General features: G+C 61.4%; 97 protein-coding genes (1 of these 97 only partly in view). 41 read left to right on the top strand and 56 right to left on the bottom strand.

From position 1 onward, the window contains the following. Positions 1 to 196: 196 nt before the first annotated feature. Together AC19YS_RS13865 and AC19YS_RS13860 are read right to left on the bottom strand one after the other, a co-directional pair. Positions 197 to 1081 (bottom strand): SctD/MshK family protein, encoded by an 885-nt coding sequence (locus AC19YS_RS13865; RefSeq protein WP_500602012.1) that lies wholly within the window; start codon positions 1079 to 1081, stop codon positions 197 to 199. 103 nt (positions 1082 to 1184) lie between these two features. Further along, on the bottom strand, positions 1185 to 1346 hold the full coding sequence (locus tag AC19YS_RS13860; protein ID WP_016969018.1) for a hypothetical protein: 162 nt from the start codon (positions 1344 to 1346) through the stop codon (positions 1185 to 1187). 600 nt (positions 1347 to 1946) lie between these two features. Here AC19YS_RS13860 and AC19YS_RS13855 point away from each other — a divergent pair. Continuing rightward, a complete protein-coding gene (locus AC19YS_RS13855; RefSeq protein WP_500602010.1) occupies positions 1947 to 5162 on the top strand; it encodes a type III effector HrpK domain-containing protein in 3216 nt (1071 codons plus the stop codon). 68 nt (positions 5163 to 5230) lie between these two features. Then, positions 5231 to 5692, top strand: coding sequence for a winged helix-turn-helix domain-containing protein (locus AC19YS_RS13850; RefSeq protein ID WP_500602008.1), 462 nt, complete (start codon positions 5231 to 5233; stop codon positions 5690 to 5692). A 325-nt stretch (positions 5693 to 6017) separates the two neighbouring features. Here AC19YS_RS13850 and AC19YS_RS13845 read toward each other — a convergent pair whose 3' ends face one another. Beyond that, positions 6018 to 6893 carry a Dyp-type peroxidase gene (locus tag AC19YS_RS13845; protein ID WP_106578765.1) on the bottom strand — a complete coding sequence of 292 codons (876 nt, stop codon included), beginning with the start codon at positions 6891 to 6893 and terminating at the stop codon, positions 6018 to 6020. Positions 6894 to 6921: 28 nt separating this feature from the next. After that, a complete protein-coding gene (locus AC19YS_RS13840) occupies positions 6922 to 7164 on the bottom strand; it encodes an ArsR family transcriptional regulator (protein WP_500602007.1) in 243 nt (80 codons plus the stop codon). Between the two features lie 63 nt (positions 7165 to 7227). Between AC19YS_RS13840 and AC19YS_RS13835 the strand changes: the two genes are divergently transcribed. The 3 genes from AC19YS_RS13835 to AC19YS_RS13825 all read left to right on the top strand — a co-directional run bounded on the left by AC19YS_RS13835 (position 7228) and on the right by AC19YS_RS13825 (position 10826). After that, positions 7228 to 7911 carry an MFS transporter gene (locus tag AC19YS_RS13835; RefSeq protein WP_500602006.1) on the top strand — a complete coding sequence of 228 codons (684 nt, stop codon included), beginning with the start codon at positions 7228 to 7230 and terminating at the stop codon, positions 7909 to 7911. 78 nt (positions 7912 to 7989) lie between these two features. After that, positions 7990 to 9606, top strand: a complete 1617-nt coding sequence (locus tag AC19YS_RS13830) for an NADP-dependent glyceraldehyde-3-phosphate dehydrogenase (protein WP_472526283.1) — start codon at positions 7990 to 7992, stop codon at positions 9604 to 9606. Between the two features lie 158 nt (positions 9607 to 9764). Then, positions 9765 to 10826 (top strand): FUSC family protein, encoded by a 1062-nt coding sequence (locus AC19YS_RS13825; RefSeq protein ID WP_200624517.1) that lies wholly within the window; start codon positions 9765 to 9767, stop codon positions 10824 to 10826. 70 nt (positions 10827 to 10896) lie between these two features. On the opposite strand, the gene AC19YS_RS13820 is transcribed toward AC19YS_RS13825, so the two are convergent. The 3 genes from AC19YS_RS13820 to AC19YS_RS13810 form a co-directional block, all read right to left on the bottom strand. Further along, entirely contained in the window at positions 10897 to 13161 is a 2265-nt protein-coding gene (locus AC19YS_RS13820) for a hypothetical protein (RefSeq protein WP_500602005.1), read from the bottom strand. Between the two features lie 248 nt (positions 13162 to 13409). Then, a complete protein-coding gene (locus AC19YS_RS13815; protein ID WP_500602004.1) occupies positions 13410 to 15770 on the bottom strand; it encodes a hypothetical protein in 2361 nt (786 codons plus the stop codon). Positions 15771 to 16065: 295 nt separating this feature from the next. After that, positions 16066 to 16818 (bottom strand): TetR/AcrR family transcriptional regulator, encoded by a 753-nt coding sequence (locus tag AC19YS_RS13810; protein ID WP_106578771.1) that lies wholly within the window; start codon positions 16816 to 16818, stop codon positions 16066 to 16068. A 357-nt stretch (positions 16819 to 17175) separates the two neighbouring features. Here AC19YS_RS13810 and AC19YS_RS13805 point away from each other — a divergent pair, with 357 nt between their 5' ends. Genes AC19YS_RS13805 through AC19YS_RS13790 form a run of 4 tightly spaced genes read left to right on the top strand, consistent with a single transcriptional unit; the run spans position 17176 to position 21811 of the window. After that, positions 17176 to 17883, top strand: coding sequence for an ABC transporter ATP-binding protein (locus AC19YS_RS13805; protein WP_119739874.1), 708 nt, complete (start codon positions 17176 to 17178; stop codon positions 17881 to 17883). Then, positions 17880 to 19079 carry an ABC transporter permease gene (locus AC19YS_RS13800; protein ID WP_500602003.1) on the top strand — a complete coding sequence of 400 codons (1200 nt, stop codon included), beginning with the start codon at positions 17880 to 17882 and terminating at the stop codon, positions 19077 to 19079. The genes AC19YS_RS13805 and AC19YS_RS13800 overlap by 4 nt, the downstream gene beginning before the upstream one ends. After that, positions 19072 to 20565 (top strand): TolC family protein, encoded by a 1494-nt coding sequence (locus tag AC19YS_RS13795; protein WP_500602002.1) that lies wholly within the window; start codon positions 19072 to 19074, stop codon positions 20563 to 20565. Before AC19YS_RS13800 ends, AC19YS_RS13795 begins: the two co-directional genes overlap by 8 nt. Continuing rightward, positions 20555 to 21811 (top strand): efflux RND transporter periplasmic adaptor subunit, encoded by a 1257-nt coding sequence (locus AC19YS_RS13790; RefSeq protein ID WP_500602001.1) that lies wholly within the window; start codon positions 20555 to 20557, stop codon positions 21809 to 21811. Before AC19YS_RS13795 ends, AC19YS_RS13790 begins: the two co-directional genes overlap by 11 nt. 246 nt (positions 21812 to 22057) lie before the next feature. On the opposite strand, the gene AC19YS_RS13785 is transcribed toward AC19YS_RS13790, so the two are convergent. The 11 genes from AC19YS_RS13785 to AC19YS_RS13735 form a co-directional block, all read right to left on the bottom strand. Beyond that, entirely contained in the window at positions 22058 to 23452 is a 1395-nt protein-coding gene (locus tag AC19YS_RS13785) for an FAD/NAD(P)-binding protein (protein WP_500601999.1), read from the bottom strand. A gap of 12 nt (positions 23453 to 23464) precedes the next feature. Further along, the gene (locus AC19YS_RS13780; protein WP_500601998.1) at positions 23465 to 24232 is read right to left on the bottom strand and encodes an ABC transporter ATP-binding protein; all 768 of its coding nucleotides are present in this window, start codon (positions 24230 to 24232) and stop codon (positions 23465 to 23467) included. A gap of 3 nt (positions 24233 to 24235) precedes the next feature. After that, entirely contained in the window at positions 24236 to 25576 is a 1341-nt protein-coding gene (locus AC19YS_RS13775) for an ABC transporter substrate-binding protein (protein ID WP_500601997.1), read from the bottom strand. Positions 25577 to 25598: 22 nt separating this feature from the next. Beyond that, positions 25599 to 26648 (bottom strand): branched-chain amino acid ABC transporter permease, encoded by a 1050-nt coding sequence (locus AC19YS_RS13770; protein ID WP_500601995.1) that lies wholly within the window; start codon positions 26646 to 26648, stop codon positions 25599 to 25601. Positions 26649 to 26652: 4 nt separating this feature from the next. Beyond that, positions 26653 to 27534 carry a branched-chain amino acid ABC transporter permease gene (locus AC19YS_RS13765; RefSeq protein ID WP_500601993.1) on the bottom strand — a complete coding sequence of 294 codons (882 nt, stop codon included), beginning with the start codon at positions 27532 to 27534 and terminating at the stop codon, positions 26653 to 26655. Then, positions 27534 to 28304 carry an ABC transporter ATP-binding protein gene (locus AC19YS_RS13760; protein ID WP_500601991.1) on the bottom strand — a complete coding sequence of 257 codons (771 nt, stop codon included), beginning with the start codon at positions 28302 to 28304 and terminating at the stop codon, positions 27534 to 27536. Before AC19YS_RS13760 ends, AC19YS_RS13765 begins: the two co-directional genes overlap by 1 nt. Further along, positions 28301 to 29203 carry an acyl-CoA synthetase family protein gene (locus AC19YS_RS13755; protein WP_124417909.1) on the bottom strand — a complete coding sequence of 301 codons (903 nt, stop codon included), beginning with the start codon at positions 29201 to 29203 and terminating at the stop codon, positions 28301 to 28303. Before AC19YS_RS13755 ends, AC19YS_RS13760 begins: the two co-directional genes overlap by 4 nt. A gap of 133 nt (positions 29204 to 29336) precedes the next feature. Further along, positions 29337 to 30752 carry an LLM class flavin-dependent oxidoreductase gene (locus AC19YS_RS13750; RefSeq protein WP_500601989.1) on the bottom strand — a complete coding sequence of 472 codons (1416 nt, stop codon included), beginning with the start codon at positions 30750 to 30752 and terminating at the stop codon, positions 29337 to 29339. Further along, a complete protein-coding gene (locus AC19YS_RS13745; RefSeq protein WP_367242604.1) occupies positions 30752 to 31078 on the bottom strand; it encodes an acyl-CoA dehydrogenase in 327 nt (108 codons plus the stop codon). The genes AC19YS_RS13750 and AC19YS_RS13745 overlap by 1 nt, the downstream gene beginning before the upstream one ends. Before the next feature lie 12 nt (positions 31079 to 31090). Further along, entirely contained in the window at positions 31091 to 32287 is a 1197-nt protein-coding gene (locus AC19YS_RS13740) for an SfnB family sulfur acquisition oxidoreductase (protein ID WP_179677142.1), read from the bottom strand. A 154-nt stretch (positions 32288 to 32441) separates the two neighbouring features. Continuing rightward, positions 32442 to 33005 carry a helix-turn-helix domain-containing protein gene (locus AC19YS_RS13735; protein ID WP_500601987.1) on the bottom strand — a complete coding sequence of 188 codons (564 nt, stop codon included), beginning with the start codon at positions 33003 to 33005 and terminating at the stop codon, positions 32442 to 32444. Between the two features lie 92 nt (positions 33006 to 33097). On the opposite strand from AC19YS_RS13735, the gene AC19YS_RS13730 reads away from it, so the two are divergent. The 7 genes from AC19YS_RS13730 (at position 33098) to AC19YS_RS13700 (ending at position 40280) form a co-directional block, all read left to right on the top strand. After that, positions 33098 to 34027, top strand: coding sequence for a DMT family transporter (locus AC19YS_RS13730; protein ID WP_500601985.1), 930 nt, complete (start codon positions 33098 to 33100; stop codon positions 34025 to 34027). 210 nt (positions 34028 to 34237) lie between these two features. Then, on the top strand, positions 34238 to 37162 hold the full coding sequence (locus AC19YS_RS13725) for a monovalent cation/H+ antiporter subunit A (protein ID WP_500601983.1): 2925 nt from the start codon (positions 34238 to 34240) through the stop codon (positions 37160 to 37162). After that, positions 37162 to 37506 (top strand): Na+/H+ antiporter subunit C, encoded by a 345-nt coding sequence (locus tag AC19YS_RS13720; RefSeq protein WP_200624414.1) that lies wholly within the window; start codon positions 37162 to 37164, stop codon positions 37504 to 37506. The genes AC19YS_RS13725 and AC19YS_RS13720 overlap by 1 nt, the downstream gene beginning before the upstream one ends. Beyond that, positions 37503 to 39185 carry a monovalent cation/H+ antiporter subunit D gene (locus AC19YS_RS13715; RefSeq protein ID WP_106578790.1) on the top strand — a complete coding sequence of 561 codons (1683 nt, stop codon included), beginning with the start codon at positions 37503 to 37505 and terminating at the stop codon, positions 39183 to 39185. The genes AC19YS_RS13720 and AC19YS_RS13715 overlap by 4 nt, the downstream gene beginning before the upstream one ends. After that, positions 39182 to 39670, top strand: a complete 489-nt coding sequence (locus AC19YS_RS13710) for a Na+/H+ antiporter subunit E (protein WP_106578791.1) — start codon at positions 39182 to 39184, stop codon at positions 39668 to 39670. The genes AC19YS_RS13715 and AC19YS_RS13710 overlap by 4 nt, the downstream gene beginning before the upstream one ends. Beyond that, a complete protein-coding gene (locus AC19YS_RS13705) occupies positions 39667 to 39945 on the top strand; it encodes a K+/H+ antiporter subunit F (protein ID WP_106578792.1) in 279 nt (92 codons plus the stop codon). Before AC19YS_RS13710 ends, AC19YS_RS13705 begins: the two co-directional genes overlap by 4 nt. Then, a complete protein-coding gene (locus AC19YS_RS13700) occupies positions 39942 to 40280 on the top strand; it encodes a Na+/H+ antiporter subunit G (RefSeq protein WP_106578793.1) in 339 nt (112 codons plus the stop codon). Before AC19YS_RS13705 ends, AC19YS_RS13700 begins: the two co-directional genes overlap by 4 nt. Positions 40281 to 40405: 125 nt before the next feature. Here AC19YS_RS13700 and AC19YS_RS13695 read toward each other — a convergent pair whose 3' ends face one another. The 5 genes from AC19YS_RS13695 to AC19YS_RS13675 all read right to left on the bottom strand — a co-directional run bounded on the left by AC19YS_RS13695 (position 40406) and on the right by AC19YS_RS13675 (position 45870). Continuing rightward, a complete protein-coding gene (locus AC19YS_RS13695; protein ID WP_200624415.1) occupies positions 40406 to 40864 on the bottom strand; it encodes an HIT family protein in 459 nt (152 codons plus the stop codon). 317 nt (positions 40865 to 41181) lie between these two features. Further along, positions 41182 to 41625 (bottom strand): hypothetical protein, encoded by a 444-nt coding sequence (locus AC19YS_RS13690; RefSeq protein ID WP_500601980.1) that lies wholly within the window; start codon positions 41623 to 41625, stop codon positions 41182 to 41184. A gap of 16 nt (positions 41626 to 41641) precedes the next feature. After that, positions 41642 to 42286 (bottom strand): hypothetical protein, encoded by a 645-nt coding sequence (locus tag AC19YS_RS13685; protein WP_500601979.1) that lies wholly within the window; start codon positions 42284 to 42286, stop codon positions 41642 to 41644. A gap of 452 nt (positions 42287 to 42738) precedes the next feature. Then, positions 42739 to 44127, bottom strand: coding sequence for a cysteine--tRNA ligase (cysS, locus tag AC19YS_RS13680; RefSeq protein WP_448200985.1), 1389 nt, complete (start codon positions 44125 to 44127; stop codon positions 42739 to 42741). 42 nt (positions 44128 to 44169) lie between these two features. Next, a complete protein-coding gene (locus tag AC19YS_RS13675) occupies positions 44170 to 45870 on the bottom strand; it encodes a glutamine--tRNA ligase/YqeY domain fusion protein (protein ID WP_500601978.1) in 1701 nt (566 codons plus the stop codon). A 250-nt stretch (positions 45871 to 46120) separates the two neighbouring features. On the opposite strand from AC19YS_RS13675, the gene AC19YS_RS13670 reads away from it, so the two are divergent. Both AC19YS_RS13670 and lpxH read left to right on the top strand, forming a co-directional pair. Next, complete coding sequence (locus AC19YS_RS13670) at positions 46121 to 46624, top strand: peptidylprolyl isomerase (protein WP_106578797.1); 504 nt, start codon at positions 46121 to 46123, stop codon at positions 46622 to 46624. Beyond that, positions 46621 to 47370, top strand: a complete 750-nt coding sequence (gene lpxH, locus AC19YS_RS13665; RefSeq protein ID WP_119739833.1) for a UDP-2,3-diacylglucosamine diphosphatase — start codon at positions 46621 to 46623, stop codon at positions 47368 to 47370. The genes AC19YS_RS13670 and lpxH overlap by 4 nt, the downstream gene beginning before the upstream one ends. A 154-nt stretch (positions 47371 to 47524) precedes the next feature. Here lpxH and AC19YS_RS13660 read toward each other — a convergent pair whose 3' ends face one another. The 7 genes from AC19YS_RS13660 to AC19YS_RS13630 all read right to left on the bottom strand — a co-directional run bounded on the left by AC19YS_RS13660 (position 47525) and on the right by AC19YS_RS13630 (position 58579). Further along, positions 47525 to 49054, bottom strand: coding sequence for a DHA2 family efflux MFS transporter permease subunit (locus AC19YS_RS13660; RefSeq protein ID WP_500601975.1), 1530 nt, complete (start codon positions 49052 to 49054; stop codon positions 47525 to 47527). After that, complete coding sequence (locus tag AC19YS_RS13655; protein WP_500601973.1) at positions 49054 to 50277, bottom strand: HlyD family secretion protein; 1224 nt, start codon at positions 50275 to 50277, stop codon at positions 49054 to 49056. The genes AC19YS_RS13660 and AC19YS_RS13655 overlap by 1 nt, the downstream gene beginning before the upstream one ends. Before the next feature lie 15 nt (positions 50278 to 50292). After that, positions 50293 to 51744 carry an efflux transporter outer membrane subunit gene (locus AC19YS_RS13650; protein ID WP_119739829.1) on the bottom strand — a complete coding sequence of 484 codons (1452 nt, stop codon included), beginning with the start codon at positions 51742 to 51744 and terminating at the stop codon, positions 50293 to 50295. Beyond that, a complete protein-coding gene (locus tag AC19YS_RS13645) occupies positions 51741 to 52214 on the bottom strand; it encodes a MarR family winged helix-turn-helix transcriptional regulator (protein WP_106578802.1) in 474 nt (157 codons plus the stop codon). Before AC19YS_RS13645 ends, AC19YS_RS13650 begins: the two co-directional genes overlap by 4 nt. Before the next feature lie 236 nt (positions 52215 to 52450). Continuing rightward, positions 52451 to 56137, bottom strand: coding sequence for a translocation/assembly module TamB domain-containing protein (locus AC19YS_RS13640; RefSeq protein WP_500601972.1), 3687 nt, complete (start codon positions 56135 to 56137; stop codon positions 52451 to 52453). Beyond that, on the bottom strand, positions 56137 to 57864 hold the full coding sequence (locus AC19YS_RS13635; RefSeq protein ID WP_106578804.1) for an autotransporter assembly complex protein TamA: 1728 nt from the start codon (positions 57862 to 57864) through the stop codon (positions 56137 to 56139). Before AC19YS_RS13635 ends, AC19YS_RS13640 begins: the two co-directional genes overlap by 1 nt. Positions 57865 to 57928: 64 nt before the next feature. Next, positions 57929 to 58579 carry a GNAT family N-acetyltransferase gene (locus AC19YS_RS13630; protein ID WP_500601971.1) on the bottom strand — a complete coding sequence of 217 codons (651 nt, stop codon included), beginning with the start codon at positions 58577 to 58579 and terminating at the stop codon, positions 57929 to 57931. A gap of 168 nt (positions 58580 to 58747) precedes the next feature. Here AC19YS_RS13630 and xthA point away from each other — a divergent pair, with 168 nt between their 5' ends. After that, complete coding sequence (gene xthA / locus AC19YS_RS13625; RefSeq protein WP_106578806.1) at positions 58748 to 59560, top strand: exodeoxyribonuclease III; 813 nt, start codon at positions 58748 to 58750, stop codon at positions 59558 to 59560. A gap of 199 nt (positions 59561 to 59759) precedes the next feature. After that, positions 59760 to 61085, top strand: coding sequence for a substrate-binding domain-containing protein (locus AC19YS_RS13620; protein WP_500601968.1), 1326 nt, complete (start codon positions 59760 to 59762; stop codon positions 61083 to 61085). A gap of 147 nt (positions 61086 to 61232) precedes the next feature. Here the strand turns inward: AC19YS_RS13620 and AC19YS_RS13615 are convergent, their stop codons facing one another. Then, the gene (locus tag AC19YS_RS13615; protein WP_106578808.1) at positions 61233 to 62462 is read right to left on the bottom strand and encodes an acyl-CoA dehydrogenase; all 1230 of its coding nucleotides are present in this window, start codon (positions 62460 to 62462) and stop codon (positions 61233 to 61235) included. 166 nt (positions 62463 to 62628) lie between these two features. Here AC19YS_RS13615 and AC19YS_RS13610 point away from each other — a divergent pair, with 166 nt between their 5' ends. From AC19YS_RS13610 to AC19YS_RS13600, 3 genes are all read left to right on the top strand, one after another. Beyond that, positions 62629 to 63564 (top strand): LysR family transcriptional regulator, encoded by a 936-nt coding sequence (locus AC19YS_RS13610; RefSeq protein WP_017136514.1) that lies wholly within the window; start codon positions 62629 to 62631, stop codon positions 63562 to 63564. Between the two features lie 277 nt (positions 63565 to 63841). Beyond that, entirely contained in the window at positions 63842 to 64234 is a 393-nt protein-coding gene (locus AC19YS_RS13605) for a MerR family transcriptional regulator (RefSeq protein ID WP_106578810.1), read from the top strand. A 16-nt stretch (positions 64235 to 64250) separates the two neighbouring features. Beyond that, complete coding sequence (locus AC19YS_RS13600; protein WP_106578958.1) at positions 64251 to 65150, top strand: hydroxymethylglutaryl-CoA lyase; 900 nt, start codon at positions 64251 to 64253, stop codon at positions 65148 to 65150. 674 nt (positions 65151 to 65824) lie between these two features. Here the strand turns inward: AC19YS_RS13600 and AC19YS_RS13595 are convergent. Continuing rightward, the gene (locus tag AC19YS_RS13595) at positions 65825 to 67462 is read right to left on the bottom strand and encodes an AMP-binding protein (RefSeq protein ID WP_500601965.1); all 1638 of its coding nucleotides are present in this window, start codon (positions 67460 to 67462) and stop codon (positions 65825 to 65827) included. A 163-nt stretch (positions 67463 to 67625) separates the two neighbouring features. Here AC19YS_RS13595 and AC19YS_RS13590 point away from each other — a divergent pair, with 163 nt between their 5' ends. From AC19YS_RS13590 to AC19YS_RS13575, 4 genes are read left to right on the top strand one after another with little or no spacing between them, the layout of a single operon-like run. Further along, positions 67626 to 68789 (top strand): isovaleryl-CoA dehydrogenase, encoded by a 1164-nt coding sequence (locus AC19YS_RS13590; RefSeq protein ID WP_500601963.1) that lies wholly within the window; start codon positions 67626 to 67628, stop codon positions 68787 to 68789. A 10-nt stretch (positions 68790 to 68799) separates the two neighbouring features. Beyond that, positions 68800 to 70407, top strand: a complete 1608-nt coding sequence (locus AC19YS_RS13585; RefSeq protein WP_119739821.1) for a carboxyl transferase domain-containing protein — start codon at positions 68800 to 68802, stop codon at positions 70405 to 70407. A 14-nt stretch (positions 70408 to 70421) separates the two neighbouring features. After that, positions 70422 to 71228, top strand: a complete 807-nt coding sequence (locus tag AC19YS_RS13580; RefSeq protein ID WP_179677133.1) for a gamma-carboxygeranoyl-CoA hydratase — start codon at positions 70422 to 70424, stop codon at positions 71226 to 71228. Further along, entirely contained in the window at positions 71225 to 73150 is a 1926-nt protein-coding gene (locus tag AC19YS_RS13575; protein WP_500601960.1) for an acetyl/propionyl/methylcrotonyl-CoA carboxylase subunit alpha, read from the top strand. Before AC19YS_RS13580 ends, AC19YS_RS13575 begins: the two co-directional genes overlap by 4 nt. On the opposite strand, the gene AC19YS_RS13570 is transcribed toward AC19YS_RS13575, so the two are convergent. Further along, positions 73147 to 73782 (bottom strand): LexA family protein, encoded by a 636-nt coding sequence (locus AC19YS_RS13570; protein WP_200624426.1) that lies wholly within the window; start codon positions 73780 to 73782, stop codon positions 73147 to 73149. The genes AC19YS_RS13575 and AC19YS_RS13570 overlap by 4 nt on opposite strands. A gap of 130 nt (positions 73783 to 73912) precedes the next feature. Between AC19YS_RS13570 and AC19YS_RS13565 the strand changes: the two genes are divergently transcribed. After that, positions 73913 to 74263: a DUF6124 family protein gene (locus AC19YS_RS13565; RefSeq protein ID WP_106578817.1), complete on the top strand. Its 351-nt coding sequence runs from the start codon at positions 73913 to 73915 to the stop codon at positions 74261 to 74263. 465 nt (positions 74264 to 74728) lie between these two features. Next, the gene (locus AC19YS_RS13560) at positions 74729 to 75880 is read left to right on the top strand and encodes a M14 family metallopeptidase (RefSeq protein ID WP_500601957.1); all 1152 of its coding nucleotides are present in this window, start codon (positions 74729 to 74731) and stop codon (positions 75878 to 75880) included. Positions 75881 to 75898: 18 nt separating this feature from the next. Here the strand turns inward: AC19YS_RS13560 and AC19YS_RS13555 are convergent, their stop codons facing one another. Then, complete coding sequence (locus AC19YS_RS13555) at positions 75899 to 76438, bottom strand: cytochrome b (protein WP_500601955.1); 540 nt, start codon at positions 76436 to 76438, stop codon at positions 75899 to 75901. Further along, positions 76435 to 77517 carry a catalase family peroxidase gene (locus AC19YS_RS13550; RefSeq protein WP_500601953.1) on the bottom strand — a complete coding sequence of 361 codons (1083 nt, stop codon included), beginning with the start codon at positions 77515 to 77517 and terminating at the stop codon, positions 76435 to 76437. The genes AC19YS_RS13555 and AC19YS_RS13550 overlap by 4 nt, the downstream gene beginning before the upstream one ends. Before the next feature lie 168 nt (positions 77518 to 77685). Between AC19YS_RS13550 and AC19YS_RS13545 the strand changes: the two genes are divergently transcribed. Next, positions 77686 to 78192: a sigma-70 family RNA polymerase sigma factor gene (locus AC19YS_RS13545; RefSeq protein ID WP_500601951.1), complete on the top strand. Its 507-nt coding sequence runs from the start codon at positions 77686 to 77688 to the stop codon at positions 78190 to 78192. Beyond that, positions 78189 to 78926 carry an anti-sigma factor family protein gene (locus tag AC19YS_RS13540; protein WP_500601949.1) on the top strand — a complete coding sequence of 246 codons (738 nt, stop codon included), beginning with the start codon at positions 78189 to 78191 and terminating at the stop codon, positions 78924 to 78926. Before AC19YS_RS13545 ends, AC19YS_RS13540 begins: the two co-directional genes overlap by 4 nt. On the opposite strand, the gene AC19YS_RS13535 is transcribed toward AC19YS_RS13540, so the two are convergent. Genes AC19YS_RS13535 through AC19YS_RS13505 form a run of 7 tightly spaced genes read right to left on the bottom strand, consistent with a single transcriptional unit; the run spans position 78923 to position 85298 of the window. Continuing rightward, entirely contained in the window at positions 78923 to 79912 is a 990-nt protein-coding gene (locus AC19YS_RS13535; RefSeq protein WP_437128640.1) for a Csu type fimbrial protein, read from the bottom strand. The genes AC19YS_RS13540 and AC19YS_RS13535 overlap by 4 nt on opposite strands. Positions 79913 to 79928: 16 nt before the next feature. After that, the gene (locus AC19YS_RS13530; RefSeq protein WP_500601947.1) at positions 79929 to 82322 is read right to left on the bottom strand and encodes a fimbria/pilus outer membrane usher protein; all 2394 of its coding nucleotides are present in this window, start codon (positions 82320 to 82322) and stop codon (positions 79929 to 79931) included. Positions 82323 to 82363: 41 nt separating this feature from the next. Beyond that, positions 82364 to 83149: a fimbrial biogenesis chaperone gene (locus AC19YS_RS13525; protein ID WP_500601945.1), complete on the bottom strand. Its 786-nt coding sequence runs from the start codon at positions 83147 to 83149 to the stop codon at positions 82364 to 82366. 27 nt (positions 83150 to 83176) lie between these two features. Then, positions 83177 to 83677 (bottom strand): Csu type fimbrial protein, encoded by a 501-nt coding sequence (locus AC19YS_RS13520; RefSeq protein ID WP_371924160.1) that lies wholly within the window; start codon positions 83675 to 83677, stop codon positions 83177 to 83179. 5 nt (positions 83678 to 83682) lie between these two features. Further along, positions 83683 to 84216 carry a Csu type fimbrial protein gene (locus AC19YS_RS13515; RefSeq protein ID WP_106578825.1) on the bottom strand — a complete coding sequence of 178 codons (534 nt, stop codon included), beginning with the start codon at positions 84214 to 84216 and terminating at the stop codon, positions 83683 to 83685. An 18-nt stretch (positions 84217 to 84234) separates the two neighbouring features. Further along, positions 84235 to 84777: a Csu type fimbrial protein gene (locus AC19YS_RS13510; protein WP_106578826.1), complete on the bottom strand. Its 543-nt coding sequence runs from the start codon at positions 84775 to 84777 to the stop codon at positions 84235 to 84237. Beyond that, positions 84771 to 85298 (bottom strand): Csu type fimbrial protein, encoded by a 528-nt coding sequence (locus AC19YS_RS13505; protein ID WP_442793511.1) that lies wholly within the window; start codon positions 85296 to 85298, stop codon positions 84771 to 84773. The genes AC19YS_RS13510 and AC19YS_RS13505 overlap by 7 nt, the downstream gene beginning before the upstream one ends. 188 nt (positions 85299 to 85486) lie before the next feature. Here AC19YS_RS13505 and zapE point away from each other — a divergent pair, with 188 nt between their 5' ends. Together zapE and AC19YS_RS13495 are read left to right on the top strand one after the other, a co-directional pair. Further along, the gene (zapE, locus tag AC19YS_RS13500) at positions 85487 to 86581 is read left to right on the top strand and encodes a cell division protein ZapE (RefSeq protein ID WP_500601942.1); all 1095 of its coding nucleotides are present in this window, start codon (positions 85487 to 85489) and stop codon (positions 86579 to 86581) included. Between the two features lie 40 nt (positions 86582 to 86621). Next, positions 86622 to 87926: a protein kinase gene (locus AC19YS_RS13495; RefSeq protein WP_500601941.1), complete on the top strand. Its 1305-nt coding sequence runs from the start codon at positions 86622 to 86624 to the stop codon at positions 87924 to 87926. A 123-nt stretch (positions 87927 to 88049) separates the two neighbouring features. On the opposite strand, the gene AC19YS_RS13490 is transcribed toward AC19YS_RS13495, so the two are convergent. Further along, on the bottom strand, positions 88050 to 88757 hold the full coding sequence (locus AC19YS_RS13490) for a YebC/PmpR family DNA-binding transcriptional regulator (protein WP_090402660.1): 708 nt from the start codon (positions 88755 to 88757) through the stop codon (positions 88050 to 88052). A 99-nt stretch (positions 88758 to 88856) separates the two neighbouring features. After that, complete coding sequence (locus AC19YS_RS13485) at positions 88857 to 89714, bottom strand: LysR substrate-binding domain-containing protein (protein WP_106578830.1); 858 nt, start codon at positions 89712 to 89714, stop codon at positions 88857 to 88859. A 108-nt stretch (positions 89715 to 89822) separates the two neighbouring features. Between AC19YS_RS13485 and AC19YS_RS13480 the strand changes: the two genes are divergently transcribed. From AC19YS_RS13480 to AC19YS_RS13470, 3 genes are all read left to right on the top strand, one after another. After that, positions 89823 to 90932 (top strand): 2-aminoethylphosphonate--pyruvate transaminase, encoded by a 1110-nt coding sequence (locus AC19YS_RS13480; RefSeq protein WP_500601939.1) that lies wholly within the window; start codon positions 89823 to 89825, stop codon positions 90930 to 90932. 29 nt (positions 90933 to 90961) lie between these two features. Next, positions 90962 to 91789: a phosphonoacetaldehyde hydrolase gene (phnX, locus tag AC19YS_RS13475; protein ID WP_119739791.1), complete on the top strand. Its 828-nt coding sequence runs from the start codon at positions 90962 to 90964 to the stop codon at positions 91787 to 91789. A gap of 113 nt (positions 91790 to 91902) precedes the next feature. Beyond that, positions 91903 to 92496, top strand: a complete 594-nt coding sequence (locus AC19YS_RS13470) for a cytochrome b (protein WP_106578833.1) — start codon at positions 91903 to 91905, stop codon at positions 92494 to 92496. A gap of 197 nt (positions 92497 to 92693) precedes the next feature. On the opposite strand, the gene AC19YS_RS13465 is transcribed toward AC19YS_RS13470, so the two are convergent. Together AC19YS_RS13465 and AC19YS_RS13460 are read right to left on the bottom strand one after the other, a co-directional pair. Continuing rightward, on the bottom strand, positions 92694 to 93584 hold the full coding sequence (locus AC19YS_RS13465) for a 1-aminocyclopropane-1-carboxylate deaminase/D-cysteine desulfhydrase (RefSeq protein ID WP_500601937.1): 891 nt from the start codon (positions 93582 to 93584) through the stop codon (positions 92694 to 92696). A gap of 56 nt (positions 93585 to 93640) precedes the next feature. Continuing rightward, a complete protein-coding gene (locus tag AC19YS_RS13460; RefSeq protein WP_500601935.1) occupies positions 93641 to 95680 on the bottom strand; it encodes an oxidoreductase in 2040 nt (679 codons plus the stop codon). A gap of 212 nt (positions 95681 to 95892) precedes the next feature. Between AC19YS_RS13460 and AC19YS_RS13455 the strand changes: the two genes are divergently transcribed. The 3 genes from AC19YS_RS13455 to AC19YS_RS13445 all read left to right on the top strand — a co-directional run bounded on the left by AC19YS_RS13455 (position 95893) and on the right by AC19YS_RS13445 (position 99390). Then, positions 95893 to 97023, top strand: coding sequence for a carbon-nitrogen hydrolase family protein (locus AC19YS_RS13455; protein ID WP_119739785.1), 1131 nt, complete (start codon positions 95893 to 95895; stop codon positions 97021 to 97023). A 4-nt stretch (positions 97024 to 97027) separates the two neighbouring features. Further along, a complete protein-coding gene (locus AC19YS_RS13450; protein WP_200624434.1) occupies positions 97028 to 98062 on the top strand; it encodes an AraC family transcriptional regulator in 1035 nt (344 codons plus the stop codon). 326 nt (positions 98063 to 98388) lie between these two features. Beyond that, a complete protein-coding gene (locus tag AC19YS_RS13445) occupies positions 98389 to 99390 on the top strand; it encodes a transketolase-like TK C-terminal-containing protein (RefSeq protein WP_200624435.1) in 1002 nt (333 codons plus the stop codon). A 126-nt stretch (positions 99391 to 99516) separates the two neighbouring features. On the opposite strand, the gene AC19YS_RS13440 is transcribed toward AC19YS_RS13445, so the two are convergent. Then, positions 99517 to 99987, bottom strand: a complete 471-nt coding sequence (locus tag AC19YS_RS13440) for a MarR family winged helix-turn-helix transcriptional regulator (protein WP_106578839.1) — start codon at positions 99985 to 99987, stop codon at positions 99517 to 99519. Between the two features lie 145 nt (positions 99988 to 100132). Here AC19YS_RS13440 and aceE point away from each other — a divergent pair, with 145 nt between their 5' ends. Continuing rightward, complete coding sequence (gene aceE / locus AC19YS_RS13435) at positions 100133 to 102793, top strand: pyruvate dehydrogenase (acetyl-transferring), homodimeric type (protein ID WP_200624436.1); 2661 nt, start codon at positions 100133 to 100135, stop codon at positions 102791 to 102793. A 1-nt stretch (position 102794) separates the two neighbouring features. Here aceE and AC19YS_RS13430 read toward each other — a convergent pair whose 3' ends face one another. Together AC19YS_RS13430 and AC19YS_RS13425 are read right to left on the bottom strand one after the other, a co-directional pair. Further along, positions 102795 to 103601 (bottom strand): DUF2242 domain-containing protein, encoded by an 807-nt coding sequence (locus AC19YS_RS13430; protein ID WP_106578841.1) that lies wholly within the window; start codon positions 103599 to 103601, stop codon positions 102795 to 102797. A gap of 89 nt (positions 103602 to 103690) precedes the next feature. Continuing rightward, a complete protein-coding gene (locus AC19YS_RS13425) occupies positions 103691 to 104590 on the bottom strand; it encodes a LysR family transcriptional regulator (RefSeq protein WP_169367136.1) in 900 nt (299 codons plus the stop codon). Between the two features lie 117 nt (positions 104591 to 104707). On the opposite strand from AC19YS_RS13425, the gene AC19YS_RS13420 reads away from it, so the two are divergent. Then, on the top strand, positions 104708 to 105883 hold the full coding sequence (locus tag AC19YS_RS13420) for an MFS transporter (protein ID WP_200624438.1): 1176 nt from the start codon (positions 104708 to 104710) through the stop codon (positions 105881 to 105883). A 51-nt stretch (positions 105884 to 105934) separates the two neighbouring features. Here the strand turns inward: AC19YS_RS13420 and AC19YS_RS13415 are convergent, their stop codons facing one another. From AC19YS_RS13415 to ltrA, 7 genes are all read right to left on the bottom strand, one after another. Further along, complete coding sequence (locus tag AC19YS_RS13415; protein WP_106578844.1) at positions 105935 to 107809, bottom strand: SurA N-terminal domain-containing protein; 1875 nt, start codon at positions 107807 to 107809, stop codon at positions 105935 to 105937. A 232-nt stretch (positions 107810 to 108041) separates the two neighbouring features. Then, on the bottom strand, positions 108042 to 108329 hold the full coding sequence (locus AC19YS_RS13410; RefSeq protein WP_221034285.1) for an HU family DNA-binding protein: 288 nt from the start codon (positions 108327 to 108329) through the stop codon (positions 108042 to 108044). Between the two features lie 133 nt (positions 108330 to 108462). Further along, a complete protein-coding gene (gene lon / locus AC19YS_RS13405; protein WP_119739770.1) occupies positions 108463 to 110859 on the bottom strand; it encodes an endopeptidase La in 2397 nt (798 codons plus the stop codon). Between the two features lie 189 nt (positions 110860 to 111048). Then, a complete protein-coding gene (gene clpX, locus AC19YS_RS13400; protein WP_017136464.1) occupies positions 111049 to 112332 on the bottom strand; it encodes an ATP-dependent Clp protease ATP-binding subunit ClpX in 1284 nt (427 codons plus the stop codon). Positions 112333 to 112444: 112 nt separating this feature from the next. Then, positions 112445 to 113080, bottom strand: coding sequence for an ATP-dependent Clp endopeptidase proteolytic subunit ClpP (gene clpP / locus AC19YS_RS13395; protein WP_083357884.1), 636 nt, complete (start codon positions 113078 to 113080; stop codon positions 112445 to 112447). Between the two features lie 91 nt (positions 113081 to 113171). Then, positions 113172 to 114482 (bottom strand): trigger factor, encoded by a 1311-nt coding sequence (tig, locus tag AC19YS_RS13390; protein ID WP_106578847.1) that lies wholly within the window; start codon positions 114480 to 114482, stop codon positions 113172 to 113174. Between the two features lie 129 nt (positions 114483 to 114611). After that, positions 114612 to 115343, bottom strand: partial view of a group II intron reverse transcriptase/maturase gene (ltrA, locus tag AC19YS_RS13385; protein ID WP_023093520.1) — the final stretch only. Its footprint extends 972 nt past the window's final position; 732 of the gene's 1704 nt are visible here — the last part of the coding sequence; the start codon falls outside the window, past its right edge; it ends in the stop codon at positions 114612 to 114614.

Below are 115343 nucleotides of genomic sequence, written 5' to 3'. Positions count from 1 at the left end.
TCGCGAGCAAGCCCGCTCCCACAGTTGGGCGTGGGGGTGTCAGGTTGAATTGGGTTGGCCGGGAGAACGCCATCGCGGGCAAGCCCGCTCCCACATTTGAATGGCGTGGCGGCGGGTTGAATTGGGTTGGCGGGGGGGACGCCATCGCAGGCAAGCCAGGTCCCACGGGTGGGTTGGGTGCGTTCCATGGGGCGACTCATAAGGTGAAGGTGAAGCGCTCTTCGCCGCGGGCGAGGATCACTTGGTTGTTCTCGATGCGCTCCAGCACCCAGTTGTCCGCCAGGGGCGCGCCGGGGTACAGGCGCTTGCCGCTGTCGTTGATCACGTAGGGGTTGGTGCCGAACCACACGGCCTGGAAGCGCACACGCGGGCGTGCGGCGTCGGCGCGTACGCTGACGCGAGGGTTGAGGACGATCTGTTGGCCGTAACGTTCATCGAAGGCTTGTTGCAGGGCCAGCCACTGAGGTTTTTGCGACTGTTCGAAGCTGCCGACGGCACTGAGCTGGCCGTTGGCGTCAGTGACCTTTATGGCTTCCAGATGGGCAGCCTGGAGTTGCTGCTCCAGCCAGGTTTTGGCGTGTTCACGCGACGGTTTTTTCAGCGCAGGCACCTGCGCCGCGACCGCGGTGTGGGTGAGCGGCGTGTCGTTGCGCACCGCCAGCGCACCCGCACACAAAAACAGCAGGACGATCGCGACAATCCAGGGCGTGAATGTGCGTGTGGCGTCCGAAGGTTTTTCTGCCCCCTCAGGCGAGGCCAGGCTTACTCCCGCCGTGCCGATACGCAGCTGCAAAGGCAGTCGCGCACGATGGCCGCTGCCTTGGGGAATACGCACATTGTTGCCAAGCACAACATCGCCGCCCAAGGCTTCGACTGCCACCTGGCCACCCTCAAACCGCAGGCGCAGGTGCAGGCCGGCGATGCCGGGATCGCTGAGTACCAGGTCGGCCGCGAGGTCCGCGCCGAGGGTGTAGACAGGCTGGTCGAGCACCAGGGAACTGCCCTGATGCAAACCGCTGGTCACAGTCAGGGTCGGTGCGCCAATACCAGCGACCGGACCCAAGGAAATCAAGGCTGTCATGTTCGGGTTTGCCCCCTTGAGCATGTGCAACGGGGTCAACAATCAGAAGGTGAAAACACTCAGCAGGTAAACGGGCAGCGCCGGCGCCGCCCGTTTTGGCGAATCAGTTCTGCGGACGCTGTTTGGTGGCGTCGAGCTCCGCTTTTTTCGCGGTGCTGATTTCAGTGATCTTGGCCGACTTCTCGATAGCCATGTTGAAGGTCGCTTCCATCTTCGCGATAGCGTCGTCGGCGCCGCCGGCTTTTACTGGTGGGACATCAGCCATGTTCATCTCCTTGCATCGATAGGGAAGTTATTCAGTTGCGCAACAGCAAACTGAAAGTATGCAAACCGGTGAATGCCCAAAACGTCAGACAGTGAGCCTTCGAACCGTCGTTGGTTTGCATGGGACCCATACTACTCACGATCAAAACGCCTTCGCTGTGAAAGCTTGTGAAACGTTTCGCTGACAGGGTGTGAAAGGTTTGGCTCAACCTGGCAGTGAGAAAAACTCATGCATCTGGGGCCGTTGAACTTTTTTCAAAAAATACACACACGCAAAAGGCCCAGTGTTTGCGGGCCTTTCGCGGCATCACCTGGACAGTTTTCGAACTTACAGCCCGTGGTTGAGTGTTCGATCCGGGACGTTATCAGCGCTATTTTCGCGACGACTTCACATTTTTCGCTAATAGCCTTTTGCCCAACTTTGCAGATATTTCCATTTGTAACAAAAGCGACTTGATCATCACGTTTGATAGCTCGGCGCGAGTGGCCTTAATGCCCGCGAGCAACTAATTGCCTGCGCCGAATTAGTACAGTTGCACTAATAGCCGAAATCGTTAGTGCGCAGGTCCTGATATATGAAAGAACTTCCAGGTGATCATTTATGCCAGCGATCCCAAGTAGTCGTGACCCTGTTGACACTCCGGGCACAGACGGCTCGCAGAAAAAATTCGAAACCGCGTTGTTCACGGCCGTCAACCAGCCGACATTCGATCCGTCGAAGATCCGCGGCCCTTCGATCCCCCTGCCCTATCAGAATGTGCAGGCGCCGGTGAACAACAGCATCACCTATACGCCACTGGGCAGTGACAAGCCGGTAACCCTCAAGCAAATCGACAACCCCCGGCTCTACGAGAAACTGGTCGACCAATACAATGCACAACAGGCCGACGCCAGCGTCGAAAAAAACCTCGCCGACAGCAAGGCCGCCGGGTACACCGAAGCCGACGCCAGTACCGTGGCGCCGGGGCTGGGCAACTACAAGGCGATTGGCAGCACGACGGAATTGGGCCCGGGCCTGATCCGATACGAAACCACGTCCGGTGACAAGATCGTGGTCAGCCAGAAACAAACCCCGACGTTGTTTGCCCAGGTCAGCGGCGACTCGAGCAAAATGTTCGCCATCAACGCCAGCCAGGCCGAAGGCTATCGCTTGGCCGGCCCCAACGAAACCATGGACCCGGCTGCCAACATCGGCGCACCCGAGGAAGTCGGGCCGGGCCTGATTCGCTACAACACCGCTTCCGGCGACAAAGTCATTGTGTCCCAGGACATCACCCCCGCCCTGTACGACCAAGTGGCCAAGCTGTATGCCGGCACCACCGGCGCGGCCGGCGCCTCGGACACCTCGTGGATCGACACCTCGTCGTTCGGCGTCTCCGGCGCCAAGGACTGGGACACGATTACCGGCAACACCAGCGGTACGCCAACCAAGGAAGAACTCGACCTGAACCGCCCGCGCGCCGCTGCGCAATTGCTCTCGCAAAACTGGGATGCCTGGGGCCTGCATGGTGCGCCGATTGACTTCGCCAACCCGCCCACGAGCCTGCCGCCCGAAGCCCAGGCGGTGCTCAAATACGTGGCCAGCAGCCCGAACCTGATGGCCGCGCTGGACAGCGGCGGTCGCGGTAAAGCCGACAACGTGATCACCCATTCCGACGTCGACCACTTTATCGACAACGCCAACAAGGACCTTGGCGCGGCGTCGAAATCCTTCGCCAGTTTCATGGGCAGCAAGCCCGGCGAACTGGCCACCGCCAACGCCAAGTCCGCCGCCATCGTGATGGCCAATGAGAGCCTGGTCGCAAGTTCCGGTACCGCGATGCGCCCAGGCGATAACCAGCGCAGTAACGACGGGATGATTCGCCCCGACAACCTGGAGGCGCTGGGCAGTGATTCGGCCTTGAGCAACGAACTGACCGGCGCTGCGGCCATGTGGTCCAGGCCCGGCATGTTCCACGCGCTGGAAACCGGTGGCGACAACCCGGCGACCGGCAAATCGGACAACATCGGTACGCGCGACAACATCGGCGCGTGGCTGGAAAAACAAGCGCCGAAAACCGACAGCGATACGCTGACCTTCCTCGACGGCGCCGCCACCCGCGATGCCGTGGCCGGTGTCGACACCTCCAAGCTGACCGCCGACATTCTGGCCAACCCGCAGAACTACAGCGGCGCACAAAAGGCTGCGGTGCTGGTGCAACTGACCGATGCGCAGACGCGCCTGCTGGTCAGCGACTACGTGCCCCATGCCGGTTTGATGGACAAGTACACCTCGCCGAACTGGGGCCTGAACCCCAACGAGGACAAGATCAAGGCGCAGTTGCAGAGCGGCATCGAGACCCTGTCGGCGGACCCGGATGTGCAAAGCTTTCTGCAGAACAACCGCGGCCCGGCACTCAGCGACATCGTCAGCAGCGACCCGACCATGAAGGTCGCCCTGCAGAACTACTTCGCCGATGGCATCGAGTCGGGCAAGAACCTCAACGACAACCTCAATGCCAAGGATCAGAACGGCAAGCAGATCGACATGGGCATGGGCCTGCAAAACGCCGCCAACGATGCAACCATCGCCAACCTGGCACTGGGCGGCAAGGGCCATGTCGACTTGAGCAAAGTCGCCGCCAACGCCGGGCAAAGTGACGCGATCCAGAGCTACTACAAGAACGAACTGGTCACCGGCAAAGCTTTCACCGACGCCGTGGCCGGTGGCATGGACCCGACCGTGGCGGCCAGCAGTTTTGCGGCCAGCGCCGCGTCGGCCCAGGCCTTCCTCGGGGACAAGGCCACAGCAGACGACGCCGCGACCTTGCAGGTTAATTTCAACGAAAACCTCAGCGATGCCCTGCTCGGCGGCGCGACCACCGACACCCTCAATGTGACGCTGGGCGATGGCAAAGGCAATTTTGACGAGGCCAAAGTCACCGCCGCGATCAACGATGCCCAGCAGAAAAACCCCGAGATGTTTGTCACCGCCGATGGCGGCAAGATCGACCCGGCACAAGTGGTGTCGATGCTGCGCTCGGTGTGGGACATCGGTCGCCAGGGCAACAAGATTGCCGACGCCTTGCCCAAGGCCATCGAAGGCATGAAGTTCGGGGATGTGAGCCCGGCGTTCAAGCAAGGCCTGCTGCACATCGGCAGCGCGGTGTTGATGAGCGGCGTGCTGATGGCGCGTTCGGCCAACGGCAGCAATACGCCGGTGGCGGACGCCAACCGCGTGTCGGCGGGGCTGCAATTCGCCGGTCTGTTGCTGGAAGGCGGCACCAAGTACGCCAAGGAAGCCGGTTATGGGGTGACCTGGGTCAACCGGCCAGACGGCGGCACGATCGGCGACTTCCCGGGCAAGGTGCCGGTGGGCAAAGGCCCGTTGTCAGCCGAACAGATCGCCAATATCGGCGCGGCGGGCAAGATCATCGGTTCGGCCGGTGGGATCATCGGCGGCGTGATCGGGATTATCGGCGGTGTCGACTCCCTGAAGAAAGGTGATTACCTCACCGGCAGTTTCTCGGTCGCCACCGGCGTACTCGGCACGGGCGCGGCCGTCGCCGGCCTGGTGGAAGCCGGCGCCGGCTTGTATGGCGCCACTGAAATCGGCGCAGTGGCCGGCACCATCAGCGGCATCCTCGGCGGGGCCACGGCGATCCTCGGCGGGATCGGCAGCGCGTTTCTGCCGTTCGCCCTGGCCGATGCCCACGGCAAGGCGCAAGACGCGTTCTACGGTCAACTGGCGCCGGTGCTGCAGCAATACGGTTTGACCGGCGGCCCGACCATCGACGGCGATTACCCCGCCGACCCGATCCCCGCCATCAACACCTGACCTCCCCCGACAGCCTGGCGCAAACGCAGCTGCGCCGGGCTGTTTCCCACGCCTAAAGGTTCAATGACATGACGTATTCAACTCGCCGCCACCTCACCGATGACGCCACCCTCGAGATCCACTTCGGCCCCTTCCAACTGCTGCCCCAACGTCATCGGCTGCTCAAGCACGGGCAACCCGTGGCCTTGGGCAGCCGCGCCCTGACCTTGCTGATCGCCCTCGCCTCCCGGCCCGGTGAACTGCTGGAAAAAGACCGCTTGCTGGCTATCGCCTGGCCGAAAACGGTGGTGGAAGAATGCAACCTGCGCACGCAGATCAAGACACTGCGCCGCGCCCTCGGCGACGAAGAGGCGTTCTACATCGCCACGGTGCCGGGCCAGGGTTATCGGTTTGTTGCACCCACTTGGATCGAACGTACGCCCGTCACGCAACTGAAAGCGCCGGTGGTTCTCAGCCCGTATGGTTGCCGCCACTGCCGAGGCGCGGGGATGGTGCCGCTGTATGCCCAACTGGGTATGCACAACAGATGACCGACAGGTGCCGCAAGCGGCGTTATTTTGGCAAGCGTCTTTGTTGTGGCAAGAGGGCTTGCTGTGGCGATCGGGCTTGTTGTGGCGAGCGGGCTTGCCCCGCGTTGGGGCGCGAAGCGGCCCCTGCTACAAACACCCAGGTTTATCAGGCAAACCGACTAGCCGGTTTTGGGGCCGCTGCGCAGCCCAACGCGGGGCAAGCCCGCTCGCCACAACAAGCCCCCTTGCCACAACAAGCCTGCTCACCACAACAATCCCGGCTGCCACAGCAAGCCCGCTTGCCATAGCAACATCGCTCCCCCACAACAAGCCCGCGCCCAGCGGTTTATAGGTGCGGCGTATAGCTGATCGCACTCAGGTCCAGGTGCCCGTCCTTCAGCGGCGGGCACCAGTAGTAGCCACCCGTCAACGGTGTACTGATGCGGTACAGCCCGTCCACTATCCCGTCTTCCAGCCCGCTCATGCGCCGCAGTTGGGCTTCAAATGCATCAAAGGAATGCCCGAAGGCGAGGAACATCAACCCTGCCTGACCGTTCTCGGCCCAAGGCATCGAGCGGCGCACCACGAAGGCTTCCGGCGTGAAACTTTCCTGCGCGGTGCGTTTGGTGTGCGCGGACTCGGGTGCGTCATCCAGCTCTTCGTTATCGCCATGGCGGCGGCCGATGATGTGGTCGCGCTCCTGCGCAGGCAAAGCGGCAAAACCGTCGAGGTCGTGCTGCCACTGCTGGATCGCGGCAAAGCTGGCGCCGCTGTCGGTCATCGCGGCTTCGACCGCGGCGTCGTCGTGGGGGTTTTCAGTGCCGTCTTCATAGTCGGTCAAATCGAAGCCGGTCTTGTAGCGGAAACCTTCGGTCATCTGCACCAGGCGAAAGGCCGGCGCCATGGCTTTTTCAACACTGCGGCTGCGCAACAGCAGCTCACCGCGATCCACGCCATGCAGCCATACCCACAGCGCCTGCTGGGTGGAGGGGTTATGCGCGCCCGGGCCGCTGACGGCAGGGAACGCGCGCAAGCCGTCAATGGTTGCGCCCAGTGCAGTCACCAGCGGCTCACCCAAACCCACCACCGCGGACGAATCGGTCAACTGCACCAGCGCGTCCAATGCGCCGGGTACGGCAGCCAGGCAATCCACGGCAAAAAACAGATGGCGTGCCTGCAAGGGCACCGGTGCGGCAAGAATGCCCGGCTGGTACTGACTCATGTGAACTCCTTCAAGAAAGCCGCGTAGTTTAACCGCCGCACGCCTGCTTTTGCTCAGGCTTTTCCAGGTCACGCGGGTCCAGACCCAATTGCGCCTTCAACTGCGTCCAGCCCGTGGGCGTGACCCGTACCGCGCGGGAATCTTTCGAGCGGCGCAACCAACCGGCTTCGCACAACGCGCTGAGCAACTGCACGCCCAGCGGCCCGGCCAAATGATGGGTGCGCTCTGATGTTGATCGCCGCGCGCGTGCTGCAGGGCGTCGGCGCGGCATCGCTGGTGCCCGCTTCCCTGGCACTGATCAATCAGTGCCTACCTCGACAACCCTGCCGGGCGCGTGGCGGCTATCGGCGTATGGGCCGGGTGCGGCGGCATCGCCATGGCCGCCGGGCCGTGGGTGGGGGGCGTGCTGATCCAGATGCTGGGATGGCGAAGTCTCTTCCTCGTCAATCTGACACTGGGACTGCTCGCCGTCGCACTGAGTGCGCGCCTTGCCGCCAGTGCCAGACAACCGCGGGCAGCGGGCGGGCTGCGCCTTACGGTGCAACTGTTCGGCAGCCGCGTGTTCAGCCTGTGCGCGGCGGTTTCCCTGGTATCTGCATTGTTGCTGTACGGCCTGATGTTTTTACTCGGCCTGTATTTCCAGCGAACGTTGGGCTTCTCGCCACTGTGGACCGGCGTCGCATTTTTGCCGCTGACGGTGCTGTTGAGCATTGGCAGCCTGATGGCCGGCCAATTGGTGCGCGCGTTCGGCAGTCGCTGGCTGATCGGTGGCGCCCTGGTGCTGTACGTGGCCGGCTTCGGCCAGTTGCTGATGAGCGGCACACCCCCCGACTACGCCCTGCTCGTGGTGCCCCTGCCGATCATCGGCCTGGCGGCGGGGCTAATCACTCCCGCCGCCACCGCCGCACTGATGAACGCGGTACACCCGGCACAGGCCGGAATTGCCGCCAGCACCCTCAACACCGCGCGACAAATCGGCGCAGCGCTGGGCGTGGCGTTGGCAGGGACGCTGCTGTAATGCGTCTGGCGCTTGCCACACAGCCCTTGGATGGGTGACTCTCTAGTCATGTTTTGCAACTATTCCAGGGGTAGCGACATGACCACCAGTAACCTGCTCGACCAGCTGTTTCCGACCTCCGCCGCCGATATTCCCGAGCAATTTCGCCTGGCGGCGCCCATTGAACAGCGTGATTACCTGGTCGACGGCCAGTTGCAGGTGTGGAACGGCCCATTGGCCCAAGTACTGAGCCCGGTGCAACTGGGCGATGAGCGCGTGCATATCGGCAGCACGCCCCTGCTGGACGCCGACACCGCCCTGACTGCCCTCGACGCCGCCGTGCGCGCCTATGACCGAGGCCAGGGCGAATGGCCGACGATGCGCGTGGCCGAGCGCATCCAGCATGTGGAAGCTTTCTTGCGACGCATGCGCGAACAGCGTGATGCGGTGGTCAAGCTGCTGATGTGGGAGATCGGCAAGAACCTCAAGGACTCGCAGAAAGAGTTCGACCGCACCTGCGACTACATCACCGACACCATCAATGCCCTCAAGGAACTCGACCGCCGCAGCAGCCGCTTCGAGCTGGAACAGGACACGCTGGGGCAAATCCGCCGCGTGCCGCTCGGCGTGGCGCTGTGCATGGGGCCTTACAACTACCCGCTGAACGAGACTTTCACCACGCTGATCCCGGCGCTGATCATGGGCAACACCGTGGTGTTCAAGCCGGCCAAGCTTGGCGTGCTGTTGATTCGCCCACTGCTGGAGGCGTTCCGTGACAGCTTTCCGGCCGGCGTGATCAACGTGATCTACGGCAGTGGCCGTGAAACCGTCAGTGCGCTGATGGCCAGCGGCAAGATTGATATCTTCGCGTTCATCGGCACCAACAAGGCCGCCAGCGACTTGAAAAAGCTGCACCCCAAACCACACCGCCTGCGCGCGGCCTTGGGCCTGGATGCGAAAAACCCTGGCATCGTGCTGCCCGAGGTGGACCTGGACAATGCGGTCAACGAAGCCGTCACCGGCTCGCTGTCGTTTAATGGCCAACGCTGCACTGCGCTGAAAATCCTGTTTGTGCACGAAGATGTCGTCGAGCGCTTTATCGAGAAATTCAACACCAAGCTGGCCACGTTGAAACCCGGCATGCCCTGGGAAGACGGCGTCTCGCTGACGCCGCTGCCGGAAGTCGGCAAGGTCGATTACCTCAACGCGCTGGTGGCCGATGCGGCGCAGCATGGCGCCAAAGTGGTGAATGCCAATGGCGCAACCAGCCGCGGTTCGTTCTTCTACCCGGCGGTGCTGTACCCGGTGAACCCGCAGATGCGCGTGTACCACGAGGAGCAGTTCGGGCCAGTGGTGCCGATTGTGCCTTACCGTGACCTGGGCACAGTGATCGACTACGTGCTGGACTCGGACTTCGGTCAACAACTGAGTATCTTCGGCACCAACGCCGTGGAGGTCGGGCGTCTGGTAGATGTGTTCGCCAACCAGGTTGGCCGTATCAACCTCAATGCCCAGTGCCAGCGCGGCCCGGACACGTTCCCCTTCAACGGCCGCAAGAACTCGGCCGAGGGCACGCTGTCGGTACATGACGCATTGCGCGTGTTCTCGATCCGCACGCTGGTGGCGACCAAGTTCCAGGAAAGCAACAAGGCGCTGGTCAGCGATATCCTGCGCAACCGTGACTCAAGCTTCTTGACGACCGACTACATTTTCTAAAGATGGCGCAGTTCAACAGGTGGGAGCGGGCTTGCTCGCGAAAGCGCAGTGTCAGTCAACACATCTTTGACTGACACCGCGCACTTGCGAGCAAGCCCGCTCCCACCACTTAGACCGCGTTCGCACTGACTACTAAGGCCACGTCAATACCGATGAACCTGCATTTGCCCGCGTTCGCACGGCGCCTGTTGCGCCCCTTGCTGGACCCCTACCGCCGCTATCGCCATGCCAAGCTGATCCACGCTGTGCGCGTGTCCATCGGTTTGCTGGCGACCATCCTGCTCACCACCGGCATCAACCTGCCGCACGGCGAGTGGGCCTCGGTGACCATGCTGATCGTGATCGGCGGTTTGCAGCACCACGGTAATATCGGCAAAAAAGCTGTGGAACGCGCCTACGGCACCTTGATCGGCGCCAGCGTCGGCTTGTTGCTGGTGGTGCAACAGGCTTATTTCGGTCAGCCATTGCTCACGTATCTGCTGATGTCGGTGGTGTGCGGGTTCTTCTCCTATCACGCCATCGGCAAGGGCGGTTACATCGCGCTGTTGTCGGCGATCACGGTGTTTATCGTCGCGGGGCACGGGGATAATCCGATATCCGACGGCTTGTGGCGCACCGTCGACATTCTGATCGGCATTGTCTTGGCGCTGGCGTTCTCCTTCGCCCTGCCGCTGTACGCGGTGTACTCATGGCGCTACAACCTGGCCAGCGCGTTGCGTGACTGCGCGCAAATCTATAGCCGAATCATCAGCGGCCAGTCGGTCACCGATGATGAACACTTGAAGCTGCTCAACCGCTTGAATGCGGCCATGCTGCAGTTGCGCTCGTTGATGCCGTCTGTGTCCAAGGAAGTGCGCATCTCCATGACCGAACTGGATGCGATCCAACGGCACCTGCGCATGTGCATCAGCACCCTGGAGATTCTCGGCAATACCCGGCCCGATCCACGCGATGCACAGGCGATGGCACGGATGCAGGTGATGTTGAAGGCGGAGCACCGGCAGATTCGGGTGCAGTGGGTGGGCATGGCACGGGCCTTGAAGCTGGGGTTTACCGAGCGGCTGGAACGGCCTGCCACGCACACAGCGGATGACGACGCACTGGAAGCGCCGGTACAGAGTGCGCTGGACGGGTATCGGTTATTGACGTTGCAACTGGCGGCGAATGTGGATGCCATGCGCCAGCGGCTGGCCAAGACGGCGAGTCACTGGAAGATTTGACGGGCATGCAAAAGGGACAGCGCACGGTTAAGCAGAGCTGTCCCGCCCCACGCTCAAACATGACTGCTGATCAGGTCAGACGGGTGATTCGCAGCGAGTTGACGATGAAGTCATTGCCACCCTCCGCACCACTGCCGCCCCCTTTGGCCTGGTAGTTATAAAGTACAACTTCCGCACCGCCCATACTGCCGACAAACTCGGCATCCAGGACATACCATTGCTGCCGGGGTATGGAGACTGGGCCTTTGAGGGTCTGCCCTGCCACATATATAGCCAGGAGCGGATCGTTATAACCCGACTGATTATAGATAGTTGCATCCACCCGATAACGGTGAGCGCTGTTGAAATTACGCACCGCATTGAACAATACACCCGCGTTCGAGGCTGGCCAGACTGCGGTGACAACTTGAAAACCGGTGCCCGACATATAACCGCCCGCCGCACCTGCACCGGCACTCCAGGGCCCATAGCTTCCACCCGGAAAGTTGGATACAGCGTCCGTCCACGAATCGTTGATGATGTAGCTCGCGGTTGGAAACACTACGGCTCGCCATTTGTCCGTGCCGCCATCGTAGGCCACTCGAGTCTCAATCTGAAACCGGGAGTTCCTCGGCAGCGCTGTCAAAACGTTACGCAGTACTGCCTGGTTCACCAGGCCATTTATCGCGTCGTTAGTCTTGACCACATAATCCGTCAGCACCTCCTGCGATCGCCCCTCTCCCATCAACGTAATCCATACACGCTGCCCTGCTTTACTTAACGGCCATTGGCTCAACGTCAACTGAGCATTGCCCGCAAAGTTGTTCAAGTCGATGACCGTCCCGTTGGCCTGATAATTAATTGTGGGCGTTGGCAACAGGGATGGCGCAATAGCCCCTACGGTAACGGTTTGAACGGTTGACTGAGCCGTTCTTCCACCTCGTTGAATCGAATACTTCAACTGCACCCGGCTATTGACACTGTGATGCAGCACCTGAGCCGCCGTCAGGTCGAACACTACCGCGCCACTCGCATGACCACTCAGGGTGGTTTGATACTGACTTCCATCCTGATAAATCCAACTCAGTGTGATGCTGTCCGTGGCAAGCATGCCAGGGTATTTAACCGTCACACCGGTGTTGTATTGAATAGCCAGCGGATCAACTGTCGTCACTTGCGCAGTGGTTGAAGCGCCGTTGAGTGTTGGGTAGGGCAATACATCGGGAGTCGGTGTACCTACCACCCTGACCACACTGGTGCCCGAATGCCCCAGTGGCGAACCAGTGCCGGTTTGCCACTCGAACCTTAAGCTGACCGTGGCATCCGTCAGCGAGCTGAGCACGTCGTTGCCGATAGGAATGCTCTCCCCCCGCAGGTTTCTGTCGGTAACCGCATGCAAACGAAGGGTGCGGGTTGACTCTCCATACTCGGTAACCTGGGTAATCACCAATATGAGCACAACGCGGTTGCTCGGGCTCGGCGTCGGCGTCTTGCGCGGCAACGCAACCAGCGCGGCAAAGCGTGCCGCGCTGAACTGATCCAGATCGACGACAGAGGCTTCGACCTCGTTTACCGTGAAAATCGGCGGGTCAAGCAGGCTGGGGTCCAGTTCGCTGTTGAGGAGGTATGGCCGGGAATAGGCGTATTTCTCACCGGAGGTGTTGTTCACTACGTCGCGCACCATGAACTGCACACTCACCGGGCCGTACAGGTTGCCCGCCTGGATAACCGACGGGCTGATAAAAACCCGGATCGGCCCCGGCCCGGCAGCCTCGTCCGGGCTGACAACATGGTCGATCGTCGTGGCGCCGTAGGCGACGGTGACGGTGTCGTTCTTGCGGATGTTTTCGTACCTGGTAATCAGGCACCACAGCCCGCTTGTGATGTTGGTCGGATTAAGGATTGCACCCGCCGCAAACCCTTCAACCGACAGGATCAAGCCTCTGTGAAATTGTTCGGACGCCCAGAACGTCAGGCCACCGGGCCGCTTGGTTTTCACCAAGTAGGTTTCAGGCATCGAGCGCACCAACTGCCCGCTGGCAGCGCGCGTGACCTGGCCGTACACCGGGAACTCGCCTTCCGGAATCTTGGTCTTGGGGATGGACAGGTTGTAGCGATCACTCACCTTGGTGACGACGGCCGAGGCCACCGCAATGCTCGAGTCCCGCCAGTAGATCGCGTAAAGATCGTTGACGGTGGCGGCGTACCAGTTCTCAAAGGTGAAGAGCGCATTGGGGTCGGTTTCGCGCTGGCCCAGCCCCCACTTCGCGGTTTCCGGGTACAGGGCCTGAGCCAACGGAACAGACGGATAGACCGAATAGGGCGGCGGTGAGAGTTCTTCAGTGGGGGTGGTCATGGCCATCACCTTGCTGGTTGGGACGCACGCAAATGGCGTCACGGGCAAGGTCAATGAAGCGCTTGGGACCGTCATTGAATCTACTGTTAGAACTGACAGTAGCGATAAATGGTAGAGCGCGTTTCACCGCGTCAGCCAGCGGCCAGGCTGGCGAGTCATTGCAAGCGGCAACGAAAAGGGACAGCCTGCGCTGACGCAGTGCTGTCCCCTGCACTTCCTGTGCGTTTTGCCTGGGGTACCGAAGGGCCTTAAAGCGGGACGAAACTCACACTGTCCGAGCCGTTATTGACGACCAGGACTACGCCGGCGGCGGGTGAGAAGGCTATGTTTGCAGCGTTGCTGAACCCGGTGAGGCGTTTAGTAATCTGGTTGGTGTTGGTGTTGATGATGTACACCGAATCGCGATTGGACCCAATCCCACCAGGGCCCACGCCGCCCACCCAGAGCTCCGGCGCATTTGGGTTACGCGTGATGCCCCACGCCCAATTGATGCCCGTGATTTTCTGGATGATGAGGTTACTCATCAGGTCAACAACCAGGACGCCATCCACGTCACTGACGTAGGCGTAGCGCGCCGGACTGCCTGCACTGAAGGCTATTTGTACGGGCCGATTGGTACCACTGATTCTCGCCACGAGCGCAATGCGGGTACCGGCGCTGATGATATCCAGCACCGAGGCTGAAGCGACGAGCACCTGTGTTTGTTCCGGGTTGACCGCCACGCCGAACGGGTTCACCCCGACGGAGACCCGACCGAGAACGGCGCCCGAGGCGGTATCATGGACGGACACAAAGGAATTTCGGGTGCAGGCAACAAACAATCGCGAGCCATCCGCCGTAATGGCGAGACCCGAAAGGTCGTTGCCGCCCGCGATCGGAACCGTCGAAAGGATCCTGTACGTGGAGGTGTCGATGACGGTGTAACTTGAGCCGTCAAAATTGCCCACATACAGACGCCGGTTGTCTGGACTGAGCACCGACAGGAACGCCGAGTTCACGTTAAAGAGGGTGTAAATGACTTTACGCGCCCTCACATCAATGACTGAAACCGAATGGCTAAACTGACAGGTTACAAAGGCCCGCAGCCCATCGCTGGTGATACTGATCCCGTGGGGGGCCATCCCGACATCAACCGTCTCGGTCAACCCGCCGCCCTGGGCTTGAAACGTCAGTTCCTGAATAGCCGAGGATTGTGTCTTGGTCCCCGTCGTCACCTCATAAGACAGCTTGATGAGCTGGCCTGGGCTTTGCGCGATGATTTGCGCGCTGATGGAAAACAGCACCAGGCCGCTGCTCACCCCGGCCTGCACGGGAATACTGGCGACAGTGCCATCGGCAAAGGTCCATTTGAGCCTGATGATCTGCGCCTCTGTCATGCCCTGGTACGCCACGGCCACAACGGCGCCACTCAGATAGTTACTGGCGAGGACGACCTGAGGCCCTGTTTTGTTATCGAAGGCAGGTGCCAGGAGCCTCAACGCCGACGTGCCGACCACTTGGACCACACTGGTGCCCGAGCGATTGAGCACCACTCCCCCAGCGGTTTGCCACTCAAAGCTCAGGCTGATCTTGGCATCTGTCAGCGAGCTGAACACGCCGTTGCCGATGGGAATGCTCTCGCCCCGCAGGTTTCTGTCGGTCACCGCCGGCAAACGAAGCGTTCGGGTTGACTCGCCGTACTCGGTTACCTGGGTAATCACCAGTATCAGCACAACCCGGTTGCTGGGGCTCGGCGTCGGCGTCTTGCGTGGCAAGGTGACCAGCGCCGCAAAATGTGCCGCGCTGGACAGATCAAGATCGACGATAGAGGCCTCGACCTCGTTCACCGTGAAGATCGGCGGATCCAGCAGGTTGGGGTCCAGTTCGCTGTTGAGAATGTAAGGCCGGGAATAGGCGTACTTCTCCCCGGAGGTGTTGTTCACCACATCGCGCACCATAAACGCCACGCCCACCGGACCGTGCAGGTTGCCCGCCTGGATAATCGTCGGGCTGATAAAAACCCGGATCGGCCCCGGCCTAGCCGCCTCGTCGGGGCTGACAACATGGTCAATGGTCGTGGCGCCGTAGGCGACGGTGATGGTGTCGTTCTTGCGGATGTTTTCGTACTTGGTAATCAGGCACCACAACCCACCGGTAATGTTGGTCGGATTAAGGATCGCACCCGCCGGGAATCCCTCGATGGACAGGATCAAGCCTCTGTGAAATTGCTCCGCAGCCCAGAACGTGAGGCCACCGGGACGCTTGCTCTTGACCAGGTAGGTTTCAGGAAGCGAGCGCACCAATTGACCGCTGGCCGCGCGTGTGACCTGCCCGAACACCGGGAATTCGCCTTCCGGGATCTTGGTCTTGGGGATCGTCAGGTTGTAGCGATCAGCCACCTTGGTCACGACAGCCGAAGCCACCGCCATACTCGAATCGCGCCAGTAGAGCGCATAAAGATCGTTGACGGTGGCCGCGTACCAGTTCTCGAAGGTAAAGAGCGCGTAGGGGTCGGTTTCACGCTGGCCCAGGCCCCAGGTCGCGGTTTCGGGGTAAAGCGCCTCAGCCAATCGGACAGCAGGGTAGACCGAATAAGGGGGTGGAGACAGTTCTTCAGTGGGAGTGGTCATGGCCATACCTTGCTGGTTTAGCGCGCTGAAACGGCGCGACGGGCAAGGTGAATGAGGCGCTTGGGGCTCTAATCGAATCTACTGTCAGAACTGACAGTGGCGACGAATGGTAGGCTTGCAGGAAAAATCCGACAGACACACGCAGGATCGAACATCTGTTGTTACCCACCCATTTTCTTACATATTTTTCACGATTTATTCACATCCGCAGACGTAGGGTGAAGCCTCATCCGTTACAAACGTTGCACATCAAGCCCGCCGCCCCAGCGGGCTTTTTTTTGCGTTGGATAAAGGCTTATCGCGCTGCCTTGGTGGCGGGCGCTGCCGCTTGTTCACGAATGGCGCGCTGGGTATCCAGCACCTTGGCCAACGCGGTTTCAGCTTCAGCGCTTTGCTGCGGCACACGAATCGCGGCCGACACCAGCGTGATCAACTTGGCCATTACCTCGGCGTCCGTGGCCGGGCGGCCCAGGCTCATGGAGTTCATCAGCAGGCGCAGTTCGGTGCCCGCCATCACCCCGGAAATCGCCTTGAGCGCAAATTGCAGGCGCACGCCCAACTCATTGCGGGGCAGGTCCGGCAAGGCCAGTGCGAACGCTTCGAAAAAACGCTGGAACACCGGCTGATAATGAACCTTGAGGTATTCCTGGATAAACGGCGAGGTGTCGCTGTAAACCCGACCCAGGAAACGAATGAATGAGCGCCCTTCCCCGCTGGCGGGGTCACTGCGCTCCAGGCCCATGGCCGGGGCGAACAATACGCCAAGCAAGGTATCGCAATCGAGGGGCCCGTCGGATTCGGCTTCGCAGCGCGCAAGCAGTTCCAGGCGCTGCTCGTTGAGCGGCTCCAGGCGCTGCATCAGCAGGGTTTTCATCAGGGAATCCTTGTCCCCGAAGTGGTAGTTCACGGCGGCCAGGTTCACCTGGGCGCGCTCGGTAATCTGCCGGAGCAGAACGGCGTCGTAGCCGTACTTGATGAAGAGAGCCTCTGTCGCATCCAGCAGTCGAGTCTTGGTAACGTTTGGAGCGCTGAGTTTCTTCGCGACCATAGGAGTTCCACGGGGGAAATATTGTTTTAAAAAATAATTTGATTTTTTATACCGGGGCAGCCCTTCGAAAGCAAGTACTGACACTGCGCTGTCCATCTAAAAGCCTGTATAACCGGGACTTCCGCGACTCGCCGAGGGCATCGCAAGTCGCTCGAACGCGTGCGCGATAAATTCGTTTCAAAGGGTAAAACCGCTCTACATCCATGGCTGGCGAAGCGCAGGGAACGCGGTTACTATTCAAACAATATTTTAAAAACAAGAAATAAAACCAGTCCGTGACGCGTACCAAGCAGCTCCCGAACTTGTTACAAGGATTTACCGGGCGCAAGCGGCACCGTCGAGACTGCAGGCGTAGTCATGATGACAGATACCCCCGCGCACCCAGGCTTGATTTCCCTGCAAGGCATCGGCAAACGCTATCAGCTTGCCGGCCAGGAACTGACCATCCTCAATGATGTGTGCCTGTCCATCGCCAGCGGCGACAGTTGCGGCATTCTCGGCGCCTCCGGCTCCGGCAAAAGTACCCTGCTCAATATCCTCGGCCTGCTGGATTTGCCCAACTGCGGCCAATACCGCTTTGCCGGCCACGATATTTTCAGCGCCAGCCCCGATGAGCTGGCGGCGATCCGCAACCAGCAGATCGGTTTCGTGTTCCAGAGCTTTAACCTGCTGCCGCGCCTCAGTGCCCTGGACAACGTCGCCCTGCCCTTGAGTTACCGTGGCGTGTCGCGCCACGAGTCGGTGGAACAGGCGTTGCGCATGCTGGAGCAGGTCGGCCTGGCCGAGCGCGCCCACCACCGCCCCGCCGACCTCTCCGGCGGCCAGCGTCAACGCGTGGCGATTGCGCGTGCGCTGGTTGGCAAACCCTCGGTGATTCTTGCCGACGAACCCACCGGCAACCTCGACAGCACCACGGCCCAGGAGATCATGGATCTGCTTCTGGGCCTCAACCGCGAACAGCAAGTGACGCTGATCATCGTCACCCATGACCCGCATATCGCCGAGCGCCTGGAGCGCAAGATCCTGGTACGCAATGGCGTGGTGCATGAGGCCGGGCGCCTATGAGCTTGCGGGTCGAGCAGAGCCTGAGCCAACTGCTGCATGAAGCGTTTGTGAGCCTGCGCACCCTGGGCAAGCGCTCGGTCCTGGCGCTGCTGGGCATCGTCATCGGCAGTTCATCGGTGGTGGCCTTGATCAATATCGGCCATAACGCGGCGGTGGATGCCGCGATGATCTTCAAGGACATGGGCACCGACACCTTGGTTGCCCAGTTTCCGCCCAAAGGCAACAGCAGCGCGCCGATGCGCGCCAGCCTCGACCTTGAGGCCGTGCGCGCCAGCGTGCCCGGCATTGCCCATATCGGCGCCCTCAGCGTGTTCGGTGGGCCGATCGTGTTCCACGGCCGCTCGGCTAACGCCAACCTGGTCGGCACCACAGCCGATATCAAGGACGCCATGCGCCTGGTGGTGCGCGACGGGCGCTTTCTTTCGCCCTTCGACGCCAGTGAAACCTACGCCGTGATCGGCGACCAGCTCGCTCAGGCCCTGGGTATGCCGGGTGATCCGCTGAAACCGGGCGACCGCATACGCATCAACGACTACCTGTTTCTGGTAGTGGGCATCCTGCACAACCAGGCCCGCGCCATGCTCATGCCGGTGCAGGCCAACGAATCGCTGTTCATCCCCGCCGAAGGCATGCGCCGCATCTACCCGACCCCGCAAATCGGCAACGTGATTATCCGCGCCACGCCGGGCCAGGACATGGAGCGCATCGCCCGCGACGCCTCCAACGCCTTGAAACGCCAACTCACCGACCACGATGTCGACATCCAGGTGCCCCAGCAAATGATCGATGGCATGACCCGGCAAAGCCGCACGTTCGCCTATTTGTTGCTGGCGCTGGGTGCGATCTCGCTGGTAGGCGGCGGCGTCGGTGTGATGAATGTGATGCTGATGAATGTCTCGGAGCGCCGCCGTGAGATTGGTATCCGCATGGCCCTGGGCGCGCGTCAGCGTGACATCCGCAACCTGTTCCTGCTCGAAGCCGTGACCCTGACGGCCGTCGGCGCACTGTGCGGCGCCGTGCTGGGCATGAGCGCCGCCTGGCTCTACGCCTGGCTGTCGGGCTGGGCGTTTGCCCTGGCCGCCGCCGCCCTGCCCCTTGGGGTGGGCAGTACGTTGCTGGTGGGCTTGTTCTTTGGCATTTACCCAGCGGTGTCCGCCTCGCGGCTGCAACCGGTGGAGGCCTTGCGTGATGAATAAATGGCCGCTGTTACTGGTGATGGCAAGCCTGCCGGCCATGGCTGGCGACGTGGTGATCAACCCCTCCGCGCCCAGCAGCACCCGCACAGGTTACGAGCGCGGCGTGTCGTTGAATGCCCAGGTCACCACCCTGACCCTGGGTGATGCGGTGTACCTGGGCTTGCGCAACAACCCGGCAATCCGCAGCGCGTACCTGCAACGGGTGGCGCAGAAGTTCGACCTGCGCGTGGCCGAAGATGTGTTCAACCCCAAGCTCACGCTCAACAGTTATTACCGCCAAAGTCGCGGCACCGCCGATAACTCACGCAACGCCAACCTGGCCCCGAACGCCACCTTGCTCGGCGAATACGGCACGCGGCTGAGCATGGCCTGGACCCAACAACTGAACAACGCCGATCGCGCCGGCCGCTACCGCAGTGACGGCCTTGACCTGGCGCTCATCCAGCCGCTGGCGCGCGGCGCCGGTTGGGACGCCACCACCGCGCCACTGCGCCTGTCACGCCTGTCGGAACAGGCCAACCGGCTCAACCTCAAGGCTACCGTGGCGCAGACCATCAGCCAAATCATCGCCACGTACCGCGAACTGCTGCGCGCCCAGGAGCAGTTGAGCATCGTCCAGGATGCGCTCAAACGCTCCAACACGTTGCTGGAGGTGAACAAGGCATTGATCAGCGCAGGCCGCATGGCCGAGTTCGAAATCGTGCAGACCGAAGCTGACATCGCCACCCAACAACTCGGCGTCGAAGAAGCGCAGAACCAGCTCGATACAAGCCGCCTGGCCCTGCTGCGCCTGCTGGCGCTGGACCTGTCGACGCCCATCCGCGCCAGCGAGGCGCTGGAGGCCAGGCCGATGACCATCGACAAGCGCCAGGCCTTCAACCTGGCGCAGACCCAGCAGCCGGAATACCTCGCCGCCCTGCTGGGCAGCCAACAGGCCGACCTCAACCTGGTGATCGCCAAGGATTCCGGGCGCTGGCAGGTCGACCTGGTGGCCGGGGCCAACCAGCTCCGCGATGCCTACAGCAGCAACGACAACGACAACGGCAATGGCAACGGCAACAACCGCACGTGGAACAGCTACGCTGGCGTGCAGGTGCAAATCCCTATCGGTGACATCAGCACGCGACAGGCCGAGGTGCGTGCGCGGGTCAACGTCGAGGACCAGCAGATCCGTATCACCGATGCGCGTCAGGAGCTGGAACGCAACGTCAACGACGTGGTACGCGACCTCGGCACACGCTGGCGCCAATATGAAATCTCCCAGCGCGCTGTCGAGCTGTCGCGGCGCAAGATCGAAATCGAGCGGGAAAAACTCAGTGCCGGGCGCTCCACCAACTTTCAGGTGTTGAGTTTCGAGACCGACCTGCGCAACGCCGAAAACGCCCAGCTCAATGCGCTGATCGCTTATTTGAACGCCCAGACCCAGCTCGACCTGACGCTGGGCATGACGCTGGAAAGTTGGGAAATCGCCCTCAATGACTACTGATAAAAAACGCCTGCTCGGCGCTGTATTGGTCGTGCTGCTGACCGGCACAGGCATTGCCGTGCTCAGCCATCGCAGTGACGCCGGGCAAACCCGGACGGCCGAGCAATGGCTGGCGGTAAAACCCGACGCACTCGTGCACCAGATCGGCCTGGTGGGCAAGATCGAACCCGAGTCCACCGTCACCCTGACGGCGCCGTTCGACGGCAACGTGCTGGACAACCTGGTCGAGCAAGGCCAGCGTGTCGACGCCGGCCAGGTGCTGTTGCGCATGGACCCGGCCACCCTCGAGGTGCAGCTGCGCGACGCATTGTCGGCCCAGCTCAAGGCCCGGCGCACTGTGCAAGAGATGCAAGACTGGGACAGCAGCCCCGCCGTCAGCCGTGCGCGCCGCAGCCTGCGCACCGCCGAAATGACCGCCGGCAACACCCAGCGCAAACTCACCGAAAGCGAAAACCTGTTCAAGCGCGGCATCATTCCGCGCAACGAACTGGACGACCTCAAACAGCAGACTCAGCAGCAGCAACTGGACCTCGCCTCCGCCCGCAGTGAACTGCAGCAGGCGCAGGACCAGGGCCAGGGCGAATACAAGCAGATCGCCGACATGGAACTGACCAACGCCACGGTCAAGTACGACGCCCTGCACAAACTGCTCGATGGCAAGGAGGTCAAGGCGCCGTTCTCCGGCATCGTGGTGCCCGCCCCCGGCAGCACTACGTCGACGCCAGGCGGTGGCAACAGTAACGCGCCGGTGCAGGCCGGCAGCAAAGTCAGCCAGGGCCAGGTGCTGTTCGGCCTGGCGAACATCGAACGGCTGAAAATCGTGGCCAAGGTGTCGGAGCTGGACATCAACCAGCTGCACCAGGGCCAGGTGGTGGAAGTGATGGGCGATGGCTTCGACGGGGAGCGGCTGATCGGCTCGGTGAGTGTGGTCAGCGGCTTGGCGATTGCCAGCGACAGCCAGGGCAGCGCGCAATTTCCGGTGACCTTGTCGATTCCCAAACTGACGCCGCAGCAATTGCAGCGCGTGCGGCTGGGGATGAGTGCGCGATTGACCATTGTCACCTACAACAATGAGCAGGCGATTGTGGTGCCGAGCCAGGCGATCAACCGCGCTGACATGACCGTGGAGTACCGCGCGACGATGGACCAACCGGTGGAACGGGTGAAGGTCACCACCGGGCAGTCGACCGCGCAGGGGGTGGAAGTGTTTGGCCTCAAGCCTGGTTTCGTGAAAATTGGAAGTTGAAACGCCGATCAACTGTGAGAACGGGCTTGTCGGATCGCCGCACCGCTGCGCTGGCATCAACGGCTTATGCCTGATGCACCGAGTTGCCTGCATCGCAGGCAAGCCCGTTCCCAAAAAAAGCAGAGCACAGCGGTGTGGTAGAAGCACTCGGTTGAACTGTGGGAGCGGGCTTGCTCGCGAAGGCGGTGGGTCAGTCCGCTCTTGTGCAACTGACACACCGCCTTCGCGAGCAAGCGCGCTCCCACATTAGATATTTGTCAGCTTCAACGCCAACGCCTTGGCCTGAATCGCCACGTCGGTCACCGCCGTGCTTTCCCACCACATCCCGCGTAACGGCGGGCCCATGGCGAACAGGCGCCGGCTGACAGTGCCCTCGGCATCCACCACAGCGCCCGACACATCCGCCGCAATCCCCAACGCCAACGGCCCGGGCTGGATCAACCCACGCTTGAGCAACTGCTGGGGCAACGGCCGGGCCACGCGGCGCCAGTCGTACTCAATGCCACTGGAATTGATCAACGCCGCCCCCGACACGTGCGTCACCTCCTGCTCGCCACGACGACGCAAGCGGACAGTCACGCCGCCGTCCGAGGCCACCACGCCTTTGAACGACGCTGCGTGAACCCGCAACCGCCCTTCGTCCTGCAACCGTGCCACCAATTGCGCGCTCAACGGCGGCGAACGGTGATGATGACTTTCCCACCACGGCCGTACATGGCGCACGAACTGGCGTTTTTCGACGTCGCTGGCCTGGCTCCACAAACGGGCAACATGCGCACGCACGGTGTCCAGCGGCGCCTGCCAATCGATGCCTTGCTGCAGCGCGCTGCGGCATTGGCGGCGCACTTCGCGCAGCAGTTGCCTGGGGCTGCGCAGGCGATGGTCCTCGGCGAGAAAATCCACCCAGCCCGGCGGCTGCCGCCGTACATGCGGCAGCAGCCCGTGGCGCGAAAAAATCTCGATCGGGCCTCGGTGGCCGGCCTGTTCCAGCGACACCACGGCGTCCACCATGGTCAGCCCGGAGCCGATGATCAGTACCGTCGATTGCGGGTCGATCAGGGTCATCGCCTGCACATCCCACGGGTCTACGGCTGCCGCGTTCAAGCCGCTGGAGTCGGTCTGCGGCGTACGCGCTGCGGGAAACATGCCGGTGGCCAATACCGCGAAGGCGCCGCGCAGTTGCTGGCCGTTATCGAGTGTCAGCACTGTGGACCTTTCATCCACGTGCAGGTCGATGACCTCGCCACGCACATGCTCCACCGTCGAAGCCGACAACGCCTTGGCTTCGGCCAGCCGCTGCTGCGCGTACAGCCCGAAGATCCCGCGCGGCGGGAACAGCTCACTGATCGGCACGGCTTGCTGGTGCGCCTGCGGCCACCCACCGGCGCCGATGTAGTCGGTGAGCCATTGGGTCAGGTCGTCGGCGTTGTCCGGGTCGACGCTCATGCGCGCGGCGTTGCCGTTCAAGGTGTGGCCCAGTTCGACCGCGCTGTAGGCCTCGCCACGGCCCAGCTCGGCGCGTGGTTCGATCACCAGGATGCGGCGCTGCCCCGGCAGGCGCAGCAATTGCACGGCCAACATCGTGCCGCTCAGGCCGCCGCCGATGATCAAGACATCAGCGTTGCGGATGGATTCAGTCATGCACATTCGCCCTTACTGTTTACCCAGATAAATATCTTGCAAATCGCCGCGCGCCCGCAGTTCAGCAGCGCTGCCACCCAAGACCACCCGGCCAGTATCCAGCACGTAGCCCTGGGACGCATAGGTGAGCGCGACGTTGATGTTCTGCTCGGCGATCAAAAAGCTCACCTGCTGCTCACGGTTGAGCTGGGCGATGATCGCGAAGATTTCCTGCACGATCATCGGCGCCAGGCCCATCGACGGCTCATCGAGCAGCACCAGGGTGGGCCGCGTCATCAACGCGCGGCCGATGGCGACCATCTGCTGCTCGCCGCCGGAGGTCAGCCCGGCACGGGTGTGACGCTTGGTCTTGAGGCGTGGAAACCAGGCGTAGATGCGTTCCAGGTCATGCTCCATGGCCTTGCGGCTCAAGCGCCGCACAAAGCCGCCGCTGCGCAGATTGTCTTCGACCGTCAGTTGGCCGAACACGTGCCGGCCCTCCAACACATGGACCATGCCTTCACGCACGCGCTGGCTGGGGTCGATGCCGGCAAGGTCGCGGCCGGCGTATTCGATCACGCCCCGGCTGACCTCGGCCCGTTCGGCACGCACCAGCCCCGAGATCGCCTTGAGCGTGGTGCTTTTGCCCGCGCCATTGGCGCCGAGCAAGGCAACGATGGCGCCCTTGGGCACGCTCAAGGACACCCCGGCCACCGCCAGAATTGCGCCGTCATAGATCACTTCGATGTCATCGACCGTCAACAGCGCTTGGCTGGCGGACTCCGCGGCGGGTTGGCTCATGAGTTATTCATCCCCAGTGCAGGTGCGCGGCGTCAGGCCTTTTTCCTTGGCGAAAGCGGCGGATTTTTCGTCGATCAACGGGCGCAGCAACGCGCGGTCGGCGGCGATCCAGTCGCTGATCAGCGTCCAGCTGGTGCCGTCCCATTGCTGCACACGCGCCGAGCCGCCGCCTTCATGGTCGCGGCACGACAGCTTGAGGTTTTGCATCAGGCCCAGGTAGCCCATGTCCTTCAAGCGCGCGTCGTCGATGTTCAAGTGTTCCAGGCCCCAACGGCCTTCTTCACCGTTGAGGGGGCGCTTGCCGAATTTGGCCTGGCCGGTGCGGATCGCTTCCACGGCCACGGCGGCGTTCACCAGGCCGGAGTTGTAGTAGACGCTGCCGAAGTTTTTCAAGTCCTTGAGGTCACTGTGGCCCTTGTCGAGGATGTATTTCTGGAGGCGTTTGTGGATCTCGAAATCGGCACCGGCCGGGTATGGCGTCAGCGCCAGATAGCCTTTGGCGGACGCGCCGGCAGGCAGCACGTCTTCGCTGGAGCTGGCCCAGATATCGCCGATGATATGGTCGACCGGGAAGCCAAAACGCGCGGCGGTTTTCACCGCTACGGGCGTCGAGACGCCCCAGGTGCGCAGGAACACCCAGTCCGGATTCGCCTGGCGTACCTGGCGCCACTGCGCCGACTGTTCATTGCCCGGGTCGGCCACCGGAATCTGGATATTTTCAAAGCCGTATTTCTCTGCCAGCAACTTCAGCGGGCCAAGGGTTTCGCGCCCGTAGGCCGAGTCGTGATAGATCGTGGCGATTTTCTTGCCCTTGAGTTTGTCGAAACCGCCTTCACGCTGGGCGATGTAGTTCACCAGGGTTGAGGCCTCGCTGTAGAAGGTCAGCATCACCGGGAAGTTGTACGGGAACACCGTGCCGTCGGTGGCTTCGGTGCGGCCGTAACCGAGGGTGATCAGCGGGATTTTGTCCACCTCGGCACGCTCACTCAGCGCGTACGCGGCCGGGGCGCCATTGGGTTGATAGACCGCGACCGGCGCGCCATTCAGGCCATTCTTGAAGCGCTCGTAGCACTCGATGCCCTTCTCCGCCGTCCACTCGGTTTCGCATTCCTGCCACACCAGTTTCACGCCGTTGATACCGCCTTCGACCTCGTTGATATAACGCAGGTAGTCGATCATCCCGGCCCACACCTGCACGCCGCTGGAGGCGTACGCGCCCACACGGTAGGTGGCCAGGGGAATGAATTGCTGGTCGGGCGAGGCCGTCGCCTGGGGCACGGCGCCCGCCAACGCGGCCAGCGCAAAGGCGGCGCCGACCAGGGAACGTTTCAAGGTTGCACGCATGTTGGATTCTCTTGAGGGAATGTTAGAAGCGCAGCGGCCACTGCCGCAGACGGTCACGCAGGTTGTGCAACAGACGAATCAACCCCTCGGGTTCCTTGATCAGGAACACGATGATCAACACGCCAAAGATGATTTTCTGCAGGTTCTGCAATTGCCCCGCATCCACCGAGCCGCCGAACAAGGCCTGCCCGGCATGGCTGAGGAAAATCGGCAGCAGGCTGATAAACGCCGCGCCGACGAAGTTGCCGGCAATGCTGCCCATGCCGCCGATAATGATGATGAACAGGATCTGGAACGAGCGGTTGATATCAAAGCTGCTGGCGCTGGCCGTGCCCAGGTAAGCGAACGCCCACAGCGCACCGGCAATGCCCAGGTAGAACGAACTGACGGCGAACGCCAGGCGCTTGTAGCGCACCACCGGGATACCGACCACGGCGGCGGCGGTGTCCATGTCGCGGATCGCCATCCAGTTGCGGCCGACCTGGCTGCGCACCAGGTTGACGGCGGTCCAGGTCAGCAGCAACACCGTGACCAGCGTCAGCAGGTAACGACCCAGCGGCGTGTTCAGGTCATGGCCGAACAGCGCCAGTTTCGGCGCAGAAATGGTGCCGGAGGAGCCGTAGTTGTAGAACCAGGGGAATTTGACGAACAGCCACTCCAGGAAAAACTGCGCGGCCAAGGTGGTGACCATCAGGTAAAAACCCTTGATCCGCGAACTCGGCAGGCCGAACAACAGCCCCACCAACGCGCTGATCACCCCACCGCCGAGCAGCGCCACCGGCAACCCCAGCGCCGGCAGACGCAGCAAAAGCCCGTAGGTGGCGAACGCGCCGACAGCCATGAAACCGGCCGCGCCCACCGAGGTTTGCCCGGTGTAGCCGGTCAGCAGGTTCAAGCCCAGCCCGGCCAGCGACAGCACCAGAAACGGGACGAGGATCGCGTTGAGCCAATAGTCATTGCCCCACAGCGGCACGACGATAAAGGCCAGCGCCAACAGGCCGATCAGGCCCCAGGGCACGCGCCGCTGGATCAACACCAGCGGCGCGGTTTGTTGAACAACAGGAATCGACATGGGTTCAGACTCGCTCGATGGCGCGCTCGCCGAACAGGCCGGCGGGGCGGATATACAGGAAGGCCAGGGCCAGTACGTAGGCGAACCACGGCGTGATACCGCCGCCGATCAGTGGGCCGATGTACACCTCGGCCAGGTTTTCCGCCGCGCCGACAATCAGCCCGCCGACAATCGCCCCGCCAATCGAGGTGAAGCCGCCGATGATCAATACCGGCAAGGCCTTGAGCACCACCAGCGACAACGAAAACTGCACACCCTGGCGCGCGCCCCACAACAGCCCCGCCACCAGCCCGACCACACCGGCCACGGCCCAGACGATCTGCCAGATACAGTTGAGGTTGATGCCGATGGACAGCGCCGCCGTGGTGTCATCCGCCACCGCGCGCAACGACACGCCGATGCGGGTCGTGTTGAACAGCAGCGCCAGTACCGTCACCAGCACCACGGCGGCCGCGGCGGCGATGAGGTCGAACTGACTGAGCATCAGCGGCCCGACAAACAGCGGCACGTCGTCGATGCCCAAATCCAGTGCGCGCACCTGCGAACCCATCAAACCCTGGGCCAGGCCTTCGATAATGAACGACAGGCCCAACGTGGCCATGAACAGGGTGATCTGCGAACGGTTCACTAACGGGCGCAATACCAGCCGCTCGATCAGCAAGGCGCCGACGATCATCACGATCACCGTCAGCAACACGGCCAGGGCAAACGGCACGCCCTGGTCATGCAGGCTGACAAAGGTCAGCGCGGCAAACAGGAGCATCGAGCCTTGGGCGAAGTTGAATACGCCGCTGGCCTTGTAGATCAGCACGAAGCCGATGGCGACCAGCGAGTACAGGGTGCCGGCGAGCAAGCCGCCGAGCAGGGTTTCGAAAAAGAACGTCATCAGTGTGCGACTCCCAGGTAGGCGCTGATCACCTCGGGGTTGGCCTGTACCTCGGCGGGCGTGCCGTCGCCGACCTTGCGCCCGTAGTCGAGCACCACCACATGGTCGGACAGGCCCATGACCACGCCCATGTCGTGCTCGATCAACACCACGGTGGTGCCCAGGTCGCGGTTCACGTCGGCGACGAAGCGCGCCATTTCCTGTTTTTCTTCGGCGTTCATCCCGGCCATGGGTTCGTCGAGCAGCAACAGGCTCGGGCCTGCGATTAACGCGCGGCCTAACTCCACGCGTTTTTGCAGGCCGTAGGACAGGTTGCCCACCAGCACATCGCGGTGGGCTTGCAACTCAAGGAATTCAAGGATGCCCTGGGCACGCAGGCGAAAGGCCTCGGCCTCACGCCGGGCGCGCGGCAAGCCCAAGGCCTGTTCGATAAAGGTGCTGCGCATATGCCGCGACAGGCCGGTGAGGATGTTGTCGAGCACGCTCATCTTTTTGAACAGCGCGTTGTTCTGGAAGGTACGGCCAATGCCTCGACGCGCCGCGCCCAATGGGTCGATGCGGTGGAAGTGTTGTTGATCGAAGACGATCTCGCCGGCGTCAAAGCGGTACACACCGTTAAGCACATTGAGCAACGAACTCTTGCCGGCGCCATTTGGCCCGATCAGCGCGCAAATCTCGCCGCGCTGCACGTCAAACGACAAGGCATTGATCGCCTTGACGCCCTTGAATGACAACGAAATGTCGCGCACCTGGAGAATGGCCTGGCTCATGCGATGTCCCGTTTGAATTCGGCCAGCCATGTCGGCTCGGCCTTGGATTTGAGCGGTTGCCAGATGTAGGACAGACGCTGAAAGCCCAGCAGCCTGCGCACACGGTTTTTCAGCAACCGGCGCAGGCCACTTTGCGGGTGGGCGATGGCCCAGTCGCACAGGCGTCGGCGCCAGGTACCGTGGGGCGCCAGGCGGCTTTCGATGTCGTCGGCCAGGTGGCGCAAACGCTCAGGTGACAACAGCAGGCCGGTCGGCGCGACTTCACTGCGATCGCGGCGGGCCGAGGCGAGGTTTTCCGGAAACGCCAGGCCATGGCCGCTGTTGAGCCACTGCTCCAGCACCACGGCCAACCCGCCCTGCCAGTGAGTGCCCTCCTCGCTCCACAACGCGCTTTCGCCGGTGGGTTGCCACCAGCGCTGCAAGTGCTGCGCCGGGTCCAGCGGGCCGAGCAACTGGGCAAAATCCAGTCGGTTGGCAGACGCCCAGTGCCGCACTTGCCGGCGGTCCTGCACATACGAATGGGTCGGGCGAATACGCCACAGTTGTTGGTACAGGACTTCGGGCTCGAGGTCATCGGCCAGGGTCACCACCTGCCCGCCGACCGATTGCGCAGCCAACGCCAACAACAGCAGGTTCGGCTCGAACGCGCCGCTGAGGGCCAGCCGCGACTGCTCGCCAAAGCCTTGCTGGCGCAACCCATCGGCCAGGCGCTCGACGTCGCGCAAGGCGTCAATCCACCGCCAGGCATACCACTGGCCCTGGCGCTTGTGGCGCAGGGCCGTCTGCAATGGCGTGATTTGCGCCCAGTGGTGCAGGTGTTCCAAAGGCTCGCACAGGTTGCCGAGCAGTTCGGCGGGCCATTCCAGGGCCAGCGGACGTTTGAGTTCGTGCACGCTCATAGGGGTGATGCTCCTATTAAAGGGGTGTGCGTGCGGTGGTCCGCTGGCTGGGATTGATCAAACAATCGAGGTCACATGGGGGAGCAGCCTTGCTCGCGAAAAGCGCTGGTTCAGTCAACATGTATGTTGAATGTCAGTCCGCATTCGCGAGCAAGCCCGCTCCCACCTTGGTTTTGTATGAACCCGATAAGTCGCGGTAACCGGCGCCCGGATGATTCGCCCCCAGCCGCGCGCCGTCGCCGAACAGCTTCTCGCGCAAGGTGCCCTGGGCGTATTCGGTCTTGTACACGCCGCGCTTTTGCAGCTCCGGCACCAACAGGTCCACAGCGTCGATAAAGGTTTCGTGGGTCAGCGCATAGGCCAGATTGAAACCGTCCACGTCAGTCTCCTCGACCCATTCCTGCAGCAGGTCGGCCACGGTTTCAGGGCCACCAACAAACAACGGGCCAAAGCCGCCGATGCCCACCCAGTCGGCCAGTTCGTTGGGCGTCCAGACTTTGTTCGGGTCCGCGGTGGAGAAGGCCTCCACCGCCGACTGGATAGCGTTGGTGTGCACGTGCTTGAGCGGTTCATCGGGTTTGAACTGGCTGAAGTCGATACCGGTCCAGCCAGAAATCAATGCCATTGCGCCTTCGTAGCTGACGTAGGATTTGTACTCGTCAAACTTGGCCTTGGCCTTGGCGTCGGTCTCGCCGACGATCACCGTCTGCAAGTTGAAAATCAGGATTTTCTTCGGGTCGCGCCCGGCTTCTGCGGCGCGGCGGCGGATATCGGCCACGGTCTTTTTCAGCAATACCTTGGACGGCGCCGCGACAAACACACACTCGGCCTGCTCGGCGGCGAACTGCTTGCCACGGCTGGACGCACCGGCCTGGTACAGCACCGGCGTGCGCTGCGGCGACGGCTCGCACAGATGAATACCGGGCACCTGGAAGTGTTTGCCGACGTGGCGGATTTCGTGGATTTTGCTCGGGTCGCTGAAAATCCGGCGCTCGCGATCACGCAGGACCGCGCCCTCTTCCCAGCTGCCTTCCCAGAGCTTGTAGCAAACCTCCAGGTATTCCTCGGCGTAGTCATAGCGCGCGTCGTGTTCGGTCTGGGCTTTCTGGCCGAGGTTCTTGGCGCCGCTTTCCAGGTACGAGGTGACGATGTTCCAGCCCACGCGGCCCTTGGTCAGGTGATCGAGGGTGGAAAGCCTTCGGGCAAACGGGTACGGGTGCTCGAACGACAACGAGGCGGTCAGGCCGAAACCCAGATGCTCGGTGACCAGTGCCATCGGCGCGATCAACGACAGCGGGTCATTGACGGGCACCTGCGCCGCCTGGCGAATCGCCGCATCACCGTTGCCGTTGTACACGTCGTAAATACCCAGCACGTCGGCGATAAACAGCCCGTCGAATTTGCCGCGCTCGAGGATTTTGGCCAGGTCGGTCCAGTATTCCAGGTCTTTGTACTGCCACGAACGGTCACGCGGGTGCGCCCACAGGCCGGGCGACTGGTGGCCGACGCAGTTCATGTCGAAGGCATTCAAGCGGATTTCACGGGACATCAAAGCGCTCCGTTGAGGTGGTAGTTGCCGACAATCTGGTATTTCGTGCGCAACGGATCATCAAGGCTGGGCGGCAGCGCGGTGCGCTGGCCGGTGAGTTCGAACTCGGCATTGCTGGCAAAAATCAGCGCTTCGGCGGCGGCGATCTGCGCTTCGGTGAGGGCCACCGGGCTTGGGTCGTTGGCGGCGCGCTCAAGCAAGGCGGCGGCCACATCGACGCGGATCTGCCAATCGCCGAAGCGGCTGATCACGTAGGGGTCATCGCTTCGCTCAACCGTACGGCGGGTACTTTCCAGCAATTGGCGCGCGTAATTCAGTGCGGTCATGGGTCAGGTTCCTCAGTTCCAGGCGTGGCGGGCGGGTTTCACGCCGTTGAGCACGAAGTTGCCGATCAGGTGATATTTCCAGCGGGCCGGGTCGTGCAGGGTGTGGGTGCGCGCATTGCGCCAGAAGCGGTCGAGGTTGTGCCTGGCGGTCACCGAGCGAGTGCCGGCGAGTTCGAAAAGTTTGCTGCTGGCGAGCAAGGCGGTTTCGGCCGACAGCACTTTGGCCTGGGCGACGACCAGCGAGGCGTGGGCCACGGTGTCTTCGTTCGGCTCGGCCAGGGCCAGGTCGACCGCTTTGCCGGCTTTGGCGAGGATGGCCTCGGTGCCGTGCACGCGCCATTGCAGGTCACCGATGGCGGCGATGGTGAAGGGGTCTTGCCAACCATGCTCTTGTTGGCTGTCAATCCAGGGGCGTGCCTGGCGGGCATGGATTTTGGCGTGCTCAAGCGCGCCAAGCGCGATGCCGGTGTCGACGGCGGCCTGGATGATCTGCGAAATCGGGCCATTGGCGGTGGGTTGGTCAAAGGCCAGGTGAGCCGGGATCACTGCGGTGCGCGGCACGGTCACACCGTCGAGTGTCACCGCGCCGCTGGCGGTTGTGCGCTGGCCAAAGCCGTCCCAGCTGTCAATGACCGTGAGGCCCGGCGCATCGCGCTCAACGAACGCGATATAGGCCTGGCCGTTTTCATTGTTGCCGACGGTGGGCACGATATGCGCGAACAGCGCGCCGGTGCAGTAGAACTTCTCGCCGTTGATGTGTGCGGTGTCGTGCTCAAAACGAATCTGGGTATCAAACGTGCCGGCGTTTTTGCTTTTGGCTTCGGAGAAGGCATTGCCGAACCGATAGCCCGCCAGGACCTTGCCGAAGTAGTGGCGCTTTTGTTCCTCTGTGGCGGTTTGCAGCAGAATGTCCACCACGCCCAAATGGTTCTGCGGGATTTGCCCCAGCGATGGGTCGGCGGCGGAGATCAACTTGATCACCTCGGCCACCGTCACATAAGACACCTCGGCGCCGCCATAGGCTTCAGGAATGGTGATGCCCCACAAACCGCTGGCAGAAAACTCGTCAAGTTCGGCCACAGGCAAGCGCCGCTCGCGGTCGCGTGCGCTGGCGTCGACGGCAAAGCGTGCGGCCAGGCGCGTGGCGACCTCGATGGCTTCGGCGTCCGAGCGGATGATATGGGCAGGTTGTTGAGGGTGGGCTGACATGGCCGACTCCAGGCTCCGGTGAGATGACCTGGGTGATTGCAGGAGTCGTGCCTGAATGTAATCGCCAATAAAATCAGAGTGTTGCGGCCAAAATCTTGAAAGGCCTGCGTGTGCAGGCGAGCAAAGTGTCCATCCACTGTTGCCTGGCAGACAGTTAGATCACCACGTTGCGCACAAAGCGCACCGCCACCTCACCATCATTGCGATAGCCGTGGGCCTGACGACTGGCGAACATGAAGAACTCACCGGTGGCCACGTGTTTTTCTTCATCATCGAGGATCAGGGTCAGGCGGCCTTCGAACACAAACAGCTGCACGCTCCAGCCTTCCGGGTCGGGTTCCGGGCTGTAACGGTCGCCCGGTTCCAGGCGCATCTCCCACAACTCCACTTCGCGCCGGGCAGTGGCCTTGGCCAGCAATACAGCTTTACTGCCGGGAATGTCGCCGGCCCACGCCAGCTCGTTGATGCGGCTGTGATCGCCGGCATCCGGCGCCTGGATCAAGTCGCTGAAGGCTACATCCAGGGCTTCGGAGACGCGGTCCAGGGTGGACAGGCTGACATTCTTCTCGCCCGCCTCGATGGCCACCAGCATGCGCCGGCTGACACCGGACTTTTCCGATAGCGCGGTCTGGCTCATGTCGGCAGCATGCCGCAGACGACGGACGTTCTGGCTGACGTGTTGCAGGACCGACGCCCGATGTGGATTTTCTTTGTGCACTATATTGCTCAATAGGTAGGTGTGCGCAGTATACTGCCCAGCGTGCGGCGCATTGTGCGGTCCGTGCCTTTCCCTTGCAAGACCGAGCCGCCATGACTGCCCCGAACCCCTCCTCACGTTTCAACCGTTTCAGCAAAGCCGAATGCATTCTCGTGGTGATCACCATGATCTGGGGCGGCACCTTTTTGCTCGTGCAACATGCGATGACGGTCAGCGGGCCGATGTTTTTCGTGGGTCTGCGGTTTGCCGCAGCAGCCATCGTGGTGGGGTTCTTTTCGTTGCGCACCCTGCGCGGCCTGACCTTGTTCGAGTTGAAAGCCGGCGCCTTCATCGGCACTTCGATCATGTTCGGCTACGGCATGCAGACCATCGGGCTGCAGACTATTCCGAGCAGTCAGTCGGCGTTCATCACGGCGCTGTATGTGCCGTTCGTGCCGCTGCTGCAGTGGTTGGTGCTGGGTCGCCGCCCAGGGCTGATGCCGGCCATCGGCATCATGCTGGCGTTTACCGGCTTGATGTTGCTCACCGGCCCGGCAGGCGCGTCGCTGAACTTCAGGCCCGGCGAAATCGCCACGCTGATCTGTGCAGTGGCGGTGGCCGCCGAAATTATTCTGATCAGCGCGTTTGCCGGGCAGGTGGATGTACGCCGGGTGACCGTGGTGCAACTGGCCACGGCGTCGTTATTGTCGTTTCTGATGGTGGTACCGATGGGGGAACCCTTGCCAGGGTTTTCCTGGTTGCTGGTATTCAGTGCGGTGGGCCTTGGCTTGACCAGCGCGGTGATCCAGGTCGCGATGAACTGGGCGCAGCAGAGTGTCTCGCCGACACGCGCCACCTTGATCTACGCCGGTGAACCGGTGTGGGCCGGCGTGATCGGGCGGATGGCCGGTGAGCGCTTCCCGCCGATCGCGATGGTGGGGGCGGCGTTGATTGTGGCGGCAGTGATTGTGAGTGAGCTGAAGACTAAAGGGCAGAAGGCCATCGACCTGCAGGATGAAAGGGAACAGGAACAGCAGGGCTAAGGTCTGACCGCTTGCACTGGCTGTCAGATCGCCATCGCGGGCAAGCCCGGCTCCCACAGGGGCCGTGGTGAGGGCTGCAACGGAGCCAGCCGAAACAATGCTAAACGGGGGTTTTCAGCCTACCTTGTAGGATCCTGCCACATCTTGGCGTTTGGTGATCGAGAAAGCGGCACGTATGATGCATCCCAAACTCCCGCAGATTAGAAGCCTATGTCCCTGATAGTTCTACTGCTTCTGCCGTTTATTGGCAGCTGTCTGGCGGCCTTGCTGCCGCACAATGCACGTAACACCGAATCCCTGCTGGCTGGCCTCGTGGCCCTGGTCGGCACCATTCAAGTCGCCCTGCTCTACCCTCAGATCGCCCACGGTGGCGTGATCCGCGAAGAATTCATGTGGTTGCCCAGCCTTGGGTTGAACTTCGTGCTGCGCATGGATGGGTTCGCCTGGCTGTTCTCGATGCTGGTGCTGGGCATCGGCTCGCTGGTGTCGCTGTATGCGCGCTACTACATGTCGCCGGACGACCCGGTGCCGCGTTTCTTCGCGTTTTTCCTGGCCTTCATGGGCGCCATGCTCGGGCTGGTGATTTCCGGCAACCTGATCCAGATCGTGTTCTTCTGGGAACTGACCAGCCTGTTCTCGTTCCTGCTGATCGGCTATTGGCACCACCGCGCCGATGCCAGGCGCGGTGCCTATATGGCGCTGATGGTCACCGGCGCGGGCGGCCTGTGCCTGTTGGCCGGCGTGATGCTGCTGGGGCATATCGTCGGCAGCTATGACCTGGACCAGGTGCTGGCGGCGGGCGATCAGATTCGCGCGCACTCGCTGTACCCGGTCATGCTCGCCTTGGTGCTGATCGGCGCCCTGAGCAAAAGCGCACAGTTCCCCTTTCACTTCTGGCTGCCCCACGCGATGGCGGCGCCGACGCCGGTTTCGGCCTACCTGCACTCGGCGACGATGGTGAAGGCCGGCGTGTTCCTGCTGGCCCGCCTGTGGCCGTCGCTGTCCGGCAGCGAAGAATGGTTCTGGATCGTCGGCGGTGCCGGCGCCATCACCCTCCTCCTCGGCGCTTACTGCGCCATGTTTCAAAACGATCTCAAGGGCCTGCTGGCCTACTCCACCATCAGCCACCTCGGGCTGATCACCCTGCTGCTGGGCCTCAACAGCCCGCTGGCCGCCGTCGCTGCGGTGTTCCATATCCTCAACCACGCCACGTTCAAGGCCTCGCTGTTCATGGCCGCGGGCATCATTGACCACGAAAGCGGCACCCGTGATATTCGCAAGCTCAGCGGTCTGGTGCGCCTGATCCCGTTTACCGCGACCCTGGCGATGGTGGCCAGCGCGTCGATGGCCGGGGTGCCGTTGCTCAATGGCTTCCTGTCCAAAGAGATGTTCTTCGCTGAAACGGTATTTATCTCGGCGACCGCCTGGGTGGAAATTGCCCTGCCGATGATTGCAACCATCGCCGGCACCTTCAGCGTCGCCTATGCGCTGCGCTTTACCGTCGATGTGTTCTTCGGCCCGCCCGCAACCGACCTGCCGCACACGCCCCACGAACCGCCGCGCTGGATGCGCGCGCCGGTAGAACTGCTGGTGTTCACCTGTCTGCTGGTGGGCATCTTCCCGGCCCAGGTGGTCGGCTCGATCCTCGCCGCTGCCGCACTGCCGGTGGTCGGTGGCGTACTGCCCGAGTACAGCCTGGCGATCTGGCACGGCTGGAACGCGCCGATGATCATGAGCCTGGTGGCGATGTCCGGCGGCGTGGTGCTCTACCTGCTGCTGCGCAAACAGCTCAAGCGGGGCCGCTTCAAGTACCCGCCGGTCATCAGCTACTTCAACGGCAAGCGCATGTTCGAACGCAGCCTGGTGGTGATGATGCGCGGCGTGCGCCGGATCGAAAAACGCATCAGCACCAAACGCCTGCAAACCCAGCTGTTCCTGCTGGTGATGACAGCGGTGATTGCAGGTTTGATCCCGATGCTCAACAGCGGGCTCAGTTGGGGCGACCGGCCGAAAATCCCGGGCTCCATTGTGTTTGTGACCTTGTGGCTGCTGGCAATTGCCTGCGCCCTCGGCGCTGCCTGGCAAGCCAAGTATCACCGGCTGGCGGCCCTGACCATGGTCAGCGTGTGCGGCTTGATGACCTGCATCACCTTCGTGTGGTTCTCGGCGCCGGACCTGGCGTTGACGCAGTTGGTCGTCGAAGTGGTGACCACCGTGCTTATCCTGCTGGGCCTGCGCTGGCTGCCACGGCGGATCGAAGAAGTGTCGCCACTGCCCAGCTCGCTGCGCAAGGCGCGCATTCGCCGCCTGCGTGACTTCCTGCTGTCCACCGTGGTGGGCGGCGGCATGGCGCTGCTGTCTTATGCGATGCTGACCCGCCAGACCCCCAACGACATCTCCTCGTTCTACCTCAGCCGCGCCCTGCCCGAAGGCGGCGGCAGCAACGTCGTCAACGTGATGCTGGTCGACTTCCGTGGCTTCGACACCCTCGGCGAAATTACCGTGCTCGGCGCCGTGGCGCTGACGGTATATGCCCTGCTGCGGCGCTTCCGCCCGTCCAAAGAAAGCATGCAACTGCCCGCGCAACAGCGTCAGTTGGCGCCGGACGTGGCCACCGACCTGGTCAACCCGCGCCAGGCCAGCGACACTGCGCTGGGCTTCATGATGGTGCCGGCGGTGCTGGTGCGCCTGCTGCTGCCAATTGCGCTGGTGGTGTCGTTCTACCTGTTCATGCGCGGTCATAACCAGCCGGGCGGCGGCTTTGTCGCAGGCCTGGTGATGTCGGTAGCGTTCATCCTGCAATACATGGTTGCCGGTACGCAGTGGGTTGAGGCGCAGATGAGCCTGCGGCCAATGCGCTGGATGGGTTTTGGCCTGCTTTCGGCCACCCTGACCGGGCTCGGCGCACTGTTTGCCGGTTACCCTTTCCTCACTACCCATACCTGGCATTTCAGCGTGCCCGTGCTCGGCGATATCCATATCGCCAGCGCACTGTTCTTCGACGTCGGCGTGTACGCCATGGTCGTCGGTTCCACGCTGCTGATGCTCACCGCCCTCGGCCACCAGTCCGTGCGGGCCCACAAACCGAGCAACCAGGCGAAAAAAGTGGTTGCCGCAACGCAAGGAGCCGCCTGATGGAAGAAGTCATCGCAATTGCCATTGGGGTCCTGGCGGCCTCCGGCGTCTGGCTGATCCTGCGGCCACGGACGTTCCAGGTGGTGATGGGCCTGTGCCTGCTGTCGTACGGGGTCAACCTGTTCATTTTCAGCATGGGCAGCCTGTTTATCGGCAAGGAGCCGATCATCAAGCACGGCGTGCCGCAAGACTTGCTCCACTACACCGATCCCCTGCCCCAGGCGCTGGTACTGACGGCCATCGTGATCAGCTTCGCCATGACCGCGCTGTTCCTGGTGGTGCTGTTGGCCTCCCGCGGGCTGACCGGCACTGACCATGTAGACGGCCGGGAGCCCAAGGAATGACGTGGATCAATCAACTGATCGTCGCGCCGATCCTGCTGCCGTTGCTGACCGCCGCACTGATGCTGATGCTCGGCGAAAAACGCCGCCCGCTGAAGGCAAAAATCAACCTGTTCTCCAGCGTCGTCGGCCTGGGCATCGCCGTCCTGCTGCTGTACTGGACACAACAAGGCGGCCCCGGCTCGATCGGCGTGTACCTGCCGGGCAACTGGCAGGTACCGTTCGGCATCGTCCTGGTGGTGGACCAACTGTCGGCGATGATGCTGGTGCTCACCGGGATCATCGGCGTGAGCGCGCTGCTGTTCGCCATGGCCCGTTGGGACCGCGCCGGCACCAGCTTCCACGCGCTGTTCCAGATCCAGATGATGGGCCTTTACGGCGCCTTCCTGACAGCGGACCTGTTCAACCTGTTCGTGTTCTTCGAAGTGCTGCTGGCGGCGTCCTACGGTTTGATGCTGCACGGCTCGGGCCGTGCGCGGGTGTCGTCGGGGCTGCATTACATCGCGATCAACCTGCTGGCCTCGTCGCTGTTCCTGATTGGTGCGGCGATGATCTATGGCGTCACCGGCACGCTGAACTTTGCTGACCTGGCGCTGAAAATCCCCTTGGTGCCAGAGGCCGATCGCGGCCTGTTGCATGCCGGTGCGGCGATTCTGGCAACAGCATTCCTGGCCAAAGCCGGCATGTGGCCGCTGAACTTCTGGCTGGCGCCCGCCTACTCCTCGGCCAGCGCGCCGGTGGCCGCGATGTTTGCGATCATGACCAAGGTGGGCGTGTACACCGTGCTGCGCCTGTGGACGTTGCTGTTTTCGGGGCAAGCCGGTGCTTCGGCACTGTTCGGCGGCGACTGGCTGGTGTACGGCGGCATGGCAACGATCATTTGCGCCGCATTGGCGATGGTCGCGGCGCAGCGGCTGGAACGCATGGCCAGCTTGAGCATTCTGGTGTCGGCCGGGATTCTGCTGTCGGCCGTGGGCTTTGCTCAGCCAAGCCTGACGGCCGGGGCGCTGTTCTATCTGGTCAGCTCGACGCTGGCGTTGAGCGCGCTGTTCCTGCTGGCCGAACTGATCGAGCGTTCGCGCTCGGCCAATGACCTGCCGCTGGATGAGGAAATCGACGCGCTGCCCAAGGCCATGGAATCGTTGCATCCACGGCCCGGCGTGAACCTCGACGATGAACAGAAAGCCGTGGTCGGTCAGGTGATTCCATGGACCATGGCCTTCCTCGGCTTGAGCTTTGTCGCCTGCGCATTGCTGATTATCGGCATGCCACCGCTGTCTGGCTTCATCGGCAAGCTCAGCCTGTTGAGCGCGCTGGTTAACCCGCTGGGGCTGGGGAATGCCGTGGATGAACCCATACGCCCCGCCGCCTGGGGCTTGGTGACCTTGCTGATCCTGTCGGGCCTGGCGTCGCTGATCGCCTTCGCCCGTCTGGGCATCCAGCGCTTCTGGACGCCGGAAGAACGCCCGTCGCCGCTGCTGCGCCGCTACGAGTGCCTGCCGATCTTCTTCCTGCTCGGCCTGAGCATTCTCCTGACGTTCAAGGCCGAGCCGTTGATGCGCTACACCCAGGCCACCGCCGAAAGCCTGAACAACCCGGAACACTACGTGATGGCCGTCTTGGCGACGCGCCCGGTGCCAAGCCCTGAAGCCAAGACCGCCGCCCTGGAGGTGCAGCCATGAGCCGTCTGTTCCCTGCCCCCTGGTTATCGCTGGCGTTGTGGCTGTTATGGCTGGTGCTGAACCTGTCCGTCAGCCCCGGCAACCTGCTGCTCGGCGCGTTGCTGGGCTTTCTTGCCCCGCTGCTGATGGCGCCGCTGCGCCCGTTGCCGATCCGCATCCGCCGCCCTGGGGTGATCCTGCGCCTGTTCCTGGTGGTGGGCCGCGACGTGATCATTTCTAATCTGCAAGTGGCCTGGGGTGTGCTGATCTGCGGCTCGCGTGCGCCGCGTTCGCGCTTTATCAAAATCCCGCTGGACCTGCGCGACGCCAACGGCCTGGCCGTGCTGTCGATGATCACCAGCGTCACACCCGGCACGGTCTGGTCGGAACTGGCGCTGGACCGCAGCATTCTGCTGTTGCACGTGTTCGACCTTGAGGATGAAGCGCCCTTTATCGAGCACTTCAAAACCACCTACGAGCGGCCCCTGATGGAGATCTTCGAATGAGCGCCCTGCTCTCCAACGCGATCCTGATCAGCCTGTTCCTGTTCTCGCTGGCCATGGTGCTGACACTGGCACGCCTGTTCAAAGGCCCGTCGGCACAGGACCGGGTTCTGGCACTGGACTATCTGTACATCCTGGCGATGCTGATGATGCTGGTGCTCGGCATCCGCTACGCCAGTGACACCTACTTTGAAGCGGCGCTGCTGATTGCGCTGTTTGGCTTTGTCGGGTCGTTTGCCCTGGCGAAATTCCTGCTGCGTGGTGAGGTGATTGAATGATGCCGTTATGGGTTGAAGCCTGCGTGGCGGTATTGCTGGTGCTGAGCAGCGTATTCGCACTGATCGGCGCGATCGGTCTGCTGCGCATGAAGGACTTTTTCCAGCGCATGCACCCGCCGGCGCTCGCCTCTACGTTGGGTGCGTGGTGTGTGGCGTTGGCGTCGATCATCTACTTTTCGGTGCTCAAGTCCGCGCCGGTGCTGCACGGCTGGTTGATTCCGATTCTGCTGTCGATCACGGTGCCGGTGACCACGCTGCTGCTGGCTCGCACTGCACTGTTCCGCAAGCGCATGGCCGGGGACGATGTGCCCGCCGAGGTCAGCAGCCGCCGCTGATTTCTCAGGCGGACACAGTAAAACATGTGGGAGCGGGCTTGCTCGCGAATGCGGTACATCAGTCACACATGTATTGACTGACACTGCGCATTCGCGAGCAAGCCCGCTCCCACATTAATTTTGCGCTAGGCGAAGGATCGGATTCTGGCCGCCAGCTCTGCCAACTCAGCATCATCTGCCCGTACATGATCGTGGGACGAGATATAGCCCTCATACGCCTCGAAGAACTTATCCACCTTCGAGCTCAACGGCTTGAAGGCACTGTCCGAGCCCGTCCCATGCATGGGAAACAACTTCGCATGCAAATGATCCACCCCATAGCCTTCCAGCATCATCCCCGTTCGGGCCACATCGGGAAACGCACGGTCGATCTGAAGCGCGGTTTTCTTGGCTGCAACGGCAAGCCCGGCCAACACCTCATCCGACTGCGCAAACGCATAGCTGCCGTAGTGCTGCTTGGGGATTACCACGCTGAAACCCGGCGTGTTAGGGAAGATCGACAGGAACGCCATGTGGTGTTCGTCTTCCCACAGAAGGTGGGCCGGGGACGTTTTGCGGACAATGCTGCAGAAAATACACTCCATTTAAATCACCGCCAGTTTCATCATGGGTTTGGTCGTGGCGAACATCTAAAGCCATGATTGGGCAAGCGTCAAAACAAAAGACAATTTTCCGAAAGCTCTTACGAAATTGAGATCAGAAACGCCACGGTGATGGGCCGCCCTGATCGATGAGCTGATCATCACGCGTATCCCGGTGCTTTTGGGACAAGGGATTCCCTTGTTCAGCCAGATTGGTAGTGAGCGTGAACTGCGCCATGTCGGCACGTATGCGTCGCAGAATGGGTTTGGCAAGGTGCTCTGGGACGGTAAAGGGGCCAATCAACAGCCCCAATCACACGTCAAACCAAGGTCACCGCGTTGGCGTAGATGTCAGTCGGTGGACTCCCGCCTTGCCTACCCCACACTTCCTCTCGCCCATTGATCACTGCAAGCGAATGGCCTACCATTTGACCGTTAACCGCAACGCCATGAGTCACAAGACCCAGTTGCCCACGCGCCAAGTTTTCAACAGTGGTTTTTTGGATGCGGGCACTCAGGCCCAGGCGCACGAACCCATTGTAATTGTGACCAAAGGGCTCACCGTCATTGATGCTGTATAACGCGCTCTCGAAACCTCGCGCGGCATAACCGTCGTTATTCTCCACTTGCGCCCGTTTAGCACTCACGGCATACAGAAAATTAGCATCTGCCACCATCGCCGGATTATCGCCACTGAACTCAGATCTATAGGTTGCCTGCGCCAGCTCATCTTTGGACAGGTGGTACCAGCGGTCATCCCGCATCTGTATGTTCCAGCCATCACCCGCTGCTATTACCTGCTGCTATTACCTGCTTGTAAATATCGGTCGGCTTCTGGCCAAACTTCATCATTGCGACCTTTATGGCTGCCACCGTCGTGCAATTGCTTTTATTTGGCCCCTGCTTGAAACCACTCCAGATATTGCCGGGTTCATTACCCACGCCAGGTCTTCTGCCAGGATTACTCCTGTCGGTGTAGAGGTCATCAAGACTCATCCTCTGAGTGGGAGTGTTATGACTTACCTGTCGCGGATGACGAAGCCCAGGTCCGTTATGTGCACGGGGGTGGCCAGTGTCATGCGACCGGCTGGAGAGAGACTCTCGCCCCGCATCCGGGAACAGGTGCTGTATAGACTGAAAAACTGCCGCTTGGGAGGCTATGTAAACGTCCAAGGTTTGAATCAGCTTGTGGAGATCGTTCTTGAACGTACCGCTGTCCACCTTTTCCAGAAGCGCCTTCAAACTGAAAGATAACCGTTGAGCCATTTGTGCCTTGGAACCTGTCGCATCAAATAACTCATTGAGCTGCTGTTTGACCGCAACCACTTCGGCCGCAGGCGCAACGGAAACCGCCCTGGGTCGCACCCCATTTGGCGCATACCCGGCGCCCACACCTCCCGTCCCTGCCGCCCCTGAATTCCACATCTGCAACGCTCCCGATTAAGTGAAAAGCCCGCAGGGCTCTCACCCGCTCAGTGGTAAGTCGGATGCGGACAGTTCCATACCCTGTGTAGGCTCGCTGCCCTGTCCATCGCAGAACTTTCAACGACAATTCGAGGAAGCGCTGGCGTGCCCTTCGATAGCATTGCCTGGGTAACGCTGATGCACCGAGGCGTCTGCATCGCAGGCAAGCCAGCTCCCACAGAAAAGCAAAACCCAGGCGGCATTGCAGCCAACCAAATTGTGGAAGCTTAACTCGGTCGAATTGTGGGAGCGGGCTTGCTCGCGAAGGCGGTGGGTCAGTCAACAGATTCATTGGCTGATGCACCGCCTTCGCGAGCAAGCCCGCTCCCACACTGGACCGAGTGAGCCGTTAAAACGATGTACAAAAAAAACGCCCCGAACCAGTCGGGGCGTTTTCATTCAGCGTTTACCAATCAAGCCTGATCAGCCAACCGCCACGTCGTCCCGCCCTTCCCGTCTTCCAACACCACACCCATCGCGGTCAGTTGGTCACGGATACGGTCGGATTCCGCCCAGTCTTTATTAGCCCGCGCAGCCAAACGCGCCTGAATCAGCGCATCAACTTCAGACGCATCCACACGCCCTTCAGCGCCGGCTTGCAGGAAGTCATCGGCTTCCATCTGCAGCACGCCCAGCACGCTGGCCAGCTCTTTCAAGCGTGCAGCCAGCCCGGCCGCTGCTTGCAGATCGGTCTCGCGCAAGCGGTTGATCTCACGCACCATCTCGAACAGCACTGCGCAGGCTTCCGGCGTGCCGAAGTCGTCGTTCATCACTTCGGTAAACCGTGCCACGAACGCTTCACCGCCGGCAGGCGCCACGGCTGGCAGGCCTTTCAACGCGTGGTAGAAACGCTCCAGGGCGCCTTTGGCGTCCTTGAGGTTGTCTTCCGAGTAGTTGATGGCGCTGCGGTAGTGGCTGGACACCAGCAGGTAACGCACCACTTCCGGGTGGTACTTTTCCAGCACGTCGCGGATGGTGAAGAAGTTGTTCAAGGACTTGGACATCTTCTCGCCATTGATGCGGATCATGCCGCAGTGCATCCAGGCGTTGGCGTACGTCTTGCCGGTGGCAGCTTCGCTTTGGGCGATTTCGTTTTCGTGGTGCGGGAACTCAAGGTCGCTACCGCCGCCATGAATGTCGAAAGTCTCGCCCAGGCAGCAGGTGGACATCACCGAGCACTCGATGTGCCAGCCCGGACGCCCGGCGCCCCATGGCGACTCCCAGCTCGGCTCGCCGGGCTTGGTGCCTTTCCACAGCACGAAGTCGAGCGGGTCTTGCTTGGCTTCGTCGACTTCGATGCGTGCGCCGATGCGCAGGTCTTCGATTTTCTTGCGCGACAGCTTGCCGTAGCCCATGAACTTGGCCACGCGGTAGTACACGTCGCCATTGCCGGGGGCGTAGGCATAACCCTTGTCGATCAGGGTCTGGATCATCGCATGCATGCCCGGGATGTGATCCGTGGCGCGCGGTTCCATGTCCGGCTTGAGGATGTTGAGGCGCGCCTCGTCCTCGTGCATGGCAGCAATCATGCGTTCGGTCAGCGCGTCAAACGACTCGCCGTTTTCGTTGGCACGGTTGATGATCTTGTCGTCGATGTCGGTGATGTTGCGCACATAGGTCAAGTCATAGCCGCTGAAACGCAACCAGCGGGTCACCAGGTCGAAGGCAACCATGCTGCGGCCGTGGCCGATGTGGCAGTAGTCGTACACGGTCATGCCGCACACGTACATGCGCACCTTGTTGCCATCCAGCGGCTTGAAGACTTCTTTGGTCTTGCTCAGTGTGTTGTAGATCGTTAGCACGATGCGTCCTTTTCTCTGTATGCAAAGCCGCTCACGGCTGCATCACTGGCCCCACGAATCACGCAGGGTCACGGTACGGTTGAATACCGGCTGACCAGGTTTCGAGTCCTTGATATCTGCGCAGAAGTAACCTTCGCGCTCAAACTGGAAACGGTCTTCCGGCTGTGCGTCGCCAAGCGATGGCTCGGCACGACAACCGGTGAGCACTTGCAGGGAATCAGGGTTGATGTTGTCCAGGAAGCTCGCGCTGTCTTCTGCCTTTTCAGGGTTCGGCGAACGGAACAGACGATCGTACAAACGTACTTCGCATTCGATGCTGGCAGCCGCCGGCACCCAGTGGACCACGCCTTTGACCTTACGGCCTTCCGGGTTCTTGCCCAGGGTTTCGGGGTCGTAGGAGCAACGCAGTTCGACGATGTTGCCATCGGCGTCCTTGATCGCTTCATCGGCGCGGATCACGTAGCTGCCGCGCAGACGCACTTCGCCATTCGGCTCCAGGCGCTTGTAGCCTTTTGGCGGCTCTTCCATGAAGTCATCGCGGTCGATGTAGATTTCGCGGGCGAACGGCAGCTTGCGCACGCCGAGTTCTTCTTTTTGCGGATGACGCGGCAGTTCGAGGTTGTCGACCTTGTCTTCCGGGTAGTTGGTAATCACCACTTTCAACGGACGCAGCACGCACATGGCGCGCGGTGCGTTGGCGTCGAGGTCCTGACGGATGCTGAACTCGAGCATGCCGTAGTCGACCACGCCGTCGGAGCGGTTGGTGCCAACCATCTCGCAGAAATTACGGATCGACGCCGGGGTATAACCGCGACGACGGAAGCCCGACAGCGTCGACATGCGCGGGTCGTCCCAGCCATGCACGTGCTTTTCATCAACCAGTTGCTTGAGCTTGCGCTTGCTGGTGATGGTGTAGTTCAGGTTCAGGCGGCTGAATTCGTACTGACGCGGGTGCGCCGGCACCGGCAGGCTGTCGAGGAACCACTCGTACAGCGGGCGATGGCTTTCGAACTCCAGGGTGCAGATCGAGTGGGTGATGCCTTCGATGGCGTCCGACTGACCGTGGGTGAAGTCGTAGTTCGGGTAGATGCACCACTTGTCACCGGTCTGGTGGTGATGGGCGTGGCGGATGCGGTACATGATCGGGTCGCGCAGGTTCATGTTCGGCGAGGCCATGTCGATCTTGGCGCGCAGCACGCGGGCGCCGTCCGGGAACTCGCCGGCGCGCATGCGGTTGAACCAGTCCAGGTTCTCTTCGACCGAACGGTCGCGGAACGGGCTGTTCTTGCCCGGTTCGGTCAGGGTGCCACGGTATTCCTTGGCTTGCTCCGGGGTCAGGTCGTCTACGTAGGCCTTGCCGGCCTTGATCAACTCGACGGCCCAGTCGAACAACTGGTCGAAATACTTGGAGGCATAGCGCACTTCACCGGACCATTCGAAGCCCAGCCACTTGATGTCGCTTTCGATGGCGTCGATGTATTCCTGGTCTTCCTTGGCCGGGTTGGTGTCGTCGAAACGCAGGTGCGTGACGCCACCGAACTCCTGGGCCAGGCCGAAGTTCACACAGATCGACTTGGCGTGGCCGATGTGCAGGTAACCGTTGGGCTCAGGCGGGAAACGGGTGACGATCTGCGTGTGCTTGCCCGAATCCAGGTCCGCCTGGATGATCGGGCGCAGGAAATTGACCGGGACGGCAGGTCCGGCCTTGGAATTCGAGGTAGGGTCGACAGTGGGCTTGCTCATAGGATCCTTGAACAGACGAAGTGCTTGGCCAGAAGTAGGGCCGATAAAACAAAGGGCTTATGATAGCCGAAGCTGTCAAGCCGCTGACAGAGCGTGGTCGAAAACTGCTGCATTTAATGCATCGGCGGTAAAAAACCACCTCGAAATTCCTGCAGGTCACGCTAAACTGCGCGCCTTGGCTTCTGTTTAGCCAATCAGGTGAGGCGCTCAGGCGTCCAAACCCACGAATTCCCTGAAAAGAGTAGTGAACATGACTCAAGTCAAATTGACCACCAACCACGGTGACATCGTCATCGAGCTGAACGCCGAGAAAGCGCCGATCACCGTCGCCAACTTCATCGAATACGTTAAAGCCGGCCACTACGAAAACACCGTTTTCCACCGTGTCATCGGTAACTTCATGGTCCAGGGCGGCGGTTTCGAGCCTGGCATGAAAGAAAAGAAAGACAAGCGCCCAAGCATCCAGAACGAAGCGGACAACGGCCTTTCCAACGACAAGTACACCGTCGCCATGGCCCGTACCATGGAGCCGCATTCGGCCTCCGCGCAGTTCTTCATCAACGTCGCCGACAACGCCTTCCTGAACCACAGCGGCAAGAACGTGCAGGGTTGGGGCTACGCGGTATTCGGTAAAGTGACCGAAGGCCAGGACGTCGTCGACAAGATCAAAGCCGTGCAGACCACCGGCAAAGCCGGTCACCAGGACGTTCCGGTAGAAGACGTTATCGTCGAGAAAGCCGAGATCGTTGGGTGATACTGCTGATTTCAGATTTGCATCTGGAAGAGGAGCGCCCGGACATCACCCGGGCGTTTCTGGCTTTGCTCCACGGCCGCGCCCGTGGCGCCCAGGCGTTGTACATTCTGGGCGACTTCTTTGAAGCCTGGATTGGCGACGATGGGATGACACCTTTCCAGCGCTCGATTTGCGCAGCATTGCGTGAGCTGAGCGACAGCGGCACCCCGATTTTCATCATGCACGGCAACCGCGATTTCCTGATCGGCAAGGCGTTCTGCAAAGCCGCAGGTGCCACCTTGCTCAAGGACCCGAGTGTCGTGCAGCTCTACGGTGAGCCTGTGCTGTTGATGCACGGCGACAGCCTGTGCACCCGCGACGTTGGCTACATGAAGCTGCGGCGCATCCTGCGTAACCCGATTGTGCTGTTTATCCTGCGGCACCTGCCATTGCGCACCCGCCACAAGCTGGCGCGCAAGCTGCGCAGTGAAAGCCGCGCGCAGACACGCATGAAAGCCAACGACATTGTCGATGTGACGCCCGAGGAAGTGCCGCGGGTGATGCAGCAGTTTGGCGTGCGCACCCTGGTCCACGGCCATACGCACCGCCCGGCAATCCATAAGTTGCAGATTGGTGATCAGGCGGCCAAGCGCATTGTGCTGGGGGATTGGGACAAGCAGGGCTGGGCGTTGCAGGTGGACGAGCAAGGGTTTGCGCTGGCGGCATTTGACTTCGTTAATCCGCAGCTGGCGCTGCCTGGCGCCTGATTCTCAGACACCACCGACCCAATGTGAACAGAGATCCAAATGTGGGAGCGGGCTTGCTCGCGAAGGCGGCGTGTCAGTCAACTCAAGTATCGACTGAACCACCGCCTTCGCGAGCAAGCCCGCTCCCACCTTTTTGACCGCGTACAACCTCGAATCAGTGCCCCGAAGCCTCCGGCCCGGCCTTCGCCGCAAACGGTGGTTTCGCCAGCCACACAATCACGATCAAGCCCATGAACATCCACCCCAGCAGCGTGAAGTAATCCACGGTGGACATCATGTACGCCTGGCTGGTGAGGATCTGGTCCAGCTGCGCATAGGCCTTGTGCCCTGCCCCGCCGAGTGCCTGCAAGGCGTCACGGGTGGCCGAGTCGTAGGTGGTCATGTTCTCGCTCATGTAGGCATGGTGCTGGTCCGCCCGGCGAATCCAGATCCAGGTGGTCAGCGAGGCCGCAAAACTGCCGCCCAGGGTCCGCAGGAAGGTCGCCAGGCCCGCGCCGTCGGCGATTTGCGCCGGCGGCAGGTCGGACATCAGGATGCTCAAGGTCGGCATGAAGAACAGCGCCACGCCAATGCCCATGAACAGCTGCACCAGGGCGATGTGCGTGAAGTCGACTTCATTGGTAAAGCCGGCACGCATGAAGCAACTCAGGCCAATCGCCAGGAACGCCAGCCCGGCCAGCAAACGCAGGTCGAACTTGTTCGCATACTTGCCCACGAACGGCGACATCAACACCGGCAGAATCCCGATCGGCGCCACCGCCAGGCCCGCCCAGGTGGCGGTGTAGCCCATCTGGGTTTGCAGCCATTGCGGCAGGATCAGGTTGATGCCGAAGAACCCTGCATAACCCAGCACCAGCACAATGGTGCCGATGCGGAAGTTGCGGTAGGCAAACAACCGCAGGTTGACCACCGGGTGCTTGTCGGTCATTTCCCAGATGACGAACACCGCCAGAGCTATCGCCGAAATCACGGCACCGATGATGATGAAGTTGGATTCGAACCAGTCCAGGTCATTGCCCTTGTCGAGGATGATCTGCAACGCGCCGACACCGACGATCAGGCTCAGCAGCCCGACGTAATCCATCGGCTGGTAACTGGTGACCACCGGACGTTTCTTCAACTGCGAACGCACCACCAGCACCGCAAAGATGCCGATGGGTACGTTGATAAAGAAGATCCACGGCCAGCTGTAGCTGTCGGTAATCCAGCCGCCAAGGATCGGGCCGGCAATCGGCGCCACCACCGTGACCATCGCCAGCAGCGCCAGGGCCATGCCGCGCCTCGCCGGCGGGTAGACCGCGATCAGCAACGTTTGAGTCATCGGGTACAGCGGCCCAGCCACCAGGCCCTGCAGCACCCGAAAGCCGATCAGCTCAGGCATCGAGGTGGAAATACCGCAGAGGAACGAGGCCAGCACAAACAGGATGGTCGCCCACAAAAACAGCTTCACCTCGCCAAAGCGCCGGCTCAACCAGCCGGTCAGCGGCAAGGCAATCGCGTTGCTCACCGCAAACGAGGTGATCACCCAGGTGCCCTGCTCCGAACTCACGCCGAGGTTGCCGGAAATGGTCGGCAAGGCCACGTTGGCGATCGTGGTGTCGAGCACCTGCATAAAGGTCGCCAGCGACAGGCCAATAGTGGCCATCAACAGGCTGGGTGGCGTGAACGAGGCGTTATTGCTCATCAGCGTTGCACAGCCTTGGGCGCGGCGAGGCTGTTGTCATGGATCAGCTGAGTGATCATGGCATCGGCTTCGGCCAATTGGCGGTCATACACGTTGGTGGTGAACGAGGCCTTTTGCGGCGCCTGTTGCGCCAGTACCGGGCCGCTCTTGTCGTGCAGGTCCACGTTGACCACGGTGCTCAAGCCCACACGCAGCGGGTGCTTGGCCAGCTCGTCGGCGTTGATGTGAATACGCACGGGCACCCGTTGCACGATCTTGATCCAGTTACCGGTGGCGTTCTGCGCCGGCAGCAAGGCAAACGCGCTGCCGGTACCGGCGCCCAGGCTGTCCACGGTGCCGCTGTACTTCACGTCACTGCCGTAGATATCCGACTCGATGTCCACCGGCTGGCCAATACGCATATCGCGCAGCTGGGTTTCCTTGAAGTTGGCGTCGATCCACAACTGGTTCAGCGGGATCACCGCCATCAACGCGGTACCCGGCTGCACGCGCTGACCCAATTGCACCGTGCGCTTGGCCACATAGCCGGTTACGGGTGCAATCAAGGTGCTGCGGGCGTTGGTCAAGTACGCCTGGCGCAGTTGCGCGGCGGCGGCCTGCACGTCCGGGTGGGACGAAATCACCGTGTCGTCCACCAGCGCGCTGGAGGTCTTGAACTGTTGCTGCACGTTGGCCAGGGCGCTTTGCGCCGAGGTCAGGTCGTCACGGGCGTGGGACAGTTCTTCCTGAGAGATCGCGCCGCCGGCGGCTAGGTTCTTACGACGGTTGTAATTGTCCTGGGCCTTTTGCACGTTGGCTTGCTGCGCCAGCACCTGGGCTTTCATGCCATCAACGTTGCTGTACAAACCCCGCACCTGGCGCACGGTGCGCGCGAGGTTGGCCTTGGCACTTTGCAGGCCGACAGCGGCGTCATTGGGGTCGAAGTTGATCAGCACCTGGCCTTCGTGGACCAGGTCGCCGTCGTCGGCGCCGATGCTGACCACGGTGCCGGTGACCAGCGGGGTGATTTCCACCACGTTGCCGTTCACATAGGCATCGTCGGTGCTCTCGTTGAAGCGCCCGTAAAGCTCATACCAGGCCCACACGCCAATCACACCGAGAATCACGATCAGCGCCAGGCCGATCAGCATGATTTTGCGTTTGCGTGGGTTGCTGTCTTTCTGCTGCTCTTTAGGCTGCTCTTTGGGTTGCTCTGTTGCGTTGTTGCTTTCGGCAGTGGCCATGACAAATACCTCAAATTATTCCGTGCGTGTAGCTGGGGTGGTTACGGCCACGTTATCGGCGTTGTACCCGCCACCCAGGGCTTGCATCAATTGAATCGACAGATCGATCTGCGCAGCATTCAAGGCCGCCAACTGACGCTGGGCCTGCAGCAATTGCTGCTCGATGCTGAGTACATCCAGGTAATTCCCGATCCCCGAGCTGTAGCGCTGAACCCCGGTGTCGTAGGACTGCTGGGCAATGTCCGCGGCGTGTTGCTGCGCCTGGATCTGCCGACCGGTATCGCGCAATTGCGAAAGGGTGTTGCCAATATCGCCCAGGGCTTGCACCAGGGTTTTGTTGTACTGGGCCACCGCCAGGTCGTAATCGGCGTCGCGGGCATCGAGGTCGGCGCGCAGGCGGCCACCGTCGAAGATCGGCAACGAGATTGTCGGCGCAATGCTGAAGAAACGGCTGGCCGAGCCAAACATCGCGTCGCCCAACAACGACTCGGCCCCGGCGCTCGCGCTCAGGTTGAGGTTGGGGTAGAAGCGGGTCTTGCTCGCGGCGACGTTCTTGCTCGCCGCCTCGACGCGCCAACGGGCGGCGATCAAGTCCGGGCGACGGCCCAGCAACTCGGCCGGCAGCACAGAAGGCACGGCAACGGCGCTGGGTTTGAGCACGTTCGGGCGGGTCAGCTCGCTGCCACGGTCGGGGCCTTTGCCAAGCAATACGGCCAGGGCAATCTTGGCGCTTTGCAGCTGTTTTTCTGCATCGATCAGTTGCGACTCAGAGCTGGCTTCCAGGCTTTCGGTCTGCTGGTACTGGTACTGGCTGTCGATGCCGGAACTCAGGCGGCGCTTGCTCAGGTCGAGCATCTGGCGGGTGCGCTTGAGGTCGTCGGCGGCCAGGTCTCGCACGATGTGCGCCTGGCCCAGGTCGCTGTAGGCCTTGGCCACGTTGGCGGCCAGGGTCAGGCGCGCGGCTTGCTGATCGACCTCGGCGGCACGCGCCTGGCCCAACGCAGCTTCCCAGGCGGCGCGCTGGCCACCCCACAGGTCAAAGTTGTAGTTGAAGCTGGCGCCGATGTTACGCACGGTGGCGTAGGCATCGCCCTGCCCCAGCGGGTCCTGATCCTTGGCCAGACGCGAACGGCTCACGCCGGCGCTGGCATCCAGGGTCGGCATGCGGGCGGCATCGGCGGCGTAGGCAGCGGCCTGCGCTTGGTGGGCACGGGCGCTGGCGACTTGCATGTCAGGACTGTTTTGCAGGGCTTCATGGATCAAGCCGTCCAACTGCGGGTCGCCGAGACTCTTCCACCAATCGGCCGTCGGCCAAGCGGCGCTGGACAAGGTCACGCCACTGAGGGACTTGCCGGTTTGCAACGTGTTGGCGTCGAGGCGTTGGCCCTGGGTGTCGAGGCCGCTGAAGTTGGCACAACCGGCCATGCTCATCGCCACCAGCACCAGGCTAAGTGCGCGTGTGTTCATTGATTACCTACCCGCTGGATGACGATGGCGTCACCGGCAGCTACCAGAATTTTCGTGAGGATTTTTTCCAGGGTTTGCAACTCGCCGGGCTGCAGGGCGCCGGCCAGCTCATTCATCGACTGCGCGCCGATGTGCGGCAGCATGTCTGCCAGGCGCTGGCCATCTTCGGTCAGTACCAACTGCACCTGGCGCCGGTCCTGCTCGGAACGCTTGCGCGCCAGCAGGCCCTTTTGCTCCAGGCGGTCGAGCATGCGGGTCATGGAGCCGCTGTCCAGCGACAGGTTGCGACACAGCTCGGCGGGCGTGTCGACCTCATACTGGGCAATGATGATCAACACCTTGAACTGCGCGGCGGTGACGCCATGCGGTTCCATATGCGTGTCGATAATGCGGTCCTTGAGCAGCGCGGCGCGGCCCAGCAACAGGCCGAGGTGGCAGTTGCGAAAGCTGTCAGGGGTGAAATGGGTCATCGAAAGTCACCTTATTACTGCCTAGGCAGTGAATGTATGACAAGATGTTACTGCTTAGGCAGCGAATGTCAAATGGAATTATTAGCTTGCTTGCTAATTGACCGACAGGTGGGCTGCACCGCAAACAAATGTGGGAGCAGGCTTACCTGCAATGCCGGTCTGTCAGTCAATAAATCATCGACTGATGGACCGCCATCGCCGGCAAGCCAGCTCCCACCCTATTTGTGCGTGAAGGTTTAGAAATCGCGCTTGTAGAAGATATCCAGTGAACTGGCCACGCCACTGGCCACTTCCAGGTACACCTTCTTGCTCAGCAGGTAGCGCAAGGCAATCGTACTGGCCGGTTCGAACACCCCGACCCCATACCGCAGGCTGAGTTTTTCGGTGATCTTGCCGCTGGCCACCACGGCGGTGTTATTGCCGGTGCCCTGGGTGTCGAGGTCGAAGTCCTGAATGCCCAGCTGGTTGGCGATATCCGAGGTGACCCCGGCGCTGCCCATCAACCCCAACCCCAGGGCGGCCTCGGCCAGCATATTGTTGTCTTCGCCGGTGTTGTTGCGCGAACGCCCCAGCACCAGGTACGAGAGCGCATCCTCCTGAGGCATGGTCGGCTCGGAGAAGATCTGCGTGGTCGGCTGCTCGGCGCTGCCGCTCAAGCGAATACCGGCCGTCACCGTTCTGGACGGTTCGGTAACGACGCGCACGGCCTCGACATCCAGGAACGGTTGGTCCAGTGGCCCTGCAAACAACAACCGCGCGCGGCGCACGTCAAGCCGCTGCCCGTAGGCACGGTAGCGGCCGTCGTTGAGCCACAGCTCGCCACGGGTGTCCATGTTGTCGCCGATGTGCACATGGCCCTGCACTTTGGCGGTGAGCCCGAAGCCCGCAAAGTTGAGCTGGTCTTCGCCCACCACCACGTCGATGTCCATGGCCATCGCCATCGGCGGCTTGCCCTGCGCGGTCTGGCTGCCGACGATCACCGTGTCATCGGAGACCTTGACGGTGGACGGCGGCAACTCACGCACAGTGATGTCGCCACGCGGGATATGCACCTTGCCGGCAATCGCCAGCTTGTCGTTTTTCAGGCTGATTTTCAGGTCCGGCGCCACTTCCAGCTTGGCGTAAGGCTCAACCGTGACCGGCAGTTGCGCGCCTTGCAGGCTGAGGTCCACCACCAGCGCCTGGCCCCAGTCGATCTGCCCCTTGAGGCTGCCCTGCCCGGCCTTGCCGCTGCGCCACGCGCCATTCAACTGCACGCTTTCGCCGGCAATCAGCGCCTGCACGTTCAAGCCTTCGAGGCTGATCGGCAACTCGGGCCCGGAGACTTCACCGCCCACCAGATTCACGTTGCCGTTGACCTGCGGTGCCAGCAAACCACCGGAGATACGCCCGTTGCCGTTGAGCTTGCCGGTGAGTTTGTCCACCATCGGCACAAACGGTCGGGCCACGGCGAGGTCCAGGCCGTTGAGGCTGAAATTACCGGTGATCGGCTTGTTGTTGGGCAGCGGGTTGATCTGCGCCTGCACCAGCAACTCACCGAGCTTGCCGCCGCGGAAGGTCAGCTGAGTGTCGATGCGTTTGGGGTTAAGGGTGGTTTCCAGCTTCAGGGTGTCGTAGGGGAAATCCACCCACTGGGCCTTGTCCTTGACGCGCAGCGTGCCACCGCTGGCATCCACCGCGATCACGCCTTTAGGGCCGCTGGCGGGCAGGTCGAGCTGCACGTCGGCGTTGAGCTTGCCTTGCCAGGCGAAATCCTTGGGCAGGAAGGCAGCCAGGCTGTCGATGGGGAATTGCTTGAGGTGGTAACGCAACTTCGGCTCAGGCATCAGGCGCTGATCTTCACCGCACAGGCTGGCAGGGCCGGACACCCAGCAATGCGCCGCAAAGGTCAGCTTGCCGTCCGCCAGGCGTTCGATCCTGGCCGGGGCTTGCAGCTTCCAGTCCTGGCCACCGGCTTGAACGTCACCGCTGGCCAGGCGCCCGCGCCAGTTACCTTTGTCGAGGTCGCCATCGAGTGCCAGGCCCAGCTTGACGAGCGGCCCGGCCAGGTCCAGCTGGACTTTCTGGCGCTTGATATCACCTTGAGCGCTGGCGGTCAGGGTGCCGACCTGGGTGTCACCGGCCTGGATGCCACTGCCCTTGAGGTCGATCTTCGCGCGCTGGGCGTTGTCGAGCGTGGCGTCCAGGGTGAGGTTTTGCAGTTGATTGTCGGCGAACGCCAGTTGCTGGCCTTTAAGGTCGAGTTTGCCTTGCGGCGCCTGCAACGTACCGGCCACATCGACACGCCCGTTAATCTGCCCGCGCAGTTGCGGCCACAGCTGGGCCAGGCGCGTCAGCTTGATATCGATCTGCCCGGCCACACGTTGCTGCAGGCTGCCGCTACCGTTGATGCGGTTATCACCCAGGCGAATGTCAAGGTTGGCCAGGGTCCATTGCTCGCCTGCGCCTTGCGCCTTGGCGGCCAGCACGGCAGTCTGCCCGCGCAAGCGGCCCTTGAGGTCGAGGTCGGCGTTGAGCTTGAGTTGTTCATGTTTGAACTCGCCCTTGCTGCGCAGCGGCCCGGCCAACGTGCCCGGCAGCTCCGCGACCCAGTACGCCGGGTTCAGCGCCGACAGGTCCAGCGCGGTGTCCCAGGCAATGCCGTCGGCAAACTGCAGACTCAGGTGGCCTTCAGCCTTGCCTTGGCCGGCTGTCAATTTCAGTTCGGGCAGGAAGAGTTGCTTGAGGTCGCCACTGAACGGCGTGACCACATTGAATTTGCCCGCCGGGCCGTCGAGGTCGGCCTTGAGGTTGCCGAGGTAATTGCCGTCTTTGTAGGAAATCTCGCCGTTGAGCGTATGCAGCGCGAACTGCGGCTCATCAATCAATGGGTAGAGGCGGTGCCAGGGAAAATCCAGCCAATCGATCCTGGCGTCGGCGCTGAAGCCCTGTTGCCAGTCCAGATTGGCGCTGAGCTTGAGGCTTTGCTGGTCGCCCGCATTCAAATCCAGGCCGGCGATCTGCGCGCCCTTGGCGTCAACCTTGCCCTGCAGCAGCAGGTCCACCGGGCCTTTTTCCGCTGGTAGCACGGCCTTGCCCAGCAGTTGATAACCGCTGCTCAGGTCGCCCTTGGCGGTGAGGTCCAGTTGATTGAGTTGCAGGGTGTCGGGCAAGTCGGCGCTGGGTTTGAAGCCGTCGGCGCTGATGTGCAATTGCGCGGGCAGGTTCTCCACCAAAGGTTGCAGCTCACCGCTGAGTTTGGCGGGCAGGTAGCCACTGCTGTCGGCGTCGAGCTTGAGGGTCTTGAGCAAGTCTCCGTCGACCTTGAGCGCAACCTTCCACGGCGCGCCGCCGGGCGCGTACGGCAGGCTCAGGTTGCCCGTGGCGCTCAGCGGCCAGTTGCCGGTCGGTTGCAGCAGACCCGCCAGGTCCAGCACCAGGTCGTCGCGTTGCAGGTGCACCGAGTCGATCTGCAGGCCCGCGGCGGTCCAGTGCGCCGCGAGCTGCAAGCCCTTGAGCTCTTCGCTGCCATTGAACAGCAGGCTACCGACGCGTACGTCGCCCAACTGGATCGCCACCGGCAGTTTCAACTCCGGCAGCTGGATCGGCCCGCTGCTGCTGTCATCGGTACTGGGTGGAAATTGCAGGCTGACCTGTTCCACGTCCAACTGGTTGATGCACAGGGTCATGCGCAGCAGGCATGCTGGCGACCAGTCGAACTTCGCCGCATTCAGCTCGACCCGGCTGGTGTCTTGCTGCCACAACAGGTGGTCGACACGCCATTGGCCACCCAAATGCCCCTGGAAACTCTCCACCGTCAATCCCGGCACCTGGCTCAAGGCCCAGCGGCTGCCCGCTTGGCTGCCGAGTACCGCCCACAGTGCCAGTAACACCACGGCGAAGACTGCCACGATGGCCAGCCCCGCTATTTTCAAACCACGCATCACAGCTCAGGCCCCATGGAAAAGTGCAAACGAATGCCGCCCGGATCTTCCAGGGCATGGGCCAGGTCGAGGCGAATCGGGCCGACCGGCGACACCCAGCGCACGCCCACCCCCACACCGGTTTTCAGGCTCGGCATGTCCAGGCTGTTGAAGGAGTTGCCTTGGTCGACAAAGGTCGCAATCCGCCATTTTTCGGCGATGGAATATTGATATTCGGCACTCAACGCCACCATGTAGCGGCCGCCGATGCGGTCACCGCGATCGTTTTCGGGTGACAACGTCTGGTACTCGTAGCCACGCACGCTCTGGTCACCACCGGCAAAAAAGCGCAGCGACGGCGGCACCGATTTATAGCCATTGGTGGCACTGCCGCCAAACTGCGCGCGGCCGAGAAAGCGGTGGTTGTCCCACAAGGTGGTCAAGCCCTTGATGGTGGCAGTCCCGTAAAGCAGGTTAGTGTCGGAACCCAGGCCTTCCTTGGCGACCTTGGCGTCGAACATCAGGCGATAGCCATTGTGCGGATCGATGCGGTTGTCGCTGCGCAGGTAGGAATAATTGATCCCCGGCATCACCAGGTTACTCAGGCCCGAGTCGTTGCCCAGGCGGTATTCTTCGCGCTGGTATTTGAGCGAGATGACCCGCGTCCAGCCGCTGGGCAATTTGCTGTGCCATTCAGGGCCCAGGGTGAGCAATTTACTCAGGGTGTCGGTATTGGCGATTTCTTCATTCTGGTAGCCGCCGGCAAACCGCAGCTTGTCGGTAAGCGGCGGGTCCAGCGGGATGTCGTACCACAGGCCGACGTTCTGACGCGGCGCCGACAGCTCGGCTTCCCAGCCATAACTGTGACCTTGTGGGTTGACCCAGTGACGCGTCCAGTTGGCTTTGCCGCGCGGGCCGACGTCAGTCGAGTAACCCAGGCCCAGGCCCATGGTGCGCGGCTTGCGGGTGTCCAGTTGCACCGCCACCGGGATCACATCGTTGGCCGAGGCGGCGGGGCTTGCGTCTACGCGCACAGCTTCGAAAAAGCCACTCGCCTGCAGGTTCTGGTTGAGTTCGGCGATCAGCTCGGAGTCGTAAGGGTCGCCGCTTTTGAACGGCACCATGCGTTGCAGCAGGTCTTCATCAAACGGCGTGTCGCCGGCAAAACTGACCTTGCCCATGCTGTAGCGTGGGCCGCTGTCGTAGATGAGTTCGATATCGGCGACGCCGGCTTTGGGGTCAACCGAGAGTTTCTGGCTGGTAAAGCGCCCGCTGAAAAAGCCGTAGCGCGAGGCCTGGTTCTGGATCAGACGCTTGGCGTCTTCGTAGTGGCCGTGATTGAGCACGGCACCGGATTTGAGGTCGCTGCTGTCGGGCACGCGAAAAGCCTTGAGGCTCGCGGCCTGGCCGTCAACCCGAAGGGTCACGTTGCGCAGATGCACCGGCTCGCCGGGGTCGATGGTGAGGATCAGGCGTGGATTCTTGCCGCCTTTTACATCACTGACGATTTGTGGCTGATAGTAGCCCAGCGCCTGGGCAGCCTTGCGGGCCTGCTCTTCGGCGCCGCGGCTGAACCGCAACAGGGCTTCTTCATCACGATCGCCTACCCCGCCGATATAGCCTTCGATGTTGGCTTTCAACGCGTCGTTTGTAGGCTTGATCCGCACGTCCAATTCGCTTTGCGCCAAGGCGCCGCAGCTTGTGAACAGCAGAATCAAGCCGCTGGTAAATCTTCCTGGAAGCTTCATAGGCGCGGATGCTACACGAGCTGGGGAGAGACTTTGAACCCGGAATAGTCTGAATAATTCTGCATTAAGCCGTTGCAGCATGTAACGACTGCGGATTGGGGTGAAAAAACACGTGTTCCAGGATAGGCCCTATCGCCACTTCGCCGATTTCCTCATAGCCCTGACGCTTATAAAAATCCAGGTAGCGTGAGTTGCCGGTATCGAGCACTACGCCTGAGGAGTGCGGATCGTCGGCGCACCAGTTGTGCACGGCCTCAAGCAGCTGCTCGCCATAGTGCTTGCCCTGAAATTGCGGGTGGATGCCCAACAACGGCAGCACGTGCACCGACTCGGCCGGCAGGCACGCCAGCACCGCGTGATGGTATTCCAGGTAACGGCGAGTGCCGCGTACACCGGTGCTCAACCACATGCGCAATTGCCACGCCCAGCTTTCGGTAATGCCCAGGCGCCGTTGGGGTGGCGCAATCAGGGCGATGCCGATCAGCCGGTCGTTGACGAACAGGCCGATGGCGGGCAGTTTCTGAAAGAAATGCTGCTTGACCAGCTCACGCACCGTGGCGCGTACCCGCTGTTCATAGCCTGGGCGTTCAGCTTCAAAGATGTAGGCGAATGTCGGCTCATGCCGATAAGCCTGGTAGAGCATGGAGCGCGCTTCGCGCGAATAGCCGCTGTTGAGCAGGCGGATCTCGGCAAGGGCCGTCGAAGTGTCAGGCATACAGTCAATCTCCCTGGGCGCCATTCAGAAGATGGCGTTCTTATGGGTACGAACCTACGCAGCACCAGTCGTTCCCAGACATTAGCAGTGCATCTGCTCGACCGCCACGCTGGCCCCCGTCGGACTTGTCGGCTAGCATCGCCCTTTTGCCAGACTGGACTGCCGACCATGAAAATCGTCTCCTTCAATATCAACGGGCTGCGCGCCCGCCCTCATCAGCTGGCGGCGCTGATTGAAAAGCATCAACCGGACGTGATCGGCCTGCAGGAAACCAAGGTTCATGATGACCAGTTCCCGTTGGCCGAAGTGCAGGCGTTGGGCTACCACGTTTATTACCACGGCCAAAAAGGCCACTACGGCGTGGCCCTGCTCTCGCGCAAAGAAGCGCTGAGCGTGCACAAAGGTTTTGCCAGCGATGAAGAAGACGCCCAGCGCCGCTTCATCTGGGGCACCTTCGCCGATGAGAACGGCAACCCCGTGACCATCATGAACGGCTACTTCCCCCAGGGCGAAAGCCGCGACCACCCGACCAAGTTTCCGGCCAAAAAACGCTTCTACGAAGATTTGCAGCACCTGCTGGAAAGCCAGTTCAGCAATGACCAGGCATTGGTGGTGATGGGCGACATCAACATCTCCCCGCAAGACTGCGACATCGGTATCGGCGCCGACAACGCCAAACGCTGGCTGAAAACCGGCAAATGCAGCTTCTTGCCAGAAGAACGCGAGTGGATGGCCCGTCTGAAAAACTGGGGCCTGGTGGACAGCTTCCGCCACCTCAACCCGGACGTGGCCGACCGCTTCAGTTGGTTTGATTACCGCAGCCGTGGGTTCGAAGATGAGCCCAAGCGTGGCCTGCGCATTGACGTGATCATGGCGTCCAACGGCCTGGTGCCGCGGGTCAAGGATGCCGGCGTGGACTACGAGCTTCGGGCGCTGGAAAAACCGTCCGACCACGCGCCGATCTGGCTCGAACTGAGCTGACGCGACTCAAAGTAGGAGCTGGCTCGTGTGGGAGCTGGCTTGCCGGCGATGCACGCACCCAGGTTTTCCAGCTAAACCGGGTTGATGCTATCGCAGGCAAGCCAGCCCCCAACTTTGGGTTGGTTGTGTGCCAGTCACACCGTTGAAACCTTACTGACTTAATCTCCCGGCACTCCCCTTGGCTTAAGAAGGTGCCGGCATGATGCTGCGCGTTCTGCTTCTGTTGATCCTGCCCCTATACGCAGTTGCCACTCCCCTGCCCGTTCCCGACCAAGGCCCCGCGTTGCGCATCCAGGGTTCCAACACCATTGGCGCCGCGCTCGGGCCCGCGCTGGTCATGGGCATGATGCAACACCAGGGCGTGCAGGCGGTGCACAGTGAACCGGGCGACGGCGCCAATGAACAGCGCGTGATCGGCAAGACCCGCCAAGGCAGGACGGTCACCATCGAGGTGGCGGCCCACGGCTCCAGTACCGGGTTCGCCGCGCTGAAAAACCTCAGCGCCGACCTCGCCGCGTCGTCGCGCCCGATCAAGGACAGCGAACTGGTGGACCTTGAACCCTTGGGCGACCTGAAAAGCCCCGAGGCTGAGCAAGTGATCGCCATTGATGGCCTGGCGATTATCCTCAACCCGAAAAACCCGTTGAATACCCTGAACACCGAGCAACTGGCGCAAATTTTCAATGGCGAAGTCGACACGTGGGAGGCACTGGGTGGCATCGGCGGGCCGATTCATTTGTATGCCCGAGATGATCAGTCCGGCACCTACGACACCTTTAAGGAACTGGTGCTACGCCTGCGCGGTAAACCCCTGGCGCCTGCCAAGCGTTTTGAGTCCAGTGAGCAACTGTCCGATGCCGTAAGCCAGGACGCTCAGGGCATCGGCTTCATCGGCCTGCCGTATGTGCGCCAGGCCAAGGCTGTGGCAATCGTCGATGGCGACTCACAACCGATGTTGCCGTTGAACAGTCTGATTGCCACCGAGGACTACCCGCTGTCACGCCGACTGTTCTTTTACCTGCCGCCATCGAGCCACAACGCGTGGGCCAAGGCGCTCGTGGACTTCAGCCAGAGCAGCAAAGGCCAGGCGATTGTTGCGGCCAACGGTTTTATCGCGCAGCAGGTGCAGGCGATCAGCGTGGAGCCGCGCCCGTCGATGCCTGCGGACTATCAAGCCATCGCGCGTGAGGCCCAGCGATTGAGCGTGAATTTTCGCTTCGAAGAGGGCAGCGCCAGCCTCGACAACAAGGCACGCCAGGATCTGCAGCGGGTGGTGGCGTACCTGAAAAGCCACGACAAGCTCGACAAGCAGGTGACGCTCGTAGGGTTTGGCGACGCCAAGAATGACCCACAGCGCGCCGCGCTACTGTCGAAATTGCGGGCAATGGCGGTGCGCCGCGAACTGGTGAGGAACGGCGTGGTGCTGCGCGATATTCTCGGGTTCGGCGCGCAGATGCCGGTGGCGGCGAACACGGCGGATGAGGGGCGGATCAAAAATCGGCGAGTGGAGGTTTGGGTGCACTGACGCCTGGCGAGCACGCCTGCGTAGCGAGCGGGCTTGCCCCGCGTAGGGCTGCGAAGCAGCCCCATAATCACTCTTCCAGGCAGAACCGGTCGCAGGGTTTTAGGGCTGCTGCGCAGCCCTACGCGGGGCAAAGCCCGCTCGCCACACTTACTGCCCGCTGCGCATCAGCTCTTTGGGCACGTACTTGCCGATCTCGAACTTGCCGATTGCCGCACGGTGCACTTCATCCGGGCCGTCGGCCAGGCGCAAGGTGCGTTGCATGGCGTACATGTAGGCCAGCGGGAAGTCGTTGGAAACGCCGGCGCCACCGTGAATCTGGATGGCGCGGTCGATGACCTTCAACGCCACGTTCGGCGCCACCACCTTGATCTGCGCGATTTCGCTTTTCGCAACTTTGTTGCCCACGGTGTCCATCATGTACGCCGCTTTTAACGTCAGCAGACGGGCCATGTCGATTTCCATCCGTGAGTCGGCGATCTTGTCGATATTGCCGCCCAGGCGGGCCAACGGTTTACCGAACGCGGTGCGGCTGACGGAGCGTTTGCACATCAGTTCCAGCGCGCGCTCGGCCATGCCGATGGAGCGCATGCAGTGGTGGATACGGCCTGGGCCAAGACGGCCCTGGGCAATTTCGAAGCCGCGACCTTCGCCGAGCAGTACGTTCTCGTACGGCACGCGCACGTTGTCGAACAGCACTTCGGCGTGGCCGTGCGGGGCGTCGTCGTAACCGAACACCGGCAATGGGCGCACGATTTTGACGCCGGGGGCATCCACCGGCACCAGGATCATCGAGTGCTGCTGATGACGTGGCGCATCCGGGTTGCTCAGGCCCATGAAGATCAAAATCTTGCAGCGCGGATCGCAGGCGCCGGAAGTCCACCATTTTTTGCCGTTGATCACCCACTCGTCGCCCTGGCGCTCGGCGCGGGCAGCCATGTTGGTGGCGTCCGAAGACGCCACGTCCGGCTCGGTCATGGCAAAGGCCGAGCGAATCTCGCCGCGCAGCAACGGCTCGAGCCAGCGTTGTTTTTGCTCTTCGTTGGCGTAGCGCACCAGCACTTCCATGTTGCCGGTGTCGGGGGCGGAGCAGTTGAACGGCTCCGGGCCCAGCAGCGAGCGGCCCATGATCTCGGCCAGTGGTGCGTATTCGAGATTGGTCAGGCCGGCGCCCAGTTCGGATTCGGGCAGGAACAGGTTCCACAGGCCTTCGGCCTTCGCCTTGGCTTTCAGCGTTTCCATGATGGCGGTGGGCTGCCAGCGATCACCTTCGCTGACCTGGCGTTCGAACACCGGCTCGGCCGGGTAAACGTAAGCGTCCATGAATGCGGTGACGCGTTCACGCAGTTCCTGAACCTTGGGCGAATAGGCGAAATCCATGAGCAGCTCCCTTCTCTGAGAGGTTGTTTAGGTCATGCAATCGATGCTAGAACAGCGCTGATAATTTACCTAGCCTATTCTCGGCGTGTATTAACATTCATCACCGATATATGATCGACGCCTGAACACCTGACAAATCGCCACCTAACAATAAGAGCGCAACGAAATGAATCTGAGCAAGGTCGACCTCAACCTCTTTATTGTCTTCGACGCGATCTACACCGAAGCCAACCTGACCCGTGCCGGGCAGATCGTCGGCATTACCCAGCCGGCGGTGTCCAACGCGCTGGCGCGCTTGCGCGAAACCTTCAATGACCCGCTGTTCGTGCGCACGGCCCAAGGCATGGTGCCCACGCCGATGGCGCAGAACATCATCGGCCCGGTGCGCAATGCGTTGTCGTTGCTGCGGGTGTCGGTGCAGGAAAGCCGGATTTTCAACCCGCAGCAGGCGGCCAAGACCTACCGCATCAGCATGACCGACCTCACCGAAGCGGTGATTCTGCCGCTGTTGTTCCAGCGCCTGCGCCGCCTGGCGCCGACAGTGGTGATCGAGAGTTTCCTGTCCAAACGCCGCGAAACCACCAAGGAGCTCGCGGCCGGGCGCCTGGATTTTGCCGTGGATGCGCCGCTTAACACCGACCCGCAAGTGCGCCACGTCAAGCTGATGGAAGACCGCTACGTGTGCGCCATGCGCAAGGGTCACCCGATGGCGGGCAAGGACAAATTCACGCTGGATGACTACCTGTCGCTGACGCATATCCATATTTCCAGCCGCCGCAACGGCCTGGGCCATGTGGACCTGGCGCTGGGCAAGATGGGTATCCAGCGCAAGATCGCCCTGCGCTCCCAGCATTACCTGATGGCCTCGCAAGTGTTGCAGCAGACCGACATGGTGATGACCGTGCCCGAGCGCTTCGCCCGCCGTCATGAATTGCACTGGTTCAACCTGCCGGTTAATGACGTGCCGCCGGTGGAAACCCACCTGTACTGGCACGAAAGCACCGACCAGGACCCGGCCAACCGCTGGATGCGCGAGCAAATGATTGAGTTGTGCCAACAGGTCACGGCGCATGAGAAGAAGCTCGACGGCAAGCAAGCCTGACCCGTGGCAAGCAGACCTTTTGTGGCTAGCAGGCTCTCTGTGGCAAACAGGCTCTGTGTGGCGAGCAGGCTTGCCCTGCGTTGGGCTGCGTAGCAGCCCCAACCCCCAGCGCCGCGTTTTTGCTGAAAATTGAATCAATATTTATTGCGGGCGCGTCCCCCCCAACGCAGGGCAAGCCTGCTCGCCACAACACGCCCGCTCATAAGGTTGGAAAGGCAGCTTGACGTTTACGTCAACCTGACATTAGCTTAGCGCCAAGACCTTCTTGAGCGCCCCCATGAGCACGACTTACAGCATCTCCGACCTCGCGCGCGAGCTCGACATCACCACCCGCGCCATTCGCTTCTATGAAGAACAAGGCCTGCTGGCCCCGGAACGCCGGGGCCAGGAGCGCATCTACTCGGCGCGCGACAAGGTCAGCCTCAAACTGATCCTGCGTGGCAAGCGCATCGGTTTTTCCCTGGCCGAGTGCCGCGAGCTGATCGAACTCTACGACCCCAGCAGCGGCAACCACATCCAGCTCAACAGCATGCTCGCCAAAATCGCCGAACGCCGTGAGCAGCTTGAGCAACAACTGCTGGATATCGAACAGATGAAGCTGGAACTGGACACCGCCGAAGAGCGCTGCACCCAGGCCCTGGCGCAGACCATGAGCCAGGTTGGCCAATAACGATAAGGTAGCCATCATGCCCCTCCCCTCACACGTACGCCTGGTGGAAGTCGGCCCGCGCGACGGCCTGCAGAACGAAGCCCAGCCCATCAGCGTGGCCGACAAGGTCCAACTGGTGGATGCCCTGACCGACGCGGGCTTGAGCTATATCGAAGTGGGCAGCTTTGTCTCGCCCAAGTGGGTGCCGCAGATGGCCGGGTCGGCGCAAGTGTTTGCGCAAATACAGCGCAAACCCGGTGTGACCTACGGCGCACTCGCACCGAACCTGCGAGGTTTTGAAGACGCCGTGGCCGCTGGCGTAAAGGAAGTCGCCGTGTTTGCGGCCGCGTCCGAGGCGTTTTCCCAGCGCAACATCAACTGCTCCATCAGCGAAAGCCTGGAGCGCTTTGCGCCCATCATGGCGGCGGCCAGGCAGCACGGCGTCAGCGTGCGCGGGTATGTGTCGTGTGTGTTGGGTTGCCCTTACGAAGGTGACATCGCGCCGGAACAGGTCGCGGCGGTCGCACGCGAGTTGTATGCCATGGGCTGCTATGAAGTTTCCCTGGGCGACACCATCGGCACCGGCACGGCGGGCGCTACGCGGCGGTTGTTTGAGGTGGTCGGCGCGCAGGTGCCACGGGACAAGCTGGCCGGGCACTTCCATGACACCTACGGGCAGGCGATTGCGAATATCTACGCCAGTGTGCTGGAAGGGATCACGGTGTTCGACAGCTCCATCGCGGGCCTCGGCGGCTGCCCTTACGCCAAGGGCGCCAGCGGTAACGTGGCGACGGAAGACGTGGTGTACCTGCTCAACGGCCTGGGTATCGACACCGGCATCGACCTGCAGGCGCTGATTCTCGCGGGCCAGCAAATCAGCAGCGTGCTTGGCCGGCCTACCGGGTCGCGGGTTGCCAAGGCGCGTAACGCCAGTTGAGTAGAGCGGCTGTGACAATGTGTTACCGCACGGCTACATATCGAGTAACACGGGAACATATTTTGTCGCATTCGCCGTAGGTATTTTCCTACCAAAAATTCAAGCCATTGATTTATAAGGAATTTAAAAAGTTGGCACGGCTTCTGCTATCTCTATCGCATAACAAGAATAAAAAGCGCCAAACCTAATAAAAATAAGACGAAACGACTCTGACATAACAAAAACAACACGGCAGAGACGCAGCTAACAGATTTTTTTGGAGAAGATGTGCTTCGCAGGGTACGGCATGCCGAAACCCGCAACCGGTTAGAGAAAAATAAAACTACCTCAGGTAGCTGCCACTGGTTGGATCGGTAACGAAGAAGCAGATCAGCGCTCAAAAAAATACGTTTGCTCTTGACCCCGGATGGGGGTCGCCCAAAACAGCGGTAAAGGGTAACGGCTGCTAAAAACAACAACAGGCCGCCCCTCAATAATAAAAAAGAGCACGCAACGACAAATTAAAGGGGACCTTCGGGTCCCCTTTGTGCTTTCCGGGATTCGACAAATGCTTGTCGGGCACCGATCAAAAAGCTGGGAGCGGGCTTGCTCGCGAAGGCGGTGTGTCAGTGTCAGATGAGCAGGCTGACCCTGCGCAGTCGCGAGCAAGCCCGCTGCCAGATGGGTTGGGGTTGTCAGTTGGGCTGGCTTTTCAGCTCCGCGATCGAGATTTCGCGCATGCGAAATTTCTGGATCTTGCCCGTCACCGTCATCGGAAACTCTTCCACGAATTTGAAATGCTTGGGCGTCTTGAAGTGCGCGATGCGCCCCTTGCACCAGATTTGAAGCTCCAGCTCGTTGGCCAGATGGCCCGGATGGAACTTGACCCAGGCGACGATCTCTTCACCGTAACGCTCATCCGGGATGCCAATGACTTGCACATCTGCCACCGCCGGGTGGGTGAAGAAAAACTCTTCGAGCTCGCGCGGGTACACGTTTTCGCCACCGCGAATGATCATGTCCTTGTTGCGCCCGGCGATACACACGTAACCGTGTTCATCCATGGTCGCCAGGTCGCCGGTGTGCATCCAGCCCGCGTCATCGATGGCGTCACGGGTGCCATCGGGGTTGTTCCAGTAGCCGAGCATGACGCTGTAGCCGCGCGTGCACAGCTCGCCGATTTCACCGCGCGCGACGGTATTGCCAGCGGTGTCGATGATCTTGTTTTCCAGCTGCGGCTGGGTGCGGCCCACAGTCGTGACGCGGCGCTCGAGGTCATCATTGGCACCGGTTTGCAGTGACACCGGGCTGGTTTCAGTCATGCCATAGGCAATCTGCACTTCACCCATGTGCAGCTCGCTGATGACGCGGCGCATCACCTCGATAGGGCATGTGGCCCCGGCCATGATCCCGGTGCGCAAGCTTGTCAGCTCGAATTCGCCGCGGCGAGGGTGATCGAGGATGGCGATGAACATGGTCGGCACGCCGTAGAGGCCGGTGGCGTGCTCTTCGGCGACGGCACTGAGGGTCAGCAGCGGATCAAAGCCGTCATTCGGGTAAATCATCGTGGTGCCGTGGGTGATGCAGCCAAGGTTGCCCATGACCATGCCAAAGCAGTGATACAACGGCACCGGGATCACCAGCCGGTCGTGCGCCGTGAGGCCCAGGCTTTCGCCAACCATGTAACCGTTGTTGAGAATGTTGTGATGGCTGAGGGTGGCGCCCTTGGGAAACCCGGTGGTGCCGGACGTGTACTGAATGTTCACGGCCTGGTCGAAATGCAGGCTGGCCTGGCGGCTGTGCAGCTGTTCGGGCGGGACGCCAGCGCCCAGGGCCGCCAGCTGCGACCAGGGCAAAAAACCCTGGGGTGGGTTGGGATCGAGGCTGATCATGGCGCCCAGGTTGGGGCTCAGTGCCTGCAGCATGGCGTGGTAATCGGAGCCTTTGAATGACCCGGCGCACACCAGCCATTGGCAACCGGACTGGTTGAGCACGTACTCCAGCTCACTGCTGCGGTAGGCCGGGTTGATGTTGACCAGGATCACGCCAAGCTTGGCGCTGGCAATCTGGGTGATGCACCACTGTGCACAATTGGGCGCCCAGATGCCCAGGCGGTCGCCGGCTTGCATGCCCAGGGCCAGGAACGCACGGGCGTGCAAATCAACCGCCTCGGCCAGTTGCCGCCAGGTGTAGCGGCGTTGCTGATGGCGCACCACCAACGCTTCACCCTCGGGGTAGCGCGAGACCGTGTTATCGAAGGCCTGGCCTATGGTCATGGCCAGCAACGCCTTGTCCTGAGCGCCACGGCTGTAGCTCTGATTCGGTTGATCCATAACGACCCCTTTTGTCTTTTTTGTAAGGTGGACGGCGGCTGCTTGACGTAAACGTAAACTACGATTGACAGCTTCGCAACGCAAGCTTACGTTAACGTAAAGGTGAGCGCCCTCCCCGGCGCTTAACCACACAACAACAAAGCTCACATTAAGGTGCCTGTCCATGAGTTACCCGTCCCTGAACTTCGCCCTCGGCGAAACCATCGACATGCTGCGCGACCAGGTGCAGTCCTTCGTGGCCAAGGAAATCGCGCCCCGCGCGGCTCAAATCGACAGTGACAACCTGTTCCCCGCCGATATGTGGCGCAAGTTCGGTGACATGGGCCTGCTCGGCATTACGGTGCCGGAAGAGTACGGCGGCGCCGGCCTGGGCTACCTGGCCCACGTGGTAGCCATTGAAGAAATCAGCCGAGGCTCGGCGTCAGTCGGGCTGTCCTACGGCGCTCACTCGAACCTGTGCGTCAACCAGATCAACCGTAACGGCAGCCACGAACAGAAGCTCAAATACCTGCCGAAGCTGATCAGCGGCGAACATATCGGCGCCCTCGCCATGAGCGAGCCGAACGCCGGCTCCGACGTGGTCTCGATGAAACTGCGCGCCGAAAAACGCGGCGACCAGTATGTGCTCAACGGCAGCAAGACCTGGATCACCAACGGCCCCGACGCCAACACCTTCGTGATCTACGCCAAGACCGACGTGGAGAAAGGCCCTCACGGCATCACTGCATTTATCGTCGAGCGCGACTGGAAAGGCTTCAGCCGCAGCAACAAGTTCGACAAGCTCGGCATGCGCGGCTCCAACACCTGCGAGCTGTTTTTCGATGACGTGCAAGTGCCCGAAGAAAACATCCTCGGTGCACTCAATGGCGGCGTGAAAGTGCTGATGAGCGGCCTGGACTACGAACGCGTGGTGCTGGCGGGCGGCCCGATCGGCATCATGCAGGCGTGCATGGACCTGATCGTGCCGTACATCCACGACCGTAAGCAGTTCGGCCAGAGCATCGGCGAATTCCAGCTGATCCAAGGCAAGGTCGCCGACATGTACACCCAGCTCAATGCCGGGCGCGCCTACCTCTACGCGGTGGCGCAGGCGTGCGAGCGCGGTGAGACCACGCGCAAGGATGCCGCCGGGGTCATCCTGTTCAGCTCCGAGCGCGCCACACAAATGGCCTTGGACGCCATTCAGATTCTGGGCGGTAACGGTTACATCAACGAATTCCCCGCCGGGCGCCTGCTGCGTGACGCCAAGCTGTACGAAATCGGCGCCGGCACCAGTGAGATTCGCCGGATGCTGATCGGCCGCGAACTCTTCAACGAAACCCGCTGAAGGAGCGCCCATGGCCACCTTGCACACCCAACTCAACCCGCGTTCGGCAGAATTTGCCGACAACAGCGCAGCCATGCGCCTACAGGTCGACGCCCTGCACAGCCTGCTCGCCCACGTGCAGCAAGGCGGTGGCGCCAAGGCTCAGGAGCGGCACACGTCGCGCGGCAAACTGCTGCCCCGTGAGCGGATCAATCGTTTGCTCGACCCGGGCTCGCCATTCCTTGAACTGAGCCAACTGGCGGCCCATCAGGTGTACGGCGAAGACGTGCCAGCGGCCGGGGTGATTGCCGGGATCGGCCGTGTAGAAGGCGTCGAATGCATGATCGTCGCCAACGACGCCACGGTAAAAGGCGGCTCCTACTACCCGCTCACGGTAAAAAAACACCTGCGCGCGCAGACCATCGCCGAGCAGAACCGCCTGCCGTGCATTTACCTGGTGGACTCCGGTGGCGCCAACCTGCCGCGTCAGGATGAGGTCTTCCCGGATCGCGAGCACTTCGGGCGGATCTTCTTCAACCAGGCAAACATGAGCGCCCAGGGCATCCCGCAGATTGCGGTGGTGATGGGCTCGTGCACCGCGGGCGGTGCCTACGTGCCGGCCATGGCCGACGAAGCGATTATGGTGCGTCAGCAGGCGACCATCTTCCTCGCCGGCCCGCCGCTGGTGAAAGCGGCGACCGGCGAAGTGGTCAGCGCCGAAGACCTGGGCGGCGCCGACGTGCACTGCAAGATCTCCGGTGTGGCCGACCACTATGCCGACAGCGATGAACACGCGCTGGCCCTGGCCCGGCGCAGCGTGGCCAACCTCAACTGGCGCAAACAGGGCCAGTTGCTGCAACGCCCGCCGGTGGCGCCGCTGTACAGCAGCGAAGAGCTTTACGGCGTGATCCCGGCCGATGCCAAGCAGCCGTTTGATGTGCGCGAAGTGATTGCGCGGCTGGTCGACGGCTCGGTGTTCGATGAATTCAAGGCACTGTTTGGCACCACGCTGGTGTGTGGTTTTGCCCACCTGCATGGCTATCCGATTGCGATTTTGGCCAATAACGGGATTCTGTTCGCCGAAGCCGCGCAAAAAGGCGCGCACTTTATCGAACTGGCGTGCCAGCGCGGGATTCCGCTGCTGTTTTTGCAGAACATTACCGGCTTCATGGTCGGCCAGAAATACGAAGCCGGCGGCATCGCCAAGCACGGCGCCAAGCTGGTCACCGCGGTGGCCTGTGCCAAGGTGCCCAAATTCACGGTGATCATCGGCGGCAGCTTTGGTGCCGGTAACTACGGTATGTGCGGCCGGGCTTACGACCCGCGCTTTTTGTGGATGTGGCCCAATGCACGCATCGGCGTGATGGGTGCCGAACAGGCGGCCGGCGTGCTGGTGCAGGTCAAGCGTGAACAAGCCGAACGCGCCGGCGCAAGCTTCAGTGCCGAAGAGGAAGCTGCGATCAAGCAGCCGATCCTCGACCAGTATGAAACCCAGGGCCATCCCTATTACTCCAGCGCGCGCTTGTGGGATGACGGCGTCATCGACCCGCTGCAGACCCGCGACGTGCTGGCCCTGGCCTTGTCCGCTTCGCTGAACGCCCCCATCGAGCCGAGCCGCTTCGGCGTGTTCCGCATGTAAATGGAGCTGTACCCATGAGCGATTTCAACACCCTGGAACTGATCACCGACCGCCGTGGTTTTGCCACGCTGTGGCTCAGCCGCGAAGCCAAGAACAACGCGTTCAACGCCGAAATGATCCGCGAACTGATCATCGCGCTCGACCAGGTGCAGGGCGATTCGTCGCTGCGCTTCGTGGTGCTGCGCGGGCGCGGCAAGCACTTCAGTGCCGGTGCCGACCTGGCGTGGATGCAGCAATCGGCCGAGTTGGACTACCACACCAACCTGGACGACGCCCGCGAGCTGGCGGAGTTGATGTACAACCTGGCCAAGCTGAAAATCCCGACCCTGGCCGTTGTGCAGGGCGCGGCCTATGGCGGCGCGCTGGGCTTGATCAGTTGCTGCGACATGGCGATCGGCGCCGATGACGCGCAGTTCTGCCTGTCGGAGACGCGCATCGGCCTGGCTCCGGCGGTGATCAGCCCGTTCGTGGTGCAAGCCATCGGCGAACGTGCGGCGCGGCGTTATGCCCTGACCGCTGAGCGTTTTGGCGGCCAGCGAGCACGCGACATTGGCCTGTTGGCAGAAAGTTACCCCGCCGGTGAGCTGGATCAGCACGTCGAACACTGGATCGCCAACCTGCTGCTCAACAGCCCTGCGGCGATGCGCGCCAGCAAGGACTTGTTGCGCGAAGTGGGCAACGGCGCCCTCACCCCGGCGTTGCGCCGCTATTGCGAAAACGCCATCGCGCGGATTCGCGTCAGCGCCGAGGGCCAGGAAGGCTTGCGCGCCTTCCTTCAAAAACGCCCGCCCAGCTGGCAAGCACAGGAGCCGCGTTCATGAGCCCACTGACAACTGTGCTGGTGGCCAACCGCGGCGAAATTGCCTGCCGAGTGATGCGCACCGCCAAGGCCATGGGCCTGACCACCGTGGCGGTACACAGCGCCATCGACCGTGATGCGCGCCACAGCCGCGAGGCAGACATCCGTGTCGACCTGGGTGGCAGCAAGGCCACCGACAGCTACTTGCAAATCGACAAGCTGATTGCCGCCGCCCAAGCCAGCGGCGCCCAGGCGATCCATCCCGGGTATGGGTTTCTATCGGAAAACGCCGGTTTTGCTCGCGCGATTGAAGCGGCCGGGTTGATCTTCCTCGGCCCGCCCGCCTCGGCCATCGATGCAATGGGCAGCAAATCGGCCGCCAAGGCGCTGATGGAAAAAGCCGGCGTGCCGCTGGTGCCGGGTTACCACGGCGAAGCTCAGGACCTGGACACCTTCCGCGCGGCCTGCGAGCGCATCGGCTATCCGGTGCTGCTCAAAGCCACTGCGGGGGGCGGCGGCAAGGGCATGAAGGTGGTCGAGGACGTCAGCCAACTGGCCGAGGCCCTGGCTTCCGCACAGCGTGAGGCACTGTCGTCGTTTGGCAACGGGCAGATGCTGGTGGAGAAATACCTGATCAAGCCGCGTCATGTGGAAATCCAGGTCTTTGCCGACCAGCACGGCCACTGTTTGTACCTCAATGAGCGCGACTGCTCGATTCAGCGTCGCCATCAAAAGGTCGTGGAAGAAGCGCCGGCGCCGGGCCTGAGCGTTGCACAGCGCAAAGCCATGGGCGAAGCCGCCGTGCGCGCGGCCCAGGCCATCGGTTATGTGGGCGCGGGCACGGTGGAGTTTTTGCTCGACGCGCGTGGCGAGTTTTTCTTCATGGAAATGAACACGCGGCTGCAGGTGGAACATCCGGTGACCGAGGCGATTACCGGCCTCGATTTGGTGGCCTGGCAGATCCGTGTCGCCCAGGGCGAGCCGCTGCCCATCACCCAGGACCAGGTGCCCTTGATCGGGCACGCGATTGAAGTGCGCTTGTATGCCGAAGACCCGGCGAATGATTTTCTGCCGGCCACCGGGCACCTCGCGCTGTACCGCGAAAGCGCACCCGGCCCGGGCCGTCGCGTGGACAGCGGGGTAGAACAAGGCGACAGCGTTTCGCCGTTCTACGACCCGATGCTGGGCAAACTGATTGCCTGGGGCGAAGACCGTGAACAGGCGCGCCTGCGTTTGTTGAGCATGCTCGATGAGTTCGCGGTGGGTGGGCTCAAGACCAACCTGGGCTTTTTGCGGCGCATCATCGGCCATCCGGCGTTTGCGGCGGCTGAATTGGATACCGGGTTTATTCCGCGCTACCAGGCTGAGTTGTTGCCAGTGCCGAGCGAATTCAGCGACGAATTCTGGCAGGCCGCAGGCTCAGCGCTTATGCAGAGTCTGCCGCCAGGGGATGGGCCGTGGGCGGACACGCGGGGTTTTCGCGCGGGGCTGCCTGCCGAGGTTTCGCTGCATTTGAGCAGCGGCGCACAGGATCGACGGGTGACGTTGGGTGGAGGCGCTGCGCAGCTACGTGGCGAGCAGTTGTGGCTTGAGCACAACGGCGTACGCCGTGCCCATCTGGCGGTGCGCGGCGAAGGTTGCGTGTACCTGCGCTGGGACGGCGAGATGCATGCAGTGAGCCTGTTCGACCCGATTGCAGCGGTCGAGGCCAACCAATCTCATCAGGGTGGGCTCACGGCGCCGATGAACGGCAGCATCGTGCGGGTGTTGGTGGAAGTCGGCCAGGCCGTCGAAGCCGGTACGCAATTGGTGGTACTGGAAGCGATGAAGATGGAGCACAGCATTCGCGCGCCGCACGCCGGCGTGGTCAAGGCGCTGTTTTACCAGGAAGGTGAAATGGTTGCCGAAGGCAGTGCCCTGGTGGCGCTGGAAACAGCGGATTAAAACTTCGCCGTGGCTTGCACGACAACGCCGAGGATTCGGCAGTCATCGGTAAACAGCTGCTTGGGATAAGTGGGATTGAGCGGCACCAGGTAGCGCTGGCCGCTTTCTTCCATTAACTGGCGAAAGGTCGCCTGGGGGCTGTCGGCCCATTGGGCGACCACCAGTTTGCCGGGTTCGGCATCAATGGCCGGGTCCACCAGAATCAACATGCCTGCGCCAATACTCAAACCACTGGGGGCAGTCATCGCATCTCCCGTCACAGGCAACCAGTAGGCTTCGCCCCGGGCGTGGTAATCGGTCAGCTCAAAACGCGCGGCGCCGTAGGCCGGGCGCTCCTCGCGTATTTCGCAGACGCCCTTCCAGTCGCTGACCGGGTAGCGAAAATACGGGTTGTAGTGTTTTTCCAGGGTCGGCGCCTGATCGGCTTTCGGCCGAATTTCGAGCGCAACCTCCAGATACTCCAACCCTAACTCGGCGAGTACCCGGTTCATGTCCGCCAGGCTTGGCACGCGACGCTTGTTGAGCCAATGGCCCACGCCACCCTGGGACATGCCCAGGCGTTCAGCCAGTTCATCCTGCGTGACCTTGCGGTCTTTCATGTTGGCTTTGACCAACGCTATCCAGTTATCCATGGGCGGTGACAATACGTTGTGCAGAGGCCACGACAATAAACAGTTTGTAGTAATCCATCAAATGACATAAATACGATTCGTATTAGTATCGGACGCAGGTTTTCGACATTCACTCAGAGTAACCACCCTCATGACGACCCGCCCGTATCAACTGCCCGGCACCGCTGAAACCGAACAACTGTCGGGGCTGCGCACCAGCGGCGCGGCTCAGCGCGCATTGGATCATTACTTGAAAGACGATGTGTCGGCACCGCTCCCGGACGAGTGTTTCTTCGACATCAAGCCCAACGTCAGCCACGAGGATGCACTGGTGCATGCTTCGGAGCTGTTACGCAGCGCGGCAGCGGCGGCCTACGAACTGGCAAGCAGTCGGCAGGGCAACCAGCGGGACCTGGCGTTTTCAGTGGTGTATTTGATTGATATGGCGAAGGTGATGGTGGAGCGGACGCTGCAGTCGCCGGTGGCTCAGGCAAGCGCATAACAGACACAACGCAAAAATATTTCTATCCCGCGGATAAAAACATTTGACTTGCAAATGATAATGATTATTATTGGGCTCAGCTGATCGCGAGATCAGTCGATAGACCAAGGGACCTTAGGTCGGACTCTTGGAATATCTCCTCATCAGGCTAATCACGGTTTTTGACCCGGCTCTTTGGCCGGGTCTTTTTTTTGCCAGTTTCCCTGGCATGGCTTCAGGCTAATGAAGACTGTGTGTTGCTTGATGGCGCGCATGGTAGCAAGAGACCATCGTCAAAAGAAAGCCGAACGAGCGCTCTAGCCCCGATCTTTCCGAAATAGCGCTTGAGAATCAATCTCATAGATTCTAAGCTGCTGCTGCGTCAAGGATGATGCCCCCTCCTCCGTGCAAAAATATTGCATCAAGATTTTGCCTGACTCCTGTGTAAGATATCCGCCACAACACTCATATTCAGGCAATCAGACTATGACCGTGGCCTTGACCTCCATCAAGATCAGCACCGACTTCGACAGTGGCAACATCCAGGTTCTGGATGCGAGTGATGCCTATCAGTTATTGCTGGCGATCAAACCCGACACCCGCAGCGCACACTTCCAGTGGTTCCACTTCAAGGCCGAAGGCATGCACGTGGGCCACACCCACACCTTCCGCCTGAGTAACGCGAGTCAGTCCTCTTACAAAAATGCCTGGAGCGGCTACAACGCCGTGGCGTCCTACGACCATATCAACTGGTTTCGCGTCCCCACGCGCTTTGATGGCGAAACATTGCACATCAGCCTGGAAACCCGCGAAAAACAAGCCTGGATCGCCTACTTCGAACCCTACAGCCGCGAGCGTCACGACGCCTTGATCGAGCAGGCCGTGACCCGCGCCGGCACCCAGTTACTCGCCACCGGTAAAAGTGCTGAAGGCCGAGATATCCAACTGCTGCGCCACGGCAAGGGTGGCGAGGGCCAGCGCAAGGTCTGGATCATCGCCCAGCAACACCCCGGCGAGCACATGGCCGAATGGTTCATGGAAGGCGTCATCGAACGCCTGCAACAGGACGGTGACGCCGAGCTGAAAAAACTGCTGTCCGTCGCTGACCTGTACCTGATCCCCAACATGAACCCCGACGGCGCCTTCCACGGCCACTTGCGCACCAACGCCATGGGCCAGGACCTCAACCGTGCCTGGCAGAGCGCCAGCCAGGAAATCAGCCCTGAAGTGCTGTTCGCCCAGCAGCAGATGGAAAAATACGGCGTCGATCTGTTTCTCGATATTCACGGCGACGAAGAAATCCCCTACGTGTTCACCGCCGGCTGCGAAGGCAACCCGGGCTACACGCCTCGCCTCGAAGCGCTGGAAAAACACTTCCGCAGCCACTTGAGCGCGCTGACTCGCGACTTCCAAACCACCCACGGTTACACCCGCGACCTGCCGGGCGAGGCCAACATGACGCTGGCCTGCAATGCCGTCGGAGAGAAATTCGACTGTCTGTCGCTGACCCTGGAGATGCCCTTCAAGGACAACGACGATGCGCCCAACCCGAAAACCGGTTGGTCAGGTGAGCGCTCCAAACAGCTGGGCAAGGACGTCTTGAGCACGGTTGCCGATATCGTCACGGCACTGCGCTAAACCGTCCCGCCCCCGGCATCAGTCCTTGGTGCCGGTCATGCTTTGCAGCACGCCGTCACGGCGAATCAACCCGTGAAACAGCGCCGCCGCCAGGTGCAACAGCACCGTCAGAAACAGCAGATACGCCAGATACCCGTGGGCCTTGCGCAACACCGCAAACAACGGCGCATTCGCCCCCACCAACGCCGGCAACTGCACTGAACTGCTGAGCATTACCGGGTCACCGGCCGCCGAAATCATCGCCCAGCCCAGCAGCGGCAACACCAGCATCAACGCGTACAACAGCACATGAGAGGCCTTGGCGGCCAACCTTTGCCACAGCGGCAAATCATCAGGCAGCGGCGGTTGCCGAGTGGACAAACGCACCACCAGCCGCACGATCACCAGCGCCAGAATCGCAATCCCCAGTGGCTTATGCAGGTGGATCAGCCACTCATGGCGCTCCGACACCGACGCCGCCATGCCCGCACCGATAAACAACATAGCGATGACCATCAGCGCCATCAGCCAATGCAGCACGCGCGCCAGCGGCGCGAAATAGCGTGGTTGAACATTCATGGCTTCAACTCCTGAGGGGCGCTGTGCAGCGGGCTGACTTCACCGGCACGACGCACGTACGAGCTGGCGTAGGCTGCCGAACGCGCCGCCAGCAGCGGGTCGTCGGAGGCCTGGATACCACTGGGCAAAATCAGCGGATCAAAGTTGATATCGCGGCAATCGCCGTCCGCTTGCGGCTGGCTGCTCTGCAGTACCAGCGTGCCGGCGTTGAGCACCTTGTGTTCGCCGGTCCAGGTTTTGCTCGCATCGTCCAGCGGGTCACCAGGGTTGGCCAGGGTCATGTTCAGCTGCCAACGCAGCGGGCCGGACGCCAGGCGCTGCACCAGGTCTTTTTCAAGAAAGTCACTGCCCGACGGTGCGGTATCGCCCGCTGCATCCTGGATCTGCGGCACGACGCCCCACCGCACTGCCTGGCGTTTGCCGTCAGCGCTGACCAGATAAAACGCATTGATGCCGTTGTAGGTCTCTGTCGCATAGCTGGCCGACGGCTTGGCCGTCTTGACCCACGCCAGGAACGGCGCAGTCTCCGGGTGCGCGGCAAAAAACGCCGGCATGTCCGCCGGGTTCGGCTTGCCGGTGGCCGGGTCTGGCGCGCCCGCCTTGAGCATCTGGTAAAAGGCTTCAGGCGTGCCCACCGGAAACACCGGCATGCTGTTCATCCCGGTGCGCCATTGCTGGCCGTTGGCTTGGCTCAATTGCAAGGCAAAACTGCGGATCGGCACACTGCTGTCCGGCGCGTAAGGGTTACCACTGGGCAAGGCAAATCGGCCGATCACCGGCGTTCTCGCTTCGCTGAACACCTGGGCACTGGAATACGCCCGCGCCTCGGGGCTGCTCTCGAAGTAACCCGCCACACACACGCCCTTGGCATGGTTGCGGCGAAAACCAGGGTGCAGTCCGTTATTGGTTTCCAGGGCATTAACCAGGGTTTTGGGGCGCAGGCGCTGTGGGTCGAGGGTGCCGTTGACGTAGGCAAATGCCCCGGCAACAACGGCAACCACGGCACCGATACCGGCGAGCCGTGCGATCAGGCTCGCGGTACTCAACGGAGGACGGGGCGGTGATGAGTGATCTACCATGAAGTGACTCCAGGGCCAGAGGCCTAAGCGGTGAAACATAAGGTCGGAGCATTAAGACGAACGCCGATCCGCTCTATTCCCACGCCCTGTGTTTATTTTTCAGGCTTGGGAATAACCTTCAACGTCAGACGTCTCTCTAGTCCCAGCGTAACGACCAGCCAGATTCCCATGCATGAACTCGACGAACAGTTACGTGAACTGATCCCCAGGATGCGGCGCTTTGCCGTGTCCCTGACCCGTAACACCAGCAGCGCCGACGACCTGGTGCAGTCGACCCTGGAACGCGCAATCACCCGATGGGCCGACAAACGCATCGAAGGCGACCTGCGCGCGTGGCTGTTCTCGATTCTTTACCGGCAATTCCTCGACGCCCACCGCCGCAGCCGGCGTTACGCGCGCATGCTCGACTTCTTCACCGGCCGTGACGACGCGCAACCTTCGGTGGAGCGCACGGTGATGGCCCAATCGGCCTTGCAGGCTTTTGACCAACTCAACACCGAACAGCGCGCCCTGTTGCTCTGGGTGTCGGTCGAAGGCTTAAGCTACAAGGAGGTTGCCGTCATCCTCGAGGTGCCCGTCGGCACCGTCATGTCGCGCTTGTCCCGGGCGCGCCAGGCCCTGCGCCAACTCAGTGATGGCGAAATTGTCAGCCCTTCCCTGCGGATACTCAAATGATCAGCCTGCCCCCCAGCGAACGCGATTTGCACGCCTACGTCGATCACCAACTGCTGGAGAGTGATCGCCGCGTGCTTGAAACCTACTTGGCGACCCACCCCGACGTCGCTGCCCAGGTGCATGCCTGGCAACAGGATGCGCAAGCACTGCGCGCGTCATTGAGCGGGGCCTTGCAACAACCGGCCAACCCCGCGCTGGACCCGGTGCTGATTCGCCAACGCATCAAACACCAATCGCGTCGCCACTTCGCCACGGCTGCCGTGTTGTTGATCGCCGTCAGCCTGGGCGGTTTTGGCGGCTGGCACGCCCGCGAAGCGACCCAGCCTGCCCTGTTGCCGATGACCGACGCCATGCAAGCGTTCCGCCTGTTTGCTCAGGACGGCATCATGCCCGCCGACTACAACGCCCAGGACGGCGGCTCGATGCAGGCCTGGCTGGATCGCTACTTCAACCAGGCGCACCGCCTGCCGGACTTGAGCCAGGCAGGTTTCAAGCCGGTCAGCGGGCGCTTGCTCACCACTGAGCAGGGCGCTGCCGCGATGGTGCTGTACGAAGACCCGCAAGGCCGACGCATCAGCTTCTACATCCGCCCGCCTGGCCCGGAAAACGGCTTTCTGCCCCGCGGCAGCCGCAGCGCCGATGGTTTGCAGGCCGAGTACTGGTCCGGCAGCGGCTACAACTACGCGATGGTCAGCCCGGTGGATCAGCCAACCACGCAGATGATGAAGTTCTAAAAGCCCACGTCCAGCACCACGTTGTCCAGATAGGTGCCGCCCGGCGGCGTGGTCTGGTCGGTGTAGACCTTGGCGTTGTAGTTGAACACCTGGCTGCCGGTGCCCAGGCCGTTGCCAGGGTTGACCTCGGCCGTTGAACTGGCCCGACGCGCCGTGCCCACGCTGCCCCAGCGGGTTGTGCTGGCACTCTTGAAGATGTCGTAAGCAAGGAAGTTACCGGCGGACACCATCTGCCGTCGGCCACCCACACTCACCGGGTTCTGCCCGTCACTGAGGCCCACGGTGTAGGCGCTGCCCTTGGTGCAGGCAACGCTGGCCTGCCCGTTGACGGTGGCAAATGCACTGACCACCGGCGCGCTGCCAAAGGCGATGGCGGGCGTAGTGATCTGGCAGTCATTGACCACGGTCATGCTCACATTCAGCGTGGTCGTGCCGTTGTTGATCTCGCGGCCCGCGCAAATCCCACCAATGCCAATGCCCGAACAGTAATTCCAGTTCCAGAAGATACTCAGGGTTTCGGTGTACACACCTGCCGCCACATTACTGCCGACGGTGGTGGCGAAATACAGCGGCACAATTTTGGTACCCGGCCCGAACACCAGGCCAAGGGAGGCGGCAATGCCACCACTGCCGCCAAAATCGAACGCGGTGCCGCGCGTCATTGGGAACGCGGTGGTGTTGTTGGCATAGATCGTATAGCTGATGACATCCCCGGTCGGCCCGACCAGGCCGCCTTGCGAGGAGCCGGTGACGGTCGCATAGAAATGGTCATTGGAGGTCAAGACTGACAGTAGCGCTGGCGTGCAGCTCAACCCAGCGTTGGTGGTCGAACTCGGCTGGGAGGTGGTGCGCACGGTCATAGAACTCACCGTGGTGCCGAAACTGGCCGGCACAGTGGCGCCCACCGTGCACACCGCCTGCACCTGCACCGACACGCCCAGGCTCGCCAACAACAATAACCGCAACAGCCAATCCTTGACCTGCACACGCACACTCCTTATGTCATTGGCACACCAGTGGCCCGATCAGCGGCACCTGCTCCTGTGTGGTATCCAGTTCGAACGTCGCCTGGCAGGTCTGGCCATCGCCGACGGTGACCTGCAAGGTGTTGTGGGCCGCCAGGTTTTCCAGGTAGACCAGCCCGTCCCACCCCACCACCGCCAGCGCGCCGCTTTGCTCGTGTCGCACCTGGCTGCCCAGGGGCAAATCCTGATGCTGCGCATCGACCAGGGTGATGCTCGCCGCGAGCACCCGGCGCACCGGAAACTCCAGCAGGTAGCCACTGCCACGGCGCACGGCCACGCGCTGCTCGACGTTGGGCACTTGCATGTTGGCCGGCAGGTTCAGCGGGTCGATCTCGTATTTGGCCCGGTAGTAGGCGCTGGTCCACGGCACCAGCAAGTGCCCGTTGCGGTCGGTTTCACCCACCACTTGGTTCTCGTAACGCACCGGTACGCCGCCGACGCCATCGGTGCTCACCACCACAAACGCATCGTCGACACGGTTGGCCGCGAACACGTGGTGGTCCATCCATACCAGCGAGCCACTGGCATCCGCCCAGCGGGTTTCGGCGTCGCGGTTGCCATACACGCCGGCCTGCAACTGCACCGACTGCAAGCGCCAGGTCAGGTCGGCCTGCCGATAAGCCGGCCCGTCACCGCTGGCGTAACCCAGGTTGAAGCCCACGCCGCCCTCGGCCGGCACTGCCCGGCTGTAGTTGACGCGCTGCTGGCTTTGTCCGGTTTTGCTGCGTTCGCTGCCCACGCTGAGGCTGCCGTAGATGTCGAAGGGCACCACCACTTGGGCCTGCACTGCCCAACTGCTGTCACCGACCTCGTGGTTGGCCGACAGGTAGAAACTGCTGTTGCGCCAAAGCGCTTTACTCCAGGTCATGTTCACCAGGCGGGTGCGAGAATCATCCGCCGCCTGCACATCGAAATATCCCACGCCCAAACTGCCGAAATCGTTGAGGTTCAGGCTCAAGGTCGCTTGCTGGCTGCGCTTGCTGAGGCTGGCATAGGGCGTGTCGACCAGACTCAGGTCGGCGTACTCATCGCGGCGCTCTACCCGTTGATAAGACACGCTGTAACGCTGATTGCTGTACTGGTAGCCCAGGCTCAGTTGCTGGCCTGTGCGCCCGTCGAACTGGCTTTGGCTGACGGCGGTATTGAGCACGCCGAAGTTGCCCATGCGCAGGTTGCCGCCGACACCGCCCAAGGCCAGGTCACCCGCGGCTTCGGCGTGGCTTTCCAGGGTAAACGCATCCGACAGCCCGTACCGAAACGTGCCGCTCGCCACGCCGGAGCCGTAGCCAAAATCGCGCACGGTGTAGTCGCGGCGCAGGTTACCCGCCGCCACCGAAAAGTCCGACAAGCCCTTTTGCAACAGCGTACTCGTGACGTAGAACGGCACCGTGGTCGAGACCTGCCGGCCCAGGGCGTCGGTGGTCACCACCACCGCCTCACCCGCGCCGTTGATGAACGGCACGTTGGTCAGGGTGTACGGCCCAGGCTGCAGGTCGGCGCTGCTGGTTTTGTAGCCGTTGATAAACAGGTCCACCGACGACGGCACGGCGGCCTCACCGGCAAACTGTGGCAGCGGGTAGGTGACCAAATCCGGGCGCACGCCAAAATCGCGCGACACTTGTACACCGCCAAGACGCACCGAGGTGCTCCACGGCAAGGCACCGCTGATCACGTCGCCGGCCTCATAGGTCAGCAGGCGCTCGTCGTCGGAAAACCGCCACGTGGTGTCATAACGCCGATAGCCGTTGTCCAGGCTGCCGCCGGCTGTCTCCCGGCCAAGCGTGGTGCGGTACTGGCCGGTGTTGGACAAGGTGCCCCAGGTGTCGAACAACCTGACTTCGTTGAAGATGCCGAGGTAGGTGCCGGCGTCATCGGTGTCGTTGAGGTAGGCGTCATAGTTGAGCAGCGCGCCAAAGCTGGTCAGCGCCTGGGTGCGCGGGTAATTGTTGCGGTTGCCGATAAATTGCTCCGGCAACCAGGCCGGCGGCACGCTGAGCATCAGGCGCTGGCCCTGGCTGTCGTAATCGGTGTGCATGCCTGGCAGGTTTTCCAGCGCAACCTCGGCGGGCACTTCACCCGGCAGCTTCATACCGATTTCCTGCAACACCGACGCCGGCAAGAACAATTGCCCGGCACGCTGATTGACGGCGACCACGCGCCCGGTATCCATCTGATTGACCACCAGTTCCAGAAACAACTGCGCATCGGCAAAAGCCTCCATACTGCTGGGAGGAGGCGGCAATGGAGCGGCCACACCCGGCGCCGCAAGCACCAGGCCAGACAGGCCACTCACCACCCACACCGATCGCCATAAACCTCTCGCCCGTTCATGGCTCACCAAGGCTTTGTGTCCATCAATGGACATCTCCATCCGTTAACACCAGGGGCTGCTCCATGCCCTACCGCACTGATTTATCGCCCCGGTGCAAGGTTCTCCAATTGCGTCGCACCATTGACTCGCACCTGCAGCGGCTGATCAGCCGGCAGGCCCTCCGGCACCGGCCAGCGCATGGTTGCGCCCGGCAGCACATAGCCCATCAGGCCTTCCACCAGCGGCCGCGGTTGGCCGCCCTGTTTGAACGTGGCGTCGGTCAAGCGTGCATGCACGGCGCCCTGGTTGCGCATTTCGACGTAGTTGCGCCCACCCACTGTGACCTTTTTCCAACTCAGGTCCGGCTTGCCGGCACTTTTGGGGTCGCGCTCGCGGGTGCCATCTACCTTGCTCCAAAGGCCCGGGCCATAGGCGAACAGCGGCACCGAATAGCGCATCTGGAAGCGAATCGCAGCGGCCGTCTTGCCATCAGCCGGGGCCGCAGGCGGCGCGGCCGGGGGGATTTCATCAATGATGATCCGGTAGGCCAGTTCCCGGCCCGGCGGCACCTCTTTGGTCCGGGTCAGGCGCACCAGCTGTTTCTGCCCCGGCTCGATTTTCGCCACCGGCGGGCTGCCGATCACGTCGCGCTGGTTCTGGTACTGCTCATCAAAACCGCTCTGGGTCCAGGCAAACACGCGGATTTGCAGGTTGGCGGTCTCCGTGCCGCGATTTTCCAGCCACAGGGCGCTGGCCTGTTGGTCGGCCTCCAGCACCGGGTCAATCGGCCAGATCAGCACCGAGCTGGCCGCCTGCGCCTGCCCTGCCGTCAACGCCAACAACGCGCTCAAACCTGCTGCCCACCAGTGCCGGGAAGCTGCATACATAAGTCTTACTCCTCATTGCCAATCGCCTTACCACGACAGCTGCACCTGCAACGTGTCGCTGTACGTCCCCCCAGGCGTATTACCCGGTAACTGCACTCGCCCATAAATCGGCAAGGTGATGCTGGCTGCGTTGGTGTAGGCCACGCTCACGCTTTGACTGATGCCTAGGCTCTGGCTGAACGCCGCGTCCCGAAACAGTTGATAAGCCACTTGAGCAGTGCCGCTATTGAGCTGCATCCGCCGACCGCTGTTGTTGTGCAATCCGCCATCGACACTCATGCTCAGCGCAACCCCCGGCGTACATTGCAGGGTCACGCCCCCCGTGAGTGCGACAGACGCCGTGCTGGTCGCCAGGGCCGAATAAGTGCCAAAGGCCAGGCTGCCGTAGTTCGTCCCGCCACCCACCACCAGGCATCCAGGGGTGATGGTCGCGCTGACCTGGAACGACTGACTGGTCACCGCCAGCAGCGACACCGGCATGCCCCAGCCGATGCACACCACACACGCCGCCCACCCTGCCCGGCTCATGGCACTTAGAACGTCAGCGTCACGTTGACCGTGTCGGTGTAAGTCCCGGCCGGCAGCCCGGCCTTGCCGTTGGCCTTACCGTAAATATTCACGGCCTGAGCCACGCCCGTGCTGGGTGCCAGGTTGATCACCCCACCGATGGCGAGCAAATTGGAATGGCCACTGTCGGTGAACAGGTCATACGGCACGTAATTGGCCACACCGTCGTACAGCGCGCGACCACCGCCCACAGACTTGCCGTCGTTGGCGCCGGCAGACACGGTCAGCGTCGGTGAAGTGCCCGCCGAACACAGAATCGACAACGCGCCACCGCCGCCGCCCAGCACCTGGCCGTCGGCTTCAGTGAACAGGCTGTTGGCCGTACCGAAGTTCAGGTTACCGAAGCTCATCCCGCCGGTGGCCGCCGCACCATTGACCTGGCAGCTGCTGGTCAGCACCAGCGTTGCGGTGACGGTGCCGGCGACCGTGGCCGCCTGCGTACCCGATACCCACACCAGCGCCATCAATGGAAAAACTGCTTTCGATACAAGTGCATGCATGATGTTCATCCTCATGATTTACCAATCCAGAGTCACCGTCAGGGTGTCTGTGTAGATGCCGGCCGGTAGGGCCCTGGTATTCGCCACCACCGAGCCGAATACCGGGATCGGTACTTGTGTGCCCTTGGTCACGACGAAATTGCGTTGTTGGCCAATGCTGTAAGTGCTCTGGCCCAGCGGATCGGCCGACAGCCGATACGGGATGGTCTGACGCCCGTTGCTCAAGCGTCGCGTGGTGCCATCGCCGTGCGCGCCGCCGTCGATCGTCACGGTAAAACTGCTGACCACCGACGGATTGCAGGACACCGACAGCGGCGCCTTGTCGCCATCGGAAACGGCTGCGCCCAGTGGGTTGCTCCAGGTCGGGCCCTGGCTGCCAAAGTCGAGCATTGCCGTGCCGCCCGCGGGGCTCACGGGCGCGCTTGCGGCGCCTTTGCTCACCTCACAACTGGCGGTTATCACCAGCCGCGCATGAATCTGCCCGGCCACGGCCGCCTGGGCGTCTTCTGCCAGCAGCAACAGGCCGCCCATGGCCACGAGGGCCCAGCCCCGGCTTACCATGTGACCGTGACCTTGAGCAGGTCGGTGTAGCGGCCGACGGCGGGGATGTCCTTGAGCGGTTCGATGCGGCCATATAAGGGCAAGTCGACGCTGCCCGAGTCCGGCACGCGGCCACTGAGCGGTTCATTCACGGGCAAGGCAATACGTCGCGCGGCGTCGGCGTAAAGGCGATAGGGAATAGGTTTACTCGAGGGGGTCGCGGCGCTGAGGTAGCGCACTTCGCCGACGCCGCCATGCAGGCCGCCGTCAACGCGCATTTGATAGGGTGTGTCCGGGTTGCATTCCAGGCGCGGCTGGCGCTGGCTGATCAAGGCCGCACTCAAGGGGCCGGCCGGGTCATTCAGACGCGGGCCGCTGCCAAAGTCCAACACGCCCAGCTGCTCGATACCCGCATCGCGGGTGATGCCCACCAGCTGGCAGCCCCGTTGCACGTCGATGCGCACTTCTACCTGAAGTTGCGCAGCGTAAACCGTGTTACAGAGTATGGCGCCCATGACTGCCAATACTGCTCGTCCCTTCACTGCCCCAATTCCTTATACAGGGGTGACAACTGTGTATGAGGTTAGCCATTTAAGAAGAAACCGCCAGTTTGCCCAGGACTACCCCCTCGCCATGCTTTTTCGAGATAGCTGGCGGCGCGCTTCTCTATTGGTCAAATCGCCTCGGGCGCCCTAAAGTGGGCGACCACCGCACGACAGAGTGACTTGCATTGGCTGTGCTTCCCCTGATTCAGCGTTTGCTGGGCAAAAAAACCGCCGTCCTGGCCCCCTCGCCTATCCCGGCGTTCTTTGAAAACAAGGCCAGGCAACAGGGCTATACCCTGAGCGCAGGCCAAACCCGGGCGATTGCCGCCCTCGCCCGCGAGACCCAGCACCTGCTCGCCAACCGTGCAACGCGCAGCCTGTACCTGCACGGCCCGGTGGGGCGCGGCAAAAGCTGGCTGCTCGATGGGTTTTTCCAGGCGCTGCCGATTGCCGACAAACAGCGCGTGCACTTCCATGCGTTTTTTGCCCGCCTGCATCGGGGCATGTTTGCGCACCGTGAGCACGACGACGCCCTGGGCGTGACCCTCGATGAGCTGTTGGCGGGATGCCGGGTGCTGTGTTTCGACGAATTCCATGTTCACGATATCGGCGATGCCATGCTTATCAGCCGGCTGTTCAAAGCCTTGTTTGCGCGCGGCGTGCTGGTGCTGGTGACCTCAAACTATGCGCCCGAGGGGCTGCTGCCCAACCCGCTGTACCACGAACGCTTCAAGCCGGTAATCGACCTGATTGCCGCGCGGATGGACGTGCTGGAGGTCAGCTCACCCGAGGATTTTCGCAGCTTGCCCCAAGCGCATGCCGAGCAGCACTTCACCGCTGGCCAGTATGTTTGGCCGGGCACGCCCGCCCAGCGTGAAATGCTCGGGCTGCCCGCCACCGATTGCCCGGCGCAAAGCCTGACCGTCGGCAATCGTCAGCTGATATGTCGCCACCATCAGGCGCCAACCATCGCGTTCACCTTCAACGACCTGTGCGAACAACTCACGGCCGTGATGGATTACTTGCTGCTCTGCGAGGACTTCGACCACTGGATTGTCGACGGGCTGCCCCAGTTGGCAGACTGCCCGATCGCCGTGCAACAGCGGTTTATCAACCTGGTGGACGTGCTGTACGACCAGGACAAACGCCTGACGCTGATCGGCCAACACCCCTTGGCGCATGCCCTTGAAGGGCAGGCCATCGACCTGGCTCGCACCGCGAGCCGTCTGAACCAATTGCAAACCGTCTACCCGCAACCGGCGCCTCACCCGGTATCATGAGCGCCTTTTTACGCCCTCTTGCCGAGTGACTGCGCCGTTCATGAATACCCTCGCCCAACTCAAGGCCGGCCAACTGGCCGGCATCACGCGCCTGGACCTGTCCTGCGGGCTGACCGAATTCCCGCGGGAAATCTTCGAACTGGCCGACTCCCTGGAAATCCTCAACCTCACGGGCAACGCCCTGAGCAGCCTGCCCGACGACCTGCATCGCCTGTCGCACCTGCGCGTGCTGTTCTGCTCGGACAACGCCTTCACCGAGCTGCCGGCGTGCCTGGGCCAGTGCGCACAGCTGAGCATGATCGGCTTCAAGGCCAACCGGATCAGCCACGTGCCCGCCGCCGCCCTGCCGCCGCAGTTGCGCTGGCTGATCCTCACGGATAACTGCATCAGCCAATTGCCCAACGAATTGGGCGAGCGGCCGTTGCTGCAAAAACTGATGTTGGCCGGCAACCAATTGGCGCACCTGCCGCAAAGCCTGGCCAACTGCCACAACCTGGAACTGATCCGCATCGCCGCCAACCGCCTGACTCAACTGCCGCAGTGGCTGCTGACGCTGCCGAGCCTGACCTGGCTGGCCTATGCCGGTAACCCGGTGGAAATGGCCGTGGATGTGGCGGGCGATGACGCGACACCGAACATTCCCTGGTCGGAACTGGAACTGGGTGACGTGCTGGGCGAAGGCGCCTCGGGGATCATTCGCAAGGCGGCGTGGCGACCGCGGGGGATGTCTGTCGCAGTCAAACTGTACAAAGGCACGATCACCAGCGACGGCTCTCCGCTGCACGAAATGCAGGCCTGCATCGCCGCCGGGCTGCACCCCAACCTGATCAAGGTGGAAGGCCGCGTGGTGGGCCATCCCGATGACCAGGCCGCGCTGGTGATGGACCTGATCGACCCGAGTTATCGCAACCTTGCTGCACTGCCGAGCCTGGCGTCCTGTACGCGCGATATCTACGCGCCCGACACGCGCTTCAGCCCCCAAGTGGCCTTGCGCATGGCGCGCGGCATAGCGTCGGTGGCGGCCCATCTGCACCGCCACGGCATTACCCATGGCGACCTGTACGGCCACAACATTCTGTGGAATGCCGAGGGTGATTGCTTGCTCGGGGATTTTGGCGCGGCGTCGTTCCATGCCACGGCGGACACCTTGGAAACCCAGGCGTTGCAGCGTATTGAAGTGCGCGCGTTTGGGGTGTTGCTGGGGGAGTTGCTGGAGCGGGTTGACACGCCGTTCAACGACCAGGCGTTGGTGGCGCTGCAAAAACGCTGCTGCCAGCCTGATGTGTTGGCGCGGCCAGGCTTCGAAGAGATCGAGACCTTGCTGCAAGCGCTGCCACACCACTGATCAAATGTGGGAGCGGGCTTGCTCGCGAATGCGTAGTGTCAATCACTGATTGGGTGACTGACACATTGCATTCGCGAGCAAGCCCGCTCCCACATTTTTTACCGCGTTCTATTCAGCGATAAATCAGCCAGCCAGGCCGACGAACATATCCTGCACGTCGTCATGGTTGTCCAGCCCTTCCAGGAAGGCTTCGACTTCGGCCATCTGCTCATCGGTCAAACCACTCACCGGGTTCTTCGAGATGTAGCCCAGCTTGGCCGACAACACCGTGAAACCCTGCTCCGGCAGGGCCTTCTGCACGGCATCCAGGTCGGTGGTTTCGGTGATGAACAGGGTGGTGCCCTCTTCTTCGCCGTCTTCGAAATCCTGGGCGCCGGCTTCGATAGCCGCCATTTCCGGATCAGCGTCCGGGGTGTCCGGCGACGCTTCGATCAGGCCGACGTGGTTGAAGTCCCAGGCCACAGAGCCCGAAGCACCCAACTGACCTTTGCGGAACGCCACGCGGATTTCCGCCACGGTGCGGTTGATGTTATCGGTCACGCACTCGACGATCAGCGGCACCTGGTGCGGGGCGAACCCTTCGTAGGTCACACGGTGGTACTGCACGGTTTCACCCAGCAGGCCGGCGCCTTTTTTGATCGCGCGCTCCAGGGTTTCCTTGGGCATCGAGGCCTTTTTGGCTTGCTCAACCACCAGACGCAGGTGGGCGTTGGTCGCGGTGTCGGCACCGTTGCGGGCGGCGATGGTGATTTCCTTCACCAGCTTGCCGAAGATCTTGCCCTTGGCATTGGATGCCGCTTCTTTATGTTTGACTTTCCACTGTGCGCCCATGACTCACTCTCTTTTGTCCATCGCGCCGAGACGTCTACTGGCCGGCGCTTTGGGGGCAGAGTTTATAGGGCAAAAAAAAATCGTTCCAGCAAAAAACCGTCAAGACGCCAACTCGAAAAACGCCTGGATCAGGCGCAGTGAACGGCGCCGCTCCATGCAACCGAGCATGTGCCGGTTGACCAGCCCGTCGCCCTGCAGGGGTATGGCGTGCACGCGCGGATCGCGGCTGACCTCCATTGACGACACCACCCCTACGCCCAGTTCAGCGGCGACGGCTTCGGTCACCGCCTCACGGCTGTCCAATTCGAGCAAGACCTTGGGCTGCACAGCGGCGCTGGCGCACGCGCTGTCGAAGGTGCGCCGGGTAATCGAGCCGGGCTCGCGAAGCACCATGATCACTTCGTGCAATTGCTCAAGGCGAATGCCCGCCGGGTCGGCCAGCCACGGGTGCCCTGCCGGCACCAAGGCGCAGATCCGCGATTCGTTCAGGGCTTGTAGGTGCAGGCCATTGCGCGGTTCCACCTCGGTGAGCACCGCCACATCCGCATGCTCGGACAACAGCGCCGCCAGGGTTTCCTGAGCATTGCCCAAGCGCAGGTTCACGGTGATGCCTGGGTAGCGCGCACGTAACCTGGCGATCATCGGCATCACCAGATGCGGGCCGTCGGCCGCCACCTCCAGGCGCCCGGTGAGCAACTGACGATTGGCTTCCAGCAGGGTCTGGGCCTCGTCCACCAGGCCAAAGATCGCGCGGGTGATCGCCGCCAGTCGCGTGCCCTCCTCGGTCAACTCCACCCGCCGCGCCGTACGCCGTAACAACGGGATCTGATAATGCTCCTCCAGAGCCTTGATGTGCCCGGTCACCGCCGGCTGGCTGATAAACAGCCGCGCCGCCGCCCGGGTGAAACTGCCCTCGCGGGCTACGGCATCGAATGCACGCAGTTGGAACAAGTTCATAGCTATCGGCCTCACTGATAGCTCGCATAACAACAAACAATTTGATTGATAACAAGCCAAACTGCACTTTAGGCGCCGTAGCTTCCCCAAGACTTGCGAGGACTTGAGATGACCACCGCCGCGCCCATTCTGCTCACACCCGGCCCCCTGACCACGTCCGTGCGTACGCGTCAGGCCATGCTGGTGGATTGGGGTTCATGGGACCAGCGATTCAACCAACTCACCGCCAGCGTCTGCGAGCAGTTGCTGGCGATCCTCAACGCTGCCGACAGCCATCACTGCGTGCCCCTGCAAGGCAGCGGCACCTTTGCCGTCGAAGCCGCCATCGGCACCCTGGTGCCGCGTAGTGGCAAGGTGCTGGTATTGATCAACGGCGCCTACGGCAAGCGCCTGGCCAGGATCTGCGAAGTGCTCGGCCGCCCATTCAGTACCTTTGAAACCGCCGAGGATGAACCTACCACTGCGGCCGATGTGGACCGTCTGCTGCGCGCCGACCCGGCCATTACCCACGTGGCGCTGATTCACTGCGAGACCAGCACCGGCATTCTCAACCCGCTGCCGCAGATTGCCGAGGTGGTGAAAAGCCACGGCAAGCGCCTGATCATCGACGCCATGAGTTCCTTCGGCGCGCTGCCAATTGACGCTCGCGAAGTGCCGTTCGACGCACTGATAGCAGCCTCGGGCAAATGCCTGGAGGGCGTGCCGGGCATGGGTTTCGTGTTTGCCGACAAACAGTCGCTGGCCGCCGCCCAAGGTCACTGCCACTCCCTGGCGATGGACCTGTTCGACCAGCACAGCTACATGGCCAGGACCGGGCAATGGCGCTTCACCCCGCCAACGCACGTGGTCGCCGCCCTGCACGAAGCGTTACTGCAATATCACGAAGAAGGCGGCCTGCCTGCGCGTCACCAGCGCTATACACGCAACTGTCAGGCGCTGCTCGATGGCATGGCCGAACTGGGCCTGCGCAGCTTCCTGCCGGCAGCGATCCAGGCGCCGATCATCGTCACCTTTCATGCGCCAAAGGACCCGCGTTACCAGTTCAAGGCGTTCTATGAGCGGGTCAAGGCCAAGGGTTTCATCCTGTACCCCGGCAAACTGACCCAAGTGGAAACCTTCCGCGTGGGCTGTATCGGCCACGTCGATGCGGCCGGCATGCGCGCCGCGGTCAAGGCGATCGCGCAGGTGTTGCAAGAAATGGAAGTGCTGGACATTTGATTTCCCCCATTACCCCCAGGATCTGCACCATGAATTACCAGAACCCCAACACCCTCCAGGCCGTTATCCTCGATTGGGCCGGCACCGTGGTCGACTTCGGCTCCTTCGCCCCCACGCAGATTTTTGTCGAAGCCTTCGCCGAGTTCGACGTGCACGTGTCCATCGAAGAAGCCCGAGGCCCGATGGGCATGGGCAAGTGGGACCATATCCGCACCCTCTGCGATCAGCCGCAAGTGGCCGAACGTTACCGCAAGGCCTTCGGTCGCACTCCGACCGACGACGACGTGACCGCCCTCTATGAGCGCTTCATGCCGCTGCAGATCGAGAAAATCGCCGAACACTCGGCGCTGATCCCAGGCGCTCTCGACACCATCGCCCGGCTGCGTGCGCAAGGCATCAAGATCGGCTCTTGCTCCGGCTACCCCAAGCAAGTAATGGACAAGGTCGTCGCCCTGGCCGCCACCAACGGCTACCTCGCCGATCACGTGGTCGCCACCGACGAAGTGCCCAACGGCCGCCCATGGCCGGCCCAGGCACTGGCCAACGTGATCGCGCTGGGCATCGATGATGTGGCGGCCTGCGTGAAGGTCGACGACACCGTGCCCGGCATTCTCGAAGGCCGTCGCGCCGGAATGTGGACCGTGGCGCTGACCTGCTCGGGCAATGCCCTGGGCCTGACCTACGAGCAATTTCGTGCCCTGGACAGCAGCACCCTGGCCCGCGAACGCGAGCGCATCGAGGCGATGTTCAAAGGCGCGCGCCCGCACTATCTGATCGACACCCTCAACGACCTGCCCGCCGTCATCACCGATATCAACCAGCGCCTGGCGCGCGGTGAAATGCCGCAAAGCCACTGACAGAGGTCAAAACAACGGCATTTACGCCAGGCAAAGCGCTCAAAACCGGCATACAGTTAAAGGACTCCGTCACCAAGAACGGAGGTTTGCCCTGATGAGTGAGGAACACAGCGATGCCGTGGAAAAACTCCGATACACGCTACAGCACCATGTCGATTGCGCTGCACTGGTTGATGGTGGTGCTACTGGCGGTGGTTTACGCCTGCATAGAGTTACGCGGCCAGTTTCCCAAAGGCAGTGGCGCGCGTACGTTGATCGTCGAAATGCACTTCATGTTTGGCCTCACTGTGTTCGTGCTGGTGTGGCTACGCCTGTTCGCGCGCAGCCTGGGCGTTGCGCCGAAAATCGTGCCAGCGCCCCCGCAATGGCAAAGCCTGTTGGCCACGCTGATGCACGTTGCGCTGTACGCGTTGATGATCGGCATGCCGATCGCCGGCTGGCTGATCGTCAGTGCCGAGGGGCATTCGGTGATGTTCTATGGCATTGAGCTGCCGCCGTTGATCGCTGAAAACAAGGCGCTGGCCAAAGAAATCGAGGGTTGGCACGTGCTGTTCGGCAAGATCGGCTACTGGCTGATCGGGCTGCATGCATTGGCGGGGATCCTGCACCATTACGTGATCCGCGATAACACAGCGCTGCGCATGATGCCGGGTGGAAGCGGGCTTGGGCGCAAGGGCGGTGGATCAGCCACCAAATGGGTCGATTGATACAGCGCAATCGCGGCCGGGTAGCCGACCGGAGTGAAGCAATGGCTGGAAAAAAGCACAGCAACACCGGATATACCTGGCTGCAATGAAAAGCCAATGTGGGAGCGGGCTTGCTCGCGAATGCGTTGGGTCAGTCAGCTCATTTGTACTGACCCACCTCATTGGCGAGCACGCCCGCTCCCCCCCACGGATTTGCGCTAGGCAGTAAACCCACGACGACCTTGCAGGCCGCCGGTATGCACGAAGATCAGACGAGTGCCGGGGGGAAAACGCCCAGCCTCGATTTGCTGCTTCAGCGCCAGCAAGGCCTTGGCGGTGTAAAGCGGCTCCAGCGGCAAACCACTGGCCTGCTCCGTGGCGTGCATGAAATCAAGCAACAACGGATCGACCTTGGCGAAACCGCCTCGGCTTGCGTCCACCAATTCATAGCCTTGCTGCACGATAGCCTGCACGTTTTGAGCGACGCCGTGGTCATCCGGCACCGCCATCGCGCCAAAGACTGCGTGCGCGCCCGCCTCGGCCAACGTCAACCCGGCCAGGGTCGTACCGGTGCCCGCCGCCAACCACCAGGCGTCGTAGTCGGCCCAGCCGAGGGTATTCAATTGCGCGCGCACTTGATCGACCAATACCGCGCAACCCAGGGCACCGGCCATTCCACCGCCGCCTTCCGGCACTGGGTAAAGTTGCGGGTATTGTGCGTGCCACGGCAACCAGAAATCCGCCGCATGCCGCGCGCGATAGCCGCCGTAGCCGAGCCAATGCAGCTGCATGCCAAAGGCTTTCAGGTCGAGCACAGTGGGTGTGTCTTGAGGATGACCGCGCAACAGGCCCACGGTCGGAAAACCGAAGCGTTTGCCGGCTGCCGCCAGCGCGTGCAGGTGGTTGGAGTGCGCGCCGCCGAGGCTGATGACTCCGCGGGCTCCGGCCGCCTGGGCATCGGCCAAGTGCTGGGTGAGCTTGAACCACTTGTTGCCGCTGATCAGCGGGTCGATGCAATCCAGGCGCAGCACTGCCACCTCGACGCCGTTCAGCCAATCCAGCTGCAACAGTTCAAGGGGCGCGTGGGGAAGCCAGTCGAAAGGGCCCATCGGGAGGCCTCTGAACGAAAAAAGGGGCGGCAGTCTACCACCGCCCCTTTTTCGTCTTACAACTCGGCAGCGAGGCGCGAGCCCTGGTTGATGGCGCGCTTGGCATCCAGCTCGGCCGCCACGTCGGCGCCGCCGATCAGGTGCACGTTCTGGCCTGCGGCGATTAGGCCGTCCTGCAACTCGCGCAGCGGGTCTTGCCCGGCGCAGATGACGATGTTGTCCACCGCCAGCAGCTGCGGCTCGCCGTCGGCGCCGATGCGGATATGCAGACCCTGGTCATCGATGCTCAGGTATTCGACGCTGTTGAGCATCTGCACATGCTTGTTCTTCAGGCCTGTGCGATGGATCCAGCCGGTGGTCTTGCCCAGGCCGTCGCCGACCTTGGAGGTTTTGCGTTGCAGCAGGAACACTTCACGCGCCGGCGCATGCGGCGCAGGCTTGATGCCGGCCACGCCGCCACGGGCTTGCAGTTGCGTGTCGATGCCCCACTCTTTCCAGAACGCTTCGCGGTTCAGGCTGGTGGACACGCCTGCGTGCACCAGAAATTCAGAGACGTCAAAGCCGATACCGCCAGCGCCGATCACCGCCACGCGCTTGCCCACTGGCTTGCGCTCAAGAATCACGTCCAGGTAGCTCAGCACCTTGGCGTTGTCGATGCCTGGAATCGCTGGCGTACGCGGCGCAATGCCGGTGGCCAGGATAATCTCGTCATACCCGCCCGCCGCCAGTTGCGCGACATCCACACGGGTGTTGAGGCACACCTCGACGTGGGTGGTCTGCAATTTGCGCTTGAAGTAGCGCAGGGTTTCAAAGAACTCCTCTTTGCCCGGCACGCGCTTGGCGATATTGAACTGGCCGCCGATTTCGCTGGCGGAATCGAACAAGGTCACTTGATGGCCGCGCTCCGCCGCCACGGTAGCCGCTGCCAGGCCCGCAGGACCGGCACCGACCACGGCGATTTTCTTGATCTGCTTGACCGGCAGGTAGTTCAGCTCAGTTTCGTAGCAAGCGCGCGGGTTGACCAGGCAGGTGGTCAGCTTGCCGCCAAAAGTGTGGTCCAGGCAGGCCTGGTTGCAGCCGATGCAGGTATTGATTTCATCGGCGCGGCCGGCAGCGGCCTTGTTGACGAACTCCGGGTCAGCCAGGAACGGCCGCGCCATTGAGACCATATCGGCATCGCCCTCGGCGAGGATCTGCTCGGCAACTTCCGGCGTATTGATACGGTTGGTAGTAATCAGCGGAATCTGCACCGCGCCGCGCAGCTTGGCGGTGACTTTACTGAACGCGCCACGCGGCACTTTGGTGGCGATGGTCGGGATACGCGCTTCGTGCCAGCCGATACCGGTGTTGATGAGGGTCGCACCGGCTTGCTCAATGGCCTTGGCCAACTGCACGATTTCTTCCCAACTGCTGCCGCCCTCGACCAGATCGAGCATCGACAGGCGGAAAATAATAATGAAGTTCGGGCCCACGGCTTCGCGCACGCGGCGCACGATGTCGACCGCCAGGCGCATGCGGTTTTCGTAGCTGCCACCCCAACGGTCGGTGCGGTGGTTGGTGTGGGCGGCGAGGAACTGGTTAATGAAGTAGCCCTCGGAGCCCATGATTTCCACGCCGTCGTATTCGGCGACCTGGGCCAGCAGCGAGCAGGTGACGAAATCCTGGATCTGCTTTTCGATGCCTTCTTCGTCCAGTTCCTTGGGCTTGAACGGGTTGATCGGCGCCTGGATCGCGCTCGGTGCGACCTGCTTGGGGCTGTAGGCATACCGCCCGGCGTGAAGGATCTGCATGCAGATCTTGCCGCCCGCTTCGTGCACGGCCTGGGTCACGATCTTGTGCTTCTGCGCTTCCTCGTCAGTGGTCAGCTTGGCTGCACCGGCATACACGCCGCCCTCGTCGTTCGGGCCAATACCGCCGGTGACCATCAGGCCGACACCGCCACGGGCGCGCTCGGCAAAATAGGCGGCCATGCGCTCGAAACCACCTGGCTTTTCTTCAAGGCCTGTGTGCATCGAACCCATCAGGGTGCGATTGCGCAAGGTGGTAAAACCCAGGTCCAACGGGGCCAGCAGGTGCGGGTAGGCAGCAGCGGTCATGGTACAGCTCCACAACGGATCATCACGGGACGTGGCAGGCTCGAATGGCCTGCCATCGGTTTATGTCCCACAGACTAAGAGGCGATGGACTGCCGCTCAATGACTGAAACTGACAACTTATTGATCCAAATGCACAGCGCCCCTTGGCAAGCAGGTGCCTGGGCCCTACCCTAGTCGGCGAACCCTGCACACGGTCTGTTGTCTGTTGCCCCATGCGTAAACTTCTAGCGTTCACCCTCGTCATGGCCCTGGTTGCCGCCGTCACCGCGTATCTGGTCTGGACCCAGGAGCGCCCTGTGGCGCACTACCTGTCGGACCTGCGCATTTCCCTGGCCGTCAATGAAGGCGAACCTGCCGATCGTGGCAACTTGCTCGGCATTCAGCCGGAGTTGTTCCCCGCCGATTACCAGAGCCTGGAACGCCTGCACCTGAAGCTCGCGGCGTACCTGCAAAAGGCCCGTGATCAGGGGTTGATCAATCAAAAGACCATCGTGGTCCTGCCCGAACATATCGGCACTTGGCTGATGCTCAGCGGCGAAAAAAACGAGTTATACCAGGCGGTCCATTTAAAAGACGCGATGAACTGGCTGTCGGCCAGCAACCCTCTGCAGTTTGCGCGCGCATGGATCAGCGCCACCGGCGACAACCGCATGGATGACGCCTACCTGCGTATGAAAGCCTCCGCCATGGCGCGCGACTACCAGCTGTTGTTCGGCGGCCTGGCCAAAGAGTTTGGCGTCACGCTGGTGGCCGGCTCCATCACCCTGCCCAACCCGAGTGTCGAACAAGGCCAACTGCATGTCGGTCATGGCCCGCTGTATAACGCCAGCCTGGTGTTCGGTGCCGACGGTTTGCCAGTGGGCCAGCCACAGCGCCAGTTCTACCCGATCTACGATGAGCGCGGTTTTATCCAACCGGGCGACGAAAATATCGTCAACGTGGTCGATACCCCGGCCGGGCGCCTGGGCATCCTGATCGGCAGCGACAGCTGGTACCCGGACAACTACCGCAAACTCAACGAGCAAGGCGCGCAGTTGGTCGCCGTGCCGGCGTTTGTGACCGGCCGCGAGACATGGGATCGCCCATGGCGCGGGTTTAAAAGCGTGTCGACGCCACCCGAAATCAGCCTCAAGCCCGAGGAACTCAGCGAAGGCGAAGCCTGGCACCGTCTGACCCTGATCAGCCAACAACCGATCAGCCAGGCAAGCGCCGGCATGAGCGTGTTCCTGCGTGGGCAGTTCTGGGACCTGGGCACTGCCGGGCACAGCTTTCTCAGCAGCAACGGGCGAGTCAACGCCGACAGCGGCGCCCGTGGCGCACGCCTGCTGAATATCTGGTTGTAACGCCTTGAAGCCGGTGCGCCTCGGGGATCTGTCAGTGGGCTTCGTGCACACCCTGGCGGACGCCATTCAAAGCCACGGCCTGGACCCGCAACCGCTGCTGCTGCAATACGGCCTGGACGCAGCGCGCCTCGCCGAAGCCGGTGCGCGCCTGTCGATCCCGCGTTACATGCGCCTGGGCCATGCGGCCATCCAACTGACCGGTGACCCGGGCCTGGGCTTGCGCATGGGCCAGCTCAGCCGCTTGAGCCAGGCGGGCCTTGCAGGGGTCACCGCCGCGCAAGCGCCCAACGTGCGTGAAGCGGCGCGCACATTGACCCGGTTCGAGGCGCTGTACGGCTCCAACTATCGCGGGCAGTCGAGTTTTCACGAAGATGCCGAAGGGGCGTGGCTGCGGTTCTATTCCATCAGCCCCTACAATGCCTACAACCGCTTTGTGGTGGATTCGATCATCGCCGGCTGGCTGCAGCAATTGTCCAGTTTGGCCCAACAACCGGTGCAGGCGCAGCGCATCGACATCGAATTTGAAGCGCCCCCGTATTGTGACCAGTACGCCGTGCTGGGTGACGGCCCGGTGCATTTTTGCGCCGACGCCAATCAAGTGCGCCTGAGCCAGCAAACCCTGGCGATGCGCAACCCGCAGCATTGCCCGAGTACCTGGCAGCTGTTGTTGAAGTTGTGTGAAGCAGAGTTGGAGCAGTTGACGCGCACCCGCAGCCTGCGCGAGCGCATTACCCGTTTGCTGGGGCCGATGCTCAATGGCGGCCGGGAACCCGACCTGGAGGAAGTGGCGGCACGCTTGAAGCTGCCCACCTGGACCCTGCGCCGCAAACTGGCCGAAGAAGGCACGCAGTTTCGCGCGATTCTCAACGACACCCGTCGCGATCTGGCCATGACCTACATTCGTGATACGGAGTTGGCGTTCGGCGAAATCGCCTACTTGCTCGGTTTTGCCTCAGCCCAAGCCTTTCAAAGGGCGTTCAGGCGGTGGAACAACCAGACCCCAGGGGAATTTCGCCGCAGTCAGCGGCATTCCGCCTGAAGTCGGTATTACAGCTCGGTGGCGTCATCGACCGGATCCAGCGGGTCCAATTCAAACGCATGGTACTCCAGCAGTTCTTCTTGGTAATCGTCCATGGTGGACTCCTTGTGAAGTTAAAGCGGCTGCCAATAAATGACCCGCACAGCCAGCCTAAAGTGCCGTGATGACGAAAAAATGTCTGTGCCATGACGTTCCTGCACATCCTGATTAAACGTAGCAGCGCTGGGTTGATTTAGCGTTTAACGTTTGACGTGCGATTGCAATCATTGCATGTGCAACTACATTTCTATTAGGGTACGAACCTCTGTTGCCTGGAGCTTCAACCCATGCCCGCCTCTACCGCTAACGCCGCGCAGCTGTGTATTGACGCACTGAACGGCGCCGAACCATCGCGAAGTTCGCCGTTGTACACGGTGATGACCATGGCCAATACCCTGGAATTCAGCCAGCAAGCCTGGGTAATTCGCGGCCAGTCACGCAGCCGACGCGTGGGGAGCTGGCCTACCTGGTTCGCGCGTAATACCGGCGAAAAACCACTGCTGTACCTGCACAGCGCGGCGTCGTCGGCGCAGCTGTGTGCGTTGTCGGATGAGACCGCGCAGCGCGGCATCCTGTGCAACGACATCGAGAACCAACCTTCGCCCTGGCCCAAAGGCGCGCAACCCTCGCTACCGCTGTGGCTGGCAAACCAGCCGCGTTGCACACCGTATGATCCGGCCTCGGGTGAGGAAGCCCGCGCGATAGTACTGGCCGGGTTGCGCACGTTGTACGTCGACGGCCAGCCCGGGTTTTATTACCTGGCGCTGCATGATCAAGAGACCGCCGTGACGCTGGATGCGCAAGACCGTGAAGATGCGCTCAGGGGCATGTACCCGATCCAACGTCGCCAAGGGGAGGTGCGATTGCTCGGTGCAGGTCGGGCACTGGTGGAAGTCGCTCATGCGGCTCAGTTGCTTGAACAGGACTGGAGCATCACGGCGCAGCTGTGGAGTTGCCCCAGCTACACGCGACTGGCCCGCGAGGCTGCGGCCGCTGCGCGCTGGAATCGGCTGCACCCCATCGCGCCCCGGCAGAGCTGCCATTTGCGTGATTGCCTGGCCGGGGATACCACCCCGGTAATCGCCGTCACTGGTTATCCGCAGCCGATTGTCGATCAGCTGGGGCCGTATGTTGACGCGCGTTTTGTGGCGCTGGGCGCCGGCTCAGTGCAGGCGTGTGCGCCGAGTCGTTTTTGGATCGCGGTGTGTGCGTTGAGGGCGTTGGCGGATGAAGGGTGTATTGACGCACACCAGGTGGAAATAGCGATGAAACGGTATCCACTTGAATGAATGAGAAACGCGATAAACATGTGGGAGCGGGCTTGCTCGCCAATGCGGTGGTTCAGTTAACCGGTAGGGTACTGACACACCGCTTTGGCGAGCACGCCCGCTCCCACATTGAATCTGCACCGTATCTCAGATCTTGCGTCGGTTGCGGGTGTGCACACCCGCCTCCACCGCCAACCCCGCCGTACGCTCCAGGGCATCGGCAAACAACTGGCGCTGCTCGGGCTCGATTTGCGACAGGAACAACTCGTCGACGGTGCTTTCGTAGATCGTCCACATTTTTTTGCGCAGCACCCGACCCGCGTCGGTGATCGAGGCAAACGCCGCTCGGCCGTCGCCGTCTGAACGTGAACGCACCACCAGGCCGTCCTTTTCCAGCCGGTCCACCAGGCGCGTCAGGTTATAGCGCTCGATCGCCAGCACATCGGCCAGTTCGTGCATACGGCGAGTGCCCTCGGGGCCGCTTTCCAGCCCCCACAGCGCGTCATACCAGGCGTACGGCGGCAGGCCCGCCTCAGCCAGCCGACGCTCGATTTCACGGATGACCGTCCTGTGGGCCCTGACAAAACGGAACCATACATCAGGCTCATTCGACGACATGCAACACCATCCGGGGAATTTCAAGAAGGTTGCAATAGTAGCTCATCCCGCGCTAGATTCAGGTATGTCGTTGCAATTGCAACTACATTGGCGCTACTCCCACAAGGAGCTCGCTGCTTCAAATCCGCCTACCCTGGAGCTTCACATGACCCCCAATAACGCTGTAAGACTGGACGACGATCCACAGGAAACCCGCGAGTGGCTGGAGTCCATCGAATCGGTGCTGTCCACCGAAGGCCGCCCGCGCGCCCACTACCTGATAGATCAGTTGCTGGATTTCGACGTAGCGCGCCATGGTGACTTCTACGGGCGGGTGACCACACCCTACGTCAACACCATTCCCGCCGACCGCCAGTTGCCCTACCCCGGCAACCTGGCTATCGAGCGTCGCACCAATGCGTTTATCCGCTGGAACGCCATGGCCATGGTCTTGCGCGCAGGCAAACATTCCGGTGTGGGTGGGCATATCGCGACTTATGCGTCAGCTGCTGTGCTGTACGACGTAGGCTTTGACCACTTCTTCCGTGGGCGCACCGACACGTTCGACGGCGACCTGGTGTACATCCAGGGCCACTCCTCTCCTGGCATCTATGGCCGCGCGTATCTGGAGGGGCGCATCAGCGAAGCACAGTTGGACAACTTCCGCCGTGAGGCCGGTGGCAAAGGTTTATCGTCCTACCCGCACCCGCGCTTGATGCCGGACTTCTGGCAATTCCCTACCGTCTCCATGGGGCTGGGGCCGATCACGGCGGCCTACCAGGCGCGATTCATGCGTTACCTGGAATTTCGCAACCTCAAGCAACACCAGGGCCGCAAGGTCTGGGCCTTCCTCGGTGATGGCGAAATGGACCAGCCGGAGTCCCTCGCCGCCATCTCCCTCGCTGGTCGCGAGAAACTCGACAACCTGATCTTCGTGGTCAACTGCAACCTGCAACGCCTGGACGGCCCGGTGCGCGGCAATGCCAAAGTGATTCAGGAATTCGAAAGCCTGTACCGCGCTGCCGGTTGGAATGTGATCAAAGTGATCTGGGGCGGTGGCTGGGACGCGCTGCTGGAAAAGGATCAGAGCGGCCTGCTGCGCCAGCGCATGATGGAATGCGTGGACGGCGATTATCAGAATTACAAATCGCAGAACGGCGCCTATGTACGTGAGCATTTCTTCGGTAAATACCCGGAGTTGCTGGCACTGGTTGCAGACATGTCCGACGACGAAATCTGGAAACTCTCACGCGGTGGCCATGACCCGGACAAGGTCTACAACGCCTACGCCGCTGCCGTGCGCCACCAGGGCCAACCGACGGTGATCCTGGCCAAAACCGTCAAGGGCTTCGGCATGGGTGAAGCCGGCGAAGGCCAGAACATCAACCACCAGCTGAAGAAAATGGGCGCCGAGGCGGTAAAAGCCTTCCGCGACCGCTTCGGATTGGAAGTGGCGGATGACCAGCTCGACGACATCCCCTACCTCAAGCCCGCTGCCGACAGCGAAGAAGCCCGCTACTTCGCCGCGCGTCGCCAAGCCTTGGGCGGCTATGTGCCCGCGCGCCACAGCGCCATCGAGTCGTTGCAAATCCCCGAACTGAGCGTATTTGCGTCCCAACTCAAAGACACGGGCGAGCGCGCCATTTCCACCACCATGGCCTTTGTGCGCATCCTTGGCACGCTGCTCAAAGACCCGCACCTGGGCAAGCTGATCGTGCCAATCGTGCCGGATGAATCGCGCACCTTCGGCATGGAAAGCCTGTTCCGTCAGATCGGCATCCATTCAGCGGTGGGTCAGCTTTACACCCCACAGGATGCCGGGCAACTGAGCTACTACAAGGAGAGCAAGGACGGACAGATCATGCAGGAAGGCCTGAACGAATCCGGCGCCATTTCCTCGTGGATCGCGGCCAGTACGTCCTACAGCAACCACGGCCTGATGACCGTGCCGTTCTACATTTTCTACTCGATGTTCGGCTTCCAGCGCGTCGGCGACCTGGCCTGGGCGGCGGGCGATGCGCGGGCGCGCGGGTTCCTGCTGGGGGCCACGGCGGGGCGTACCACGTTGATGGGCGAAGGCCTGCAGCATGACGACGGCCACAGCCATATTCTGTCGTCAGTGATCCCATGCTGCGTATCGTATGACCCGACGTTTGCCTACGAGCTGGCGGTGATCATTCGCGAAGGCATGCGGCGCATGTACGTCGAGCAAGAGGACATTTACTACTACATCACCCTGCTTAACGAGAACTACCCACACCCGGCCATGCCCGATGGCGTGGAGCACGGGATTCTCAAGGGCATGTATCGACTCAGCAGCCACCCGCAAGCGCAGGTGCAATTGATGGGCAGTGGCTCGATTTTGCGCGAAGTGATCGCCGCGGCCGACTTGCTCGAAAAGGACTTCGCCGTGCACAGCGACGTGTGGAGCGTCACCAGCCTGACCGAGCTGCGCCGTGACGGGCACGCGGCGCAGCGCTGGAACCTGCTGCACCCGCAAAGCGAGCCACGCGCGAGTTACGTTGAGGAATGCCTCGCCGGGCAACCCGGGCCGGTGGTGGTGGCCACGGACTACATGAAGTTATTCGCCGATCAGGTTCGCCCCTTCGTCCACGGCCGTCGCTTTGTAGCGCTGGGCACCGATGGGTTCGGGCAATCGGATACCCGCGAAACCTTGCGTGAGTTTTTCGAAGTGGACCGGCACTTTATCGTGCTGGCGGCCTTGAAGGCACTGGCCGATGACGGCGTGATCGGCCGGGACAACATCACTCAGGCCATCAGTCGCTACGGGATCAACGTCGACAAGGCGGATCCCGTAACGGTCTGAGTTACTGCGCGGGCGTGGGCAGCGGCGGAATCGCCTCTGTCGGCGCCGGCAGGCTCGGATTGGTCGGCGCCGGGGCCGGCTCGCTTGCCGGGGTCGGGGCCGGCTCTTCCTTGGGTGCAATCGGTGCCGTCTCGGCGGGCGGCGTCACCGTTTGCGAAGCAGCCGGCGCTGCCGGTTCTTCCTTCGGTGCCTCGACCTTCTCGGCTACCGGCGCTGCCTTGGGTTCCGGCACACCGAGGTCAGCCTTGGGCTTCTCGGGGATATGCTCGGCCTTCTTCACTTCCTGCGGCAGGAATACGTCCACCAGCGCGAAATAACGGTCGTAGAACTTGGGCGCCGAGACCGTCTCGCTCGCCACCTTGACCATCGAGTCATCGGTGGAGCCGATCGGCATCGACACCGAGCCCAGCACACCCACACCGAGGCTTGCGGAGTTGTTGACCTTCTTCAGCGCATAGCGATCCTGCAAGGCGTTGGCAAACATCGTCGAGTGGTTATTGCCTTTGCCATCATCGGCACACACCACGTTGAAGCTGATCTGCAGGTGCGTCTCGCCGGTCTGCTGAAAGCTCTTGTTACCCACGACCAGCTTCGGATCGCTGCTGGTGATGATGTAACCCTGGCTCAGCAGGGCACGCCGCGCCGCTTCGCAGGCCGCCACGTCGCTGACCGGGTAATCACGGGAGAACGTACCGGAGTCGTCGAAATTCTCATGTTCATAAATAGCGGTCTTGGGTGACGAGCAGCCCGCGGCGCCCGCCAGCACCAGCGCCAACCCGAGGCTACGCAAGTGAAATGATGTCGACATCGAAAATCCTGAGGAAAACAGTCCGGGCGGTATTGTGCAACAGAACGGGGTCCTGGCGCGCGCATTCCTGTCGGTAAAACGTCACAGGCCTACAGGACGGTGCCCGCAGGAAAAAGCCCGGCGCCCATATGGTCAATGAACACGCGCAGTTTGGCTGAGGCATGGCGACTTGCTGGCCATAACATCCAGAAGCTGCCGCGGTGCTCGAGAAAGTCATCCAGCACCCGCTGCAAATGCCCTTGCTGCACCGCGTCCCTGACCATGTAATCCGGCAGGCAAGCGATGCCCAGGCCTTCGTGCACCACATGGTTGAGCGATTCAATGGTGGTGCTGACCAACGGTGTGCGCAAAACGGGTTCTACGGCGCCTGGCACAGGACGCAATGGCCACGGTTCCAGCTTGCCGGTGGCGCAGAATTTGTGGCGCAGGCACGCGTGGCCGGTCAAGTCCCGGGGCTGCTGCGGGGTGCCATGTTGCTCGAAATAGCCTGGCGTCCCTACCAGCACCAAACGGTAGTGCCCCAGATGACGCGCCATCAAGCGCGAATCCTCCGGCCTGCCTGTACGAATCACCGCGTCGAAGCCTTCTTCAATCACATCCACCATGCGGTCGGAAAAATCCACATCCAGTTCGATGTCCGGGTACGCACGCATGAAATCGCTGAGCACCGGCATCAACAGCCCACGCACCTGCGGCACGCTGATCCGCAACTTGCCGCGCGGCGTGAGAGTGGCCTCGGTCAGCTCCTGCTCCGCGGCCTCGACTTCGGCGAGAATCCGTCGCGAACGCTCGAGAAACAACGCCCCCTCGCTGGTCAAGGTGATGCTGCGCGTACTGCGGTGAAACAGGCGCACACCCAGGCGCTCCTCGGTGCGTGCGATGCTTTTGCCCACCGCCGAGGAAGACACGCCAAGCACGCGGCCAGCGGCGGTGAAGCTGCGGGTTTCCGCGACCTGCACGAATACCGAAAGACTGCTCAGGCTGTCCAATGGGCCACCTATCAATTGCGGACGTGGGTGTCCGATAAGTTCGGAACCTTAGCCTGTTTTTCCGCAGCTCACAGCCCCCTACCCTGCTTCCTTGTCTTTCTTCATGGATAGCGTGCGATGAGCAACAGCCCTGCATTAACCGATTTTGCCTCTGCCAACCCACGTCAGGCTCTGCCGCTGGGTGGCTTGCTGGCGTTGGCTTCGGCCGGTTTTATCACCATCCTCACCGAGGCAATGCCCGCCGGGCTCCTGCCGCAGATGAGCGACGGCCTGGGCGTCTCGCCAGCCCTGGTGGGCCAGCTGGTCACCCTGTATGCCCTCGGCTCATTGCTCGCAGCCATTCCTCTCACGCTGCTGACCCGAGGCTGGCGACGACGGCCGTTACTGCTGATTGCGATCGGCGGCTTTGCTTTGGTCAACAGCGTGACAGCGTTTTCCAGCCATTACGGGGTGACCCTGGTGGCACGTTTCTTCGCCGGGGTCTTCGCCGGTCTGCTCTGGGCGCTGCTGGCGGGATATGCCAGCCGCATGGTTGCGCCAAACCTGCAAGGGCGGGCGATTGCCGTGGCGATGCTCGGCGCGCCCTTGGCATTGTCGCTCGGTGTGCCGGCGGGCACATTCCTGGGCACCACCGTTGGCTGGCGCCTGAGTTTCGCAATCATGACCGGGCTCACGCTGTTGCTGCTGATTTGGGCGCGCTGGCAGCTGCCGGATTTTGCAGGCGAACCTGCGGGAAAACGGCTGGGGCTGCGCCAGGTCCTGAATTTGCCAGGCATTCGTCCGGTGCTGTGGGTGACCTTTACCTACGTGCTGGCCCACAACATTCTCTATACCTACGTGGCGCCACTGCTGGAGCCCGCAGGAATTGCCGCCGAGATTGATCGTGTGCTGCTGGTATTTGGCCTCGCCGCGCTGCTGAGCATCTGGCTGGCGGGCGTACTGATTGATCGATGGTTGCGGGTGTTGCTCGTGGCCAGCTGTGCGCTGTTTGGTTTGATCGCCCTGGCGCTGGCGTTCTGGATCGAGTCGCCAGGGGTTGTCTACGCCGCCGTGGCGCTATGGGGCCTGGCGTTCGGCGGCCTGCCAGCGTTGCTGCAAACCGCACTGGCCAAGGCGGCCGGTGCATCGGCGGATGCAGCGCAGTCGATGCTGGTCACGGTGTGGAACCTTGGCATTGCCGGCGGCGGGTTGGTCGGTGGTGTATTACTTCAAGGCTGGGGCGTCGGTGCCTTTGCGTGGGCGGTCGTGCTGCTGATGCTATTGGCCGTGATCGCCAGTCTGAAGAGCAGGTAATAAAAAGCCCCCGGTCCTTTCAGAGCGGGGGCTTTGTACTGCAAACCGACATCAGAATTTCTTGATGTCAGCCTTGCTTTCCAACTGCTTGCGGTAGGCAGCAAAGTCTTGCTGACCGATACGGGAAGCGAGGAAGCGGCGGTATTGCGCCTTTTCTTCGTCCGTCGGCGCAGCGGCTTCGTTGACGCCGTTCAAGCGCACGATCACCAGACTACCGTCCGCCAGGGTCACGGTAGTGAAGGTCGGCTTGTCCTTGCTCGCAGGCTTGGGCATGCGGAACAAGGCTTGCAGCACGGCCGGGTCGATCGCTTCCTGGCTACGGGTAGCCGCTTCAGTGACTTTCCAGGCCTGGCCGTCGATCGGCTGGTTCAGCGCAGTTTTGCCATCACGCAGGCTGGCGATCAACTCGTCAGCATGAGCCTTGGCAGCCGCGCTGGCGCGCTCCTTGGTCATCTGCGCACGGATAGCGGCAGAGACGCTTTCCAGTGGCAATTGCGTAGGCTTCAGATGCTCTTTGGCCCGCAGCACAATGATGGTTTCCGGGTCCAGCTCAATGGCGGTGCTGTTGGCACCCTCATCCAGCACTTCCGGGCTGAATGCAGCTGTGACCACCGCGCGGTTGGCGGCAACACCTTCGCCACCTTCACGGCCAAACGGCGCCGAGGTGTGCACGGTCAGCTTCAGGTCGGACGCCGGCTGAGCCAGGTCGGAGGCTTCGAATGCCGCATCTTCCAATTGCTTGGTGGCCTCGACAAAACGTTGCTCAACCTGCTGAGTCTTGAGCTCGCGCGTCAGCTTGTCTTTCAGGCTGGCGAACGATGGCACTTGCGGTGCTTCAACGCCCAACAGCTTGATCAGGTGCCAACCGAAGGTGGTACGTACCGGCGCTGACACCTGGTCCTTGTTCAAGGCATACAGGGCAGTTTCGAAGTCAGGATCGTAGACGCCAGGGCCCGCGAAGCCGAGGTCACCGCCATTGGTGGCCGAACCTGGGTCTTGGGAGAACTCCTTGGCCAGGGCGTCGAACTTCTCACCCTTGGCCAGGCGTGCCTGGATTTCCTCGATCTTGGCCTTGGCTTGCGCGTCGGTGGTCTTGTCGTTGACTTCAATCAAAATGTGCGCGGCACGACGCTGTTCAGCGAGGTTGGCGGTTTCTTTCTGATAGGCAGCCTGCAGCTCATCGTCCTTGACCGTGACCTGATCGAAGAACGAAGACTTCTTCAATTCCAGATAGTCGATAACCACCTGATCGGGGGTCATGAACTCTTTGGCGTGCTGGTCGTAGTAAGCCTTGACCTCATCGTCGGTGAGCTTCACCGCCGCAGGGTCGGCCTTGATGTTGACGGTGGCGAAATCGCGGGTCTGTTTTTCCAGACGGGCGAATGCCAGCACTTCAGCGTCGGTGACAAAGCCGCTGCCGGCGAGACCTGCGCGAACCTGGCCGATCAGCATTTCCTGGGTCAGCATCTGACGGAATTGCATACGGCTGTAGCCCAGTTGACGGATCACCTGGTCAAAGCGTTCAGCGTTGAACTGGCCGTCCACTTGGAATTCCGGCGTCTGCAGAATCACTTGGTCAAGCGCCGCTTCAGAGAAGCCGAACTTGGAGTCGGCAGCACCTTGCAGCAGCAGTTTGCGATCGATCAGACCCTTGAGGGCTGCATCGCGCAGCAGTTTTTCGTCCAGCAGGGAAGCATCGAAATCCTTGCCCAGCTGTTGCATCAGCTGGCGACGTTGCATGTCGACGGCCTGGCTCAATTCGGTTTGGGTGATCTCTTCACCGTTGACCTTGGCCACGTCCTGTTTGTTGTTGGTCGAAGCCTGGAAAATGGCCTCGATACCGGTGAACGCCATCAATGCGACGATGATCCCGATAATGGTCTTGGCAATCCAGCCTTGTGAATTGTCCCTGATATTTTGCAGCATGCGTCCCCCAGAAACGGTTGATCTTCAAAAATTAGGCAACCGTGGAGCGTGGGTAGAGTCCGGATAGAAGAAAGGCGCATCCGAGGATGCGCCTTCTCGTAACTGGCGGAGCGGACGGGGGTTTGAAAGCACACCCCAGGCCCTGGCGACCCGATGGATACGTGGGTCAGCTGCCGCTCCGCTGCCAGGCCAGACCTGCGTCTGACCCGGGTAGGTAAGGCTTGAGCGAAGCTTAGTTAACGGCTTCTTTCAGGGCTTTACCGGCTTTGAAACCTGGTTTCTTGGCAGCAGCGATTTGCAGTGCTTTGCCAGTCTGTGGGTTACGGCCAGTGCGAGCTGGGCGGTCGGTCACAGAGAAAGTACCGAAGCCTACCAGTACTACAGAGTCGCCGGCCTTCAGAGCGCCAGTGACGGATTCGATTACTGCGTCCAGCGCACGGCCAGCAGCAGCTTTCGGGATATCAGCGGATGCGGCGATAGCATCAATCAGTTCCGACTTGTTCACTCTAAGTCCCCTTATATATCTATTGAGTATGATTCTAAGTTTTTTGGTGAAAGCAAAAACCAGTGCTGAATGGCCTACAGACACTTAAGAGCCGCTTTATAACAAGGGCTCTAAAAAGCTGTCAAGGAAGCCACCCGGCTTAATCGCATTAATGCGTGCTAATTCTTTCCTTGGAATCAGACTCGCGTTTTTCATCCTTCGAGACTATCTCCGGAGCCACATCTGGCAAGGGCTCCGGCGCGTATTGCAGCGCAATTTGCAGGACCTCGTCAATCCATTTAACCGGTTTAATCTGAAGATCCTGCTTGATATTGTCCGGAATTTCCTTCAAGTCGCGAACATTCTCTTCAGGAATGATCACCGTCTTGATACCACCCCGGTGTGCAGCGAGCAATTTCTCTTTAAGACCGCCAATGGCCAATACCTGGCCACGCAGGGTGATTTCCCCTGTCATTGCCACATCGGCTCGCACAGGGATGCCGGTCAGTGCCGATACCAGTGCCGTGCACATGCCTACGCCAGCGCTAGGACCGTCTTTGGGCGTCGCCCCTTCCGGCATATGGATATGGGTGTCGTGCTTCTCGTGGAAGTCCAGGGGAATCCCCAGGCTCTTGGCGCGGCTGCGCACCACGGTCTGCGCGGCAGTGATGGATTCGACCATCACATCACCCAGCGAACCGGTCTTGATCAACTGGCCTTTGCCCGGGATCACGGCGGCTTCGATGGTCAGCAATTCGCCGCCCACCTGCGTCCACGCCAGGCCCGTCACCTGCCCTACCTGGTCTTGCTGCTCGGCCAGGCCGTAACGGAATTTCTTCACACCCAGGAAGTGTTCAAGGGAGTCGGCGACAACCTTCACAGAGAAGCGTTTTTCCAGCGCGTGTTCTTTGACCGCCTTGCGGCAAATCTTCGCAATCTGGCGCTCAAGGCCCCGTACACCCGCCTCTCGCGTGTAATAACGCACGATGTCGCGAATCGCTTCGACCTCAAACTCGATCTCGCCTTTTTTCAAGCCGTTGGCTGAAATCTGTTTAGGCGCGAGGTATTTGACGGCGATGTTGATCTTCTCGTCTTCGGTGTAACCCGGCAGACGAATCACCTCCATCCGGTCCAGCAGCGCTGGCGGAATATTCATGGAGTTGGAGGTGCACAGGAACATTACGTCGGACAGGTCGTAGTCGACTTCCAGGTAATGGTCGTTGAAATTATGGTTCTGCTCGGGGTCGAGCACTTCGAGCAATGCAGAGGCTGGATCGCCGCGCATGTCGCTGCCCATTTTGTCGATTTCATCAAGCAGGAACAGCGGGTTGCGCACGCCCACCTTTGTCATCTTTTGAATCAATCTTCCTGGCATCGAACCGATGTAAGTACGGCGATGGCCACGAATTTCCGCTTCGTCACGCACACCACCGAGGGCCATGCGCACGAATTTGCGGTTGGTGGCGTTGGCGATGGACTCAGCCAGGGACGTTTTACCGACCCCAGGAGGCCCCACCAGGCACAACACCGGACCACGAATTTTCTTCACGCGCTTTTGCACGGCAAGGTATTCGAGGATGCGTTCTTTGACTTCTTCGAGGCCGTAGTGGTCGGCATCGAGGATGTCTTCAGCGCGCGCCAAGTCCAGGCGCACTTTGGTCTGAGCCTTCCACGGCACCTGCACCAGCCAGTCGATGTAGGAACGCACCACGGTGGCTTCGGCGGACATTGGCGACATTTGCTTGAGCTTGTTCAGCTCAGCGGTGGCCTTGGTCAGCGCGTCCTTTGGCAGGCCGGCAGCATCGATGCGCTTTTTCAGCTCTTCGATTTCATTGTGGCCGTCCTCGCTGTCGCCGAGCTCTTTCTGAATGGCCTTCATCTGCTCATTCAGGTAGTACTCGCGCTGGCTGCGCTCCATCTGTTTTTTCACGCGACCGCGAATGCGTTTCTCAACCTGCAGCAGGTCGATCTCGCCATCCAGCAAAGCCAGTACGTGTTCAACACGGGCCGGCAAGTCGATAATTTCGAGGATGTCTTGCTTCTGCTCGATTTTCAGCGCCATGTGCGCGGCCATGGTATCGACCAGGCGGCTTGGCTCATCAATGCTGTTGAGAGAGGACAGGACTTCAGCCGGGACTTTTTTGCCCAACTGCACATACTGCTCGAACTGCGAGAGCAGGCTGCGCACAAACACTTCAGATTCGCGCTCAGGGGCTTCGACTTCGTCGATCAGCGCCACTTCGGCGCGCAGGTGGCCATCCACCTCCATGAAACGCTCGACTGCACCACGTTGCTCACCTTCCACCAGCACCTTGACGGTGCCATCAGGCAGCTTGAGCAATTGCAGGACAGTAGCAACGGTACCGACGCGATACAGGGCGTCTTCGCCTGGATCATCATCAGCAGGATTTTTCTGGGCCAACAGCAGGATCTGCTTGTCGCCCGTCATCGCGGCCTCGAGGGCTTCGATAGACTTCTCGCGCCCCACGAACAGCGGGATAACCATGTGCGGATAGACGACGACATCACGCAACGGCAGGAGAGGCAATTCGATGGTTGTCTTCATGATTTCGCCTCTATGACAGTTGAAAAGTAAGCTTGAAAACAAGATGGGGGCTGCATGCAAAAAAAACAAGCTCAATGCCAGCAGTTAAACGCATGAATAAACGCGAATTAAAAAAACTGCTGCAAAAAACAGCCCCAAAAAAGAAGGGGCCCCGAAAGGCCCCTTGCTTGTACTGCAACTGCAAAACGCTTAAGCGTCAGGTGCAGCCTTGGCAGCCGGCTCACTGTTTTCGTAGATATACAGTGGCTTGGATTTGCCTTCGATAACGCTTTCGTCGATCACCACTTTACTCACCTCGGACTGCGAGGGGATTTCGTACATGGTGTCGAGCAAAACGCCTTCGAGAATCGAGCGCAAACCACGTGCACCGGTCTTGCGCTCCAGTGCCCGCTTGGCCACTGATTTGAGTGCGTCGGTACGGAACTCGAGGTCTACACCTTCCATCTCGAACAACTTGGCGTATTGCTTGGTCAGGGCGTTTTTCGGCTCGGTGAGGATCTGAATCAAAGCAGCCTCATCCAGCTCGTCCAACGTGGCCAGGACCGGCAGACGGCCAACGAATTCCGGGATCAGACCGAACTTGACCAGATCGTCAGGCTCGACTTCACGCAGGGACTCGCCCACCTTCTTGCCTTCTTCCTTGCTGCGCACTTCCGCACCGAAACCGATGCCGCCACGCGTGGAACGTTGCTGAATAACCTTTTCCAGACCGGAGAACGCACCGCCACAGATGAACAGGATGTTGCGCGTATCAACCTGAAGGAATTCCTGCTGCGGGTGCTTGCGGCCACCTTGAGGCGGTACGGAAGCAACCGTGCCTTCGATCAGTTTCAACAGAGCCTGCTGCACGCCCTCACCCGATACATCGCGGGTGATCGACGGGTTGTCGGACTTGCGCGAAATCTTGTCGATTTCGTCGATGTAGACAATACCCATCTGGGCCTTCTCTACGTCGTAGTCGCACTTCTGCAGCAGTTTCTGAATGATGTTCTCGACGTCCTCACCCACGTAGCCAGCCTCGGTGAGGGTGGTGGCGTCGGCGATGGTGAACGGAACGTTCAACAGGCGAGCGAGGGTTTCTGCAAGCAAGGTTTTACCCGAGCCTGTAGGGCCGATCAGCAGGATGTTACTCTTGCCGAGTTCGACTTCGTCGCCTTTCTTGTCACGCTGGTTCAAGCGCTTGTAGTGGTTGTACACCGCTACGGCCAGAACCTTCTTTGCACGCTCTTGACCAATCACATACTGATCAAGGATGCCGCTGATTTCTTTAGGCGAAGGCAATTTATGCGCGCTGCTTTCGGCCTGAGCTTCCTGCACCTCCTCGCGGATGATGTCATTGCACAGGTCGACGCACTCGTCGCAGATAAACACCGAGGGGCCGGCAATCAATTTGCGTACTTCATGCTGGCTTTTGCCGCAGAAGGAGCAATAGAGCAGCTTGCCGTTGTCCTCGCCGTTGCGGGTGTCAGTCATTCGTTCGATCCAAATCCGATAGGCTTGCAACACAAGATGAAGGCTTATGCGGGCTTTTTCAAGCCCGCCGGTGGTCGGACATGCCGACCAGCCCTATTTTGAGGTGCTTATATTAAGCGGGGCGCTTTTCGATCACTGCGTCGATCAACCCATACGCGCGTGCAGCTTCCGCGCTCATGAAGTTGTCGCGATTGGTGTCACGCTCGATTTCTTCCAGGGTGTGCCCGCTGTGCTTGGCCATCAACGTGTTGAGGCGCTCACGAATAAACAGGATTTCCTTGGCGTGAATTTCGATGTCCGACGCCTGGCCCTGGAAGCCGCCCAGCGGCTGGTGAATCATCACGCGCGAGTTAGGCAGGCAGTAACGCTTGCCCTCGGCGCCCGCGGTGAGCAGGAACGCGCCCATGCTGCAGGCCTGACCGATGCAGGTCGTCGACACGTTTGGCTTGATGAACTGCATGGTGTCGTAGATCGACATACCCGCCGTCACCGAACCGCCCGGGGAGTTGATGTAAAGATGGATGTCCTTGTCCGGGTTTTCCGCTTCAAGGAACAGCAGCTGCGCGCAGATCAGGTTGGCCATGTAGTCCTCTACAGGGCCGACCAGAAAGATCACTCGTTCCTTGAGCAGGCGCGAGTAGATGTCATAGGCGCGTTCGCCACGAGCAGATTGCTCGACAACCATCGGGACCAGGCCGCCAGCGGCCTGGATATCAGAGTTCTGCTGAATATAGGAATTACGGAACATGCTCTGCAGTTACTCCCAAATAGTCATGTCTTGAAAACGCATAAGCCAGCGCGAGGCTGGCTTATGGTTGTATTTCGAACGAGTTGGACAATCAGTCGGCTTGTGCTGCTTCCGCCGGTTTGACTGCTTCTTCGTAAGAGACCGCTTTGTCGGTCACCTTAGCCTTCTGCAGAACAGTATCCACAACTTGTTCTTCCAGCACAACCGAACGTACTTCGTTCAGCTGCTGGTCGTTCTTGTAGTACCAAGCCACGACCTGCTCTGGCTCCTGGTAGGCGGAAGCCATTTCCTGGATCATTTCGCGAACGCGATCTTCATCAGGCTTGAGGTCGAATTGCTTGACCACTTCGGCCACGACCAGACCCAGCACTACGCGGCGCTTGGCTTGCTCTTCGAACAGCTCGGCCGGCAGTTGGTCAGGCTTGATGTTGCCGCCGAACTGCTGAACCGCTTGAACGCGCAGGCGATCCACTTCGTTGGACAGCAGAGCCTTAGGCACTTCGATCGGGTTGGCGGCCAGCAGACCATCCATGACCTGGTTCTTGACCTTGGACTTGATGGCCTGACGCAGCTCACGCTCCATGTTCTTGCGAACTTCGGTGCGGAAGCCGTCGATCCCGGTTTCCTTGATACCGAATTGAGCGAAGAACTCTTCGTTCAGCTCTGGCAACTTAGGCTCGGAAACACTGTTGACGGTCACGGTGAACTCGGCGGCTTTGCCGGCCAGGTCCAGGTTCTGGTAGTCAGCAGGGAACGTCAGGTTCAGAACGCGCTCTTCGCCGGCTTTGGCGCCAACCAGGCCGTCTTCGAAGCCAGGGATCATGCGGTTGGAACCCAGCACCAGCTGAGTGCCCTTGGCGGAGCCGCCAGCGAATACTTCGCCGTCAACCTTGCCAACGAAATCGATGTTCAACTGGTCTTCGTTCTGAGCAGCGCGATCGACCGCTTCGAAACGGGTGTTCTGCTTGCGCAGGATTTCCAGCATGTTGTCCAGGTCGGCATCGGCCACTTCAGCGCTCAGGCGCTCTACGGCGATGTCTTCGAAACCGGCAACGGTGAATTCCGGGAAGACTTCGAATACGGCAACGTATTCCAGGTCTTTGCCGGCTTCCAGGGATTTAGGTTCGATCGAAGGCGAGCCAGCCGGGTTCAGCTTGTGCTCGACAACAGCTTCGTAGAACGAAGCCTGGATCACGTCACCTACAGCTTCCTGACGCGCATCGGCGCCAAAACGACGCTTGATTTCGCTCATTGGCACTTTGCCTGGACGGAAACCAGCGATCTTGGCCTTTTGGGCAGTCTGCTGCAGACGCTTGTTGACCGCAGTCTCAATACGCTCTGCCGGCACGGTGATGCTCAGGCGGCGCTCGATAGCAGTAGTATTTTCAACAGAAACTTGCATGGATATTCCTCGTTGCACAGACGTTAGCCGGCCGTTTCCGACCCCAGAATGTCGGGTAGAGATGGGCCATTACTGGCCCATCTCCCCCTAAGAACCGTACGTGCGAGTTTCCCCGCATACGGCTCGGGCCTAATCAAAACCCCCGGTAAGGGGAGCCGGTTTGTTCACTGTCAATCCGCGAGCGTGTAGCCGCTGGTGACAAAGGGGGTGCAATAGTACCCGGTTATTTAGGGAGTCTCCACCGCCTTTTGTGCGGTACAGAATGTGGTGATCATGCCACCCCGTCTCCTTCGTAATCGGTAACTTACATATTGGACACAATCCTTTCTGACTCTGGAAAAGGCTCAAGATTTGCTTACGGTACGCCAGCCTTTTGAGCATCTGTTCCATACGCCTTTTCTCACCCATTTCCTCCATAGAAGGATCGAAGGGGTTGTACTCCCCACTCACCTTCTTGTGTCGTTCGATCGGAGTGCTCGCTAGCGAGTACAACTCGATCGTTCGCATCTCTCCCTTGTCATTCATCGTCGCGGTAGCAAACACCCCTTTCCGCCCCTTCATGGGTTTAAAGTATTTCGCTCCGATCCACTGGAGTGTTTTCTTAGGGTGTCGCCGTTTTGCCCAACGCCATAGAGCCAGAAAGATCATGTAATCCATGCGGCTATACGCTTTCTTGGCTACCACAGGCTGGTGATAGAACGCCCAGCCACGCAGTATCGGATTCAGCTGTCGGATCAGATCCTCCTGCCTTACCGTTTTGCTGGTACTGATGACCTCCCTTACCTTGCTATAGAACGCTTTCACGTTTTTCTTGCTTGGCTTGATCAGAAGCTTCCCATCGTACTTGCGGAAATTCCAACC

The sequence above is a fragment of the Pseudomonas sp. MF08831 genome, from assembly GCF_059862645.1.
The sequence above is the reverse complement of the archived record's forward strand: the minus strand, read 5'-3'. Positions and strand labels throughout refer to the sequence as shown.

What these genes read in the sequence shown, in the direction of transcription:
- AC19YS_RS13445 (WP_200624435.1), top strand. Translation starts at nt 98,389, where the DNA reads ATGCCCGCCTCTACCGCTAACGCCGCGCAGCTGTGTATTGACGCACTG.
- AC19YS_RS13700 (WP_106578793.1), top strand. Translation starts at nt 39,942, where the DNA reads ATGATGCCGTTATGGGTTGAAGCCTGCGTGGCGGTATTGCTGGTGCTG.
- AC19YS_RS13690 (WP_500601980.1), bottom strand. Translation starts at nt 41,625, where the DNA reads ATGCGGGATGACCGCTGGTACCACCTGTCCAAAGATGAGCTGGCGCAG.
- AC19YS_RS13490 (WP_090402660.1), bottom strand. Translation starts at nt 88,757, where the DNA reads ATGGGCGCACAGTGGAAAGTCAAACATAAAGAAGCGGCATCCAATGCC.
- AC19YS_RS13685 (WP_500601979.1), bottom strand. Translation starts at nt 42,286, where the DNA reads ATGTGGAATTCAGGGGCGGCAGGGACGGGAGGTGTGGGCGCCGGGTAT.
- AC19YS_RS13650 (WP_119739829.1), bottom strand. Translation starts at nt 51,744, where the DNA reads ATGAACACACGCGCACTTAGCCTGGTGCTGGTGGCGATGAGCATGGCC.
- AC19YS_RS13510 (WP_106578826.1), bottom strand. Translation starts at nt 84,777, where the DNA reads ATGGTAAGCCGGGGCTGGGCCCTCGTGGCCATGGGCGGCCTGTTGCTG.
- AC19YS_RS13715 (WP_106578790.1), top strand. Translation starts at nt 37,503, where the DNA reads ATGACGTGGATCAATCAACTGATCGTCGCGCCGATCCTGCTGCCGTTG.
- AC19YS_RS13705 (WP_106578792.1), top strand. Translation starts at nt 39,667, where the DNA reads ATGAGCGCCCTGCTCTCCAACGCGATCCTGATCAGCCTGTTCCTGTTC.
- AC19YS_RS13785 (WP_500601999.1), bottom strand. Translation starts at nt 23,452, where the DNA reads ATGACTGAATCCATCCGCAACGCTGATGTCTTGATCATCGGCGGCGGC.
- AC19YS_RS13460 (WP_500601935.1), bottom strand. Translation starts at nt 95,680, where the DNA reads ATGACCGCTGCTGCCTACCCGCACCTGCTGGCCCCGTTGGACCTGGGT.
- AC19YS_RS13755 (WP_124417909.1), bottom strand. Translation starts at nt 29,203, where the DNA reads ATGAGCGTGCACGAACTCAAACGTCCGCTGGCCCTGGAATGGCCCGCC.
- AC19YS_RS13750 (WP_500601989.1), bottom strand. Translation starts at nt 30,752, where the DNA reads ATGTCCCGTGAAATCCGCTTGAATGCCTTCGACATGAACTGCGTCGGC.
- clpP (WP_083357884.1), bottom strand. Translation starts at nt 113,080, where the DNA reads ATGTTCCGTAATTCCTATATTCAGCAGAACTCTGATATCCAGGCCGCT.
- AC19YS_RS13655 (WP_500601973.1), bottom strand. Translation starts at nt 50,277, where the DNA reads ATGGCCACTGCCGAAAGCAACAACGCAACAGAGCAACCCAAAGAGCAG.
- AC19YS_RS13575 (WP_500601960.1), top strand. Translation starts at nt 71,225, where the DNA reads ATGAGCCCACTGACAACTGTGCTGGTGGCCAACCGCGGCGAAATTGCC.
- AC19YS_RS13695 (WP_200624415.1), bottom strand. Translation starts at nt 40,864, where the DNA reads ATGGAGTGTATTTTCTGCAGCATTGTCCGCAAAACGTCCCCGGCCCAC.
- AC19YS_RS13640 (WP_500601972.1), bottom strand. Translation starts at nt 56,137, where the DNA reads ATGCGTGGTTTGAAAATAGCGGGGCTGGCCATCGTGGCAGTCTTCGCC.
- AC19YS_RS13595 (WP_500601965.1), bottom strand. Translation starts at nt 67,462, where the DNA reads ATGGATCAACCGAATCAGAGCTACAGCCGTGGCGCTCAGGACAAGGCG.
- AC19YS_RS13675 (WP_500601978.1), bottom strand. Translation starts at nt 45,870, where the DNA reads ATGAGCAAGCCCACTGTCGACCCTACCTCGAATTCCAAGGCCGGACCT.
- AC19YS_RS13645 (WP_106578802.1), bottom strand. Translation starts at nt 52,214, where the DNA reads ATGACCCATTTCACCCCTGACAGCTTTCGCAACTGCCACCTCGGCCTG.
- AC19YS_RS13635 (WP_106578804.1), bottom strand. Translation starts at nt 57,864, where the DNA reads ATGAAGCTTCCAGGAAGATTTACCAGCGGCTTGATTCTGCTGTTCACA.
- AC19YS_RS13540 (WP_500601949.1), top strand. Translation starts at nt 78,189, where the DNA reads ATGATCAGCCTGCCCCCCAGCGAACGCGATTTGCACGCCTACGTCGAT.
- clpX (WP_017136464.1), bottom strand. Translation starts at nt 112,332, where the DNA reads ATGACTGACACCCGCAACGGCGAGGACAACGGCAAGCTGCTCTATTGC.
- AC19YS_RS13600 (WP_106578958.1), top strand. Translation starts at nt 64,251, where the DNA reads ATGCCCCTCCCCTCACACGTACGCCTGGTGGAAGTCGGCCCGCGCGAC.
- AC19YS_RS13480 (WP_500601939.1), top strand. Translation starts at nt 89,823, where the DNA reads ATGACCACCGCCGCGCCCATTCTGCTCACACCCGGCCCCCTGACCACG.
- AC19YS_RS13470 (WP_106578833.1), top strand. Translation starts at nt 91,903, where the DNA reads ATGCCGTGGAAAAACTCCGATACACGCTACAGCACCATGTCGATTGCG.
- AC19YS_RS13840 (WP_500602007.1), bottom strand. Translation starts at nt 7,164, where the DNA reads ATGCCGCGCCGACGCCCTGCAGCACGCGCGCGGCGATCAACATCAGAG.
- xthA (WP_106578806.1), top strand. Translation starts at nt 58,748, where the DNA reads ATGAAAATCGTCTCCTTCAATATCAACGGGCTGCGCGCCCGCCCTCAT.
- AC19YS_RS13780 (WP_500601998.1), bottom strand. Translation starts at nt 24,232, where the DNA reads ATGAGCCAACCCGCCGCGGAGTCCGCCAGCCAAGCGCTGTTGACGGTC.
- AC19YS_RS13615 (WP_106578808.1), bottom strand. Translation starts at nt 62,462, where the DNA reads ATGGATTTCGCCTATTCGCCCAAGGTTCAGGAACTGCGTGAACGCGTC.
- AC19YS_RS13590 (WP_500601963.1), top strand. Translation starts at nt 67,626, where the DNA reads ATGAGTTACCCGTCCCTGAACTTCGCCCTCGGCGAAACCATCGACATG.
- AC19YS_RS13710 (WP_106578791.1), top strand. Translation starts at nt 39,182, where the DNA reads ATGAGCCGTCTGTTCCCTGCCCCCTGGTTATCGCTGGCGTTGTGGCTG.
- AC19YS_RS13585 (WP_119739821.1), top strand. Translation starts at nt 68,800, where the DNA reads ATGGCCACCTTGCACACCCAACTCAACCCGCGTTCGGCAGAATTTGCC.
- AC19YS_RS13765 (WP_500601993.1), bottom strand. Translation starts at nt 27,534, where the DNA reads ATGACGTTCTTTTTCGAAACCCTGCTCGGCGGCTTGCTCGCCGGCACC.
- AC19YS_RS13420 (WP_200624438.1), top strand. Translation starts at nt 104,708, where the DNA reads ATGAGCAACAGCCCTGCATTAACCGATTTTGCCTCTGCCAACCCACGT.
- AC19YS_RS13485 (WP_106578830.1), bottom strand. Translation starts at nt 89,714, where the DNA reads ATGAACTTGTTCCAACTGCGTGCATTCGATGCCGTAGCCCGCGAGGGC.
- AC19YS_RS13865 (WP_500602012.1), bottom strand. Translation starts at nt 1,081, where the DNA reads ATGACAGCCTTGATTTCCTTGGGTCCGGTCGCTGGTATTGGCGCACCG.
- AC19YS_RS13670 (WP_106578797.1), top strand. Translation starts at nt 46,121, where the DNA reads ATGACTCAAGTCAAATTGACCACCAACCACGGTGACATCGTCATCGAG.
- AC19YS_RS13820 (WP_500602005.1), bottom strand. Translation starts at nt 13,161, where the DNA reads ATGACCACCCCCACTGAAGAACTCTCACCGCCGCCCTATTCGGTCTAT.
- AC19YS_RS13770 (WP_500601995.1), bottom strand. Translation starts at nt 26,648, where the DNA reads ATGTCGATTCCTGTTGTTCAACAAACCGCGCCGCTGGTGTTGATCCAG.
- AC19YS_RS13845 (WP_106578765.1), bottom strand. Translation starts at nt 6,893, where the DNA reads ATGAGTCAGTACCAGCCGGGCATTCTTGCCGCACCGGTGCCCTTGCAG.
- AC19YS_RS13855 (WP_500602010.1), top strand. Translation starts at nt 1,947, where the DNA reads ATGCCAGCGATCCCAAGTAGTCGTGACCCTGTTGACACTCCGGGCACA.
- AC19YS_RS13740 (WP_179677142.1), bottom strand. Translation starts at nt 32,287, where the DNA reads ATGTCAGCCCACCCTCAACAACCTGCCCATATCATCCGCTCGGACGCC.
- tig (WP_106578847.1), bottom strand. Translation starts at nt 114,482, where the DNA reads ATGCAAGTTTCTGTTGAAAATACTACTGCTATCGAGCGCCGCCTGAGC.
- AC19YS_RS13565 (WP_106578817.1), top strand. Translation starts at nt 73,913, where the DNA reads ATGACGACCCGCCCGTATCAACTGCCCGGCACCGCTGAAACCGAACAA.
- AC19YS_RS13610 (WP_017136514.1), top strand. Translation starts at nt 62,629, where the DNA reads ATGAATCTGAGCAAGGTCGACCTCAACCTCTTTATTGTCTTCGACGCG.
- phnX (WP_119739791.1), top strand. Translation starts at nt 90,962, where the DNA reads ATGAATTACCAGAACCCCAACACCCTCCAGGCCGTTATCCTCGATTGG.
- AC19YS_RS13620 (WP_500601968.1), top strand. Translation starts at nt 59,760, where the DNA reads ATGATGCTGCGCGTTCTGCTTCTGTTGATCCTGCCCCTATACGCAGTT.
- aceE (WP_200624436.1), top strand. Translation starts at nt 100,133, where the DNA reads ATGACCCCCAATAACGCTGTAAGACTGGACGACGATCCACAGGAAACC.
- AC19YS_RS13725 (WP_500601983.1), top strand. Translation starts at nt 34,238, where the DNA reads ATGTCCCTGATAGTTCTACTGCTTCTGCCGTTTATTGGCAGCTGTCTG.
- AC19YS_RS13860 (WP_016969018.1), bottom strand. Translation starts at nt 1,346, where the DNA reads ATGGCTGATGTCCCACCAGTAAAAGCCGGCGGCGCCGACGACGCTATC.
- AC19YS_RS13520 (WP_371924160.1), bottom strand. Translation starts at nt 83,677, where the DNA reads ATGAGCCGGGCAGGGTGGGCGGCGTGTGTGGTGTGCATCGGCTGGGGC.
- AC19YS_RS13730 (WP_500601985.1), top strand. Translation starts at nt 33,098, where the DNA reads ATGACTGCCCCGAACCCCTCCTCACGTTTCAACCGTTTCAGCAAAGCC.
- AC19YS_RS13850 (WP_500602008.1), top strand. Translation starts at nt 5,231, where the DNA reads ATGACGTATTCAACTCGCCGCCACCTCACCGATGACGCCACCCTCGAG.
- AC19YS_RS13570 (WP_200624426.1), bottom strand. Translation starts at nt 73,782, where the DNA reads ATGGATAACTGGATAGCGTTGGTCAAAGCCAACATGAAAGACCGCAAG.
- AC19YS_RS13415 (WP_106578844.1), bottom strand. Translation starts at nt 107,809, where the DNA reads ATGCTGCAAAATATCAGGGACAATTCACAAGGCTGGATTGCCAAGACC.
- AC19YS_RS13660 (WP_500601975.1), bottom strand. Translation starts at nt 49,054, where the DNA reads ATGAGCAATAACGCCTCGTTCACGCCACCCAGCCTGTTGATGGCCACT.
- AC19YS_RS13440 (WP_106578839.1), bottom strand. Translation starts at nt 99,987, where the DNA reads ATGTCGTCGAATGAGCCTGATGTATGGTTCCGTTTTGTCAGGGCCCAC.
- AC19YS_RS13775 (WP_500601997.1), bottom strand. Translation starts at nt 25,576, where the DNA reads ATGCGTGCAACCTTGAAACGTTCCCTGGTCGGCGCCGCCTTTGCGCTG.
- AC19YS_RS13830 (WP_472526283.1), top strand. Translation starts at nt 7,990, where the DNA reads ATGACCACCAGTAACCTGCTCGACCAGCTGTTTCCGACCTCCGCCGCC.
- AC19YS_RS13795 (WP_500602002.1), top strand. Translation starts at nt 19,072, where the DNA reads ATGAATAAATGGCCGCTGTTACTGGTGATGGCAAGCCTGCCGGCCATG.
- lon (WP_119739770.1), bottom strand. Translation starts at nt 110,859, where the DNA reads ATGAAGACAACCATCGAATTGCCTCTCCTGCCGTTGCGTGATGTCGTC.
- AC19YS_RS13790 (WP_500602001.1), top strand. Translation starts at nt 20,555, where the DNA reads ATGACTACTGATAAAAAACGCCTGCTCGGCGCTGTATTGGTCGTGCTG.
- AC19YS_RS13810 (WP_106578771.1), bottom strand. Translation starts at nt 16,818, where the DNA reads ATGGTCGCGAAGAAACTCAGCGCTCCAAACGTTACCAAGACTCGACTG.
- AC19YS_RS13630 (WP_500601971.1), bottom strand. Translation starts at nt 58,579, where the DNA reads ATGCCTGACACTTCGACGGCCCTTGCCGAGATCCGCCTGCTCAACAGC.
- AC19YS_RS13550 (WP_500601953.1), bottom strand. Translation starts at nt 77,517, where the DNA reads ATGGTAGATCACTCATCACCGCCCCGTCCTCCGTTGAGTACCGCGAGC.
- AC19YS_RS13545 (WP_500601951.1), top strand. Translation starts at nt 77,686, where the DNA reads ATGCATGAACTCGACGAACAGTTACGTGAACTGATCCCCAGGATGCGG.
- AC19YS_RS13805 (WP_119739874.1), top strand. Translation starts at nt 17,176, where the DNA reads ATGATGACAGATACCCCCGCGCACCCAGGCTTGATTTCCCTGCAAGGC.
- AC19YS_RS13800 (WP_500602003.1), top strand. Translation starts at nt 17,880, where the DNA reads ATGAGCTTGCGGGTCGAGCAGAGCCTGAGCCAACTGCTGCATGAAGCG.
- AC19YS_RS13760 (WP_500601991.1), bottom strand. Translation starts at nt 28,304, where the DNA reads ATGAGCCAGGCCATTCTCCAGGTGCGCGACATTTCGTTGTCATTCAAG.
- AC19YS_RS13515 (WP_106578825.1), bottom strand. Translation starts at nt 84,216, where the DNA reads ATGCATGCACTTGTATCGAAAGCAGTTTTTCCATTGATGGCGCTGGTG.
- AC19YS_RS13580 (WP_179677133.1), top strand. Translation starts at nt 70,422, where the DNA reads ATGAGCGATTTCAACACCCTGGAACTGATCACCGACCGCCGTGGTTTT.
- AC19YS_RS13530 (WP_500601947.1), bottom strand. Translation starts at nt 82,322, where the DNA reads ATGGAGATGTCCATTGATGGACACAAAGCCTTGGTGAGCCATGAACGG.
- AC19YS_RS13430 (WP_106578841.1), bottom strand. Translation starts at nt 103,601, where the DNA reads ATGTCGACATCATTTCACTTGCGTAGCCTCGGGTTGGCGCTGGTGCTG.
- AC19YS_RS13455 (WP_119739785.1), top strand. Translation starts at nt 95,893, where the DNA reads ATGCGTAAACTTCTAGCGTTCACCCTCGTCATGGCCCTGGTTGCCGCC.
- AC19YS_RS13720 (WP_200624414.1), top strand. Translation starts at nt 37,162, where the DNA reads ATGGAAGAAGTCATCGCAATTGCCATTGGGGTCCTGGCGGCCTCCGGC.
- AC19YS_RS13605 (WP_106578810.1), top strand. Translation starts at nt 63,842, where the DNA reads ATGAGCACGACTTACAGCATCTCCGACCTCGCGCGCGAGCTCGACATC.
- AC19YS_RS13815 (WP_500602004.1), bottom strand. Translation starts at nt 15,770, where the DNA reads ATGACCACTCCCACTGAAGAACTGTCTCCACCCCCTTATTCGGTCTAC.
- AC19YS_RS13560 (WP_500601957.1), top strand. Translation starts at nt 74,729, where the DNA reads ATGACCGTGGCCTTGACCTCCATCAAGATCAGCACCGACTTCGACAGT.
- AC19YS_RS13745 (WP_367242604.1), bottom strand. Translation starts at nt 31,078, where the DNA reads ATGACCGCACTGAATTACGCGCGCCAATTGCTGGAAAGTACCCGCCGT.
- AC19YS_RS13495 (WP_500601941.1), top strand. Translation starts at nt 86,622, where the DNA reads ATGAATACCCTCGCCCAACTCAAGGCCGGCCAACTGGCCGGCATCACG.
- AC19YS_RS13465 (WP_500601937.1), bottom strand. Translation starts at nt 93,584, where the DNA reads ATGGGCCCTTTCGACTGGCTTCCCCACGCGCCCCTTGAACTGTTGCAG.
- AC19YS_RS13555 (WP_500601955.1), bottom strand. Translation starts at nt 76,438, where the DNA reads ATGAATGTTCAACCACGCTATTTCGCGCCGCTGGCGCGCGTGCTGCAT.
- AC19YS_RS13525 (WP_500601945.1), bottom strand. Translation starts at nt 83,149, where the DNA reads ATGTATGCAGCTTCCCGGCACTGGTGGGCAGCAGGTTTGAGCGCGTTG.